At 62.4% G+C, this 113,605-nt stretch carries 102 protein-coding genes (2 of these 102 only partly in view); 49 read left to right on the top strand and 53 right to left on the bottom strand.

Going from position 1 to position 113,605, the window contains the following annotated elements:
* A protein-coding gene (locus AC3WR3_RS02200; protein ID WP_429107875.1) for a LysR family transcriptional regulator crosses the window boundary here: on the top strand, positions 1 to 332 show its 3' end. 559 nt of this gene lie to the left of the window's left edge; only the last 332 of its 891 coding nucleotides appear in the window; its start codon lies off the left edge, out of view; it ends in the stop codon at positions 330 to 332.
* Positions 333 to 403: 71 nt separating this feature from the next.
* On the opposite strand, the gene araA is transcribed toward AC3WR3_RS02200, so the two are convergent.
* From araA to AC3WR3_RS02215, 3 genes are read right to left on the bottom strand one after another with little or no spacing between them, the layout of a single operon-like run.
* On the bottom strand, positions 404 to 1,903 hold the full coding sequence (gene araA, locus AC3WR3_RS02205; protein ID WP_492291041.1) for an L-arabinose isomerase: 1,500 nt from the start codon (positions 1,901 to 1,903) through the stop codon (positions 404 to 406).
* Positions 1,904 to 1,918: 15 nt separating this feature from the next.
* A complete protein-coding gene (locus AC3WR3_RS02210; RefSeq protein ID WP_492291042.1) occupies positions 1,919 to 2,617 on the bottom strand; it encodes an L-ribulose-5-phosphate 4-epimerase in 699 nt (232 codons plus the stop codon).
* Entirely contained in the window at positions 2,614 to 4,305 is a 1,692-nt protein-coding gene (locus tag AC3WR3_RS02215; protein WP_492291043.1) for a ribulokinase, read from the bottom strand. The genes AC3WR3_RS02210 and AC3WR3_RS02215 overlap by 4 nt, the downstream gene beginning before the upstream one ends.
* Positions 4,306 to 4,665: 360 nt before the next feature.
* Here AC3WR3_RS02215 and AC3WR3_RS02220 point away from each other — a divergent pair, with 360 nt between their 5' ends.
* The 4 genes from AC3WR3_RS02220 (at position 4,666) to araC (ending at position 9,308) form a co-directional block, all read left to right on the top strand.
* Positions 4,666 to 5,649, top strand: coding sequence for an arabinose ABC transporter substrate-binding protein (locus AC3WR3_RS02220; RefSeq protein WP_492291044.1), 984 nt, complete (start codon positions 4,666 to 4,668; stop codon positions 5,647 to 5,649).
* Between the two features lie 66 nt (positions 5,650 to 5,715).
* Positions 5,716 to 7,212, top strand: a complete 1,497-nt coding sequence (gene araG, locus AC3WR3_RS02225; protein WP_342059406.1) for an L-arabinose ABC transporter ATP-binding protein AraG — start codon at positions 5,716 to 5,718, stop codon at positions 7,210 to 7,212.
* Positions 7,213 to 7,262: 50 nt separating this feature from the next.
* Entirely contained in the window at positions 7,263 to 8,264 is a 1,002-nt protein-coding gene (gene araH, locus AC3WR3_RS02230; RefSeq protein ID WP_342059405.1) for an L-arabinose ABC transporter permease AraH, read from the top strand.
* Between the two features lie 132 nt (positions 8,265 to 8,396).
* Entirely contained in the window at positions 8,397 to 9,308 is a 912-nt protein-coding gene (gene araC, locus AC3WR3_RS02235) for an arabinose operon transcriptional regulator AraC (RefSeq protein ID WP_446699538.1), read from the top strand.
* 60 nt (positions 9,309 to 9,368) lie between these two features.
* Here the strand turns inward: araC and AC3WR3_RS02240 are convergent, their stop codons facing one another.
* Together AC3WR3_RS02240 and kdgK are read right to left on the bottom strand one after the other, a co-directional pair.
* A complete protein-coding gene (locus AC3WR3_RS02240; RefSeq protein WP_139435369.1) occupies positions 9,369 to 9,989 on the bottom strand; it encodes a bifunctional 4-hydroxy-2-oxoglutarate aldolase/2-dehydro-3-deoxy-phosphogluconate aldolase in 621 nt (206 codons plus the stop codon).
* Positions 9,973 to 10,935, bottom strand: coding sequence for a 2-dehydro-3-deoxygluconokinase (kdgK, locus tag AC3WR3_RS02245; RefSeq protein WP_342059404.1), 963 nt, complete (start codon positions 10,933 to 10,935; stop codon positions 9,973 to 9,975). The genes AC3WR3_RS02240 and kdgK overlap by 17 nt, the downstream gene beginning before the upstream one ends.
* Positions 10,936 to 11,247: 312 nt before the next feature.
* On the opposite strand from kdgK, the gene kdgR reads away from it, so the two are divergent.
* Positions 11,248 to 12,042 carry a DNA-binding transcriptional regulator KdgR gene (kdgR, locus tag AC3WR3_RS02250; protein WP_492291045.1) on the top strand — a complete coding sequence of 265 codons (795 nt, stop codon included), beginning with the start codon at positions 11,248 to 11,250 and terminating at the stop codon, positions 12,040 to 12,042.
* Between the two features lie 126 nt (positions 12,043 to 12,168).
* Here the strand turns inward: kdgR and AC3WR3_RS02255 are convergent, their stop codons facing one another.
* From AC3WR3_RS02255 to kduI, 3 genes are all read right to left on the bottom strand, one after another.
* A complete protein-coding gene (locus AC3WR3_RS02255) occupies positions 12,169 to 12,693 on the bottom strand; it encodes a YgjV family protein (RefSeq protein WP_139435375.1) in 525 nt (174 codons plus the stop codon).
* Positions 12,694 to 12,760: 67 nt separating this feature from the next.
* On the bottom strand, positions 12,761 to 13,522 hold the full coding sequence (kduD, locus tag AC3WR3_RS02260; RefSeq protein ID WP_492291046.1) for a 2-dehydro-3-deoxy-D-gluconate 5-dehydrogenase KduD: 762 nt from the start codon (positions 13,520 to 13,522) through the stop codon (positions 12,761 to 12,763).
* An 82-nt stretch (positions 13,523 to 13,604) separates the two neighbouring features.
* Positions 13,605 to 14,441: a 5-dehydro-4-deoxy-D-glucuronate isomerase gene (gene kduI, locus AC3WR3_RS02265; RefSeq protein ID WP_408837866.1), complete on the bottom strand. Its 837-nt coding sequence runs from the start codon at positions 14,439 to 14,441 to the stop codon at positions 13,605 to 13,607.
* Positions 14,442 to 14,720: 279 nt separating this feature from the next.
* On the opposite strand from kduI, the gene AC3WR3_RS02270 reads away from it, so the two are divergent.
* Positions 14,721 to 15,053: a SemiSWEET family sugar transporter gene (locus tag AC3WR3_RS02270; protein ID WP_139435381.1), complete on the top strand. Its 333-nt coding sequence runs from the start codon at positions 14,721 to 14,723 to the stop codon at positions 15,051 to 15,053.
* Positions 15,054 to 15,213: 160 nt separating this feature from the next.
* Here AC3WR3_RS02270 and AC3WR3_RS02275 read toward each other — a convergent pair whose 3' ends face one another.
* The 7 genes from AC3WR3_RS02275 to AC3WR3_RS02305 all read right to left on the bottom strand — a co-directional run bounded on the left by AC3WR3_RS02275 (position 15,214) and on the right by AC3WR3_RS02305 (position 23,518).
* Positions 15,214 to 16,047 (bottom strand): sugar phosphate isomerase/epimerase family protein, encoded by an 834-nt coding sequence (locus tag AC3WR3_RS02275; protein ID WP_492291047.1) that lies wholly within the window; start codon positions 16,045 to 16,047, stop codon positions 15,214 to 15,216.
* 171 nt (positions 16,048 to 16,218) lie between these two features.
* Entirely contained in the window at positions 16,219 to 17,862 is a 1,644-nt protein-coding gene (locus tag AC3WR3_RS02280) for an alpha-glucoside-specific PTS transporter subunit IIBC (protein ID WP_492291048.1), read from the bottom strand.
* 35 nt (positions 17,863 to 17,897) lie between these two features.
* Positions 17,898 to 18,971 carry a beta-galactosidase BglB gene (gene bglB / locus AC3WR3_RS02285; RefSeq protein ID WP_492291049.1) on the bottom strand — a complete coding sequence of 358 codons (1,074 nt, stop codon included), beginning with the start codon at positions 18,969 to 18,971 and terminating at the stop codon, positions 17,898 to 17,900.
* Positions 18,968 to 21,430, bottom strand: a complete 2,463-nt coding sequence (locus AC3WR3_RS02290) for a hypothetical protein (protein WP_492291050.1) — start codon at positions 21,428 to 21,430, stop codon at positions 18,968 to 18,970. Before AC3WR3_RS02290 ends, bglB begins: the two co-directional genes overlap by 4 nt.
* A 545-nt stretch (positions 21,431 to 21,975) precedes the next feature.
* The gene (locus AC3WR3_RS02295) at positions 21,976 to 22,683 is read right to left on the bottom strand and encodes an oligogalacturonate-specific porin KdgM family protein (RefSeq protein WP_106887010.1); all 708 of its coding nucleotides are present in this window, start codon (positions 22,681 to 22,683) and stop codon (positions 21,976 to 21,978) included.
* Between the two features lie 443 nt (positions 22,684 to 23,126).
* Positions 23,127 to 23,252, bottom strand: coding sequence for a type B 50S ribosomal protein L36 (ykgO, locus tag AC3WR3_RS02300; protein WP_025326720.1), 126 nt, complete (start codon positions 23,250 to 23,252; stop codon positions 23,127 to 23,129).
* Complete coding sequence (locus AC3WR3_RS02305; protein ID WP_492291051.1) at positions 23,249 to 23,518, bottom strand: type B 50S ribosomal protein L31; 270 nt, start codon at positions 23,516 to 23,518, stop codon at positions 23,249 to 23,251. The genes ykgO and AC3WR3_RS02305 overlap by 4 nt, the downstream gene beginning before the upstream one ends.
* A gap of 254 nt (positions 23,519 to 23,772) precedes the next feature.
* On the opposite strand from AC3WR3_RS02305, the gene AC3WR3_RS02310 reads away from it, so the two are divergent.
* The gene (locus AC3WR3_RS02310; RefSeq protein ID WP_171273977.1) at positions 23,773 to 24,027 is read left to right on the top strand and encodes a DinI family protein; all 255 of its coding nucleotides are present in this window, start codon (positions 23,773 to 23,775) and stop codon (positions 24,025 to 24,027) included.
* A gap of 129 nt (positions 24,028 to 24,156) precedes the next feature.
* On the opposite strand, the gene AC3WR3_RS02315 is transcribed toward AC3WR3_RS02310, so the two are convergent.
* The 5 genes from AC3WR3_RS02315 to dcuC all read right to left on the bottom strand — a co-directional run bounded on the left by AC3WR3_RS02315 (position 24,157) and on the right by dcuC (position 30,679).
* A complete protein-coding gene (locus tag AC3WR3_RS02315; protein ID WP_492291052.1) occupies positions 24,157 to 24,921 on the bottom strand; it encodes a DUF2927 domain-containing protein in 765 nt (254 codons plus the stop codon).
* 81 nt (positions 24,922 to 25,002) lie between these two features.
* Positions 25,003 to 25,506 (bottom strand): M48 family metallopeptidase, encoded by a 504-nt coding sequence (locus tag AC3WR3_RS02320; RefSeq protein WP_492291053.1) that lies wholly within the window; start codon positions 25,504 to 25,506, stop codon positions 25,003 to 25,005.
* A 131-nt stretch (positions 25,507 to 25,637) separates the two neighbouring features.
* Entirely contained in the window at positions 25,638 to 27,281 is a 1,644-nt protein-coding gene (locus AC3WR3_RS02325) for a hypothetical protein (protein ID WP_162519158.1), read from the bottom strand.
* 282 nt (positions 27,282 to 27,563) lie between these two features.
* On the bottom strand, positions 27,564 to 29,225 hold the full coding sequence (locus tag AC3WR3_RS02330; RefSeq protein ID WP_492291054.1) for a bifunctional metallophosphatase/5'-nucleotidase: 1,662 nt from the start codon (positions 29,223 to 29,225) through the stop codon (positions 27,564 to 27,566).
* Positions 29,226 to 29,326: 101 nt separating this feature from the next.
* Positions 29,327 to 30,679 (bottom strand): anaerobic C4-dicarboxylate transporter DcuC, encoded by a 1,353-nt coding sequence (gene dcuC / locus AC3WR3_RS02335; RefSeq protein WP_202045304.1) that lies wholly within the window; start codon positions 30,677 to 30,679, stop codon positions 29,327 to 29,329.
* Between the two features lie 319 nt (positions 30,680 to 30,998).
* On the opposite strand from dcuC, the gene AC3WR3_RS02340 reads away from it, so the two are divergent.
* Positions 30,999 to 31,604, top strand: coding sequence for a DUF922 domain-containing protein (locus AC3WR3_RS02340; protein ID WP_492291055.1), 606 nt, complete (start codon positions 30,999 to 31,001; stop codon positions 31,602 to 31,604).
* Between the two features lie 72 nt (positions 31,605 to 31,676).
* Here AC3WR3_RS02340 and mnmC read toward each other — a convergent pair whose 3' ends face one another.
* On the bottom strand, positions 31,677 to 33,701 hold the full coding sequence (gene mnmC, locus AC3WR3_RS02345; RefSeq protein WP_492291056.1) for a bifunctional tRNA (5-methylaminomethyl-2-thiouridine)(34)-methyltransferase MnmC2/FAD-dependent 5-carboxymethylaminomethyl-2-thiouridine(34) oxidoreductase MnmC1: 2,025 nt from the start codon (positions 33,699 to 33,701) through the stop codon (positions 31,677 to 31,679).
* 90 nt (positions 33,702 to 33,791) lie between these two features.
* Here mnmC and fabB point away from each other — a divergent pair, with 90 nt between their 5' ends.
* Positions 33,792 to 35,003 (top strand): beta-ketoacyl-ACP synthase I, encoded by a 1,212-nt coding sequence (fabB, locus tag AC3WR3_RS02350; protein WP_202045310.1) that lies wholly within the window; start codon positions 33,792 to 33,794, stop codon positions 35,001 to 35,003.
* A gap of 64 nt (positions 35,004 to 35,067) precedes the next feature.
* Here fabB and AC3WR3_RS02355 read toward each other — a convergent pair whose 3' ends face one another.
* The 3 genes from AC3WR3_RS02355 to AC3WR3_RS02365 all read right to left on the bottom strand — a co-directional run bounded on the left by AC3WR3_RS02355 (position 35,068) and on the right by AC3WR3_RS02365 (position 37,365).
* The gene (locus AC3WR3_RS02355; protein ID WP_492291057.1) at positions 35,068 to 35,574 is read right to left on the bottom strand and encodes a GNAT family N-acetyltransferase; all 507 of its coding nucleotides are present in this window, start codon (positions 35,572 to 35,574) and stop codon (positions 35,068 to 35,070) included.
* A 94-nt stretch (positions 35,575 to 35,668) separates the two neighbouring features.
* Positions 35,669 to 35,983, bottom strand: coding sequence for a DUF4377 domain-containing protein (locus tag AC3WR3_RS02360; protein ID WP_492291058.1), 315 nt, complete (start codon positions 35,981 to 35,983; stop codon positions 35,669 to 35,671).
* A gap of 95 nt (positions 35,984 to 36,078) precedes the next feature.
* Positions 36,079 to 37,365, bottom strand: a complete 1,287-nt coding sequence (locus tag AC3WR3_RS02365; RefSeq protein ID WP_041205909.1) for a citrate synthase — start codon at positions 37,363 to 37,365, stop codon at positions 36,079 to 36,081.
* A gap of 423 nt (positions 37,366 to 37,788) precedes the next feature.
* On the opposite strand from AC3WR3_RS02365, the gene sdhC reads away from it, so the two are divergent.
* The 10 genes from sdhC (at position 37,789) to AC3WR3_RS02415 (ending at position 48,896) form a co-directional block, all read left to right on the top strand.
* Positions 37,789 to 38,178, top strand: coding sequence for a succinate dehydrogenase cytochrome b556 subunit (sdhC, locus tag AC3WR3_RS02370; protein ID WP_025326734.1), 390 nt, complete (start codon positions 37,789 to 37,791; stop codon positions 38,176 to 38,178).
* Positions 38,172 to 38,516 (top strand): succinate dehydrogenase, hydrophobic membrane anchor protein, encoded by a 345-nt coding sequence (gene sdhD, locus AC3WR3_RS02375; protein WP_005326929.1) that lies wholly within the window; start codon positions 38,172 to 38,174, stop codon positions 38,514 to 38,516. The genes sdhC and sdhD overlap by 7 nt, the downstream gene beginning before the upstream one ends.
* Position 38,517: 1 nt before the next feature.
* The gene (sdhA, locus tag AC3WR3_RS02380) at positions 38,518 to 40,284 is read left to right on the top strand and encodes a succinate dehydrogenase flavoprotein subunit (RefSeq protein ID WP_025326735.1); all 1,767 of its coding nucleotides are present in this window, start codon (positions 38,518 to 38,520) and stop codon (positions 40,282 to 40,284) included.
* A 17-nt stretch (positions 40,285 to 40,301) separates the two neighbouring features.
* The gene (locus tag AC3WR3_RS02385) at positions 40,302 to 41,018 is read left to right on the top strand and encodes a succinate dehydrogenase iron-sulfur subunit (protein ID WP_139435404.1); all 717 of its coding nucleotides are present in this window, start codon (positions 40,302 to 40,304) and stop codon (positions 41,016 to 41,018) included.
* Between the two features lie 115 nt (positions 41,019 to 41,133).
* The gene (sucA, locus tag AC3WR3_RS02390) at positions 41,134 to 43,944 is read left to right on the top strand and encodes a 2-oxoglutarate dehydrogenase E1 component (RefSeq protein WP_247626337.1); all 2,811 of its coding nucleotides are present in this window, start codon (positions 41,134 to 41,136) and stop codon (positions 43,942 to 43,944) included.
* 92 nt (positions 43,945 to 44,036) lie between these two features.
* Complete coding sequence (gene odhB, locus AC3WR3_RS02395; protein ID WP_139435408.1) at positions 44,037 to 45,224, top strand: 2-oxoglutarate dehydrogenase complex dihydrolipoyllysine-residue succinyltransferase; 1,188 nt, start codon at positions 44,037 to 44,039, stop codon at positions 45,222 to 45,224.
* A 106-nt stretch (positions 45,225 to 45,330) separates the two neighbouring features.
* Positions 45,331 to 46,497, top strand: a complete 1,167-nt coding sequence (sucC, locus tag AC3WR3_RS02400) for an ADP-forming succinate--CoA ligase subunit beta (RefSeq protein WP_106886993.1) — start codon at positions 45,331 to 45,333, stop codon at positions 46,495 to 46,497.
* Positions 46,497 to 47,369: a succinate--CoA ligase subunit alpha gene (gene sucD / locus AC3WR3_RS02405; protein ID WP_042649072.1), complete on the top strand. Its 873-nt coding sequence runs from the start codon at positions 46,497 to 46,499 to the stop codon at positions 47,367 to 47,369. Before sucC ends, sucD begins: the two co-directional genes overlap by 1 nt.
* A gap of 139 nt (positions 47,370 to 47,508) precedes the next feature.
* Positions 47,509 to 48,252: a hypothetical protein gene (locus tag AC3WR3_RS02410; protein ID WP_492291059.1), complete on the top strand. Its 744-nt coding sequence runs from the start codon at positions 47,509 to 47,511 to the stop codon at positions 48,250 to 48,252.
* A gap of 188 nt (positions 48,253 to 48,440) precedes the next feature.
* The gene (locus AC3WR3_RS02415; protein ID WP_202045317.1) at positions 48,441 to 48,896 is read left to right on the top strand and encodes a YcgN family cysteine cluster protein; all 456 of its coding nucleotides are present in this window, start codon (positions 48,441 to 48,443) and stop codon (positions 48,894 to 48,896) included.
* Positions 48,897 to 49,012: 116 nt separating this feature from the next.
* Here the strand turns inward: AC3WR3_RS02415 and AC3WR3_RS02420 are convergent, their stop codons facing one another.
* The 5 genes from AC3WR3_RS02420 to phnR form a co-directional block, all read right to left on the bottom strand.
* On the bottom strand, positions 49,013 to 50,419 hold the full coding sequence (locus AC3WR3_RS02420) for an FAD-dependent oxidoreductase (protein ID WP_492291060.1): 1,407 nt from the start codon (positions 50,417 to 50,419) through the stop codon (positions 49,013 to 49,015).
* A gap of 18 nt (positions 50,420 to 50,437) precedes the next feature.
* Positions 50,438 to 52,174 (bottom strand): putative 2-aminoethylphosphonate ABC transporter permease subunit, encoded by a 1,737-nt coding sequence (locus tag AC3WR3_RS02425; protein ID WP_492291061.1) that lies wholly within the window; start codon positions 52,172 to 52,174, stop codon positions 50,438 to 50,440.
* Entirely contained in the window at positions 52,171 to 53,265 is a 1,095-nt protein-coding gene (locus AC3WR3_RS02430; protein ID WP_492291062.1) for a putative 2-aminoethylphosphonate ABC transporter ATP-binding protein, read from the bottom strand. The genes AC3WR3_RS02425 and AC3WR3_RS02430 overlap by 4 nt, the downstream gene beginning before the upstream one ends.
* Positions 53,266 to 53,535: 270 nt before the next feature.
* Positions 53,536 to 54,555: a putative 2-aminoethylphosphonate ABC transporter substrate-binding protein gene (locus tag AC3WR3_RS02435; protein WP_342058539.1), complete on the bottom strand. Its 1,020-nt coding sequence runs from the start codon at positions 54,553 to 54,555 to the stop codon at positions 53,536 to 53,538.
* A gap of 134 nt (positions 54,556 to 54,689) precedes the next feature.
* Positions 54,690 to 55,397 (bottom strand): phosphonate utilization transcriptional regulator PhnR, encoded by a 708-nt coding sequence (gene phnR, locus AC3WR3_RS02440; RefSeq protein WP_492291063.1) that lies wholly within the window; start codon positions 55,395 to 55,397, stop codon positions 54,690 to 54,692.
* A 253-nt stretch (positions 55,398 to 55,650) separates the two neighbouring features.
* On the opposite strand from phnR, the gene phnW reads away from it, so the two are divergent.
* The 3 genes from phnW to phnX are packed head-to-tail and all read left to right on the top strand — an operon-like array spanning position 55,651 to position 59,061.
* On the top strand, positions 55,651 to 56,793 hold the full coding sequence (phnW, locus tag AC3WR3_RS02445) for a 2-aminoethylphosphonate--pyruvate transaminase (protein WP_492291064.1): 1,143 nt from the start codon (positions 55,651 to 55,653) through the stop codon (positions 56,791 to 56,793).
* Complete coding sequence (locus AC3WR3_RS02450; RefSeq protein WP_492291065.1) at positions 56,790 to 58,229, top strand: aspartate aminotransferase family protein; 1,440 nt, start codon at positions 56,790 to 56,792, stop codon at positions 58,227 to 58,229. The genes phnW and AC3WR3_RS02450 overlap by 4 nt, the downstream gene beginning before the upstream one ends.
* Positions 58,222 to 59,061, top strand: a complete 840-nt coding sequence (gene phnX, locus AC3WR3_RS02455) for a phosphonoacetaldehyde hydrolase (protein ID WP_492291066.1) — start codon at positions 58,222 to 58,224, stop codon at positions 59,059 to 59,061. Before AC3WR3_RS02450 ends, phnX begins: the two co-directional genes overlap by 8 nt.
* Before the next feature lie 96 nt (positions 59,062 to 59,157).
* Here phnX and pflB read toward each other — a convergent pair whose 3' ends face one another.
* From pflB to ycaO, 3 genes are all read right to left on the bottom strand, one after another.
* The gene (pflB, locus tag AC3WR3_RS02460; RefSeq protein WP_139435434.1) at positions 59,158 to 61,440 is read right to left on the bottom strand and encodes a formate C-acetyltransferase; all 2,283 of its coding nucleotides are present in this window, start codon (positions 61,438 to 61,440) and stop codon (positions 59,158 to 59,160) included.
* A 41-nt stretch (positions 61,441 to 61,481) separates the two neighbouring features.
* Entirely contained in the window at positions 61,482 to 62,330 is an 849-nt protein-coding gene (focA, locus tag AC3WR3_RS02465; RefSeq protein WP_139435436.1) for a formate transporter FocA, read from the bottom strand.
* Between the two features lie 381 nt (positions 62,331 to 62,711).
* Positions 62,712 to 64,472: a 30S ribosomal protein S12 methylthiotransferase accessory factor YcaO gene (ycaO, locus tag AC3WR3_RS02470; protein ID WP_139435438.1), complete on the bottom strand. Its 1,761-nt coding sequence runs from the start codon at positions 64,470 to 64,472 to the stop codon at positions 62,712 to 62,714.
* Positions 64,473 to 64,782: 310 nt separating this feature from the next.
* On the opposite strand from ycaO, the gene AC3WR3_RS02475 reads away from it, so the two are divergent.
* Positions 64,783 to 65,481, top strand: coding sequence for a B3/B4 domain-containing protein (locus AC3WR3_RS02475; RefSeq protein ID WP_404838327.1), 699 nt, complete (start codon positions 64,783 to 64,785; stop codon positions 65,479 to 65,481).
* An 81-nt stretch (positions 65,482 to 65,562) separates the two neighbouring features.
* Here AC3WR3_RS02475 and sugE read toward each other — a convergent pair whose 3' ends face one another.
* Positions 65,563 to 65,877, bottom strand: a complete 315-nt coding sequence (sugE, locus tag AC3WR3_RS02480) for a quaternary ammonium compound efflux SMR transporter SugE (protein WP_139435442.1) — start codon at positions 65,875 to 65,877, stop codon at positions 65,563 to 65,565.
* 328 nt (positions 65,878 to 66,205) lie between these two features.
* Here sugE and asd point away from each other — a divergent pair, with 328 nt between their 5' ends.
* Positions 66,206 to 67,318, top strand: coding sequence for an aspartate-semialdehyde dehydrogenase (gene asd / locus AC3WR3_RS02485; RefSeq protein WP_139435444.1), 1,113 nt, complete (start codon positions 66,206 to 66,208; stop codon positions 67,316 to 67,318).
* Positions 67,319 to 67,444: 126 nt separating this feature from the next.
* Here the strand turns inward: asd and cspD are convergent, their stop codons facing one another.
* Positions 67,445 to 67,663: a cold shock-like protein CspD gene (gene cspD / locus AC3WR3_RS02490; protein ID WP_005300025.1), complete on the bottom strand. Its 219-nt coding sequence runs from the start codon at positions 67,661 to 67,663 to the stop codon at positions 67,445 to 67,447.
* A gap of 228 nt (positions 67,664 to 67,891) precedes the next feature.
* Here cspD and clpS point away from each other — a divergent pair, with 228 nt between their 5' ends.
* Positions 67,892 to 68,209, top strand: a complete 318-nt coding sequence (gene clpS / locus AC3WR3_RS02495; protein WP_005325410.1) for an ATP-dependent Clp protease adapter ClpS — start codon at positions 67,892 to 67,894, stop codon at positions 68,207 to 68,209.
* A gap of 60 nt (positions 68,210 to 68,269) precedes the next feature.
* Positions 68,270 to 70,522, top strand: a complete 2,253-nt coding sequence (gene clpA, locus AC3WR3_RS02500) for an ATP-dependent Clp protease ATP-binding subunit ClpA (protein WP_106886978.1) — start codon at positions 68,270 to 68,272, stop codon at positions 70,520 to 70,522.
* Between the two features lie 69 nt (positions 70,523 to 70,591).
* On the opposite strand, the gene infA is transcribed toward clpA, so the two are convergent.
* The 3 genes from infA to aat form a co-directional block, all read right to left on the bottom strand.
* On the bottom strand, positions 70,592 to 70,810 hold the full coding sequence (gene infA / locus AC3WR3_RS02505; protein ID WP_005300033.1) for a translation initiation factor IF-1: 219 nt from the start codon (positions 70,808 to 70,810) through the stop codon (positions 70,592 to 70,594).
* A gap of 68 nt (positions 70,811 to 70,878) precedes the next feature.
* Positions 70,879 to 71,595 (bottom strand): arginyltransferase, encoded by a 717-nt coding sequence (locus AC3WR3_RS02510; RefSeq protein ID WP_139435447.1) that lies wholly within the window; start codon positions 71,593 to 71,595, stop codon positions 70,879 to 70,881.
* Entirely contained in the window at positions 71,592 to 72,299 is a 708-nt protein-coding gene (aat, locus tag AC3WR3_RS02515; RefSeq protein WP_492291067.1) for a leucyl/phenylalanyl-tRNA--protein transferase, read from the bottom strand. The genes AC3WR3_RS02510 and aat overlap by 4 nt, the downstream gene beginning before the upstream one ends.
* Before the next feature lie 17 nt (positions 72,300 to 72,316).
* Here aat and AC3WR3_RS02520 point away from each other — a divergent pair, with 17 nt between their 5' ends.
* Entirely contained in the window at positions 72,317 to 72,787 is a 471-nt protein-coding gene (locus tag AC3WR3_RS02520) for an outer membrane lipoprotein (RefSeq protein ID WP_139435451.1), read from the top strand.
* Positions 72,788 to 72,889: 102 nt separating this feature from the next.
* Here AC3WR3_RS02520 and AC3WR3_RS02525 read toward each other — a convergent pair whose 3' ends face one another.
* The 3 genes from AC3WR3_RS02525 to ald all read right to left on the bottom strand — a co-directional run bounded on the left by AC3WR3_RS02525 (position 72,890) and on the right by ald (position 76,437).
* Positions 72,890 to 74,131, bottom strand: coding sequence for a diguanylate cyclase (locus AC3WR3_RS02525; protein WP_319913750.1), 1,242 nt, complete (start codon positions 74,129 to 74,131; stop codon positions 72,890 to 72,892).
* A gap of 56 nt (positions 74,132 to 74,187) precedes the next feature.
* Complete coding sequence (gene trxB, locus AC3WR3_RS02530) at positions 74,188 to 75,138, bottom strand: thioredoxin-disulfide reductase (protein WP_202045348.1); 951 nt, start codon at positions 75,136 to 75,138, stop codon at positions 74,188 to 74,190.
* A 183-nt stretch (positions 75,139 to 75,321) separates the two neighbouring features.
* A complete protein-coding gene (gene ald, locus AC3WR3_RS02535; protein WP_492291068.1) occupies positions 75,322 to 76,437 on the bottom strand; it encodes an alanine dehydrogenase in 1,116 nt (371 codons plus the stop codon).
* Between the two features lie 150 nt (positions 76,438 to 76,587).
* Between ald and lrp the strand changes: the two genes are divergently transcribed.
* From lrp to purF, 7 genes are all read left to right on the top strand, one after another.
* On the top strand, positions 76,588 to 77,079 hold the full coding sequence (gene lrp / locus AC3WR3_RS02540) for a leucine-responsive transcriptional regulator Lrp (RefSeq protein ID WP_005300047.1): 492 nt from the start codon (positions 76,588 to 76,590) through the stop codon (positions 77,077 to 77,079).
* A gap of 192 nt (positions 77,080 to 77,271) precedes the next feature.
* Positions 77,272 to 79,776, top strand: coding sequence for a DNA translocase FtsK (locus AC3WR3_RS02545; protein WP_429159303.1), 2,505 nt, complete (start codon positions 77,272 to 77,274; stop codon positions 79,774 to 79,776).
* A 69-nt stretch (positions 79,777 to 79,845) separates the two neighbouring features.
* On the top strand, positions 79,846 to 80,454 hold the full coding sequence (gene lolA / locus AC3WR3_RS02550; protein WP_319916925.1) for an outer membrane lipoprotein periplasmic chaperone LolA: 609 nt from the start codon (positions 79,846 to 79,848) through the stop codon (positions 80,452 to 80,454).
* A 152-nt stretch (positions 80,455 to 80,606) separates the two neighbouring features.
* Positions 80,607 to 81,944, top strand: a complete 1,338-nt coding sequence (locus AC3WR3_RS02555; RefSeq protein ID WP_404838330.1) for a replication-associated recombination protein A — start codon at positions 80,607 to 80,609, stop codon at positions 81,942 to 81,944.
* Positions 81,945 to 82,231: 287 nt separating this feature from the next.
* A complete protein-coding gene (gene serS / locus AC3WR3_RS02560; protein WP_247626320.1) occupies positions 82,232 to 83,527 on the top strand; it encodes a serine--tRNA ligase in 1,296 nt (431 codons plus the stop codon).
* 186 nt (positions 83,528 to 83,713) lie between these two features.
* Positions 83,714 to 84,205, top strand: coding sequence for a CvpA family protein (locus AC3WR3_RS02565; RefSeq protein WP_005325372.1), 492 nt, complete (start codon positions 83,714 to 83,716; stop codon positions 84,203 to 84,205).
* An 18-nt stretch (positions 84,206 to 84,223) separates the two neighbouring features.
* Positions 84,224 to 85,744, top strand: a complete 1,521-nt coding sequence (purF, locus tag AC3WR3_RS02570) for an amidophosphoribosyltransferase (RefSeq protein WP_492291069.1) — start codon at positions 84,224 to 84,226, stop codon at positions 85,742 to 85,744.
* A gap of 106 nt (positions 85,745 to 85,850) precedes the next feature.
* Here purF and AC3WR3_RS02575 read toward each other — a convergent pair whose 3' ends face one another.
* Both AC3WR3_RS02575 and ascF read right to left on the bottom strand, forming a co-directional pair.
* Complete coding sequence (locus AC3WR3_RS02575; RefSeq protein WP_492291070.1) at positions 85,851 to 87,281, bottom strand: 6-phospho-beta-glucosidase; 1,431 nt, start codon at positions 87,279 to 87,281, stop codon at positions 85,851 to 85,853.
* A 31-nt stretch (positions 87,282 to 87,312) separates the two neighbouring features.
* On the bottom strand, positions 87,313 to 88,767 hold the full coding sequence (gene ascF, locus AC3WR3_RS02580) for a PTS cellobiose/arbutin/salicin transporter subunit IIBC (protein WP_492291071.1): 1,455 nt from the start codon (positions 88,765 to 88,767) through the stop codon (positions 87,313 to 87,315).
* Positions 88,768 to 89,017: 250 nt separating this feature from the next.
* Between ascF and AC3WR3_RS02585 the strand changes: the two genes are divergently transcribed.
* The gene (locus AC3WR3_RS02585) at positions 89,018 to 90,031 is read left to right on the top strand and encodes a LacI family DNA-binding transcriptional regulator (RefSeq protein ID WP_492291072.1); all 1,014 of its coding nucleotides are present in this window, start codon (positions 89,018 to 89,020) and stop codon (positions 90,029 to 90,031) included.
* 128 nt (positions 90,032 to 90,159) lie between these two features.
* Positions 90,160 to 90,918: a tRNA isopentenyl-2-thiomethyl-A-37 hydroxylase MiaE gene (miaE, locus tag AC3WR3_RS02590; protein ID WP_307764546.1), complete on the top strand. Its 759-nt coding sequence runs from the start codon at positions 90,160 to 90,162 to the stop codon at positions 90,916 to 90,918.
* 144 nt (positions 90,919 to 91,062) lie between these two features.
* On the opposite strand, the gene AC3WR3_RS02595 is transcribed toward miaE, so the two are convergent.
* From AC3WR3_RS02595 to pspF, 6 genes are all read right to left on the bottom strand, one after another.
* Entirely contained in the window at positions 91,063 to 91,848 is a 786-nt protein-coding gene (locus AC3WR3_RS02595; RefSeq protein WP_307764545.1) for a peptide ABC transporter ATP-binding protein, read from the bottom strand.
* A gap of 136 nt (positions 91,849 to 91,984) precedes the next feature.
* Complete coding sequence (locus tag AC3WR3_RS02600; RefSeq protein WP_005325353.1) at positions 91,985 to 92,983, bottom strand: peptide ABC transporter ATP-binding protein; 999 nt, start codon at positions 92,981 to 92,983, stop codon at positions 91,985 to 91,987.
* An 82-nt stretch (positions 92,984 to 93,065) separates the two neighbouring features.
* On the bottom strand, positions 93,066 to 93,959 hold the full coding sequence (locus AC3WR3_RS02605; RefSeq protein ID WP_139435476.1) for an ABC transporter permease subunit: 894 nt from the start codon (positions 93,957 to 93,959) through the stop codon (positions 93,066 to 93,068).
* A 221-nt stretch (positions 93,960 to 94,180) separates the two neighbouring features.
* A complete protein-coding gene (locus AC3WR3_RS02610) occupies positions 94,181 to 95,140 on the bottom strand; it encodes an ABC transporter permease (protein ID WP_139435478.1) in 960 nt (319 codons plus the stop codon).
* A gap of 76 nt (positions 95,141 to 95,216) precedes the next feature.
* On the bottom strand, positions 95,217 to 96,812 hold the full coding sequence (sapA, locus tag AC3WR3_RS02615; protein ID WP_492291163.1) for an ABC transporter substrate-binding protein SapA: 1,596 nt from the start codon (positions 96,810 to 96,812) through the stop codon (positions 95,217 to 95,219).
* 259 nt (positions 96,813 to 97,071) lie between these two features.
* Positions 97,072 to 98,115 carry a phage shock protein operon transcriptional activator gene (gene pspF, locus AC3WR3_RS02620; protein WP_139435480.1) on the bottom strand — a complete coding sequence of 348 codons (1,044 nt, stop codon included), beginning with the start codon at positions 98,113 to 98,115 and terminating at the stop codon, positions 97,072 to 97,074.
* 195 nt (positions 98,116 to 98,310) lie between these two features.
* Here pspF and pspA point away from each other — a divergent pair, with 195 nt between their 5' ends.
* From pspA to hutW, 12 genes are all read left to right on the top strand, one after another.
* On the top strand, positions 98,311 to 98,988 hold the full coding sequence (gene pspA / locus AC3WR3_RS02625) for a phage shock protein PspA (protein ID WP_106886961.1): 678 nt from the start codon (positions 98,311 to 98,313) through the stop codon (positions 98,986 to 98,988).
* A 3-nt stretch (positions 98,989 to 98,991) separates the two neighbouring features.
* Complete coding sequence (gene pspB, locus AC3WR3_RS02630) at positions 98,992 to 99,228, top strand: envelope stress response membrane protein PspB (RefSeq protein WP_042650412.1); 237 nt, start codon at positions 98,992 to 98,994, stop codon at positions 99,226 to 99,228.
* A gap of 94 nt (positions 99,229 to 99,322) precedes the next feature.
* Positions 99,323 to 99,724: an envelope stress response membrane protein PspC gene (gene pspC, locus AC3WR3_RS02635; protein ID WP_202045366.1), complete on the top strand. Its 402-nt coding sequence runs from the start codon at positions 99,323 to 99,325 to the stop codon at positions 99,722 to 99,724.
* A gap of 75 nt (positions 99,725 to 99,799) precedes the next feature.
* On the top strand, positions 99,800 to 101,206 hold the full coding sequence (locus AC3WR3_RS02640) for a YcjX family GTP-binding protein (RefSeq protein WP_247626313.1): 1,407 nt from the start codon (positions 99,800 to 99,802) through the stop codon (positions 101,204 to 101,206).
* Positions 101,207 to 101,236: 30 nt separating this feature from the next.
* A complete protein-coding gene (locus AC3WR3_RS02645; protein WP_492291073.1) occupies positions 101,237 to 102,268 on the top strand; it encodes a YcjF family protein in 1,032 nt (343 codons plus the stop codon).
* A gap of 220 nt (positions 102,269 to 102,488) precedes the next feature.
* Positions 102,489 to 103,283, top strand: coding sequence for a phenylalanine 4-monooxygenase (gene phhA / locus AC3WR3_RS02650; protein ID WP_492291074.1), 795 nt, complete (start codon positions 102,489 to 102,491; stop codon positions 103,281 to 103,283).
* Positions 103,284 to 103,323: 40 nt separating this feature from the next.
* Entirely contained in the window at positions 103,324 to 103,662 is a 339-nt protein-coding gene (locus AC3WR3_RS02655) for a 4a-hydroxytetrahydrobiopterin dehydratase (RefSeq protein ID WP_492291075.1), read from the top strand.
* 140 nt (positions 103,663 to 103,802) lie between these two features.
* The gene (tyrR, locus tag AC3WR3_RS02660) at positions 103,803 to 105,350 is read left to right on the top strand and encodes a transcriptional regulator TyrR (protein ID WP_139437865.1); all 1,548 of its coding nucleotides are present in this window, start codon (positions 103,803 to 103,805) and stop codon (positions 105,348 to 105,350) included.
* A gap of 195 nt (positions 105,351 to 105,545) precedes the next feature.
* A complete protein-coding gene (yfiR, locus tag AC3WR3_RS02665) occupies positions 105,546 to 106,094 on the top strand; it encodes a regulatory sequestration protein YfiR (RefSeq protein ID WP_162852237.1) in 549 nt (182 codons plus the stop codon).
* Positions 106,091 to 107,338, top strand: coding sequence for a diguanylate cyclase DgcN/YfiN (dgcN, locus tag AC3WR3_RS02670; protein WP_492291076.1), 1,248 nt, complete (start codon positions 106,091 to 106,093; stop codon positions 107,336 to 107,338). The genes yfiR and dgcN overlap by 4 nt, the downstream gene beginning before the upstream one ends.
* Before the next feature lie 34 nt (positions 107,339 to 107,372).
* Positions 107,373 to 107,861, top strand: coding sequence for an outer membrane lipoprotein YfiB (yfiB, locus tag AC3WR3_RS02675; protein ID WP_139437861.1), 489 nt, complete (start codon positions 107,373 to 107,375; stop codon positions 107,859 to 107,861).
* Positions 107,862 to 108,111: 250 nt separating this feature from the next.
* Positions 108,112 to 109,485, top strand: coding sequence for a heme anaerobic degradation radical SAM methyltransferase ChuW/HutW (gene hutW / locus AC3WR3_RS02680; protein WP_492291077.1), 1,374 nt, complete (start codon positions 108,112 to 108,114; stop codon positions 109,483 to 109,485).
* 54 nt (positions 109,486 to 109,539) lie between these two features.
* Here the strand turns inward: hutW and xseA are convergent, their stop codons facing one another.
* From xseA to AC3WR3_RS02705, 5 genes are all read right to left on the bottom strand, one after another.
* The gene (gene xseA, locus AC3WR3_RS02685) at positions 109,540 to 110,904 is read right to left on the bottom strand and encodes an exodeoxyribonuclease VII large subunit (RefSeq protein WP_492291078.1); all 1,365 of its coding nucleotides are present in this window, start codon (positions 110,902 to 110,904) and stop codon (positions 109,540 to 109,542) included.
* Between the two features lie 163 nt (positions 110,905 to 111,067).
* A complete protein-coding gene (locus AC3WR3_RS02690; protein ID WP_492291079.1) occupies positions 111,068 to 111,982 on the bottom strand; it encodes a DMT family transporter in 915 nt (304 codons plus the stop codon).
* Between the two features lie 214 nt (positions 111,983 to 112,196).
* Positions 112,197 to 112,619, bottom strand: coding sequence for an ExbD/TolR family protein (locus AC3WR3_RS02695; RefSeq protein ID WP_492291080.1), 423 nt, complete (start codon positions 112,617 to 112,619; stop codon positions 112,197 to 112,199).
* Positions 112,619 to 113,374, bottom strand: a complete 756-nt coding sequence (locus tag AC3WR3_RS02700; RefSeq protein ID WP_492291081.1) for a MotA/TolQ/ExbB proton channel family protein — start codon at positions 113,372 to 113,374, stop codon at positions 112,619 to 112,621. Before AC3WR3_RS02700 ends, AC3WR3_RS02695 begins: the two co-directional genes overlap by 1 nt.
* 3 nt (positions 113,375 to 113,377) lie before the next feature.
* Positions 113,378 to 113,605 carry the end of an energy transducer TonB gene (locus AC3WR3_RS02705; RefSeq protein WP_492291082.1) on the bottom strand. The gene runs 534 nt beyond the window's last position, so 228 of the gene's 762 nt are visible here — the last part of the coding sequence; its start codon lies off the right edge, out of view; its stop codon occupies positions 113,378 to 113,380.

The following is a 113,605-nucleotide window of genomic DNA, read 5'->3' on the forward strand; positions in this document are numbered from 1 at the left end:
TGCCCCTGCTGCCCCTCATCCATGCCAGCGCCGATCGGCGGGACTGGCGCAACTGGTTTGCCGCCTTCCTCGACATCCCCTGGCAGCCCCAGGGGGGGCAGCTGTTCGATACCCTGGACTTGGCGATGAATGCCGCCCTGCAGGGGTTCGGCCTCTCCCTCGGGGATCCCACCATAGTGGCCGAGGAGCTGGAGAGCGGCGCCCTGGTCGCCCCCTTTGCCCCCGTGCTGGAGACGGATCACGAATACGCCCTGCTCGCCCGCCCCGACAGCCGGCGCCACGGGGTGCAGCGGGTCTGTCACTGGCTGCTGGAGGGGGAGGCGCACCCTTGAGGGGGCATTAAAAGAAACAGCCCCGCACGCGGGGCTGTTGTCATGATGGTGGCTGCTGGCCCAGGAAGGGATCAGTGGCAGATCTTGTAGTAGACCTCGTTCCAGCGCAGTTGCTCCTTGAGTTCGGGGATGCGGGTGTGCTCGTCGATCACCACGAACTCTATACCCAGGATGTCGGCGAAGGTGCGCAGCTGCTCTATGTCCACCGATTGGGTGAACACCGAGTGGTGGGCGGCCCCGGCCAGGATCCAGGCTTCGGCGCTGGTCTGCAGGTCCGGCAGGGGTTTCCACAGGGCGCTGGCCACCGGCAGTTTCGGCATGGCCTCTGGCAGGTCCACCACCTCCAGCTGATTGACCACCAGCCGGAAGCGATTGCCGAGATCGATGAGGCTGGCGTTGACCGCCTTGCCGGCGGGGGCCGCAAACAGCAGGCGGGCCGGATCGGCCTTCTTTCCTATGCCCAGGTGCTGGGCGTCCAGCACGGGTTTGCCTGCGGCGATGGAGGGGCAGACCTCCAGCATATGGGCTCCCAGCACCAGGTTGTTGCCCGCTTCCAGGTGGTAGGTGTAGTCCTCCATGAAGGAGGTGCCCCCCGCAAGGCCTGCGCCCATCACTTTCAGGGTGCGCAGCAGGGCCGCTGTCTTCCAGTCCCCTTCCGCCCCAAAACCGAAGCCTTGCTGCATCAGACGCTGGCACGCCAGCCCCGGCAACTGGTGCAGGCCATGGAGATCCTCGAAGGTGGTGGTGAAGGCGCCAAAACTGCCGTCGGTGAGGAACTTCTTCATCCCCAGCTCCTGGCGCGCCGCCTCATACAGGGAGGCGCGAAGGGGCCCGCCCGCCTGCACCGCCTCGGTCAGGGTGTAGGTCGCCTCATATTCGGCCAGCAGCGCCTCGATGTCGCTTGCGGGCACGGCGTCGATCACCTTCACCAGATCGCCGACCGGGTGGTAGTTCACCTGATAGCCGAACTGGATCTGGGCCTCAATCTTGTCGCCCTCGGTGACCGCCACGTTGCGCATGTTGTCGCCAAAACGGGCGATCTTCAGGTGGCGGCTGTCGTGGATGGCGGCGGCGACCCGCATCCAGTTGCCAATCTTCTGTCTGGCCTCTTCATCCTGCCAGTGGCCGACCACCACGGTGCGGGGCAGCCGCAGGCGGGCCCCCATGAAGCCGAACTCGCGCCCACCGTGGGCGGTCTGGTTCAGGTTCATGAAGTCCATGTCGATCTCGCTCCAGGGGAGATCCCGGTTGAACTGGGTGTGGAACTGCAGCAGGGGTTTTTGCAACTGGCTGAGGGCCGGGATCCACATCTTGGCGGGGGAGAAGGTGTGCATCCACACCATGAGCCCGGCGCAGCGCTGGTCGTGGTTGGCATCCCGGGCCACCGCGCTTATCTCGTCGAGGGTGGTGCCGGTGGGCTTGAGCACTATCCTGAGGGGCAGGCTCGCCCCCTCGTTGAGCTGGCTGGTGATGGTGTGGGCGTGATCGGCCACCTGCTTCAATGTGGTGGCGCCATACAGGTGCTGGCTGCCGACCAGGAACCACACTTCCAGCTGTTTCATCAATTCCATGAACTTGTCCTCTCTTTAAGCTTTTGTCTGGCCGTAATAGGCGTGTTTGCCGTGCTTGCGCTGGTAGTGCTTCTCCAGCAGGTAATCGGGCAGGGGGCGGGCCCCCGGGTTTATCTGGCCGGTGAGCCAGGCCATGCGCGCCACCTCCTCCAGCACCACGGCGTTGTGCACCGCATCCTCGGCGCTCTTGCCCCAGCTGAAGGGGCCGTGGTTGGCCACCAGCACCCCCGGCATGGTGAGGATGGGGGTCTGCCTGAGGGTCTCGACGATGAGGTGGCCGGTCAGCCCCTCGTAGTCCTCCTCGACCTCGCCCGGGGTGAGCAGGCGCGAGCAGGGGATCTCGCCGTGGAAGTAGTCGGCCTGGGTGGTGCCGAAGATCGGGATGGCGCGGCCCGCCTGGGCCCAGGCGGTGGCATGGGTGGAGTGGGTGTGCACCACGCCGCCAAGCTCGGGGTAGGCGCGATAGAGCACCAGGTGGGTGGCGGTGTCGGAGGAGGGGCGCAAGGCGCCTTCCACCTGCTTGCCCGCCAGATCCAGCACCACCATGTCCTCGAGCAGCATCCGCTCGTAACTGACGCCGCTTGGCTTTATCACCACCAGATTGCGCTCTCTGTCGATGCCGCTCACGTTGCCCCAGGTGAAGGTCACCAGCTCGTGGCGCGGCAGATCCAGGTTGGCGACGAGCACCTGCTCCTTGAGCACCTTGAGGTTCATGCCGGTACCCCCCGGTTGTAGAGCGGTTCGGCGGCGGCGCCCCAGGCGAGGTAGCGCTGGTAGAGGCGCTCATATTCGGCGACCCGCTCGGGGTCAGGCTGGTGGGTGCGCTCCACGGCGCTCGCCATGTGGTGCTGGGCCTTGGCCACATCGGGATGGATCCCGGCCGCCACGGCGGCAAAGATGGCCGCCCCCAGGGCGCAGCACTGATCCGAGGCCACCACCTGGATGGGGCGATTCATCACGTCGCTGCAGGTCTGCATCACGGTCGTTGATTTGCGGGCTATGCCGCCCAGGGCGATCACCTGCTCCACCGGCACCTGCTGACTGGTCATGCACTCCATGATGCTGCGGGCCCCGAAGGCGGTGGAGGCCACCAGGGCACCGAACAGATCGGGGGCATCGGTGCCGAGGTTGATGCCGGTGAGGGTGCCCTGCAGGCGCTGGTTGGCGTAGGGGGTGCGGCGGCCGTTGAACCAGTCGAGCACCACCGGCAGGTGGGCGAGGTCCCGCTGCTGCTCCCAGGCGGCGGCGAGGCTTGGCAGCAGCTCCCGCTTGTGGGCCTCGATGGCGGTGCGCAGCTCCGGATACTGGGCGGCGAGGCTCTCCAGCGGCCAGCCGAGCTGGCGCTGATACCAGGCGTAGATGTCGCCGAACGCCGATTGCCCCGCCTCCAGCCCCACCATGCCCGGCACCACGCTGCCGTCCACCTGGCCGCAGATCCCGGCAATGGCCCTATCGCCTATGGTGGCCTCATCGGCGATCAGGATGTCGCAGGTGGAGGTGCCTATCACCTTGACCAGGGCATTGTTGCCGGCCCCGGCCCCCACCGCCCCCATGTGGCAGTCGAAGGCGCCGCCCGCGATCACCACCTCGCAGGAGAGATGCAGCCGCTCCGCCCACTCCGGGGTCAGGGTGCCGACTGGCAGATCGGCGGTCCAGCTGTCGGTAAAGAGGGGGAAGTCGAGATCCTCCGTCAACAGCGGATCCAGGGCATTGAGGAAGTCGGCGGGGGGCAGGCCGCCCCAGCTCGGGTGCCAGAGGGACTTGTGGCCGGCGGCGCAGCGCCCGCGCCGGATGTCGGCCGGGGCCTGGGTGCCGCTCAGGATGGCGGGTACCCAGTCGCACAGCTCGACCCAGTTGCAGGCGGCGGCGCGCACCGCGGCATCGGCGCGGGAGACGTGCAGTATCTTGGCCCAGAACCACTCGGAGGAGTAGATGCCGCCGATGTAGCGGCTGTAGTCGGGGAACTGGCCGCCGTGGCACAGGGCGGTGATGGCCTCCGCCTCCTCGATGGCGGTGTGATCCTTCCACAGCACGAACATGGCGTTGGGGTTGTCGGCAAACTCCGGACGCAGGGCCAGCACGCGCCCCTCCCTGTCGATGGGGGCAGGGGTGGAGCCTGTGCTGTCCACTCCGATGCCGCGCACGGCGGTGCGCTGGGCCGGGGTGAGCTGGCTCACCACCGCCACCACCGCCTGCTCCATGGACTCCAGATAGTCGAGGGGGTGGTGGCGGAACTGGTTGTTGACCGGCTGGCAGTAGTGGCCTGCCTGCCAGCGGGGGTAATAGACGACCTGGGTCGCCAGCTCGGCGCCGTCCTGGCAGCGCACGGCGAGTGCCCTGACCGAGTCGCTGCCGAAATCGAGTCCGATGACGATGTGCTCGGACCTGGGGTGCTCAGACATAAGTGCTCCTGACCATCAATGAGGGGTGACTGGGGAGGAACCATAGGAGATGGGCAGGAGGGGCGGTTAGCCATTGGCTGCTGGAAATATGGATTTTAACGCTGTCAGTGCGAGAGGGTGACGGCTCTCGAAAATTCAATATGTAACGATTTTGCTAAATATATAGACAAAATGGCTGCAATCTCATGGCGTGATCCTGCTCTCCATTTTTCCATGTGAAAACGATTACAACTTGGTTCGCTCATCTAGCAACAACAATAACGTCCTGTTTAAGCATGATTTAGATGGCTGTGACTTGACTGACTCAAGGAGCAGCACTGCGTGGATACATGGATTGATAGAACCGTTGGAGACATTCGCATGAACAAAATCGTTAAAGGCATGATCGCGATGGGGTTTGCCATGGGTATGGCAAATTCTGCTTTCTCGGCCGAGGCGCTGAAGCTGGGCTACCTGGTCAAACAGCCGGAGGAGCCCTGGTTCCAGACCGAGTGGAACTTCGCCGACAAGGCGGGCAAGGATCTCGGTTTCGAGGTGATCAAGATAGCCGTGCCCGATGGGGAGAAGACCCTCAATGCCATCGACAGCCTGGCGGCCAACGGCGCCAAGGGCTTCGTCATCTGTACCCCTGATCCCAAGCTCGGGGCCGCCATCATGGCCAAGGCCAACAGCATGGATCTCAAGGTCATCACGGTGGACGACCAGTTCGTCAACGCCAAGGGTCAGCCCATGGAGCAGGTGCCCCTGGTGATGATGGCCGCCACCAAGATTGGTGAACGCCAGGGTCAGGAGCTCTACAAGGAGATGCAAAAACGCCAGTGGGATGTGAAGGCCACCGGGGTGCTAGCCATCACCGCCGACGAGCTGGACACCGCCCGTCGCCGGGTCGACGGCTCCCTGAGCGCACTCAAGGCCGCCGGTTTCCCCGAAGGCCAGATCTACCGCTCTCCCACCAAGGCCAACGACATTCCGGGTGCCCTGGATGCCGCCAACTCCATGCTGGTGCAGCACCCCGAGGTGAAGAACTGGCTCATCGTCGGCATGAATGACAACACTGTGCTCGGCGGTGTGCGCGCCACCGAAGGGCAGGGCTTCAAGGCCGACAACGTCATCGGCATCGGCATCAATGGTGTGGATGCGGTGAACGAGCTCTCCAAGTCCAGCGCCACCGGCTTCCTCGGCTCCTTGCTGCCAAGCCCGGACGTGCACGGCTACAAGAGCATCCAGATGCTCCATGACTGGGTAGTCAACGGCGCCGAGCCGGCCAAGTTCACCGAGGTGACCGACGTGGTGCTCATCACCCGCGACAACTTCAAGGTCGAGCTGCAGAAGAAAGGTCTGTGATCGCCAATCCCTGATACCCATGCCGGCATGGCGCCCTGCGCCGTGCCGGCTGGCTGGAGTCATCTCATGAATCAAGTTCCTTATCTGGAGTTTTGCGGCATCAGCAAGGAGTTCCCCGGCGTCAAGGCGCTGCAGAACGTCTCCTTCTGCTGCCAGCAGGGCTCGGTGCACGCCCTGATGGGGGAGAACGGCGCGGGCAAGTCCACCCTGCTCAAGATCCTGAGCGGCTTTCAGGCCCCCACCACAGGGGTGGTGAAGCTGGCGGGCCAGGAGAAGGTGTTTCAAGACACGGTCGACGCCCTGGAGAGCGGGATCGCCATCATCTATCAGGAGCTGCACCTGGTGCCCGAGATGAGCGTGGCGGAGAACATCTACCTCGGGCAGCTGCCCACCCGGCGCGGCGTCATCGATAGGGAGAAACTCTATCAGGATGCGGCCAGACAGCTGGCGCGCCTCGGCATGGATGTGTCGCCGGAGACGCCGCTCAAGTACCTGTCCCTCGGGCAATGGCAGATGGTGGAGATCGCCAAGGCCCTGACCCGGGACGCCAGCGTCATCGCCTTCGACGAGCCGACCAGCAGCCTGTCGTCGCGCGAAATTGAGCAGCTGTTTCGGGTCATCCGCCAGTTGCGGGACGAGGGCAAGGTCATTCTCTATGTCTCCCACCGCATGGACGAGATCTTCGCCCTGTGCGACGCCATCACGGTATTCAAGGATGGCCAGTTCGTGCGCACCTTCGCCTCCATGGCCGAGGTGGACCGGGATCTGCTGGTCAAGACCATGGTGGGACGGGAGCTGACCGACATCTACGGCTACAGCCCCAGAGCGCTCGGGGAGGTGGGCCTCAAGGTGGAGAGCCTGATGGGGCCTGGCCTCAGGGGGCCCATTTCGTTCGAGGTCAGACGGGGGGAGATCCTCGGCATCTTCGGGCTGGTGGGGGCCGGTCGCAGCGAACTGATGAAGCTCATCTTCGGCGCCGAGACGCCCCGAGGCGGCGAGATAGCGGTGTTCGGCAAGCCGGTGGTCATTCGCAATCCCATCGACGCCATTCGCGGCGGCATCATGCTCTGCACCGAAGACCGCAAGGCCCTCGGCATCATTCCCATCCACTCGGTGCAGGAGAACATCAACATCAGCGCCCGCCGCCACCAGGCGTGGGGGGGCTTCTGGATCAACCAGCAGTGGGAGGACGAGAACGCGAGGCTGCGGATCCGCGACATGCGGGTCAAGACCCCGTCCCCCCATCAGGCCATCATGAACCTCTCCGGCGGCAACCAGCAGAAGGCCATTCTGGGGCGCTGGCTCTCCGAGGACATGAAGGTGATCTTGCTCGACGAGCCGACCCGCGGCATCGACGTCGGGGCAAAGAACGAGATTTACAACGTGATTTACGATCTGGCCAAGGTGGGCATCGCCGTGGTGGTGGTCTCGAGCGAGCTGCCGGAGGTGCTGGGCATCGCGGATCGGATCATGGTCATGCGGGAGGGGGTGATAGCAGGGGAGCTATCCCACCATGAGGCCGACGAGGTCAAGGCGCTCAATCTGGCCATGCCGGCCCGTTAATCCCCCGTGACTGCAACGCGATAGCACCCGGAAACTTCAGGAGAAATACCATGACAACAACTACCTCAGCCGGTCAGGCCGCGACCGTCTCGGCGGCCAGCGGCTCCCGCCTGCAACTGGCCCGCGTCTGGGATCAATACGGCATGCTGGTGATCTTCGCCATCCTGTTCCTGCTGGCCTGCGTGCTGGTGCCCAACTTTGCCAGCCTGATCAATATGCGCGGGCTCGGGCTCGCCGTCTCCATGTCGGGCATGGTGGCCTGCGGCATGCTGTTCTGCCTCGCCTCCGGCGAATTCGACATGTCGGTGGGCTCGGTGGTGGCCTGCTCCGGCGTCGCCTGCGCGGTCGGCATCAATGCCACCGAGAGCATCACGGTGGGCATCCTGGCCGGCATGTCGGTGGGGGTGCTGTTTGGCCTCATCAACGGCATAGTCGTGGCCAAATTCAAGATCAACGCCCTCATCACCACCCTGGCCACCATGCAGATGGCGCGCGGGGTGGGCTACATCATCTCCGACGGCAAGGCGGTCGGCATAGTGGAAGAGGGCTTCTTCGAGCTCGGCAACTCCGCCCTGCTCGGCATCCCGACCCCGGTCTGGCTGACCGCCGTCTGCTTCGTGCTGTTCGGCCTGCTGCTCAACAAGACCACCTTCGGCCGCAACACCCTGGCCATGGGGGGCAACGAGGAGGCGGCGCGTCTGGCCGGGGTCAACGTGGTGCGCACCAAGATCATCATCTTCACCATGACCGGGCTGATTGCCTCCATCGCCGGCATCATACTCGCCTCGCGCATGACCTCGGGCCAGCCGATGACCTCCATCGGCTTCGAGCTGGTGGTGATCTCCGCCTGCGTGCTGGGAGGGGTCTCCATGAAGGGGGGGATCGGCAAGATCTCCTACATCATCGCCGGGGTGCTGATCCTGGGGCTGATGGAGAACGCCATGAACCTGCTCAACATCTCCCCGTTTGCCCAGTACGTGGTGCGCGGCCTCATCCTGCTCGCCGCCGTGCTGTTCGACCGCTACAAGCAGGTACGCAAGGCGCGCGTCTGAGCGGTTGTCCCCTCCGGCACCAGGTCGGCCCATGCTGGCCTGGTGCCTCCTTCAGGCAAGCTGTGAGCCAGTTCAATAAATTCACATCAGGCCGCTTGCGAAAATAGGTTGTTCCAACGCCGGATCTCTACAATGGCCCAAGCCGATTTTTTTACCCAAGCGCTGTTTTCCGCCATGTCCTCGATGCAAAAAGAGAAGCCGAAACAACTCAACCCCCTGTTGCCGGGCTACGCCTTCGACGTCTTCCTGGTCTCGGGCATGACTCCCATCGAGCAGGGGAGCGCCCTCGACTTCATCATCGACAGGCCCCAGGGTATGAAGGGCTTCATTGTCAATCTGACCATCAGGGGCAAGGGGCAGATCTTTCAGGGGGATCAGGCCTTCACCGTGGAGCCAGGGGACCTGCTGCTGTTTCCGCCCGCAGCCGTGCACTATTACGGCCGGGCGCCAGATGCCCGGGAGTGGTATCACCGCTGGGTCTATTTCCGGCCGCGGGCCTACTGGGCCGACTGGCTCAAATGGCCCCAGGTGACGGAGCGGGTGGGGCGATTGCAACTGGCTGACGCCGGCTTGCTCACCGAATTCGATGCCCTCTTCCTCGACATCGAAGAGACCCACCAGCAACTGAGGCCCATGTCGGAACAGCTCGCCATGAACCTCTTGGAGCGGCTGCTTATTCGCTGCTATGAAGCCTCCTCCCTCAGTGCCTATCCCACCCTAGATCACAGGGTTCACCAGGCGTGCCAGATCCTGAGCGAATCTCTCTGCGCCGAGATCTCGGTGGAGGCGCTGGCGGAGCAGGTGTTTTTGTCCCCTTCACGGCTGGCCCACCTGTTTCGCGAGCAGGTGGGGGTGAGCATAGTGCGCTGGCGCGAGGATCAGCGGATCATGCGGGCCAAGCTGCTGCTGCAGACCACCCCCATGTCGGTGGCCACTATCGGCCAGCAGGTGGGCTATGACGATCAGCTGTACTTCTCGCGGGTATTCAGGAAACGGGTCGGGGTCAGCCCCACCGAATACCGCAAGTGCGCCACCCCGTTGTGAGAAGAACCCAGAGATGACAAAGCCCTCATGATGAGGGCTTGTTTATTTGGGGGCCTGGGCTCAGAGCGCCGCCATGGCCTCACGGACCAGGGCGCCTATCTTGTCCCACTCCTGTTTCTCGATGAGATCCGCCGGGACCATCCAGGTACCGCCGCAGGCAAACACAGATCCTTGCGCCAGATAATCCTTCACGTTGGCGGGGCTGACGCCCCCGGTCGGCATGAAGCGAACCGGGTAGACGGCGCTCATGGCCTTGAGCATGGGGAGACCGCCTGAGGGCTCAGCCGGGAAGAACTTGAGGGCACGAAGGCCCAGCTCCATCGCCTGCTCGACCAGGCTGGGGTTGTTGACCCCCGGGATCATCAGCACGCCGCGCGCCTGGCAATACTGGACGATGCGCGGGTTGAGGCCGGGGCTGACGATGAAGTCCACCCCGGCGTCTATGGCCTGATCCACCTGGGCCGTGGTGAGGACGGTGCCGGCCCCGATGATCATCTCGGGGAAAGCGGCACGCAGCTGGCGGATGGCCTCGGCCGCCGCCGGGGTGCGGAAGGTGATCTCGGCGCTCGGCATGCCGTTGTCCATCAGGGCTTGGCCCAGGGCCACGGCGTCGTCGGCGTTCTGGATGGCGATGACGGGGATGATCTTCAGGGTTGAGAGTGTTTCAAGCAAGGTTGACATGGGTTGCCTCAGCAGTGGGAAGGGGGGTTGTTGGCATCGCCGAGCCGGGAATGATGGCCCCGCGATGCTGGATGACGGTGCCGGCCAGCAGGTGGGCATGGTGGGCCGCCTCGCTGGCCGCGCGCCCGGCGAGCCGCGTGGCGAGGTAGCCGGCGCTGAAGGAGTCGCCCGCTGCCGTGGTGTCGATCACTCGTTCCCTGGCCAGTGACATGGCAGGCACTTCGTCCTGCCGCTCGCCTTGCACTATGAGGCAGGGTTCGGCGCCACGCTTGATGACGATCTCGCCGACCCCGAGCCCCCTGGTGCGTGCCAGGGTCTGGGCCTCCTGGCTGTCGCCCCACAGGGAAAACTCGTCGTCCAGGGTCAGGAAGGCGATGTCGGTCAGCGCCAGCATGGCGCGGTAGGCCTGTTGCGCCGCCTCCTTGCTTTCCCACAGCCGGGGGCGGTAGTTGTTGTCAAAGGCGATCTTCACACCGGCTGCCCGGCACAAGGCCAGATGCTGCAGCAGGCTGGCCCGATCGGCGGGGGGGAGGATGGCGAGGCTGATGCCGCTCAAATAGAGCCAGTCAACGTGCTGCAACTGCTGGCAGATAGACCCGGCGTGTTCGCCCTGCAGCCAGTAGCGGGCGGCGGCATCATTGCGCCAGTAATGGAAGGTGCGCTCGCCCCGGGCATCGGTCTCGATGAGATAGAGACCGGGCAGTTTGTGCTCCAGCCTCTGTACCAGCTCAGTGTGCACCCCTTCCTGCTGCCACTGGGTCAGCATGGCGTCGCTCATGGTGTCGGTGCCAAGGGCTGTGACATAGAAGACGGCCAGCTCGGGGTTGGTACGGGCCAGGTAGACGGCGGTGTTGAGGGTGTCCCCTCCAAAATGACGCACTATGCCCGCCTTGCTCTCGGATAGTTCGATCATGCACTCGCCAATGACGGCAATCTTGGTCGGCATATGCCCTCCCGTGTTGATGACGCCGTCATTATATTTAATGTGTCATCTGCATTAAATAAAATAAAACATCATTTCATAAAAATATCGTGTGGCCCCTCTATGGGGCTGAGGGTGCGATCCTGACGTCGGGGGGAGGGTATGGCATGGCAGCCGTGCCGCCGGTTGCAAGGGTTGTGGCGTCGGTCAGCCGGGTCTGTGACCTCACCGGCAATGACGCAGGATCTGGGCATTGCCCTTTGAAACACACCCATGGCTATGATTGGGCTTGCGTTTCAAATACACTGAAACGATGGAGCTTATAAGGAGAACCCTATGTCAGTGGTAGATACCTCGCCAGATTCCGTTTCATCCGTCCTGAAGGTCTTTGGCATCCTGCAGGCGCTGGGGGAGCAGAAAGAGATTGGCGTCACCGAGTTGTCCCAGCGGATCATGATGTCGAAGAGTACCGTCTATCGCTTCTTGCAGACCATGAAGACCCTGGGTTATGTCAATCAGGAGGGGGAGTCCGACAAGTACACCCTGAGCCTGAAGCTGTTCGAACTCGGCGGCAAGGCCCTGGAGCACCAGGAGCTGATCCCCATCGCGGATACCCAGATGCATCGTCTGGGCAAGCTGACCAAGGAGACCCTGCACCTGGGGGCTCTCGACGAGGACAGCATCGTCTATCTGCACAAGGTAGACTCCGAGTACAACCTGCGGATGTACTCCCGCATCGGTCGCCGTCGCCCGCTCTACAGCACCGCCCTTGGCAAGGTGATGATGGCCTGGTTGCCCGAGGACGAGGTGCGCGGCATGCTGGCCAATGTGAGCTTTGAGCGCTTTACCGAGCACACCCTGACCGACATCGACGCCTTGCTGGCCCAATTGGTCCTGGTGCGCGAGCAGGGTTACGCGGAAGACAACGAAGAGATGGAGCCGGGCCTGCGCTGCTTCGCCGTGCCCATTTACAGCCGCATGGGGCGCATCATTGCCGGGCTCTCCCTGTCGCTGCCCCTGGTGCGTTTCAGTGAAGAGAACAAGGAGGAGCTGGTGGGCTTGCTGCACGAGGCTGCCGCCCGCATCTCGGACGAACTCGGTTTTCACGATTATCCATTCCGGACCAGGTAACAGGGGATGAGCCGCGGCGGCCTGCCGCGAGCTTGCTCGAACCAAGCCGGGGGCGGGACTGTCTGACCGCAGTTCCGCCCCCGGCTTTTTTGTCCCTTGTCGTGCTCGCCCTGGCACCACCAGGGCTTATCCCTGAGGCGTGCTCACGCATCTCCCCTGTCGCCGCGCCCTGTAGAGGCCGAGGATGAGGTGGCCGTTGACGATGAAAAAGCTGCCCTCCAGCAAGATGCCTCCCCATGATCCCGCCCAGATGTTGTGGACAAGCCAGCAGACTGTGCTGCTCAGCATGCACAGCCGAAGCGCCATGCCTTCTAGCCGAAACAGGGCGTAGGTGCTCAAGGTGGTGCCGAGCAGCGTCAACAGCTGGATGGGGTGTGCGATCCTGGGCATCACCAATAGCCAGGTCAGTCCCAGAAAAAACAGCATCACACCCAGGCCGCGATAATAGCCGGAGACCCAGGTCCGTACCGCACAGAGCAGGCAGTTGATGGCGGCGGCCGTGGCGCCGAGCAACATGAAATGGGCTGTGAGGAGTGCGCCGTTGAGGGTCAGGTGCAGCCGCAGTTTACTGTCCTGAGATTGCCGGAAGGCGGTGATGCCTATGGCACAGGCGAGCAGGCCAAGCAGTTGGGCCAGGGGGTCGAGCGACATTGAATGGATTCCGAGACGAGATGAACGAAAAAAGGCGCCTGATGGCGCCTTTCGTATGGGCTAAGGGTTAGCGGGCCAGCCAGCCACCGTCGACGGCAATGGTGTAGCCATTGATGTAGTCGGAGGCGGGGGAGGCCAGGAAGACCACGGGGCCCATCATGTCATCCGGCACCCCCCAGCGTCCGGCCGGGATCCGCTCCAGGATGGCGGCGTTGCGATCCTCATCGGCGCGCAGGGCCGTGGTGTTGTTGGTGGCCATGTAGCCGGGGGCGATGGCGTTGACGTTGATGCCCTGGCTGGCCCACTCGTTGGCCAGCAGGCGGGTGATCCCCATGACGCCGCTCTTGGAGGCGGTGTAGGAGGGGACACGAATGCCGCCCTGATAGGAGAGCATGGAGGCGATGTTGACTATCTTGCCGCCCCGGCCCTGGGCCATGAACTGCCTGGCCACCGCCTGGGACATGAAGAAGACGCTCTTGATGTTGATGTTCATCACGTCGTCCCAGTCCTTCTCGCTGAAGTTGATGGCGTCGTCGCGACGGATGATGCCGGCGTTGTTGACCAGGATGTCGACGCGGCCGAACCGGGAGACCGCCTGATCCACCAGGGCGGGCAGGGTCTCCACCTTGCTGACATCGGCCTTGAGGCTCAGGAACTGGCGCCCGAGCGCCTCCACCTTGGCGATGGTGTCCGTGGGCTCGACGATGTTGATGCCGACGATGTCACAGCCAGCTTCGGCCAGACCGAGCGCCATGCCCTGGCCGAGGCCGGTGTCACAACCGGTCACGATGGCAACCTTACCCTTCAAATCGAATGCATTGAGAATCATCTTGTTTCCTCTGCTGCCACCGGACGTGGCAGGCATGATGGGGGAAAACGGGCAGTGCACACTGCCCGGCAAAGAACGGGGGTCAGCGCAGATCCCTGACGGCCACATGATCCATGTCGCCGAACACCTGGTTTTCGCCGACCATGCCCCAGATAAAGGTGTAGGCCTGGGTGCCGACGCCGGAGTGGATGGACCAGCTTGGGGAGATCACCGCCTGCTCGTTGTGGACCAGCAGATGACGGGTCTCGTCCGGCTTGCCCATCATGTGGAACACGGCGGCATCCTCTTGCATGTTGAAGTAGAAGTAGACCTCCATGCGGCGCTCGTGGGTGTGGCAGGGCATGGTATTCCACAGGCTGCCCTCTTCCAGCTGGGTCATGCCCATCACCAGCTGGCAGGTCGGCAGCACATCCGGCACCAGGTACTTGTAGATGGTGCGGCGGTTGCTGGTGGCCGCGTCTCCCAGGGTGGCCGGTGAGGCTTCTGCCCGGGTGACCTTGCGGGTCGGGAAGCTCACATGGGCTGGGGCGCTGTTGTAGTAAAACTTGGCAGGCTGCGCGGCGTCGACGCTGGCGAAGCTCAGCTCGCGGGCTCCCTGGCCCACATAGAGCGCCTCGGCCTTGCCTACTTCATAGGCAGTGCCATCCACCACCACCACGCCCGGGCCACCGATATTGATAAGCCCCAGCTCGCGGCGCTCGAGGAAATAGCTGACGCCGAAGGTCTTGCCCAGCTCGTCCGAGAAGGCGAGGGGGCCCTGAATTGGCATGATGCCGCCGAACACGATGCGGTCGATGTGGCTGTAGGTCATGGTCAGCCGATCGGCGCTGAAGATCTCTTCCACCAGAAACTCACGGCGCAGGCCCTGAGTGTCCAGCTGCCTGGCATGATCGCTGTGAATGCTTTGACGAATTTGCATGGTTAACCTCGATGAGCGCCGCAGGTTGGCAGTCGCGTTGTCTGTAGTGTCAATAATGATAACAAGTGAAAAATAAAAGTCAAAACACTGTTTTGTATTTTTATTTGTTGAGATTAAACTTCCTGCCCGGTGTGGCTCATGGCCGTGCCGGGCCCGTGAAACCGGGCCACAAATCCCTTTGCCGCACCAGAAGACGCGCGCGGCCAAGAGTGGCTGCCACCCTCCGGGTGGCGGCGACAGGACATTCGTTGCCAATCTCATTCAATAACAGGTCTATCAATGAACAAGTGTGCTTCATCCAATCGAATCATCATGCTGGCCGGGGTGGCTGCCCTGAGCACGGTTCTGTTTGCCTTCGATACCGCCTCCCTCGGGCTCTGTGCGGCCTTCCTGACCACGGGATCCTTTTCCCTGCAGGTGTTCGACATCCTCAAGACGCGGGAAACCAAGGCGATCTCCACCAAGATGTACCTGGTCTTCATCAGCGGTCTGCTTCTCTGGCTGACCTATGGCCTGAAGTCCGGCGATACCCCCCTCATCATGGCCAATGGCATTACACTGCTGCTGGCCAGCGCCGTCATGGTGCTGAAGTGGAGCAATGAGCGGGCCTGATCCCGGGGTGCCAGGGAGGCCATCCACCCATGGGGATGGCCATCTGGCGCCAAGCTGTGCCCTCCTTGTCAGCACTCAGCACCCTCCCTTTGGTTGATGAACCAGGCGGCGCCCCGGGCGCCGTTTGTCGTCTTGGGCCCATCCCCTCCACCCATCTGATTTACCGACTCAGGCGGCGCAGGTAGGCCACGCTCTCCCGCAAGGGGTCGCCCGACAGCTCCTCGACGATGATGGGAACATGGGTCAGCTGGCGCTGCGCCAGCATGAGCAGCACCTCGGCATAGTCGATCAGCCCCTGCTCCAGCCCCACCGATACCTTGTCCGCTCCCGCCAGGATGAAGTTCTTGAAATGAAACAAGCGGATGCGCTCGCCATGCTGGTCGAGAAAATCCGCCAGGATCTCGCGCCAGTCGGCGACATTGTCGGCATCCAGCAGATTGGCCAGATCCAGGGTCACCAGGAAGTGCTCCCCCAGGCGGGCATTCAGCCGCGTCAGGCTACGGGCATCGTGAATGATGTGATCGCACACCGCTTCCACCAGAAAGTCGCAACCGGCCTGCGCCAGATCGGGTCTTAACTGGGCCAGGGTCTGCTCCACCCTGTGAAAGGCGGCGGCGCCCTGGTTGTCCGGGTGCCGGGTCCAGTCATCGTCGTTCAGGGAGCCGGTCTCGCTGCCCACAGCGCCGATCTGGCAGCGCCGGGCGAGCTCGATGTTGAGGCGCACCCGCGCCAGATCCCGTGCCAGGACGTCGGCGTCGGAGTGGGCGGGGTTGAAGTAGCTCGCCAGCAGGAAGAGGGGGAGGCCGGCCTCTTGCAACTGCTGGATGTGGGTGGCCAGGGCGTGGATATCACGGGCCTGATAGGCCTCGGGCCAGCTCTTGTGCACGGCGAGCTGCAGCCCGTCGAGGCCGAGCTCATGTGCCTGGGCAATCAGCGCCGCCGGCGACTGATCCGCGAGATCATGGGCGCGGGCCCCAATCTTCAATCTGTTCATGACATGCTCCAGTGGGTCATGGCTGTCTCTGACAGCGGTTTGGCGGCCAGCATCAGAAACGGCTTGCGAGCCCAGGGGGCCCGCAAGTTCAAGAGGCAAGTCGCGGCGCTCGAATGGGCCCCGGTGAGGGGCCCGATGCGTGCGCTTGCCATCGGCACAATCAAAGTCTCATCAGGCGGCAGGTGCCGGGGCGACGGCATCGGGGGCGGGTTGCGGGCCCTTGTTGTACTCCTGCTCGAAGTACTCGCGCACCATGGGGGCCGACAGACCGACCACCACCTGCAGGTTCTTGCCCGAACGCATGACCCCCAGGGCACCGGCCTGTTTGAGGGCCTTGTCATCCTGTACCTGGGTCTGATCCTTCACCACCAGGCGCAGTCGGGTCTGGCAGTTGCCTATGGTCTCGACGTTGTCACAACCACCGACACAACGCAGTATGGCGGCGGCTCTGAGGCGATCCGGCTCCTGACCGGCCACGGCCTTGCCGGACTGCTTGTCGCGGTAGTCCTGCTTGGAGTAGAGACGCACGTCGTCTTCCTCCTCTTCATCGCCACGACCCGGGGTGAGGAAGTTGAACTTCAGGATCATGTAGCGGAACACGAAGAAGTTGATGGCGGCGAAGCCGAGGCCCAAGGCGAGGTGGATCCAGATGAGGTGAGCATGGTTCTTGGCGTAGAAGACCCAGTTGAACAGGATGATGTCGTTCAGACCGCCCCCCATGAAACCGACCACGCCGGACAGATAGAGCGCCACGCACAGGGTCGCGCCTATGATGGCATTGACCAGATACAGCACAGGGGCCACGAACAGGTAGGTGAATTCGATGGGTTCGGTGATGCCGACCGCCATGGCGGTGATGATGGCCGGGATCACCAGAGCGGCTATCTTGCGCTTCATCTTCTGCTTGGCGGTGGCATAGATGGCGAGGCCGGCCCCCAGGGAGCAGAACACGCTGATGTTGCCGTACAGGGAGTAGCCGGCGGCCGGGAACTGATCAACCAGGGGCACGGTGGACGCCGCATAGGTGGAGACGTTCTCGATCCAGTGGGTGTAGAGGCCGCCGTCGACCACGGCCGGGCCGAAGAAGAAGGGGAAGTAGACGAAGCGGTGCAGACCGGTGGGCACCAGGATCCGCTCCACGAAGGCGAGCAGCCACATGCCGAAGGCATCGGCTTCCACATAGAAGCCCTGCATGGCGTTGATCCCCACCTGAACCTTGGGCCAGAACTCGCAGGTCAACCAGGCCATGGGCAACATGACGAAGAAGGAGATGATGAACACCAGGCTCATGCCCTGGAAGATGGTGAGGTAATCCGGCAGCTTCTTCTCGAAGAAGCGGTTGTGGATCCAGGTCACCACGCCGCCGATGATGAGGGAGAAGACGATGCTGGTATCCAGCGTCTTGATGCCCCCCACCAGCGCCAGGCCGCTGGAACCGCCCACTTCCTGATTGAAGTTGACCCCGAACTCAGGCCCCCAGAAGGTGAGCATGCTGTTGGTGAAGTAGTTGTAGGCCATGTAGGCAAAGAAGGCGACCAGCGCCGCCCGGGCCTGACCCGTCCTGGCGAGACCCACCGGCAACGCCATGCAGAACAGCAGGGGGAAGTTGCGGAAGATGGTCCAGCCCCCCGACTTGATGATGGTCATCACCTTGAAGAAGTTGGAGTCTGGGTGCGCCAGGTCCCCCATGATATCGGGCATGGTGAGAAGCCCGGTGATGGCGAGCAGCAGACCGGTAAAGGGTAGAAAGGCAATGGGGACAGCCATGGCACCGCCAAAGGTCTGGAAGGCCCCCATAAAGTTCCGTTTGGACATTAAGTTTTCTCCGAATGGTTACAGCGATAAAGTGTTCAGGCCAGCCACTGGCCCTGCTCCAGCTCGAGCAGCAGCAACATCGTCAGCGCCTGGGCATAGGGCACGGGCGCCATGGCAATGTCGCAGTAGTACTGATGGTCATGACCGACCATGGTGCCTTTGGAGGCCTCGAGGACGATGCCGTCCCCGTCGATGCGCTGCCAGACGGCCCGGGCCGCCCGCAGGGCAGGTTCAATCGTGGCCTCATCCAGCAGGCCCAGACGGACACAGCGCAACATGCCATAGGCGATCCCCGCCGTGGCCGAGGACTCCTGGGGGGAGAAGGGATCATCCAGCACCGTGTGCCACATGCCGTTGTCGGCCTGCAGCTCGCACAGGGAGCGCACCTGGCGCGCCACCACCTGGGTGAAGTAGCGCCGCACCCCGGCGTCCAGGTGATCCCCCATCAGATCGATGAATTCGGGGATGGCTACCGTGATCCAGGCGTTGCCCCTGGCCCAGAAGGCCTCGGCATAATGGTGCCGGTCGAGGAAGGTCCAGCCGTGGTACCAGAGGCCGCTCTTGGGCTCGCTCAGGTAGCGGGTGTGCAGCAGGAACTGGTAGACGGCCTCGTCGATCAGATCCTGGCGCGCCAGCACGATCCCGGCGGTGCCGAGGAAGAGGCAGGTCATGAAGAGGGTGTCGTCCCAGAGCTGGCCGGTGTTGGGCTGCTCCTTCACCACGTGCTGGAAGCCGCCCTCCTCGGTCCTGGGCAGGTTGGCCATCAGATCGTCGGCCCAGGCGTTGACCGTCTCGCGCAGATCGGCGCGGCCGCTGTGGCCTGCCAGCAGCGCCAGGGTGATCATGGGAGCCGTGGTGTTGATCTGCATGGCGGGCAGCCCTCTGGCTATCTGTCCTTCATACCAGGCCAGCAACGAGGCTTGCAGTTCGGCATCCTCCTGGTGCCGGGCATAGCGCCAGAACCCGTAGAGCCCGACCCCGACCTCCCACTCCCACAGTTCGAACTGGATGGCCAGGCCCTGGCTGGCGGTCAGCTCGCCCATGCCTTTGAGTTGGCAGAAGCCGCGGACCACCCGCTCCAGGGTGGGGATGAGTGCTTGCTGTTTCATTGTGCCTCTCCACGATAGGTGATGACGGGATCGCATCCCGCCTCGGCGGGGAAGGAGTGGGAGACCCCCTCGATCAGGCAGTTGCCTTGCCAGTCCAGGCGCATGAGCTCAGACTCCGGAGTACAGGCGATGGCTGTCTCGCCCTCGAGGCGGACTTCGAGCTTGGCCATGCGTTGGCAGAAGGCCGCGAAGGCGGCGTCGTCGCCATGGCCGACCTCGATATACCAGGCCACCCGGTGCGCCTTGGCGCGATATTCGTTGCCGGCGGTCATCCCGGTCGTTACCGCGCACAGGGGGGCCGAGCAGCCGATGGCGGCAAAGGCATTCCCGGCCCGGATCAGGCAGCCGTGGGCCGTGGCGATCACCCGATCGAAGGCCTCTGCCGGCAGATAAAGGTGGGTCCAGGGGAAGGGGTCATCCTCGGCCAGCCGATAGAGCTGCAGGGTGCGGTTCTCCACCTGCATCACCCGCGGCAGCACGCCGTTGCCGGACCAGTAGGAGGGGCGCTGCTCGCCGCCGGGCTCGGCTTCGCCGGGGTGGTTGACCCAGAACTTGGCGTCATGACCTGAGGCGAACTGCACATCCACCAGATGCTGCTGATGGCCGCGCTGACCGCTGTGATGGTCGACGCAGCTGGAGAGGCTGACCCCCGGCTCCTTCCAGACGACTATCTTGCCGCCTCCCGCCTGATAGCAGGCCGCCAGCGTGCCCTGTTGCAGTGTCGCGTAGCGGTCGGCCTCGAGGGGAGGCTGATAGTCGCTGGCACAGAACAGCGGCAGGGAGGCGCACTTGCGGTTATACCAGCCGCCGCCCCAGGCGACGTTGCCGTAGGCCGACAGCTCGGTGAGCACGCCGGCCAGCAGCTCTTTCTCGTAGACCCGCCCCATGGTGCCGGCGGCGATCCCGGCCTGATAATGCAGGGAACTGAGCAGCATCAGCCGATCGATGAGCGCCTTGGCGCGCTCGCGCACCCAGGCATCTCCCGCCAGCTGATAGAGCGCGAACAGGCCGATGTAGTCGACCGGGTAGTAGGGTGCCGAGTTCCACTCGACGAAGCCGTGGCGATCGATGGCATCGAACCACTGCGCCAGACGCTCTGCCGCGATGGCGCGTTGCTGCTGGCCGCTGCGTCCCGAGGCCAGGAAGCGCTCGTGGGGGAACAGCTGGCCAGCCAGGTATTGGGCGGTGTGGAAGCAGAGGGTATGGTTCTCGCTCCAGAACCACATCACGTCGTTGCCCGGCTCATCCAGCCAGTAACGGTAACCGAGGATGGCGCTGCGTACCCGGCGCCACATGGCGGGGGGGAAGTGCTCGCCCTGATGGTGTTGCCAGATCCAGAGCAGCGGGACCAGGGAAAAATCGGAGCAATCCTCGCGGGCGCTGATCCGCGCCAGGGTGTCGAGCAGCAGTTGATCGGCCTCGGCCGTTAACTCGCCGCAGTGCAGCATGGCCAGCAGGCGGGCGGTGCGATCCATGCCATGACGGGCGGTGTGGCGCAGCGCCTGCTGCTTGCGATCGCTCAGGCTGGTTGATTGCTCGGCCTGGCCGAGGGGTTGCATGATGTTGACACCAATGCTGCGGCTGATGGTGACGCCGGCGCAGTGGATGTTCAGCACAATCTGGTAGTGCGCCGGACCGATATCGGCAGGGAGCGCCAGGGTCAGCAGCTGGCTGCCCGGCGTGAGGGTGCCGAAATCCAACTGACGCGCCTTGAAGTTGTCATTGCCCATGCCGTGGATCTCGCCTTGCAGGCGCACGGGGTGAGTCGGTGCGGCCACGCCGAGCCGGATGCGGGCCTGGTTGTGCCAGGCGCTGAGTTCGGGGCGCATGGCGCCAGCAAACTGGCACAGCTCATCGAGCACGTCGGCATCGACATGGGGCAGCGAGACCCCAAGAGGCGCGTGACCACGGTAGATGAGCCGCAGCGCAAACAGAGTATCCCGCTCGAACAGCTCTTCCAGATGAATCAGCAGGGTGCTCTTGCCCGCCTGCAAGGGCAGCATCAGCTCGCAGCTCTGCAGCTTGTTGCGGGTGAAGGGGGTGAACCGGGCGATGGCCACCCCGTCGCACCACAGGCGAGCTCCCCCACAAGTCGACAGCTGGAAGGGATAGTTGCCCGCCTCGTCGGCATGCAACTCTACCTCCAGCCAGCGCTGCACATGGAATGGCACACGCTGGAAGGAGGAAAAAGAGACGGTATCGCTCTCGCCGGTGAAACTCACCTGTGTGCGCGGCAGGGCGTCATCCGGTTCGACGGTGCGCTCGGCCATCTGCTGGCGGAAAATACGTCGGCAGAAGGCATCTTCTTGCGGCCCGGCACCATTCTGGAAGCGGTAATCCATGGTCATGTCCATGGCTTCACCGGCAAAAAACTCTGCGAATCGCTCCTCGCGGGGCGCGGAGACGCAAAAACGGGTGAGTGCCGCATTTGGCTCAAGCACCCAATTTCCAAGCTTCATACTGCTCTCCTTGAAGCTATTGAGACCCATAGGGATTATTAATATTGAGTAATCAGACGAACCCCTTTTTATGTTATTAAAGGGGTTTGCCTCTTCAATTAATATAAAAACAGATGGCAGCGTGTTTTAACGGCGATTGAGAAAAGTCATTGGGCCGTTGGACATCTGATTTCATCTCTCATTCAATGCAATGATGCAAACTGTGACCTGAGCGACAATATGTCGACAGTCAACCGGTTAGTGTTTCCTGAACTGGAGCATAACCATAATGTTTGCTCATTCAGTGATAGCGAAATGTCAATTTCAGATAAGTCTGTATTGCGTGACACAAGGCCCATATTCAGCGATGAATGATCACTCGAAATGAATGACAGGGGTCATTGGATTCCCTTTTTACTTCATCTCTCACGGCTCTTTATTTATCGTGTCATAGGACCTGGTTGGCATTGACTTTCAAGGGTGCTGTCGTTATTCACTGACTCCAATGGCTCTCGATATCGTAGAGGTGAGCCTGGGGCCTCTGCCCTGGGATAGCCTATTCAGGTCTAGAAGATGTACTCAATCCCGACGCGCCAGCGCCACTGCCAGTCATTGGGGTAGGGGTTGTCATCGGCCGGATCGTTGTATGATACGTAGCCGATCTCGGTGAAGGGTCGCCAGTTCTTGTTGATGGGGACGCGAATGGTGACGTTGTTAAGATATGAATACTCTTCGCCGTTGAAGTCAGGATAATCGAGCTTCTTATATTCGAAGTCATAGGCAACAGACCAATTCTCTGCGTTATAACCAAGGTAATAGTTCAACTGGAAATAATGGCCGTTTTCCTTGTTGAGCGAATCATCGTAGTTACGCTGACCCACCCGGAAACGTGCGGCAGTATAAAAATTGGGATTGAACCAGTAAGTCGGTTTGAAATGAACACGCAGATCTTGCACGTCATTGGTGATCTCGGTATTAAAGCCGGCTTCCCACCACCATTTGTCATTGGGCTTGGCAAGATAGCTCAGGTCATATTCAGTGCCCGTGGTGTGAAGTTCATCGAAAGCACCTTCACCCTCACCTCCGTTGGTAAATTTGGATTCGACACCAAACCCCCAACCATTATCGAAGCGGTGGGAAACCACCAGACGATCGCTTTGTTGATCCTGTTTTTCCAGGAACTCGTGTCGATAATTGAGGCTCCATGCATTTGCATTCATGCTGGTGAGCGCCGAGCAGACGGCGATGGCTGCACACGTGAATTTCAGCGTCATAACGTTCGATCAATCCTATGAAAAAAAGCTACTGACAGTGGTCCCATTGCCAGATAGCGCATGTGGCTTTCAATCTGGATTGGACTCGTTGGTGTCGAATTTGGTGGCGGAGCACGGCCGCGTGGAGGTCAGCACGCGCATCTGTGAGGACGTGCTGGCCAGGTTTTATCTCATCGGGCACTTTGCATTTTCAAAACGACGGTTCAAATATAGTTCATTTTGTGTTTCATTTACAACGGTGGCGCCATGATGAGATCCGAAAATGGGATCTATATCTATATAAAATGAAACGGCGTTTCTTTTGTGGGGGCTGGAGGGGGTTGACTGGAGCTTGCTGGGGAGCGTTCAGGGCTCGAAGACGAGCAGGCGGTGTTTGCGATGAGCCAGAAGCGATCTGGCCCTCGGAAAGAGGGCCAGCGAGGATGGACATTGTGTCTGGGGGTTTAGCCCTGGCGAGCCTTGAATCTGGGATTGCTCTTGCAGATCACGAACAGCTTGCCGCGCCGACGCACGACCTGGCAGTCCGGGTGACGTGACTTGGCTGATTTCAGGGAGGCGAGTACCTTCATGACTTCTCTTTTCCTTTGTTGAAGAATTGGCCGAATCGCTGACTGAAGCGGGCGACTTGTCCTTCCTTGCCGACTTGCTTCTGCTTGCCGGTATAGAAGGGGTGGGAGGCACTGGAGACGTCCAGCGTCACATAGGGATAGGTGTTGCCATCTTCCCACTGCCTGGTGCGATCGGTCTGCAAGGTGGATCCGATCAGGAAGCAGGTGTTGCTGGCCAGATCGTGAAACAGGACCTTGCGGTATTGAGGGTGAATGTCGGGGCGCATGATTGTCTCATTTTGTTATGTTATAACATGAAATAATGATGCGAAAGATGAGAACCAATATCAACTATTTTTTCTCCCGAGGTGGTCAGGCAGGATGGAACGCGCTCAGAAAAGGGAAGCGGGAGGAATGCGATGAGGTCATGACAGGGGAGAGCGATGGATTGTTGAGCGATGGAAGGGGAACGAGAAGTTGAGTCTTTACTTTTGTTTTTTACTGTATAAAAATACAGTTAAATATCATGGAGACGTATCCTATGCGCCTGGAAATCATCATCGACAGAAAACATCAGATCCCCACTGCGACCATGGAGGCGCTGCGCCAGGAGTTGCTCAAGCAACTGGGCGAGCGATTCCCTGATCTGCATGTGCGGGTCGCCCCGGGCAGCGCCATGGCCTTGACGGTCAGTCGAGCCAGCAAGGAGGACAGGGAACTGGCCGAAGCCATGGTGCAGGAAGTGTGGGAGAACGCCGAGAGCTGGATGCCGGAGGCAGAGGGCGCCGAGGCCTGATCAGGGGCAGGTTGTCGATTTTCCTGCCCTGACCGGGCTGGGGTTCACCCCGATTTGAACGAAACGCAGCTCAAGGCTGCGTTTCGTGTTTGTGGGCAGGCGACCGGGCACTTAGCCAGACCAGAAGATTCAGAGCCCGGCCCAGCGTTTGAGGCTGCCGCCCTGTACCCGCTGGTTGGCCTCTGCAATGTCGCCATTGGCGCGAAGCGCCTTGAGGGCAATGGGCAGGGCCGTGCGCACCTCGTCGGCCGTCATCCCTGCCTGGAGGGCGGGATGATAGGCGAGCTTGAGCAGCACATAGTCGAGACCTGTGGGGAAGCTGTCGATGCTGTTGTCATTGAAGATGGAGGGAAACACCTTGTTCGAGTCGTTGGGCAGTCCCATCACTTGGGTGAGCTCCTCCACAACGCAATCCAGGAAGCGGCCCTTGGCCCGGCTGTAGTCCACCGGGATGATGATGGTGGCACGGGTGATCTCGTAACGGGCATTGGTGACGAAATTGGCCAGGCAGATCCCCTCCTTGAGGGCAATGCCGACAGAGTCATCCTGGCGCATGGTGCGGCGGGCCCAGCTGGCCATCTGCTGGTGCCTGGTCATGATGAGGGTGAGATTGGGGTTGTCGCGGACGAGCAGTATGGGGTGGCCGGTGATCCTGGCCAGATGCTGGCTCTGCACCTTGACCACCTCGGCCTGCAGCGGCTTGTCGCCAAACTCGTTGATGAGCTTGAGGCGGATGGGGCCCTGCCAGCGGGAGAAGCGTACCTGGGTCTCATGGCCATATTCCCGCTGCATGGCGACTTCCATGAAGCTCTGGATCAGATAGTCGTTGCTCTGCCAGCGCTCGGTGGCCAGCAGGGAGCAGGGCAGCAGCGCGGCGAGCCACAGGGCCAGCATCCGGCCTCGCGCGGCATGCCGAGGGCTGCGCCCTGAACGAGTGTGCCCTGGGATCATCTTGCCTCCTTGCAACCGATGGCCTCAGCCCGAGGTGCGTTCGATGTCACGCCAGGTGAGCCAGAGCCTGAGATCGAACTCCAGTTGATGATAGTCCGGTTCCATGTGCTGACAGAGCTGATAGAAGGCCTTGTTGTGATCCTTCTCCCGCAGGTGGGCCAGCTCGTGGACCACTATCATCTTCAGGAAGGCGGGATGGGCCTCCTTGAACAGGGCGGCGATGCGGATCTCGTTCTTGGCCTTGAGCTTGTTGCCCTGTACCCGGCTGACATAGGTGTGCAGGCCGAGGGCATCCTTGATCACATTGATCTTGCCGTCGAAGATCACCTTGGTGAGCGGCGCCGAGCTTTTCAGGTAGCGGTTTTTCAGCTCCATGGTGTAGGCCAGCAGCGCCTTGTCACTCTGGATGAGGTGGGTCTCGGGGTAGCGTTTGGCCAGCATCTCGCCGAGTTTTCCCGCCGCGATCAACTGCTGTACCTGGTTCTTGAGGGGATCAGGATAGCCCCCCAGATAGGTCAGTTCCGCCATGATATCTCCCCCTTCACACTAAAAAAGAGCGCCATTGTAATCATGATGGGCCCCCTTGAACACAGGTCTGCACGCCAATGAAAGGGGCCGTCGCTGTTGCCAGCGACGGCCCCGAGTTTCGTCAATCTGTCTCAACGCCGGCGATAGAGACCCGGATCCACCTCTTGGTAGCGGTCCGTCAGATATTGATAGAAGGCGAGGCTGGAGGGAGAACTCGGCGTTTTCAGCTGCTCTGCCACCCGCTCCGGCTTGGCGATGATGAACTTGGGATCCTGCCGCCGGATGTCGGCCAGCACCCGTTCGCGCACGTCATAGGGCGGATTGACGTTGGCGAAGAACAGATAGGCGGAGGCGGGCTGGCGATCTGTCCACAGATAGTATTGCGGCTGTATGCCGTCGACCCAGATCTTGTCGGTCGGCCCTGTCTCGGCCTTGATCCTGTCGACCCGCACCTGGGCCGGCGGATTGAACGGCTTGCCCTTGAGGTTGCCCTCCCAGGCGTTGTTGACCAGCAGCGCCAGCATGGCGAGTGACGCCAGCCAGGGGGTGGCGCTGCGCACATCCCAGGCGCGCCACAGCGGCACCAGGATGAGCACCGGCAGGGCCCACAGCAGGCTGTTGCCAAGCACTTCGCGCACCCGCGGTAGCGACCACTCCTTGGTGCTCCAGCCGTAACCGAGCTGCTGGGCCAGCAGCCAGCTCGCGGTCAGTACCACTAGCGAGATGCAGAGCAGGCCCAGGGCATCGGACTGCTGCTCGCTGCGATCCAGCAGGCAGGCCAGAGGCAGCAGGCCAAGTTGCAGGTAGAGCACGTCGTAGTGATCGAACACATGGCCTGAGACGGAGTTGGCGATCAGGGTGAAGAGCACGCCGAACAGGGTGGCGCAGAGGGCGGGCAGATACCACTCCTGGCGGCGTCCCAGCATCAGCACCATGAAGGCGGGCAGCAGCATGACGAGGCCGGTGCGCAGCAAGCCGACGGCACCCACTTCCGGCGAGAAGCCGTTGCCATAGCTCCCCTCGAAGAAGATGCCGAAGGCGTAGTATTTGAATTCGTCCAGCAACCCGTGGTGCTGGAAGTAGGCAAACAGCGGGCCGCCGACCAGGGCCAGCCCCAGCAGGCTGGAGCAGAGCAGGCCGAAGGCGCAGCGCCACTGCTCACGCAGACACCAGTGGCAGAACAGCACCAGATACCAGGCTCCCCAGAAGGCGCCGTTGTTGGTGCGCATCCAGGCCACGATGGCGAAGGTGAGGGCCGCCACCAGGGCCGGGCCCCAGCGAAACTGCTTGTCCAGCAGCAGGGTGATGAAGGCCCACTGGGCGATGAGGGCCAGATGGAAGGTCCAGTCCTCGGTCATGTTGCCGTAGTAGTAGCGGGTGCTGTAGAGCGCAAGGATCGCCAGCATGCTGCCGAGACGGGCCCGCAGGGAGAGCCCCAGCTGGGAGAACGCCTGCCAGCTGGCGAGCAGACCGAGCCAGCAGAGCACCCACTCCAGCAGCCAGATCCCGAAGAAGCCGCCCAGGGAGTAGCCGAGGGCATCGAGGGCGAAGATCATGGGGCCCTTGATGTCGATCATGTCCCGATAGAGTACGCCCCCCTCGCTCCACATCTTGCCCATCACAGCAAACAGGGAGGCATCAAAGCCGGGCGCCATGCCGTGGAACAGCGGGTTGCGCAAGCAAAACAGCAACGCCATCAGGGCGGTGAGCAGGACAACCAGCGGCTTGAGCCCGGGGTTGTAGCGCTGAGGGGTAAAACGGATGGCGTGATTCATGGATGACCTGTTCCTGCGGGAAAGACGTAAAAGCGGGCCTATCTTGCCGAGGCCGGCAGTCCGATGCAATGGGCTGGGGTGATGTGTTTGAAATAATGTATAAAAGTAGCGTTTTCAGTGCCCGCAGTGGGCTAAATGATTAGCGGGACCCGCTGTTGACTGGTGTTGCCGAGGCCGGCAGTCCGCTGCAATGGGGCTGGGGACTGTGCTTGAAAAATGTAACAAGCGCCGCTCTCACGAAGAAAAGCGGCGCCTTGACAGGGGAGGGCCCGGCGAGGGGCCTCAGGCCATGGGACTGGCGCCCTGGTATTCCACCAGTGCCGGCAGGGGGGCCAGCTCGGGCAGATGGCGGGCCCAGCGGATAAAGGCATCGGCCAGGGTGATGCCGAGCTCCTGATTGTGCTGGGTCAGGGTGCGGGCCAGGGCCGTGTAGCCCTCCTTGCCGGAGGCGGTGTAGGCGCTGGAGACCCCCCGATAGATGGCATCCATCTCGACGCTCTGCCACTGACCCGGACTCGCCTCCCATTCGAGGCGGGTGATCCTGCTCCCCTTGGGCCTGTCTGCCTGATAACTGAAGCGCATCCCGGCGGTGTAAGGGAAGCTGCCGCTGCCATTGCCGACCACACCGTTGTTGGTGGCGTTGTCGATGGCCCCCTCCAGCGCTTCTGCCAGCTCATGACCGTGCACCCGGTAGAGGGTGAGCGGGATGGCAAAGGGCAGCAGGCGCCCGGCGATGTCCGCCTCGCTCAAGGGGCCGGGTTCGAGGGAGCAGCGCACCCCCCCTGCGTTGTGCAGGGCGAAGTCCACCTGACCCACCTGCTCGCGGGCACCGGCCAGCATGGCGCTCGCCACCAGGGGGGCGACCTGACTGCCGGCGGGCAGGGCGGCATCGGGCAGGCGCTGATGGTGCAGTGGCCCGGCGAGGTGGGTCACGATGCGCCGGGTCATGGTCTCGAGCTCGGGCCGGTAGCGCCTGGCCAGATGCTGCTCGATCTCGGGGGCTGGCTCGCAGAAATGGAGACCTGCCGGCGGGGGCGAGGCAAAGGGCCATGGCTGCCAGGGCAGCCACTCCAGCTGGCCGCGGCTTTGGCAAACGCGCCCGCGCGCATCAAATTCCAGCTCGCACACCCCGAGGCACAGCGCGCTGTGGGCCGCATGCAGTATGGCGACCCCCTCGATCATCAAGGGGTAGCTCCCCTCGCTCATCAGTCCGAGCGGGGCCAGATCCCCCAGCTGGCTGTGGGTGTGGCCGCCGACAATCAGGCTGAGTTCGGGGAAGCGGGCCGCCAGCTTCTTGTCCTGCTCCAGCCCAAGGTGGCTGAGCAATATGATGTGCTCTATTCCTTCGGCCTTGATCTCGCCGAGGGCGGCGCTGAGGGTCTCTTCGATGCCGTGGAAGCGGGTATGGGGATCCGGGCTCGCGATGGCGGCCATCTGCGGCAAGGTGATGCCGAGCAGGGCGAAGGGGACGCCGTCGATGACGCGCCTGTGCCAGGGGCGGCTGGCATCAAACAGCTGCGGCAAGCCGTGCAGCCGCAGCGGGGCATCGGCCGGCTCCTGTCTGCTGTCGAGGTTGGCGGCCAGCACCGGATAGTCGAGCTGGCGCAGAAACTCCACCAGCGGGCCGTTGCCGAGATCGAACTCATGGTTGCCGATCACCATGGCATCCGGTCGCAGCAGGCCGAGCAGGTCGGCGTTGGCCCGCCCCTTGAAGCGGTTGAAATAGAGCGACCCCTGGAAGGTGTCACCCCCGTGCAGCAGCAGGCAGGTCTGGCCCGCGGCGGCGGCCTGCTGGCGCAGGGCGGTCAGCCGGGTCAGGATGCGGCCGTAGCCGCCACATTGGGTGCGCCACTCGGACTCACCCTCTGGGGAGAAGCGCATGGGCGCGCCATCGAAATGGGAGTGGCAGTCACTGAAGTGGGCAAGTTGAACCGTAATACTCAAGGCTCGGTCCTCCTTAGGGAAAAAGAGCACCGAGTCTACTGCAAGGGGTGGGGGGGATGCCAGCCCGGCAGACGCCGGGCTGGAAAAGTGTCAGACGGTACTCAGGCAGGCACCAGGATCTGGGTGGCGAGGATCACCACCAAGAGGCCGACGGCGACCGGCATGGAGGTGCGTTTGACCACCTCGAACGGGGATAGATTGCCCATGCCCGCACAGGCGACCACCACCCCGGAGACCGGCGAGATGGTGCGACCCAGGTTGGAAGCCTGCAGCATGGGGATGACCAGGTAGGCGGGATTGACGCCCAGACTGGTGGCCAGGTGCGGGATCAGCTCCACGAAGGCGTAGAAGGGGGCGTTGCCGGAACCCGTGGTGAAGGCGGCCAGGGTGGTGATGACCACCAGCACCAGCATGATGATGACGCCGCCGGTGCCAAAGCTCTGGGCCAGATCCAGGAGGTTTGCGATGAAGCCGAGCCCCATCAGCCCCTGGGCAAACACACCGGCTCCCACCAGCAGCATGACCACGCCGGCGAAGGCGTCGGCCATGCTGCGCCAGCACACCTGCAGACCGTCCAGCAGCTCGCGGCCGTTGCGCTTGCGCACCAGCTCCAGCAGGGCGGCCAGCACCAGGCAGATGACGATGATGGTGACGATGTCGAGCTTGGGGCCCAGCTTGCCGTCAAACAGCAGCACGCCGATGATGGGAGTGAACGGCAGTATGGCGTAGAAGCCGGGGGCGTCTGTGATGAGATCGCTCGGGGCAACCGCCTCGTTGTGCTCGCCGGACTTTCTGTCCAGATAGCGCTGCCAGAAGAAGTGGGTCACCGCCATGGCGGCTATGGCCGTCAGGGAGATGGGCAGGGTCAGCTTGAAGGCAAACTCGATGAGCTCCATGTTGGCGGCCTGGGCGGCCATCACCACGTCCCCGGAGGTGGGGGCCAGTATGATGGCGGCCGGAGAGGCGCACACCGCGGCCGCGGCGCCACGGGAGATCCCCATGTTGACCATCAGCGGGAACAGGGTCGCCATCAGCAGCACGCCGAGGCCGGTGGCGGAGCTCACCGCCAGCGACATGGCACAGGCCACCAGGTAGGCGGCTACCAGCAATATGTAGGGGGACTTGATGATGCCAAGGGGCTTGCTGGCCAGCTTCACCAAGATGGTGTTGGCGCCGATGTGGCTCATGTAGCCGGCAAAGCCGCACAGCACCATGATCAGCATGCCGAGGCCGCCCCCCCTGTCTACCAGCAGGAAGCGCACGTACTCGAACACGTCTGTGGCCACGTGGCCGGTGGAGGTGACGCTGGCTGGCAGCACCGCCTTGCCCATCAGGGCGGTGATCGCCAGCAGCAAGAGGCCGCCGCTGAGCAGCACCCCGGTCGCCGAATAGCCCTTGAAGATGTAGCGACCCACGGCCAGGGTGACCAGGGTGCCAATAAGGAGTTCCATCATAAATAGGTTCCTGAGTATGGAGTGACGTCGGGCATCTAACGGGCTGAGCAGAGGGTTGGACTGGCTAGCTCGACATGTGCCAACAAAAACGCCGGGATTATTACCCCATAAGGAGTAATTCGCCATGGGGATGGTGGCTGGCTGTGATCTCCCTTGCAAATCCCCATTCTGAACGGGTGGAAGCTGCCCCTTTGCCTCCCCCGGCTCCGAGAGCAGGTGACAGCGCCCCTGATCGCGGTTAATCTCCCACACTGACTATTAATTCATTGATTATTAATTGAAATTACGCCGGACTCACAAGGAGCAAGGCAGCACGACGATGGGACTCTTCAGCAAGACAGGGGCGGTGGCGGCCCTCATATATGCCGCCTCAATCGGAGCAGCACCCTCCCATTATGCAGGTATTCGGGTGGCGCCCGATATCAAGGTCGATTTCCAGTTCTATCGGGTATCAGGAGCCGATGTGGCCGCCGTGATGCGCCAGATCACCGCCTTGTCGCCTACTCAGGCGGACGGCCATATCGGCAGGGCCAGCTATCAGCTCTCCTGGCAGTTGCAGACCAGGGCGACCCCGGCGCGCTGCGAGCTGGATCAGGCCCAGGTGACGGCCCGCATCCAGGTCAGGGTGCCGAACTGGATGGACAAGGGCAGGGCGTCCGCGGCGGAGCGGCAGAAGTGGGACAAGCTGGTGGCGGCCATGTTCGACTACGAGAGCCGTCACAAGGACATCTTGCTCGAAAGCGTCAGCCAGCTCGGCATCCGGTTCGCCCAGTTGCCCGTCGCCCGGGATTGCGCCGCCTTGCAGTACCAGGGTTGGCAACAGGGGCAGGCGGTGCTGGAGGCGACTCGGGATCGATTCGCCACCCTGGCGCAGCAGACCGATCGGGGGCGCAAGCTCGGGGTCAGCTGGCCAGAGGGCAGCTGACCGTCATCGCCAATAAAAAACGGGCTTCCCTTGGGGAAGCCCGTTTTGTTTGAGGTCCAGCCTGGGTGGGGATCAGGACGCCGGATCGCGCAGGGGCTTGCCCTTGAGCAGCCTGCGTACCCAGTAGCGGGCCGGATGCAGCGCCTCCAGCAGATCGGCGGCCAGCGGCAACGGATCCCCGCAGATCTCGCTCGCGACCAGCTCACCGCAGAGCGGCGCCGAGCACAGGCCCCGGGAGCCGAGGGCGCCCAGCGCATAGAGACCGGCGTGCAGGGGCAGCGCGCGCTGCTGATCAGCGGGGGCCTTAGGGTCTTGATCCGCCAGGCTTGCCAATCTGGCGATTGGCCCTGCCACCGGCAGGTGATCCCGGCTGGCGCAGCGAACGCCCACCCGCGCCTCGTTGCCGCTCATGTCCACCTCGGCAGGCCAGTTTTGATCCGGCAGGCAGGCTTGCAGCCGCGCCCGGTTCTGAGCCTGCTCCTCGGCACTGAATGCGAGGGTACTCTGATTGCGGCCATAGCTGGCCCCGATGCAGTGCGCTCCGTCGTGGGCCGGGGTGAGGTAGCCGTCGTAGCAGAGCACAGTCCTGAGCTGGCTTAACCGTGCCGTGGTCGGCACATGGCTCACCTGACCGCGCACCGGGTAGAGCGGCAGCTCCGCGAAGGGGAGCAGGGCGGGCAGCCGGTGACCGGCGGCCACCACCAGGTTGGGGGCCTGCCACTGGCGGCCATCCAGGCTCTCCACCTGCCAGCGCTCTGCCAGCTCGCTGATGGTGCTCACCGGTGTGTGGTACTCAAGGCGCAACAGACCGCTGGCTTGCGCTTCTTTCAGGGCGGCGCGGGTGAGATCCGCCGGGCAGAGCCAGCCCCCCAGGGGGTAGCTGACGCCACCGTGGCCGCAGGGCAGGCCGACCACCTGCTCAACTTCCGAGGCAGAGAGTGGGTGCATCAGCTCGGGGGGGAAGGGACCCTGACCCATCTTGGCGAGCTTGGCGGCGGACTTGTCGTCGTAGCCGAGCTGGGTGACGCCGCACAGGGAGAAGGCCACGGGATGGCGCGCGGCCAGGGCCAGCAGCCGCTGGCGGGCATAGCCGAAGGCGAGGGAATAGAAGCGCGACAGGGCGTCGTGCTCCCCGTTGAGCAGCGGATAGAGCGCCCCTTGCCGGTTGCCGGAGGCACCGGTGGCGGGTTCGCCCTCTTCGCACAGCAGGGTCACCTTGCGACCCCGCTCCACCAGGGAGAGCGCCGTCATGGCCGAGGCGATGCCGCCGCCGATGATCAGCACCTCGCCGTCCCGGCCGGCGGGGCGGGCATACCAGGGGGAGATGCTCTGTTCGGGCACTTTGCCCTCCCGCCTCCCAGCCAGCATCTCCCGCTTGCTGCCGTGTCCCTTCACCTTCTTCATGGCAAAGCCGGCGTCAATCAGACCGCGGCGCACGAAACCGGCGCAGGTAAAGGTCGAGAGGGTCGCGCTGGGGCGGGCGAGGCGAGCGAGGCCATCGAACAGCGCTTGTGTCCACATCTCGGGATTCTTGGCAGGCGAGAAGCCATCCAGATACCAGGCATCCACCAGACCCTGGGGGCCGTGAGGCACCTGGGGCAGCATCTCCTTGATGTCGCCAAGCCAGAGATCGAGGTGGATGCGGCCGCCGGCAAAAATGAGGCGGTGGCAGCCGGAGACCGGCAGCGGCCACTGGTCGATGAGAGGCTGGCTAAGGTGCGCGAGCTCGGGCCAGGCCGCCAGGGCCTTGCAGAGATCGGCCTGGGCCAGGGGGTATTTCTCGAAGCTGATGAAGTGCAGGTGCGAGCCGTTGCCGGATTGGGGGGCCTGTTCCAGGAAGGCGGCCATTGTCGCCAGAAAGTTAAGACCTGTGCCGAAACCTGTTTCGCCAATCACGAAACTGTCACTATCGTGGTGCGAAAATCGTGCCGGTAGGTGATTTTGCAATAAAAAGACGTAGCGGGTTTCACTTAGACCGTTATCATTGGAAAAGTACACATCCCCGAACTCACTGGAGACTGGAGTTCCCGCTTCATTCCAGTCCAATCGGGCATGATGTAAGGATGTTTGACTCACGTTTTCCTCTGCTCGCGTCATAAATTCGCGGGCATTCTACGTGAAAGCAGACCAGTTTGGCAGCCGAAAGCGGGTAGACTCGGTGCCAGTTTTTCCAGACGAGATGAATTAATGAGAAGAGCAGTGATCACCGGTATCGGCGTCATCTCCAGTATCGGCAACAACAAGGAAGAGGTGCTGGCCTCCCTGAAAGCAGGCAAATCCGGCATCACCTATTCCGAGCAGTTTGAACAGTACAACCTGCGCAGCCGTGTCTGGGGTAACATCAAACTCGATCCGTCTGAACTGATCGACCGTAAAGTCATGCGTTTCATGGGTGACGCCGCGGCCTATGCCTATCTGTCCATGGAGCAGGCCATCGCCGACGCGGGTCTGCCAGAGGATCAGGTCTCCAACGAGCGTACCGGCATAGTGGTCGGCTCCGGCGGCGCCTCCGGCAAGAACACCTCCGAGTCTGCGGACATCGCCCGTGAGAAAGGGGTCAAGCGTGTGGGTCCCTACATGGTGCCGCGCACCATGTCCTCCACCACCTCTGCCTGCCTGGCCACCCCGTTCAAGATCAAGGGTGTCAACTACACCATCAGCTCCGCCTGTGCCACCTCTGCCCACTGCATCGGTCACGCACTGGAGCTGATCCAGCTTGGCAAGCAGGACATCGTCTTCGCCGGCGGCGGCGAGGAGCTGGACTGGTCTTCCACCATCCAGTTCGATGCCATGGGTGCCCTCTCCACCAAGTACAATGACACCCCGGAAAAGGCGTCCCGTACCTATGATGCGGACCGCGACGGTTTCGTCATCTCCGGTGGCGGCGGCATTCTGGTGGTCGAGGAGCTGGAACATGCCCTGGCCCGCGGTGCCCACATCTACGCCGAAATCACCGGTTACGGTGCCACCTCCGACGGCTACGACATGGTCGCTCCGAGCGGTGAAGGCGCGGTGCGTTGCATGAAGATGGCGATGCAGGGTGTCGGCTCTGTGGATTACATCAACACCCACGGCACTTCCACCCCGGTCGGTGATACCAAGGAGCTGGAAGCCATCCAGACCCTGTTTGGCAGCAATGCGCCCAAGCTCTCCGCCACCAAGGCCATGACCGGTCATGCCCTGGGCGCCGCCGGCGTGCACGAGGCCGTCTACTCCCTGCTGATGATGGAACACGGCTTCATCGCCCCCAGCATCAACATCGAGAACCTGGACGAGAAGGCCGTGGGTCTGCCCATAGTGCGCGAGTACGAAGCCGCCGATCTCAATACCGTCATGTCCAACAGCTTCGGCTTTGGCGGTACCAACGCTTCTCTGGTGTTCAGCAAGTTCAAGGCTTGATGTTCACCGGATTGACATAGAAAAAGGCGCCGAAAGGCGCCTTTTTTATGGGTCAGATTATCGCTCAAGTCGTCGTATCTGCCGGCTCGGCCAGCGGCAGTTGCATATAGACGGCGCCCTCGCCGTACTCCTCCAGCGACTTGGGGGTCCTGGCTGGCACGAAGCCCTGCTTGCGCCAGAAGGCGGGGGCATCCTGCACCGCCACCAGACCTGCATGGCGATACCCTTCGCGGCTCGCGAAATCGAGCGCAGTGGCCAGCAGTCGCTGCCCGACGCCCAGACCGCGGGCCTGGTCCGAGACCGCGAGATCGTGCAGATAGAACTCTTCATGACCGGCCAGCGCCGTCATCGGCACCGAGAGGGGCGGGGGCTGGTGGGCACGCCAGGGATGGCAGAGCAGATAACCGAGCACCCGGCCCTGACACTCGGCGACCCAGCAGCAGGCGGGGGCGAGCTCTGCCTTGTTGCTCATCACCTCGAGGGGCTCGGGCTCCAGCTGGTGGTAGCACTCGCTCTGAATGGCCATGATGGCGGGCCAGTCTAGGGTCCGTATGGTTCTGATCTTGATCATCGTACTGGAGGGCGAGTGCCTCTGGTCAACCTTTGAAAGAAGGGGGTCAGCATAACCCAGGGGGCGTGCAAATTGAACCGCAGCCCCTCATGGCTCAGCGAACGGCCTCTTTGCTCACCATCTTGATCAGCTGATAGCGCACCGAGGAGGCGTCTGCTGGCACGTCGGTGAGCTGTTCGGTACGCACTTCCAGTTGATAGCGGAAACCAGGCTCGAAGGTGAAGCCCTCGATCTGCTGGTAGAAGAGGGTCCAGCTCTCGCCCGGCTGGCTGCGCACCTGCATGCACTTCATGGGGGCGACACCGACGCAGTCGGCCAGCTTGTCCTGGACATAGAGGGTCTGGGTGGTCGGGGTGCTCTGGCAGGCGCTGAGCAACAGGGCGGAGCAGAGGAGCAGGGGCGCTTTCATGATGGGTGTCCTTGGCGTAAAAGGGCGCGATTAAACCCTCAAATGAAAAGGCGGTCAATGACCGCCTTTGTAACAAACCATGACAACTCGCCGGATCAGCGTTGATCGAGGGGAGTGAAATCCCGTTGGGCAAGGCCGGTATAGAGCTGACGCGGACGGCCGATCTTCTGGTCCGGATCCGAGTGCATTTCGTTCCAGTGGGCGATCCAGCCGATGGTGCGGGAGATGGCGAAGATCACGGTGAACATGGACATGGGGATGCCGATGGCCTTCATGATGATGCCGGAGTAGAAGTCCACGTTCGGGTAGAGCTTCTTCTCGATGAAGTAGGGGTCGGAGAGTGCGATGCGCTCCAGCTCCATGGCCACATCCAGCAGCGGATCCTTGATCTGCAGCTCGGTCAGTACCTCGTGACAGGTTTCGCGCATCACGGTGGCACGGGGGTCGTGGTTCTTGTAGACCCGGTGGCCGAAGCCCATCAGACGGAAGGGGTCGTTCTTGTCCTTGGCCTTGGCAATGTACTCGGGGATGCGATCCACGGAGCCAATCTCTTCGAGCATCTTGAGGCAGGCTTCGTTGGCACCGCCGTGGGCCGGACCCCACAGGGAGGCGATCCCCGCGGCGATACAGGCAAACGGGTTGGCGCCGGAGGAGCCGGCCAGACGCACGGTGGAGGTGGAGGCGTTCTGCTCGTGGTCCGCATGCAGGGTGAAGATGCGATCCATGGCGCGCTCGACGATGGGGTTGACCTTGTACTCTTCGGTCGGCACGCCAAACATCATGTGCAGGAAGTTGCCGGCATAAGAGAGGGCGTTGCGCGGCTGCATGAAGGGCTGGCCGATGGAGTACTTGTAGCACATGGCGGCCAGGGTCGGCATCTTGGAGAGCAGACGGAAGGCGCAGATCTCGCGATGCTCTTCGTTGTTGATGTCGAGGGCATCGTGATAGAAGGCGGACAGGGCGCTGACCACACCGCACATGATCGCCATGGGGTGGGAGTCACGGCGGAAGCCGCGGAAGAAGAAGGCGATCTGCTCGTGCACCATGGTGTGGCGGGTGACCAGGCGTTCAAATTCCGCGTATTGCGTCTTGGTGGGCGCCTCGCCGTACAGCAGTATGTAGCAGACTTCCAGGTAACTGGCCTGGGTGGCCAACTGGGCGATGGGATAACCACGGTGCAGCAAGACACCCTGATCTCCGTCGATATAGGTAATGGATGATTTGCAAGCACCGGTGGCCATAAAGCCGGGGTCGAAGGTGAAGTACCCTTGCGCGCCCAGTTTTCTGACATCGATTACATCGGGTCCAACAGTACCGGACAGGATCGGTAGTTCTACCGGCTCTTTTCCGGGCAGATGTAGGGTGGCTATCTTATCAGCCATAGCACGTCTCCTTTGCTCTTTTATAATTTGGTTCCAGTCCTACTTTATTACGACTTTCATGACGCTGGCAAAGGTTCTTACCCGTACCACGGCGGCTGGAGCGCCTTATTTGAACCAGAGAACCACTCTCTTGTCAATTTTCCTGAATGATCATTAATGACTTGTTAAAGCGGTTGTGAGATCTGGTTTACGGTTTTGGGTTTTCTATGTAGCTAATTGATTGTCATTGGTTAAGGCCGCCGATATACTGCGCCTCGTGGGTGATGGCCGTCGGTGTTTGAAACGCTTTCGCAAAGCCAGATGTGATATCTAAAATGTTGTTTTTGGCTTTTCCGAGTTGTTTTGGTAACAAAAACCTAACAAATGCCACTCCTCGCCCTCAAAGCGTGTGAAAACAATAACTAACGTGCTCAATGGAGCTGAGTGGGCAAAGCCGTGAAAAATAAACAGAGACCTGTAAACCTCGACCTGCAAACGATCAGCTTTCCTGTCACCGCCATCGCTTCCATCTTGCACCGTGTCTCAGGGGTCATCACCTTTGTGGCGCTGGCCATCTTGCTGTGGATGCTTGGAACTTCACTCTCCTCTCCCGAAGGATTTGAAACCGTCGTTGCCATCATGGACAACTTCCTGGTCAAGTTCGTGTTGTGGGGGATCCTGACTGCGCTGGCATACCACATAGTGGGCGGCCTGCGTCATCTGGTCATGGACATGGGGCATTGGGAAGAGCTGGATTCCGCGAATCAGAGTGCCCGGGTGGGCTTCGTGATTACCGGGATTCTGGCGGTATTGGCGGGGGTACTGGTATGGTAACCAATTCTGCAACTTTCGGGCGCAGCGGTGTTCATGATTACATCCTGATCCGCGCCACCGCCCTCATCATGACGGCTTACGTCCTCTATCTGGTGGGCTTTGTCGCCTTCAACGACATCACCTACGAGGTGTGGACCGGCTTCTTCGCCACAACCTTCACCAAGGTCTTCACCCTGCTGACGCTGCTGTGCGTCCTGATCCACGCCTGGATCGGTCTGTGGCAGGTGCTGACCGACTATATCAAGCCGGTCGGGCTGCGCGGTGCGCTGCAGTTTGCGCTGGTGGTGGTGCTGTTCGTCTATCTGATGACGGGTTTCGTCGTGCTGTGGGGTGTGTAAGGTGACTATTCCAACTCGTGAATTTGATGCGGTCGTGATCGGTGCCGGTGGTGCCGGCATGCGCGCCGCGCTGCAGATTGCCCAGTCCGGCAAGAGCTGCGCACTGCTTTCCAAGGTTTTCCCGACTCGTTCCCACACGGTTTCCGCCCAGGGCGGGATCACGGTCGCCCTGGGCAATGCCCATGACGACAACTGGCAGTGGCACATGTATGACACCGTCAAGGGCTCCGATTACATCGGTGACCAGGAAGCGATTGAATACATGTGCAAGACCGGCCCCGAGGCCATCTATGAGCTGGAGAACATGGGCCTGCCCTTCTCCCGCTTCGACAACGGCTCTGTCTATCAGCGGCCCTTCGGCGGCCAGTCCAAGAATTTTGGCGGCGAGCAGGCGGCCCGTACCGCGGCGGCTGCCGACCGGACCGGTCACGCCCTGCTGCATACCCTGTATCAGCAGAACGTCAAGAACAAGACTACCGTCTTCTCCGAGTGGTATGCCCTGGATCTGGTGAAGAACCAGGACGGCCACATCGTCGGCTGCACCGCCATCGACATGGAGAGCGGCGAGGTCGTCTACTTCAAGGCCAAGGCCACGGTGCTTGCCACTGGCGGCGCCGGTCGCATCTACCAGTCCACCACCAACGCCCACATCAACACCGGTGACGGCGTCGGCATGGCGCTGCGCGCCGGGGTCGGCGTGCAGGACATGGAGTTCTGGCAGTTCCACCCCACCGGCATCGCCGGGGCAGGGGTGCTGGTGACCGAGGGTTGCCGTGGTGAAGGCGGCTATCTGCTCAACAAAGATGGCGAGCGCTTCATGGAGCGTTATGCACCCAACGCCAAGGATCTCGCCGGTCGCGACGTGGTGGCCCGCTCCATCATGATCGAGATCCGCGAAGGCCGTGGCTGCGACGGTCCCTGGGGCCCGCACATCAAGCTCAAGCTGGATCACCTCGGCAAAGAGGTGCTGGAATCCCGTCTGCCGGGCATCTGCGAGCTCTCTCGCACCTTCGCCCACGTGGATCCCGTCAAGGAACCCATTCCCATCATCCCGACCTGCCACTACATGATGGGCGGCGTGCCGACCAGCGTGAACGGCCAGTGTCTGACCCAGGATAAAGACGGCAACGACGTCCCCGTGGTCGGCCTGTTCGCGGTGGGGGAAATCGCCTGCGTCTCCGTGCACGGTGCCAACCGTCTGGGTGGCAACTCCCTGCTGGATCTGGTGGTGTTCGGTCGTGCCGCCGGCATGCACCTGGTGGAGACCCTGGGGGAGATGGATCATGGCCGCGAGGCCTCCGAGTCCGACATCGCCGCGGCGCTGGCCCGCTTCAATCGCTGGGAGAACAACCGCGATGGCGAGGATCCCGCCGAGATCCGCCGTGACCTGCAGCGCTGCATGCAGAACAACTTCTCCGTGTTCCGCGAAGGGGACGCCATGGCAGAAGGGCTGGCCGAGCTGAAACTCATCCGCGAGCGCCTCAAGAATGCCCGTCTGGACGACACCTCCAAGGAGTTCAACACCCAGCGCATCGAGTGCCTGGAGCTGGACAACCTGATGGAGACGGCGTTCGCCACCGCGGTTGCCGCCAACTTCCGTACCGAGAGCCGGGGCGCCCATAGCCGCTTCGACTTCCCGGAGCGTGACGACGAGAGCTGGCTGTGCCACAGCCTCTATCATCCGGACACCGAGTCCATGACCCGTCGTGCTGTCAACATGTCTCCGAAAACCCGTGAGGCATTCCCACCCAAGGTGCGGACTTACTGATTGCGGAGGCAACCACAATGAACGTCACATTCTCTGTTTACAGATACAACCCGGATGTTGATAACGTCCCACATATGAAGGAATATCGTCTTGATATTCCTGAAGGTTCCGACATGATGGTGCTCGACGCACTGATCCAGCTCAAGGAGCTGGATCCCACGCTCTCCTTCCGCCGCTCCTGCCGCGAAGGGGTCTGTGGATCGGACGGTCTCAACATGAATGGCAAGAACGGTCTTGCCTGCATCACCCCGCTCTCCGATCTCTTGAAGAAGGGCAACAAGGTCGTCATCCGGCCCCTGCCTGGTCTGCCAGTGATCCGCGATCTGGTGATCGACATGACCCAGTTCTACACCCAGTGGGAGAAGGTCAAGCCCTTCCTCATCAACGATGAAAAACTGCCGCCCGTGCGTGAGCACCTGCAATCCCCCGAAGAGCGCGCCAAGCTGGATGGCCTGTACGAGTGTATTCTCTGTGCCTGCTGCTCCACCTCTTGCCCCTCCTTCTGGTGGAACCCGGACAAGTTCATCGGCCCGGCCGGGCTGCTCGCCGCCTACCGCTGGCTGGCGGACAGCCGCGACACCGCGGCTGCCGAACGACTGGGCAACCTGGATGACGCCTTCAGCGTATTCCGCTGCCACGGCATCATGAACTGCGTGAACGTCTGTCCCAAGGGCTTGAACCCGACCAAGGCCATCGGTCAGATCAAGTCGATGTTGCTCAACCGGGCTGTTTGATACCAGGGCCTGTGGCGCCTTGCGCCGGGCCCGACCTCTGGATAGCCATCCCGTCCCGGGATGGCTATGACCCTACAAGCTGCGCTGCAGTGAACAAGATGTACAAGGGATAGAAATGCATAACGGCGTGATGAAGGCCTGGTTGGAGTCATCTCACCTGGCTGGTGCGAATGCAAGCTACATTGAGGATTTGTACGAATCCTTCCTGGAAAACCCCGACTCCGTGGCCGAAGAGTGGCGCAGCCTGTTTAGCGAGCTGCCCCAGGTCAATGGCCATGCAGTCGAACAACCCCACTCCCAGGTTCGCGACTATTTCCGCCGCCTGGCCAAGGATCCCTCCCGTTACAGCGCCCCGGTCTCCGATCCCCAGGTGGATGCCAAGCAGGTGCGCGTACTGCAGCTGATCAACGCCTTCCGTTTCCGTGGTCACCAGAATGCCAATCTGGATCCGCTGGGCCTGTGGCAGCGTGAAACCGTTGCCGAACTCGACCCGGCCTTTCACAACCTGCAGGGCGCAGACATGGAGGCCACCTTCAACGTGGGCTCCTACGCCATCGGTCGCGAGACCATGGTGCTCTCCGATCTCTACGCCTCGCTGAAGAAGACCTACTGCAGCAGCATAGGTGCAGACTACATGCACATCACCTCCACCGAGGAGAAGCGCTGGCTGCAAGACCGTCTTGAATCCATCGAAGCCAAGGGTAACTACAGCACCGAGGAGAAGACCCGCTTCCTCGAGAGCCTGACTGCCGCCGAAGGGCTGGAAAAATACCTGGGGGCCAAGTTCCCGGGGGCCAAGCGTTTCTCCCTGGAAGGGGGCGATGCCATGGTGCCCATGCTCAAAGAGCTTATCCGCCGCGCCGGTGAGCAGGGCTGCAAGGAGGCTGTCATCGGCATGGCCCACCGCGGTCGCCTGAACGTGCTGATCAACGTGCTGGGCAAGCGCGCCCAGGACCTGTTCGACGAATTCGCCGGCAAGCACGGGGAATCCTGGGGCACAGGGGATGTGAAGTACCACATGGGCTTCTCCTCCGACTTCGCCACCCCGGGCGGCAACGTCCACCTGGCGCTCGCCTTCAACCCGTCCCACCTCGAAATCGTCAACCCCGTGGTCATCGGCTCCGTGCGTGCCCGTATGGACCGCCGCGGTGACAAGGATGGCTCCAGCGTCCTGCCCATCACCATCCACGGTGACTCCGCCATCGCGGGGCAGGGGGTGGTGGCCGAGACCTTCAACATGTCCCTGACCCGTGCCTACGGCGTCGGCGGCACTGTGCGCATCGTCATCAACAACCAGGTTGGTTTCACCACCTCCTATCAACGTGACCTGCGCTCCACCGAATACTGTACCGACATCGCCAAGGCGGTGCAGGCACCTGTGCTGCACGTCAACGGGGATGACCCGGAAGCCGTGGTGCTGGTGACCCAGATTGCGCTGGATTATCGCAACACCTTCAAGCGCGACGTGGTGATCGAGCTGGTCTGCTACCGTCGTCACGGTCACAACGAGGCGGACGAGCCGAGCGCGACCCAGCCCCTGATGTACCAGAAGATCAAGCAGCACCCGACGCCGCGCAAGATCTACGCCGATCAGCTGATTGGCGAAGGCACCATCACTCCTGAGCTGGCCACTACCCTGGTCAACGACTACCGCGATACCCTGGATCGGGGCGAGCGGGTGAGCAAGGAGTGGCGTCCCATGGAGCTGCACTCCGTGGACTGGACTCCTTATCTCGGTCACGACTGGGCCATGAGCTACGACAGCACAGTGCCCATGGATCACCTCAAGTCCCTCGGCGAGCGCATCAGCCAGTACCCGGCCACCCATGTGCTGCAACGCCAGGTCGAGAAGATCTACGAAGACCGCCGCCTGATGGCCGCCGGCGAGAAGCTGGTGGACTGGGGCTTTGCCGAGACCCTGGCCTACGCCACCCTGGTGGACAAGGGCGCGCGCATCCGCTTCACCGGGGAAGACTCCGGCCGTGGCACCTTCTTCCACCGCCACGCCGTGCTGCACAACCAGACCGATGCGAGCACCTACACCCCGCTGTGCAACCTGCACGACGAGCAAGGTCCGTTCGAGATCTACGACTCGGTGCTGACCGAAAACGCGGTACTGGCGTTCGAATATGGCTACGCCAGCGCCGAGCCAGCCGGTCTGACCATCTGGGAAGCCCAGTTCGGCGACTTCGCCAACTGTGCCCAGGTGGTGGTGGATCAGTTCCTCTCCTCCGGCGAGCAGAAGTGGGGCCGGATGTGCGGTCTGACCATGCTGCTGCCCCACGGCTATGAGGGGCAGGGCCCTGAGCACTCCTCCGCCCGTCTGGAGCGCTATCTGCAGATGTGTGCCCAGCACAACATGCAGGTGTGCGTGCCCTCCACCCCGGCCCAGGTGTTCCACATGCTGCGCCGTCAGGTGGTGCGCCCGATGCGCCGTCCGCTCATCGTGATGACGCCCAAGTCCTTGCTGCGCCACCCGCTGGCGGTGAGCAAGCTCGACGAGCTGGCGGAAGGCACCTTCCAGAACGCCATCGGCGAAATCGATGCGCTGGATCCGAAAGCGGTCAAGCGGGTGGTTTTCTGCTCCGGCAAGGTCTACTACGACCTGCTCGATGCCCGTCGCAAGGCCGAGCAGCAGGATGTAGCCCTGGTGCGGATCGAGCAGCTCTACCCCTTCCCGGAAGAGGAAGTGCGCGCCATCCTGGCCGATTATGCCCACGTCACCGATTTCGTCTGGTGTCAGGAAGAGCCGCAGAACCAGGGCGCCTGGTACAGCACCCGTCATCACTATGACAGCGTGCTGCCAAGCCATGCCCGTCTGCGTTACGCCGGTCGCCCGGCCTCGGCCTCACCGGCCGTCGGTTACATGTCTGTCCACGCCAAGCAGCAGAAAGCCCTGGTGGAAGACGCGCTGACCCTGGAATAAACGAGTTGCGAAGGGGAGGGGGCTCTGTGCAGCCGACCCTCTCCGTCTCTGGAACAAGCCTGCTGGCCAAGAAGTAACAAGGAACTGATTACATGACTATCGAGATCAAGGTACCGGACCTGCCGGAATCAGTGGCGGACGCCACCATCGCCACCTGGCACAAGAAACCGGGCGACCTGGTTGCCCGTGACGAAGTACTGGTTGACATCGAAACCGATAAAGTCGTGCTGGAAGTCCCCGCGCCGGAAGCCGGCGTACTGGGTGACATCCTGCAACTGGAAGGCGCGACCGTGCTCTCCCGCCAGCTGATCGCCATCCTCAAGGCGGCCCCGGTGGCCGGTGAAGAGACCAAGGAGAAGCCGGTGGAAGCGGCGGCCGATGACGCCGCCGACGGCCTGAGCCCTTCCGTGCGCCGCCTGGTGGCCGAGCATGACATCGACGTGGCCAAGCTGACCGGCACCGGCAAGGGCGGTCGCGTCACCAAGGAAGACGTGGATGCCTTCATCAAGAACCTGGGCAAGCCGGCAGCCCCCGCCGCCGTGGCCGCCGCACCGGTTGCGCCCATAGCCCCCCTGGCCGGTCGCACCGAGAAGCGGGTGCCCATGACCCGTCTGCGCAAGCGCATCGCCGAGCGTCTGCTGGAGGCCAAGAACACCACCGCCATGCTGACCACCTTCAACGAGATCAACATGGCGCCCATCATGAAGCTGCGCAAGCAGTACGGCGAGATCTTCGAGAAGAAGCACGGCATCAAGCTCGGCTTCATGTCCTTCTACGTGAAGGCGGTGGTTGAATCCTTGAAGCGCTACCCGGAAGTGAACGCGGCGCTGGACGGCGATGACGTGGTATACCACAACTACTTCGACGTCAGCATCGCCGTCTCCACCCCCCGTGGTCTGGTGACACCTGTGCTGCGCGACTGCGACAACATGAGCCTGGCCGACATCGAGAAGGCCATCAAGGATCTGGCGGGCAAGGGCCGTGACGGCAAGCTGACCGTGGACGAACTGACCGGCGGCAACTTCACCATCACCAACGGCGGCGTGTTCGGCTCCCTGATGTCCACCCCCATCATCAACCCGCCCCAGAGCGCCATTCTGGGCATGCACAAGATCCAGGACCGCCCCATGGCCGTCGACGGCAAGGTCGAGATCCTGCCGATGATGTACCTGGCGCTCTCCTACGATCACCGCATCATCGACGGCCGCGAGTCCGTGGGCTTCCTGGTCTCCATCAAGGAGCTGCTGGAAGACCCGACCCGTCTGCTGCTGGATGTCTGAGCAAGAGTGACTGAAAGATAACGAGGGGCCGCCCAGGCCCCCATTCACAGGGGATTGAGAAACACGAGCCCCGGACGGAAATACCTACAACACGGATAGAGCATCTATGAATCTGCATGAATATCAGGCAAAACAGCTGTTTGCCGAGTATGGCCTGCCGGTCTCCGAGGGTTATGCCTGCGCTACCCCGCAGGAAGCGGCCGAAGCGGCCGACAAGATTGGCGGCAATACCTGGGTCGTCAAGTGCCAGGTCCACGCCGGTGGCCGTGGCAAGGCGGGCGGCGTCAAGCTGGCCAAGAGCAAGGACGAGATCCGCGCCTTCGCCCAGAACTGGCTCGGCAAGAACCTGGTCACCTATCAGACTGACGCCAACGGTCAGCCGGTCACCAAGATCCTGGTAGAGTCCTGCACCGACATCGCCAAGGAGCTCTATCTGGGTGCCGTGGTCGACCGTGGCAGCCGCCGCGTGGTCTTCATGGCCTCCACCGAAGGTGGCGTGGACATCGAGAAGATCGCCCACGAAACCCCGGAACTCATTCACAAGGCGGCCATCGATCCCCTGGTAGGCCCGCAGGCTTATCAGGCCCGCGAGCTGGCCTTCAAGCTGGGTCTGGTCGGCGATCAGATCAAGCAGTTCACCAAGATCTTCATGGGTCTGGGCCAGATGTTCCTGGACTGCGACTTCGCCCTCTTGGAGATCAACCCCCTGGTCATCACCGACAAGGGCAACCTGCATTGCCTGGACGGCAAGATCAACATCGACGCCAACGCCCTGTATCGCCAGCCCAAGCTGCGCCAGATGCACGATCCCTCCCAGGATGACCCCCGCGAAGCGCACGCCGCCCAGTGGGAGCTGAACTATGTGGCGCTGGATGGCAACATCGGCTGCATGGTTAACGGCGCGGGCCTGGCCATGGGCACCATGGACATCGTCAACCTGCACGGCGGCTCACCGGCCAACTTCCTGGACGTCGGCGGCGGCGCCACCAAGGAGCGCGTGACCGAGGCGTTCAAGATCATCCTGTCCGACAGCAAGGTACAAGCCGTGCTGGTCAACATCTTCGGCGGCATAGTGCGCTGCGACATGATCGCGGAAGGCATTATCGGTGCGGTCAAGGAAGTGGGGGTCAAGGTGCCCGTGGTAGTGCGTCTGGAAGGCAACAATGCCGAACTGGGTGCCCGTAAACTGGCCGACAGCGGCCTCAATATCATCGCCGCAACGAGTCTGACTGACGCAGCTCAGCAAGTGGTTAAAGCAGCGGAGGCCAAATAATGAGCGTTCTGATCAACAAAGACACCAAGGTGATCTGCCAGGGCTTCACCGGCGGTCAGGGTACCTTCCACTCCGAACAGGCGATTGCCTACGGTACCCAGATGGTCGGCGGCGTCTCCCCGGGCAAGGGTGGCACCACTCACCTGGGCCTGCCGGTGTTCAACACCGTCCGTGACGCCGTGGAAGCCACCGGCGCCACCGCCTCCGTCATCTATGTGCCGGCCCCGTTCTGCAAGGACGCCATCCTGGAAGCCATCGACGCCGGTATCAAGCTCATCGTCACCATCACCGAAGGCATCCCGACCTTGGACATGCTGCAGGTCAAGGTGAAGCTGCAGGAAACCGGCGTGCGCATGATTGGGCCGAACTGCCCGGGCGTCATCACTCCGGGTGAGTGCAAGATCGGCATCATGCCGGGTCACATCCACAAGCCGGGCAAGGTGGGCATCGTCTCCCGCTCCGGCACCCTGACCTACGAAGCGGTCAAGCAGACCACGGACGAGGGCTTCGGCCAGTCCACCTGCGTCGGCATCGGTGGCGACCCCATCCCGGGCTCCAACTTCATCGACATTCTGGAGATGTTCCAGAACGATCCCAAGACCGAAGCCATCGTGATGATCGGCGAGATCGGCGGCAGTGCCGAGGAAGAGGCTGCGGCTTACATCAAAGCCCACGTCACCAAGCCGGTGGTCTCCTACATCGCGGGCGTGACCGCTCCGGCTGGCAAGCGCATGGGTCATGCGGGCGCCATCATCGCCGGTGGTAAAGGCACGGCGGCCGAGAAATTTGCCGCCCTGGAAGATGCCGGCGTGAAAACCGTGCGCTCCCTGGCCGATATCGGCAAGGCCCTGCGTGAAGTGACCGGCTGGTAAGTCCTTTAGCCTGTTATCTCTGATAAAAATGCCGCCCGAGGGCGGCATTTTTTATGTTGTTTTTCATTTAATTTAACACCAGTCTATATTTATTACACTTTGTAAGTTGATGCTGAGTTTATGAAGCACAACATACGATATGAGTAATATTTATGTTGGAATGGGGTGGATGATGGAGATAATAATTTGGATTTTTATATTTTTCTTTGTAATTGGCTTTTTTTCGTCAGAAAAAATGAAGAATGGAAATGATAAAGCAAAACCATTTAAATTAAATCGTGATACACAACAAAAAACTGATAATAATGCTTCTCAATTTTTCAGTGTGGATTCAATTCTAGGAACGACAGTAGACGGGGTAAAAACATTTAATTCCGCAATTGGAGAATTAAATGACTATGTTCGCCTTAACAGTGAAGTGCAAAAAGCAGTGTCGTCGCTTGAACAAGCGTGTTCTTTCGAAAAAATGGCCATTACCACATGTTTGGAAATGGCCAAAAATGAATTGTCAATTGAAGACCGATTTGCTAATGACGAACAGGGTAGAAAGCGGTTTGATGCGAATGTAGCCAGAATGAAAGAGGCGGTTAGTTCTTCTAAACAGTCCTACGAATCTCATTTATGCATAGATCTGATCTATACAAGCGAACCTCATTCAGAACAAAAAATTGAGGATGCCATACAACATAAATATAAAAGTATGGTGGAGTGTTACACAGAATTTCTGAATAAAACCACACAGGGGTTAAAGGAAAATCCTCGCCTGCGAGTTTTATTTGAGATACAGATGAAAAAGTATGAACCCGATCTTTTGATGCGTATTCATTGTTTTGAAGCTGGTGGCGAGTGGCGCTACATCAGAAGTTTTAGAGTGTACAAATAAGCTGTATTTTGGATTAATGTTCTAATTAGGTAGTAGTTCGCTATTTGAAACATGGAGATGGGAAAAGAGAGAAATACCTCACAGACTCATGGACCATCCCTGTAATGTTGATCTTCACCAGCCTTGAAAAATCGGGCCATAGGGCGTATAACCACGCGCTTGTCAGTGTATTGAGCGAGCCTACCTTTATGCAGCAGAGTGAACCCGTGCAGAGCGCCCCCTTTTGGCAGGTGAAGAGCCTGCAACAGATGACCATGACGGAGTGGGAGTCCCTGTGCGATGGCTGCGGCAAGTGCTGCCTGAACAAGCTGATCGACGAGGACACCGAGGAGCTGGTGTTCACCAATGTGGCCTGCAATCTGCTCAATACCAAGACCTGCCAGTGCTCCGACTACGGCAACCGCTTCAAGAAAGAGCCGGACTGCCTGCAGATCACCTACGACAAGATTGCCGAGTTCGACTGGCTGCCGTCGAGCTGTGCCTACCGCCTGCTGGCGGAGGGGCAGAGCCTGCCAGAGTGGCATCCCCTTATCACCGGCAGCCGCAGCGCCATGCACCAGGCCGGTCAGTCGGTGCGCGGCAAGGTGGTGCACGAGGCCCATGCCGGCGACTGGATAGATCACATCATCACCTGGGCCAGCTAACGACAGACCCTTTTCGGGCCAGCCGCCGAACCGTATCAACTGCGAAGGGGCAGGGGAGTCATACTCTCCTGCCCCTTCGGCTTTCTGCCGCTTTCCACAGTGCTCTGCGAAGGCGCTTATTTGTCAGCCTTGCCCGCCGCATCGGCAAGTTTGGCCAGCTGTCTGTCATACCAGGCCACCGGGCGGCCTTCATCTTCCGCCTTCTCCTTGCGCCGGATGGCATTGCGCACCGCCATGGCCCCCAGCCAGCGCAACGGCTCGGGCGGGAAATAGCCGCGCGGGCCGCTCACCAGGGCGCATTCGCGCCACGACTTGTCCGCTTCCCGCACCTCGTCTCTCACCAACGCCGCCAGGATCTGGCCGCCCATCCAGCTCTGGGCCACCCCGTTGCCGGAATAGCCGAGGCCATAGACAACGTTGGGCTGCGCTCGCCAGTGGCCGAAGAAGGGGAGGCCATCCACCGAGCGATCGGAGGCGCCGCACCAGCTGGCGGCGATGGGTACCTCTTTGAGCGCCGGAAAGAAGCGACGCAGGGTGCGGGTGAGGGGGGCGAGATAGCGGCTGGGGGCATCGAACTCGGCGAGATGGCGGTTGGCGAAGGCAAAGGTGTTGCCCCCCTTGCCCAGCATCAGCCGCCCTTGCGGGGTGGATCTGTAGTAGTGCACGAAGGTGCGGCCATCCACCACGCTGCGGCCATGGGCGAGCTGCTGGGCGGCCAGCGCCTGGGGTGCCGGCTCTGTGATCACCATATCGGAGGAGACCAACACTATGCTGCGGCGAAACTCGCGAAAGTGTTGCACCATGGCGCTGTTGAGGGCCAGCACCACCTTGCGGGCGTGGACGATGGCCAGTGGCGTCTGCACCCGTGCAGGTTGGCCCCCTTCGAGGCGTTGCATGGGGGAAGCTTCGTAGACCTCGACCCCCAGTTCCCGCGCCACCCGCAGCAGGCCGCGCACCAACAGCGCCGGTTGTACAGAGCCCGCGTGGGGGCTGTAGAGCCCCTCCAGATGAACGTGGGAGCCGCTCTGGCTGGCCAGTTCACCCTCCGCAATCGCCTGCCACTGGTTAAGATTGGCTCGCTTTAGCGCCCGCAATACCGGATCCATCAGGCCGCGCTGGGCCTCGCTGGTGGCGGTGTAGCAGGTGCCCTCGACCCTCAGCTCCGCCTCTATGTTGTGCTTTTCGCAGAAGCGGGCGATCTCGTGCACCGCCTGCTCGGAGCCTTGTACCAGCCAGGCGGCCTGCTCCTCGCCAAAGAGGCGCTTTAACGTCAGGTATTTGGCCGACCAGGTGAGCAGGCAACCGCCGTTGCGGCCGGAGGCGCCGCTGCCGCAGCGATCTTTCTCCAGCACCAGGATGCGTAAGGCAGGCTCGGCCTGTTTAAGGGCGATGGCGCTCCAGAGCCCGGTAAAGCCGCCGCCGACGATGCAGACATCCACCTCGTGCTGGCCTTGAAGAGGCGTTGGGGGAGCGGGCTGTTCGGCGGCGAGCGCTTCGGCCAGCCAGAAGGGGAGAGTGGACATGATGACTCCTCGACAAGGTTATGAGTGGCGCCAGCGCTGGGTGCGGGCCAGCAGGGCTCGGCTCAGGAAAAGCTGGGCCAGCTTGACGGTGGCGGCGGCCAGCAGGATCAGGGTGGCCATGGCGGCGGCCGTGGCGGTATCGCCGGAATCTTCCATGTTCAGCACGGCGATGGAGGCGAGCACGCTGTCGCTGGAATAGAGGAAGATCACCGCCGAGGTGGTGGTCATGGCGTTGACGAACAGATAGATGAAGATCTCCAGCAGTGCCGGCAGGGAGGCGGGCAGGGTGACGCGCCAGAATGCCTTCCAGAGCGGAATGCGCAGCGAGATGGCCACCAGCTCCAGCTCCCTGGGCAACTGCTTGAGGCTGGTCACCGCCGTCATATGGCCCACGGTGTAGTAGTGGATGACGCAGGAGAGCACCATCAGCGGCAGGGTGCCATGGAGGCTGCCAAACAGCGGATTGCCGTTGAAAAAGAAGATATAGCCGAGCCCCAGCACCATGCCGGGCACCGCCAGTGACAGCATGGCGAGCAGGTGCAGGAGCTGGCGAAGCCATGGGAAGTGGCGCCCCTTCTCCTGCGCCCAGGCCAGCACCATGATAAGCACAGTGCCTGTGATGGCGGTATAGAGGCCCAGCTGCAGGGTGTTGGTAAAGGGCTGCCAGCCATAGACGCTGTTGCTGTCAAAGGCGTAGTGATCCAGCGTCAGCCCAAGGTTATAGGGCCAGAACTGCACCAGGGAGCCGTAGACCGCCATGCCGACCAGTGCCAGAAACAGCAGGGCCCAGAGGGTGCACCAGCCGAGCGCCAGCAGATCCCGCAGCCGATGGGGTTTGGGCTGATAGGGCACCGCCTTGGTGCTGCTCTGCTCCTGCATCTTGCTGCGCACCCTGTGCTCCAGGGCAAAGCTCAAGAGCGCCGGCAGCAGCAGGGTGACGCTGGCGACCGCCCCCAATGCGAAGTTCTGCATCCCGATCACCTGGCGGTAGATATCGGTGGCCAGCACGCTGTACTGGCCGCCAATCACCTTGGCCACCCCGAAGTCGCAGATGGTGAGGGTGAACACGGCGATGGCGGCGCTGAGCAGGCCATAGCGGGCGGTGGGCAGGGTGACGGTGACAAAGGTGCGCCAGCCGCTGCTGCCGAGCACTCGGGAGGCTTCATAGAGGCGGGCATCGCTCTGGCCCAGCGCCGTGATGAGGATCATCAGGGCGTGGGGAAAACACCAGAAGCCAAGGCCGATGACGATGCCGATGGGGCCGTAGATGCTCTCGCCGCCGAGCAGTCCCTTGGCAACTCCCTGATTGCCAAACCAGTAGACCAGGCTGATGGCGGGCAGCAGGGAGGGCATCAAGAGCGGGATCAGGCCGATGAGGCGAAACAGCCCCTTGCCCGGCATGCAGGTGCGGGTGAGGGCATAGGCGTAGCCGAAGGCGATGGTCACCACCAGGGTGGTGATCAGCACCCCGAGCCAGAGGGTGTTGCCGAGGGTGCGACCCAGATGGGGGGAGCCGAAGTAGGCGCTGAAGTTGGCAAGGCTCACCCAGAGGCCGTTCTCATCCTGCAGGCTCTTTTGCAGCATGGTGAGCAGGGGCAGCAGCAGGCCGCCAGTGAGCAGGGCGATACCCAGCACAAGCAGCAGGAGTTGCAGCAGTTGATCCCGATTCCAGCCGGTGCAAGAGCGCCGCCAGAGGGGGGCGCGCTGCGGTTGCGACGGAGACAAGGGGGATGAAGTCGTGAGGGGGGAGTTCATGCGCCATCTCCTTCAAAGATCTGCATCGCCCCGGCGGGCCAGTGCAGGGAGCAGCGCATGCCGCTGCGCCAGCCCCCCTGTTCGTGGCGGGGCAGCTCGTGGGTCGGGCGCTCCACCAGAACTTGCTGGGGGCCCAGATAGGTGTCTGCGGTGCAGATGAGGCGCTGGGCGGCGCCGAGAAACTCCACCTGATCGATGGTTGCTTCGACGCCATGTTGACCAAGATAAGGCTCATGGGAGGCGCCCAGGGTGATGGCCTCGGGGCGGATGGCCACCTGCAGCTTGCTGCCGGCCGAGGCCCGGTTGGCGAGGGTCAAAGGCTGTTCGTTGAGGCGCACCTGATTGGGGCCGAGCACCAGGGTCTCGAGGAAGTTCATGGTGCCGACGAAGCTTGCCACGAAACGGCTCGCAGGCTGGTGGTAGATCTCCTGCGGGGTGCCCACCTGCACTATGTTGCCGCTCTCCATCACCACGATGCGGTCGGCCATGGTCAGGGCCTCTTCCTGATCGTGGGTCACCATGATGGTGGTGATGCCAAGGCGCTGCTGCAGGGCGCGGATCTCGCTGCGAAGGTGGGTGCGCACCATGGCATCCAGGGCGCTGAGGGGTTCGTCCAGCAGCAGCAGGCCGGGGGAGAGGGCGAGCGCCCGGGCCAGCGCCACCCGCTGCTGCTGGCCGCCGGAGATCTGGCTCGGGTATTTGTGGGACTGGGCATTGAGATCCACCAGCCCCAGCCAGTGATCGACCCGCTCCTTGATGAGATCCCGCGCCAACCCCTGATTCTCAAGGCCGAAGACGATGTTCTGGGCCACCGTCAGGTTGGGGAAGAGGGCGTAGGACTGAAATACGATGCCAAAATCCCGCTGCTGGGGGGGCAGGCGGGAGATATTGCGCCCCCCCTGCCAGATCTCGCCGCTGTCTGGCAGATCCAGCCCGGCGATGGCTCTGAGCAAGGTGGTCTTGCCGCAGCCTGAGGGGCCGAGAAAGCAGATGAACTCCCCCGGCTCAATGGTCAGAGAGATCCCCTTGAGGGCCTGAAAAGCACCGAACTGCTTGTTGAGATGTTGAATGTCCAGGTAGGGCTGGGTCATGGTGCGACTCGCTACTGATTTGGTATATACCAGTTTGGCGGTGAAGTGTGACGGTCAGGTGATCGGGGGATGACAGCTCGATGACAGTCCGATGACGATGGGTCGCCGGCAGGTGGCTGTGCCGCGTACAGACGGGCGGGGAGCCGCCCATCGAGGGCGACACAAACATGGGATCTAAACCAAAAAGCGAAGGCCAACAAGCGTTGGCCTTCGGCAAGGGGTTTATTGGCGGCGGTTCGTCGGGCGTGCACAAACCGCTGCCATTCACGCTTACTGTTTGGCTTCGGTCTTGCCGTCGAAGCTGGCGCTCCACTGGGTCAGGATGGCGTTGCGCTCGCGGGCAGCCCAGCCAAAGTCGTTGTCGATCATCTGACCCTTGATATCCGCCGGATAGCCCGCTCTTGGTTGGGCGACCCCAGGGATGGCGACCACAGCGAACGACTTGTTGTAGAGGGCGTTGGCCTGCTCGGTGGCGGCAAAGTCGAGCAGCTGTTTGGCGGCCTCCAGCTTGGGGGTGCCCTTGATGATGGCGGCGGCCTCCATGTCCCAGCCCGAGCCTTCGCTCGGGAACACCACCTCTATGGGGGCCCCCTTGGCCTTGAGGCTGGTGGCCGGGAAGTCGAAGGAGATGCCGATCACCGTCTCGCCGCTGGCGGCCAGCTTGCAGGGGGCCGAGCCCGAGTGGGTGTAGCGGTCGATGTTCTGGTGCAGGCCGTTCATGAATTGCCAGCCCTGCTGCTCGCCCATGGTCTGCAGCCAGCCGGCGACGCTGAGGTAACCGGTGCCGGAGGAGCTGGGGTTTGGCATGATCACCTTGCCCTTGTAGACGGGCTTGGTGAGATCCGCCCAGCTGGTGGGGGCCGGTATCCCTTGTTTCTCGGCCTCTACCTTGTTGAAGCAGATGGCGCTGAAGAAGGCGTCCAGACCGATCCAGTGCGGTTCGGCCTTGCCGTCACGAAAACGGCTGTCGAGTTTCTCCAGCCCCTTGGGGGCGTAACCGGTCAGCATCTGCTGCTGATCGAGCTGCATCAGGCTGGTAGCGGCCAGTCCCCACACCACATCCGCCTTGGGCTGGGCTTTTTCAGCCAGCAAGCGGGCGGTGACCACCCCGGTGGAGTCACGCACCCACTTGATGTTGATATCCGGGTGCTGGCGCTCGAACGCGGTTTTCAGCTCGCCGAGCTGCTCCGGCTCGAAGGCGGTGTAGACGGTGAGATCGGTCGCGGCCAGTGCCGGGGCTGTCATGGCGGCCAGCACGGCGGCGGCCAGCAAAGGGGTTCCCTGTTTCATCCTCTTCTCCATATGAATTGGCTTGGTATAAACCAGATTGGTCGAGAGAGAGGCTAGGGGATCTTTATGACGTTCAGGTGACGGTCCCGTGACGTTTTGCCGCACGGGATTGTCCGCTCTTGACTTGTCTGTTCCTAATCCTGGGTATCTACCTCGATCTCCAGGCTGTCGTGGCGCCAGTATTCCAGATCGAAGTCGAGCACCCGGCCGTGCTGATCGAAGTTGAGCCGCTCGAGGCGCAGGGCGGGCAGACCGGCGGTGGCCCCCAGCGCCTTGGCCACCTCGTCCGGCAGGGCGGTGGGGAAGAAGCGCACCTGCATGCGGGCGTAGTGGAGCTCGTAATGGGCCTGATAGATCTCGGTCAGGCTGCCGGCAAGATCCAGCTCCAGCAGGCCGGGCACCCGCTCTGGCAGGCAGTGATTCTCGCAATAGCAGATGGCGCGCCCGTTGGCATAGCGCAGCCGTTTGAGCAGAAACAGGCTGTCGAACGGCTTGAGCTGCAGCCGCGCCATCAACGCGGGGGGCACCGCCTGGCGGCTTTTTTCCAAGAGCTCGGTGCGCGGCTCGCCCCCTTGTTCCCGCACTATCTGGTGAAAGTTGGAGGTGCGCCTGGGGTTCAGGCTAAAGCGCGGCGGGGTGACGAACCAGCCACGGCGATCCTCCCGATAGATGAGGCCGCTCGCCTCCAGCTGCACCAGTGCCTCGCGGATGGTGACCCGGGTGGTGCCGTAGAGCTCCCCCAGCAGCCGCTCGGAGGGGAGCTTGTCGTTGGAGGCCAGGCCCCCCGCCAGGATCTGGTTGGCGAGGGCATCCTTGATCTGCAGGTATTGGGGTTTGCTCATGAAAATCCCTGGTTGTGCAATGAGTTGGGCAATGGGTTGGGCACAGGTTGGGTCATCGGTCCGCTCGCTAAGTGGCGACATCAAAACATGTTGGTAGAGACCAGTGTTGCCCCTGTTGTTCAGGCTTCCTAGATTATCGCGATCCCGGCGCTGAAAATGAATTTTTTGTTGCACGTGGCCCCACCCCTTTGACCTTGGCGGGGCAGTTACCCACAATGCGCTCATTCTGGTATATACCAAAAGGAGCGAAATCATGACCCATATTCCTGCGGCCCCTGCCGCCGTCGATTACCTGCTGCTGACCCCTGGCCCCCTCTCGACCACAGCTACCGTGCGTGCCGCCATGCTGCAAGACAGCTGCACCTGGGATGCGGACTACAACCTGGGCGTGGTGGAGCCCATCCGCCGCGAGCTGGTGCGCCTCGCCACCGGCCCTGAATATGAAAGCGACTACAGCGCCGTGCTGCTGCAGGGGAGCGGCAGCTATGTGGTGGAGAGCGTGCTGGGCTCCGCCATCGGTAGCGATGAGTGTCTGCTGATCATCAACAACGGCGCCTACGGGGCCCGCATGGGGGAGATGGCCCGCTGCCTCGGCCTGCGCCACCATGAGCTGGACTGCGGCGAGACCACCCGCCCCGAGCCTGCCGCCATCGACGCCATGCTGGCGCGCCACCCCGAAATCACCCATCTGGCCATGGTGCACTGTGAGACCACCACCGGCATGCTCAACCCGCTCGACGAGGTGGCTGGGCTCTGCCAGCGCCGCGGCATTCGCCTGATCGTCGATGCCATGAGCAGCTTTGGCGGCATCCCCATCGACATGGGGCGCCTTGGCATCGAGTTTCTCATCAGCTCCGCCAACAAGTGCATTCAGGGGGTGCCGGGTTTTGGCTTCGTCATCGCCCGTCGCGCCGCGCTGACGGCCTGCGCCGGTCGTGCCCGCTCGGTCTCCCTCGACCTGCACGCCCAGTGGCAGACCATGGAGCAGCAGGGGGGCAAGTGGCGTTTCACCTCGCCCACCCATACCGTGATCGCCTTTGCCCAGGCCCTGCGTGAGCTGGATGAAGAGGGGGGCATCGCCGCCCGCCATCAGCGCTACAGCGAGAACCAGCGCACCCTGGTGGCGGGGATGGCCAAGCTCGGCTTTGCGCCGCTGCTGCCAGAAAAATGGCAATCCCCCATCATCACCGCCTTCTACTCCCCGGCCCACCCGGACTACCGCTTCGTCGACTTCTATCAGCGGCTCAAGGTACAGGGCTTTGTCATCTATCCGGGCAAGGTCTCCCAGGCCGACTGCTTCCGCATCGGCAATATCGGTGACGTGACCCCAGAGCGGGTGCGCTGCTTGCTCGCCGCCATGGCCAGCGCCTGCTACTGGCAAGGGGACGCGCGATGACCAGCATGCTGGCTCAGGGTTGCGATCTGCGTGGCCGCGATTTACATGACCATAAGCTGCACGGCAGCGGCCGCGCCGACAGCGAAGGGGATATCAACCTTGGCGAGAGTCGGGCGCGCTGGTGGGCAGGCCAAAGCGAAGATGTACAGGCCGGATTGACGGAGGATAGCCGCTACTTTCTCCATCAGGCCCTCTCCACCCCCTGTCTGGATCTGCTTGAGGGGGCGCAGGGGAGCTGGCTGACCAGCGTATCGGGCGCGCGTTACCTCGATTTTCACGGCAACAGCGTCCATCAGCTGGGCCACGGTCACCCTAAAGTGGTTGCCGCGGTGCAGCAGCAACTCGCCGATCTGCCGTTCGCACCCCGCCGCTACACCCATCAGGTCGCCATCGACTGCGCCCGCACCCTGGCCGAACTGGCCCCCGGCGATCTCAACCGGGTGCTGTTCGCCCCCGGCGGCAGCGAGGTGGTGGGGATTGCCTTGAAACTTGCCCGCTTCATCACCGGCAACAGCAAGGTGGTGTCCCTGTGGGATGCCTTTCACGGCGCCTCCCTCGATGCCATCTCGGTCGGCGGCGAGGCCTGCTTTCGCGCCGGCATGGGCCCGCTGATGGCCGGTGTGGAGCGCATTCCACCCCCCACCCGTTATCGCGGCGTCTGGTATCGCGGGGAGGGGGATGACCTGCACTACGCCGATTATCTGGAGTACGTCATCGAGAAGGAGGGAGGAGTAGGCGCCTTTATCGCCGAGCCCATCCGCAACACCGATGTGCAGGTGCCCTCAAGGGCCTACTGGCAGCGAGTGCGGGAGATCTGCGATCGCCACAAGGTGCTGCTGATCGTCGACGAGATCCCCAATGCCCTGGGCCGCACCGGCCACTGGTTCAGCTTCGAAGAGTTCGGCATCGAGCCCGACATCATCTGTCTCGGCAAGGGGTTGGGGGGCGGTGTGGTGCCCTTTGCGGCGCTCATCACTCGCGATCGTTTCAATCAGGCGGCGGCCATCTCGCTGGGCCACTACACCCACGAGAAGAGCCCCATCGGCTGCGCTGCGGCGCTCGCCACTATAGCTACCATCCGTGAAGAGGGGCTGCTGGCCAAGGCGCAGGAGGATGGCCGTTTTATGGCGGCCGAGCTCGCGGCGCTTGCCGAGCGCTACCCGCTGATCGGGCAGGTGCGCGGTATCGGTCTTTTGTGGGCGCTCGATCTGGTGGTCGATCACCAGAGTCGCACCCGCAATAGCCAGGCCGCCGAGCGGCTGCTCTACCGCTGTCTGGAACTGGGGCTCAGCTTCAAGGTCTCCCAGGGCAACGTCATCCAGCTCTCGCCGCCGCTCAATATCGCCCGCGCCGATCTGGTGCGCGCCATCACCATTCTCGATCGCGCCCTCGGCGAGATCGCACTCTCACCGGAACAGGAAGATCACCATGACTGACTTGCAGATTGCTGTAGACCCGACCACCGACGTAGAGGCGCTGATCCTCGACTGGGCCGGTACCGTCGTCGATTTCGGCTCCTTCGCCCCCACCTCCATCTTCGTAGAGGCCTTCGCCCGCGCCTATGACTTTGCTGTGACCCTGGATGAGGCGCGCCAGCCCATGGGCCTTGGCAAGTGGGATCATATCGCGGCGCTGGGCCGTCTGCCCTCGGTGGATGAGCGCTGGCAGGCACGCTTCGGCCACCCCATGAGCCACGCCGAGGTGGACCACCTCTATCACACCTTTATGCCGCTGCAGATTGCCGCAGTGACCCGCTTCGCCGCCCCCATCCCAGGTGTGCTGCCGGTGCTGGATGGGCTGCGAGCACAAGGGATGCAGATAGGTTCCTGCTCCGGCTATCCCCGCCCCGTGATGGAGGCGCTGGTACCTGCGGCGGCCGATCACGGCTATCGCCCGGATCACTGGGTCGCCACCGATGACCTCAAGGCAGGCGGTCGCCCCGGCCCCTGGATGGCGCTGGCCAACGTGATTGAGCTGGGCGTGAGCGCCGTGCATCGCTGCATCAAGGTGGATGACGCCGTGCCCGGCATCAGCGAAGGGCTGAACGCCGGCATGTGGACGGTGGGATTGTCGGTTTCCGGCAACGAGTTTGGCGCCACCTGGGAGGAGTTTGCCGCCATGAGCGAAACCGAGATCGCCGCCCGACGTGTACCGGCCGAGGCCAAGCTGCGGGGGGCGGGGGCCCACTATGTCATCGACACCCTGGCTGACATCGCCCCTGTGATTGCCGATATCAACCGCCGTCTGGCGGCTGGTGAGCGACCCTGATCAGGAGAGGGGGGGAGGCGCTATCCGCCTTTGCCCTGAAGCGCAGACATAAAAAAACCGGCGCCTGGGCGCCGGTTTTTGTTCACCGAGACTCTATTACAGAGAGGCGGTGAAGGTACGGGTGATGACGTCTTGCTGTTGTTCCTTGGTCAAGGAGTTGAAGCGAACGGCATAACCGGATACGCGGATGGTCAACTGCGGATATTTCTCCGGGTTTTCCATGGCGTCCAGCAGCATTTCACGGTTCATCACGTTGACGTTCAGGTGCTGACCGCCTTCCAGGTTGGACTCGTGGTGGAAGTAACCATCCATCAGGCCAGCCAGGTTGGCTTTCTGGGCTTCCATGTCTTTGCCCAGGGCGTTCGGTACGATGGAGAAGGTATAGGAGATACCATCTTTGGCGTAGGCGAACGGCAGCTTGGCAACGGAAGTCAGGGAAGCGACGGCACCCTTCTGGTCACGACCGTGCATCGGGTTGGCACCCGGGCCGAACGGCGCACCGGCGCGACGGCCATCCGGGGTGTTACCTGTCTTCTTGCCGTACACCACGTTGGAGGTGATGGTCAGCACGGACTGGGTAGCCACGGCACCGCGGTAGGTGTTGAGCTTCTGAATTTTCTTCATGAAGCGCTCGACCAGGTCGCAGGCGATGTCATCGACGCGGGCGTCGTTGTTACCGAACTGCGGGTACTCGCCTTCGATCTCGAAGTCGATGGAGACACCATCTTCGTCACGAACCGGCTTGACCTTGGCGTACTTGATGGCAGACAGGGAGTCGGCCGCCACGGACAGACCGGCGATGCCGCACGCCATGGTGCGATAGACGTCACGGTCATGCAGCGCCATCAGGGAGGCTTCGTAGCTGTACTTGTCGTGCATGTAGTGGATGATGTTCAGGGCGGCGACGTACTGCTTGGCCAGCCAGTCCATGAAGTGATCCAGCCTGTCCATCACGTCATTGTAGTCGAGGTATTCGGACTTGACCATTTCGGTTTTCGGGCCGACCTGGATCTTGAGCTTCTCGTCCATACCGCCGTTGATTGCATACAGCATGGTCTTGGCCAGGTTGGCACGAGCGCCGAAGAACTGCATCTGTTTGCCGATGATCATCGGGGACACGCAGCAAGCGATGGCGTAGTCATCGTTGTTGAAGTCCGGACGCATCAGGTCGTCGTTCTCGTACTGAACGGAAGAGGTCTCGATGGATACCTTGGCGCAGTACTTCTTGAAACCGACCGGCAGCTTCTCGGACCACAGGATGGTCAGGTTCGGCTCAGGGGACGGGCCCATGGTGTACAGGGTGTTCAGCATACGGAAGCTGTTCTTGGTGACCAGGGTACGGCCATCAACGCCCATACCGGCCAGGGTCTCGGTGGCCCACATCGGGTCGCCGGAGAACAGTGAATCGTATTCCGGGGTACGCAGGAAGCGAACCATGCGCAGCTTCATGACCATGTGGTCCATCAGCTCCTGGGCTTCTTGCTCGGTCAGCAGGCCTTTCTTCAGGTCACGCTCGATGTAGACGTCCAGGAAGCTGGAGGTACGACCGAAGGACATGGCGGCACCGTTCTGGGACTTGACTGCCGCCAGGTAGGCGAAGTAGGTCCACTGCACGGCTTCTTTGGCGGTCTTGGCCGGTACTGAGATGTCGCAGCCATATTTGGCGGCCATCACCTTCATCTGGGCCAGGGCACGGTGCTGCTCGGAGATCTCTTCGCGCAGACGGATGGTGGCTTCCAGGTTGACACCGTTTTCCAGATCGGCCTGCAGGGACTTGAACTGGGCCAGCTTGTCGGCCATCAGGAAGTCGATACCGTACAGGGCAACACGACGGTAGTCACCGATGATGCGACCACGGCCGTAGGCATCCGGCAGACCTGTGATGACGCCGGACTTGCGGCAGTTCAGGATGTCCTTGGTGTAGACGTCGAACACGCCCTGGTTGTGGGTCTTGCGGTACTCGGTGAAGATCTTCTCGACCATGGGGTCGAGCTGACGGCCGTAGACTTCGCAAGAGGTCTTGACCATCTTGATACCGCCGTTGGCGATGATGGCGCGCTTGAGCGGCTTGTCGGTCTGCAGACCGACGATTTGCTCCAGGCTCTGGTCGATATAGCCGGCATCGTGAGCGGTAATGGTGGAGGGCAGGTCGGTATCAAAATCGACCGGCGCGTGAGTGCGGTTCTCGATCTTGATCCCTTCCATGACCTTGTCCCACAGCTTGGTGGTGGCTTCGGTCGCGCCAGCCAGGAAGGACTCGTCACCTTCATACGGGGTGTAGTTCTTCTGGATGAAGTCACGGGTGTTGACAGAGGTCTGCCATTCACCGGCCGCGAAGCCTTCCCATGCTTTTTGGAACTGTTCGTTAAGTTCTGCCATTTTCATTACCTCTCAAGGTATTTATGTGTCTGCCGCCATCCTTAATGATGGCGACGGAAGATAAACCAGTAAGTCAGACCAACCATGACGCCGCCACCAATGATATTACCAAGGGTGACCGGAATGAGGTTGTTTAGGACGAAGTTGGATACGGTCAGATCGGCGAACGATGCCGGGTCCTGGCCGATGGCCTGCCAGAATTCCGGGCCTGCTACCGCATGGATGGCGATGCCGACCGGGATCATAAACATGTTTGCGATGCTGTGCTCAAAGCCGGAGGCCACGAACATGGCGACGGGGAGCAGCATCACCATCACCTTGTCGGTGGCGCTGCGGGCGCCGAAGGCCATCCACACGGCGAGACACACCATGAGGTTGCAGAGGATGCCGAGCGCCAGGGCCTCGAAGAAGGTGTGATGGATCTTGTGCTGGGCCACTTTCATGGCATTCAGTCCCCACTGACCATCCGCCGCCGTGTATTCGGCCGACATGATGATGAGGGCGACTATGATGAGCCCGCCGATGAGGTTGCCGAAGTAGACCAGACCCCAGTTCTTGAACAGCTGAGCCCAGCTGATGCGGTTGGCGGCCTTGGCCACCAGGGTCAGGGTGGTGGAGGTGAACAGCTCGGCACCGAGCAGCACGCACAGAATGAGACCGAGGGAGAAACAGAGACCGCCGACCAGCTTGGACATGCCCCAGGCCATGCCGCTCGATCCCGTGGTGACCGTGATGTAGAAGACGAATGCGATGGCGATGAAAGCACCTGCCGTGATGGCCAGAGGAATGACCTTGTGGGCGGGCTTGGTTGCCTTGGCATAGGTAATGTCTTCTGCCAGCGCGGCTATGGCTTCGGGCTTCAGACAATCAAAGGGAGATTCTGCTTTCAATTCTCAGTACCTGCATATTTTGCCTGTGGAAATCATAACAAAGGGGCTGATCCCCAAAATTGACTCCGATCAAGAATTACAGATTGTGAATGTAATTTTACTACAGGTTTTTTATTCATCCGGAAGCTTGACTTTACACCAGGTTTCAGGTGAAACAGAAATGGGTCTGTTTTTAATGTCATGATTTTTAATGATTTATATCTTTCTCATCAAAAAAAGCACCGGCAATGCACCTTTACGGCTCCCCAACATGATGAACCTCAATTTGACAACCCCCTAAGAGGTATTTTTTGTTATTTATTTCATCTTTGAGTAAGGGCCCGCCAAAGCGTAGACCATAAAACAGAAGGGGCCATCAGGCCCCTTGGTTACACTAGCATATCAGTTCCACGTATGGATTCGTTTGGCTTTTTGCAGTTTCTCGTAGGCCGCGAGCAATTTCTGATGCAGCGGGAACTGGGAGAGGGACAGATCGGCCGCCTCCAGCCCGTGGAAACGCGCCTCGCCGCTGGCGTGGGCCCAGGCCTGCGCCAGGGTCTCTTCCCCGAACATGCGGGTGAACACCGGGCGGTACTGCTCGGGGTCGCGATCCTCGTCCAGGAACAGCTCGACGCAGGCGCGCAGGGCGCGGTAGTAGCGGGCGCGATCCGCCGGGAACACCGACTGGTTGAACTCCATGGTCCAGTCGATGAGATCCAGTGCGCTCTCCAGCTCGCCTGCGGCCAGCGCCAGCATGGCTTTGAGCTCACCGACCCGCAGGGTGTGCAGGGCTGTGCCCTTGGCGGCGGCGATGCCGAGCAGCTCGCGCACCCGGGTGCGCTCGTCGTGACCCTCTTCATCCAGCTGATCAAAGAGCGCCATGTACTGCTCCGCGTCCCACTCCAGGGACGGCAGCGCCAGTATGGTCTCCCGCAGGTGGGCGCCCATGGTGTTGTTGGCCAGCAGCAGATCTTCCACCGGATAGATGTCGGACATGCCCGGCACCAGGATGCGGCAGGCGTAGACGCCCAGGTGCTCGTAGTCGGCGATGTAGACCGGCTGCTCCAGCTCGTGGAAGATGCCGATCAGGTGGTCGAACTCCTGCTGGGAGGTGCCGCGGAAGTCCCAGTCGGCAAACTCGAAGTCGGACTCCTGCTTGAACAGATCCCAGCTGATGAGGCCGGAGGAGTCGATGAAGTGGGTCTCCAGATTGTGGTGATCCGCCACCTGCTCGTTGTCGAATGACGGCGGCACGAACACGTCCAGATCCTTCAGGCCACGGCCCTGCAGCAGCTCGGTGACGGTGCGCTCGAAGGCGACCTCGAAGCGCGGGTGGGCGCCGAAGGAGGCAAAGCAGGTGCCGTTGCTTGGGTTGAGCAGCACCACGCAGATGACCGGATAACGTCCGCCGAGGGATGCATCGAAGCTGTAGATGGGGAAGCCTTCGGCCTCCAGCGCATCGATGGAGGCCTTGATGCCGGGATAGCGGGCGATCACCTCGCTCGGGATCTCGGGCAGGCTGATGGCCTCGGCGATGATCTTGTTCTTCACGTGGCGCTCGAACACCTCGGACAAGCCCTGGGTGCGGGCCTCGGTCTTGGTGTTGCCGGCGCTCATGCCGTTGGAGACATAGAGGTTGCCGATGATGTTCATCGGGATATAGACGGTCTGGTGATCGGACTGACGCTCGAACGGCAGGGCGACGATGCCGCGCTCCTCGTTGCCGGATTGCAGATCCACCAGCATGTCGGCCGTCACTTCGCCATCCGGGTTGTAGAACTTGCGGGTGAAGCTGTCGAGCAGGCCGGCAGGCAGTTGGTCACCCTGGATGGGGAACCACTTCTCGTTCGGGTAGTGGACGAAGTCACCATTTGCCACCTGCTCGCCCAGATAGAAGTCGGCGAAGAAGTAGTTGGTGGAGAGACGCTCGAAATACTCCCCCAGGGCGGAAGCCAGGGCCGCCTTCTTGCTGGCTCCCTTGCCGTTGGTGAAGCAGAGGGCGCACTCTTTGTCCCGGATGTGCACGGACCAGACATTGGGCACGGGGTTGAGCCAGGAGGCCTCTTCGATATCAAACCCCAGGGCCTGCAACTTGGTCTGGAACCGCTCGATGGAGTCTTCCAGCGCCGCGTCCTTGCCGGGAATAAAAGTGTGGTCGGTCATCACAATATCCTGATTTTTAATGGCTCATGTTCGGTCGCAGATAATAGCATGAGTGGCGGGAAAAGCGGCCAGGACAATCCCATTCCAGGTGCGGGTCAGGGGGCTGTCGGCGGCCTGGATAGTCTGGGTTATTAGCTCTCCTGAACAACATTAAGAAAAAGTAGATTTTTTTATGTCATGCCGTCGCCCATCATGGGGCCGACTTGTTTCTTGGTGGTGACAAGCATCATGGGCGTGCCCTCCGGGGATGGGTCATCTGGCCTCGTCTGCCGTTATCGCCTTCACCACGGATCATTTATTGGGAGTTGCTATGCCATTCATGACACCACAGATTGATGCCAGGGTGACCAGGCTGGCCCCGGGATTCCGGGCCCTGAGCATCCAGGTAGACGGGGCCACCATGGTCGATCGCAACGTCGGCGCACAAGCGCTGGCGCGGGCCTGCCAATCCGTCGCGGCGGGCGGTGCACCCTGGGCACAGGAGCATCTGTCCGCCTGGGGGGAGGTGTTCAAGCGCTTCGGTGCCAAGCCCCAGCGGACCCCCTGCTCGGCACAGGCGCTGCTCAAGCGGGTGCAACGCGAGGGCAGCCTGCCCTGCATCGATCCCGTCGTCGATCTCTACAACGCCATCAGCATCGAATACGCCATCCCCGTCGGTGGGGAGGATCTCACCGCTTATGAAGGATCGCCCCGGCTGATCATTGCCGATGGCACCGAGCTGTTTGACACCATGAAGGAGGGGGCCCCTGCCCACGAGACCCCCGAACCTGGCGAGGTGGTCTGGTGCGATGACAGAGGCGTGACCTGTCGCCGCTGGAATTGGCGTCAGGGGACCAGAACCCGGCTCAGCGCCGAGTCCGGGCAGATGTGGTTCATCCTGGAAAGCTTGCCTGAAATGCCGCTGGCGGCGCTGCAGGAGGCCGGTGATCGGCTGATCGAGGGGTTAAGGCAGATGATGCCGGGCGCCCGGATAGAGAGCGTGCTGATAGGAAACCCCGGCGGGGTATGAGGAGAACATAATGGCCACCCAGGGTGGCCATTTTTTATACGCGCTACCGGGGCGTTGTGGGGCTGTACGCCCATCTTGCTATCAGCCGATCAACTTGAGCCCCAGGATACCGCCGATGATCAGCAGCAGGCAAAGCACACGGGCCAGGGTGGCCGGCTCGTTGAACAGCCAGATCCCCATCAACACTGTGCCGACCGCGCCTATGCCGGTCCAGACCGCGTAGGCGGTGCCAAGGGGCAGCTGCTTGACCGCCATGGCGAGCAACAGCACGCTCACCCCCATGGCGATCAGGGTCAGCAGGGTGGGGAGGGGACGGCTGAAACCGTCGGTGTACTTGAGGCCGATGGCCCAGGCGACCTCGAACAGGCCGGCCAGTAGCAGGAGTAACCAGGGCATATGAGTATTCCAGGCGGGGCAGGGTCGTCCCTGCGAGTCAAGAAGGCCTTGGGGTCGTCCCCAGGGGCAGTGGTTGCCAGTCGGACATCATGATGCCTGACCGATGGGGAGTCCGCCAAGCGCGGTAGCCCGGAACCCATGGTTATTGCGGCAAACGACACAGAATATTGCGCAATTCGACTTGCGCCCGTCGCCACAATCCGTAATGTGGACAGACGCATTAATTACACATCATGCTTGTGGCCAATTTGTTAACGGACCCCCGTCCGGCAAGGGATCACGGCATATGAGACTTCATTTTTACAGCAGCTATCCAGGGTAGGACATTATGAAAAAAGTTGGTTTGGTCGGTTGGCGTGGCATGGTGGGTTCGGTACTGATGAGCCGGATGCAGGAAGAGAAGGATTTTGCCCGCATTCAACCCACCTTCTTCACCACCTCCCAGGCCGGTGAGGCCGCCCCCAATTTCGGCGTCGATGCCGGCACCCTGCAGGACGCCTTCGATATCGAGGCGCTGGCCGCGCAGGAGATCATCATCACGGCTCAGGGTGGCGACTACACCAAGGATGTCTATCCCCGTCTGCTGGCCGCTGGCTGGCAGGGTTACTGGATTGATGCCGCCTCCTCCCTGCGCATGGAGAAGGACGCCGTCATCATCCTGGATCCGGTCAACGGCGACGTGATCGACGAGGCGCTGGACAAGGGGATCAAGACCTTCGTCGGCGGCAACTGCACCGTCAGCCTGATGCTGCTGGCCCTTGGCGGTCTGTTCAAGGCCGATCTGGTGGAGTGGGTGAGCGTGGCGACCTATCAGGCTGCATCGGGCGGTGGCGCGCGCCACATGCGCGAGCTGGTCACCCAGATGGGGCTGCTGCGCGACGAAGTGGCGGTGGAGCTGGCGGATCCCGCCTCCGCCATCCTCGACATCGAGCGCAAGATCACCGAGAAGACCCGCTCCGGCACCCTGCCGGTGGACAACTTCGGCGTGCCGCTGGCCGGTGGCCTGATCCCCTGGATTGACACCAAGCTCGACAACGGCCAGAGCCGCGAAGAGTGGAAGGGCCAGGCCGAGACCAACAAGATACTGGGGATCGAAGATGCCGCCATTCCGGTGGATGGTCTCTGCGTGCGCATCGGCGCCCTGCGCTGCCACAGCCAGGCCTTCACCATCAAGTTGAAGAAGGATGTGCCGCTCCCCGAGATCGAGGCCCTGCTGGCCGCCCACAACGACTGGGTCAAGGTGATCCCCAACGATCGCGACATCACCGCCCGCGAGCTGACCCCGGCCGCCGTCACCGGCACCCTCAGCATCCCGGTAGGCCGTCTGCGCAAGCTCAACATGGGCCCGGAATACCTGGCGGCCTTCACCGTGGGTGACCAGCTGCTGTGGGGCGCCGCCGAGCCGCTGCGCCGCATGCTCAACATCCTGCTGGCGCGCTGACAGGGATAGCTCGCTTGAGCACACAATAAGGAAGGCCAGGCCTTTCTTATTGTGCCGACACACCGAGCGACATAAAAAAACGGCATCCTTGCGGGATGCCGTTTTTCAATTTATCCAGTTTGACTCTTACATGTTCTGTGCTTCGTTTGGCACGATGACAGAGGCGTGATTTCCTTTCGGCCCCTGCTGCAGTTCAAAGTTGACTGCCTGACCCGCTTTGAGGGTCTTGTAACCTTCCATTTGAATCGTGGAGTAGTGAGCGAAGATGTCTTCACCACCGCCTTCCGGACAGATAAACCCAAATCCTTTTGCGTTGTTGAACCACTTGACTGTTCCGGTTGCCATACATCTACATCCTTTTATTGATTACCCTGAAGTCGTTGAGTAACCTGCGCCAGCCTTATATAACTAGAGCATCACCCCGTAGCAGACGGGCGCCGATTAGCAAGTAACCAATCTAGTCCAACTTTTAAGCGAGTCAAGAAGTTGTTAACAACCGATGTGATCTGGTTAACAAGTCTATTGACAATCTTGAGCGAGACGGTAGTAATCTAGAGGTACCAAAGCGCAACTATGAGCAAGCAGAAAGAACTCTTTGCTAATGAAGAGATTGCAGAAGCAGAGAAAACGAAGCTGCAACCGCCACCCATGTACAAGGTCGTCTTGAACAACGATGACTACACACCGATGGAGTTCGTGGTGGAGGTGCTGCAAAGGTTCTTTGGTATGGATCTGGAGAAGGCCACTCAGGTCATGCTGAGCGTGCATTATAGTGGTAAGGGAGTCTGCGGCACTTTTACCGCCGAGATTGCCGAGACCAAAGTGGTCCAGGTCAACACCTATTCACGTAACAACGAACATCCACTGCTATGTACCATGGAAAAGGCTTGAATCTGATGACTTGATGGCGATAACGACACCGCATTGTTGCTGTACTGAGGGGAGGTGCCTATGTTGAACAAAGATCTAGAAAAGACGCTGAACGAGGCTTTCAAACTGGCCCGTGACGAGCGCCACGAATTCATGACCGTCGAGCACCTGTTGTTAGCCCTGCTGGATAACAGCTCAGCCCATGAGGCGCTGAGTTCGTGTGGTGCGGATGTGGAGCAGATGCGCAAGGAAATTCGCGCATTCATCAATCAAACGACCCCGCTCATCCCCCGCGATGACGAAGACAGAGAAACCCAACCGACCCTTGGCTTCCAACGCGTGCTGCAACGTGCCGTGTTCCATGTCCAGTCGTCGGGCAATACCGAGGTGAGCGGTGCCAATGTGCTGGTCGCCATCTTCAGCGAGCAGGAGTCCCAGGCCGCCTATTTCCTGAAAAAAGCCGAAATCAGCCGGCTGGACGTGGTGAACTTCCTCTCCCACGGGGTGCGCAAAGACAGCAAGCCCGAGAGTGGCGGCAACAATGCCGAGTCCGATGATGAGGTCTCCTCCGCCCAGATAGAGAGCTTTGCCACCAACCTCAACCAGCTGGTGCTGGAGGGGCGCATCGACCCGCTGATCGGTCGCGATCAGGAGCTGAGTCGCACCATCCAGGTGCTCTGCCGTCGCCGCAAGAACAATCCCTTGCTGGTGGGGGAGGCCGGGGTGGGCAAGACTGCCATCGCCGAGGGGCTCGCCTATCGTATCGTCAAGGGTGACGTGCCCGAGGTGATAGCAAACAGCACCATCTATTCTCTGGACATGGGTTCCCTGCTGGCAGGCACCAAGTACCGCGGCGACTTCGAGAAGCGCCTCAAGGTACTGCTCAAGCAGATCGAGCGCCAGGAAGGGGCCATCCTCTTCATCGACGAGATCCATACCATCATTGGGGCGGGCGCAGCCTCCGGCGGTCAGCTGGATGCGGCCAACCTCATCAAGCCGCTGCTCTCCAATGGTCTGCTGCGCTGCGTGGGATCGACCACCTATCAGGAATATTCCCAGATCTTCGAGAAAGATCGGGCACTGGCGCGCCGCTTCCAGAAGATCGACATCGTCGAGCCGAGCATAGATGACACCACTCGCATCCTGATGGGGCTCAAGAGCCGTTATGAGGCGCACCATGGCGTGCGTTACACCGTCAAGGCCATCCGCGCCGCGGTCGAGCTCTCCGCCAAGTACATCAATGATCGACACCTGCCGGACAAGGCCATCGACGTGATTGACGAGGCGGGGGCGGGGCAGCGTCTGTTGCCGGTCAGCAAGCGTAAAAAAGTGATCAATGTGCCGGAGATCGAGGCCATAGTCGCGAAGATTGCCCGCATCCCGGAGAAATCAGTCTCCTCTTCCGACAAAGAAGTGCTGAAGAACCTGGAGCGCAATCTCAAGATGGTGGTGTTCGGCCAGGACAAGGCCATCACCGTATTGACCGATGCCATCCGGCTGTCACGTTCCGGGCTTGGCAACGAGCGTCGCCCTGTGGGCTGCTTCCTGTTTGCCGGCCCGACCGGGGTGGGCAAGACCGAAGTCACCCAGCAACTCGGCAAGGCGCTGGGGGTCGAGGTACTGCGCTTTGACATGTCCGAATACATGGAGCGCCATACCGTCTCCCGCCTGATCGGGGCACCTCCCGGCTATGTGGGCTTCGAGCAGGGCGGCTTGCTGACCGACTCGGTGCTCAAGCATCCCCATTCGGTGGTGCTGCTGGACGAGATCGAGAAGGCACACCCGGATGTGTTCAACCTGCTGCTGCAAGTGATGGACAACGGCACCCTGACGGACAACAACGGACGCAAGGCCGATTTTCGCAACGTGATCCTGGTGATGACCACCAATGCGGGCGTGCAGGAGACCCAGCGCAAGTCCATTGGCTTCCAGCAGCAGGACATGAGTCACGACGCCATGGCGGTGATCAACAAGACCTTCAGTCCAGAGTTCCGCAACCGGCTCGATCACACCATCTGGTTCAACCATCTGGACATGACGGTGATCCATCAGGTCGTCGACAAATTCATCGTCGAGCTGCAGGTACAGCTGGATGCCAAAGGGGTGTCACTGGAGGTATCTGAAGAGGCGCGCCACTGGTTGGCCGAGAAGGGTTATGATCGGGCAATGGGTGCAAGACCCATGGGACGGGTCATTCAGGAACACCTCAAGAAGCCGTTGGCCAATGAGATCCTGTTCGGCTCACTGGTCGATGGCGGAGTGGTGAGAGTGGAGCTGGTGAATAACAGCCTCAGCTTTGACTTCCAGGTCAATGTTGAAGCTGTCTCTCACTAAATGTGATTGAGGCCAGAAACGACAAAAAACCCCAACCGCGAGGCTGGGGTTTTTTGCTGAATTCCTGGCTTAGCGAGAGCGGAAAACAATACGTCCCTTGGAGAGATCGTACGGAGTCAGAGCCACCGTTACTTTGTCCCCAGTCAGGATACGGATGTAGTTTTTGCGCATCTTGCCGGAAATATGAGCGATAACCACGTGACCATTTTCCAGTTCCACACGGAACATGGTATTGGGCAAGGTTTCGAGAATGGTACCCTGCATCTCAATACTGTCTTCTTTAGCCATTGAATCCTCTTGATAAGCCACAACAAAAAACCGCTGGATCATGCCGGATTTAAGGCTATGTGTAAAGTTTACTCGGGCTTGGTGTCGATATTTTTCCATTCTCCCTGCACCAGCAGCTCGTGGGGCAGGTACTGGCGCTTGTAATTCATCTTGCGACAGGCCTCCACCAGATAGCCCAGATACAGCCAGCTGCGACCGGTGCGCCTGGCCAGTTCCAACTGGCTCAGAATGGCAAAGGTGCCCAGAGAGCGGTCGGCATAATCGGGATCGAAGAAGGTATACATAGCGCTCATGGAGTGGGGGAGCAGGTCCGTGGTGGCCACCCCGATGAGGCGTCCCTCCTTGCGTATCTCCATGTAGAGCGGTGGCATCCAGTCGCAGTGCAGGAATCCCTTGTACTGGGTCCGGCTCGGCGGGTACATGCTGCCATCGTGGTGGCGCTCGCGGATGTAGCGCTCATAGAGCTGGTAATACTCGGGTTTGTCGTCGTAACTCAGTACCAGCTCGAGATCCCGGTTCAGCTGACGAACGCGTTTCTGGCTACGGTTCGGCACGAAACGCTCGCTGTGGATGCGCAGTGACTGGCAGGCGCTGCAGGCCGGGCAATGGGGGCGATAGATGTCGTTGCCACTGCGCCTGAATCCCGCCGTCAGCAGTCGTTCGTAACCGGCCGCATTGAGCAGCTCATGATCCATCAGTACCAGCAACTGCTCCTGCTCATGGCCAAGGTAGCTGCACGGGTGTCTGGGGGTCAGGCCTACCTTGAGGATCACTTCTTCTGTCATAGACTGATTCTCCTCTGCTGCCAGCAACCGTCCTGCAGTGGTTGCCTGATCAGGCTCGCCAATGTGGTCAGAAACCGGCTTCTTGGCCACTCCTGGACCCCCAAGGTGGCCAGGAAGTCGTTCTGCATCTGGCAGTCGATGAGGGCCCCCCCATGGCGTGAAAAGTGACGACAGAGCGCCACCATGGCCAGTTTGGCGCCGTTATCGATGCGGCTGAACATGGATTCCCCGCAGAAGAGGCGGCCAAGGGAGAGGCCATAGAGCCCCGCCTGCAACTTACCATCCTGCCAGATCTCGACGGAGTGGGCATGGCCTAGGCGGTGCAACTGCCGATAGGCGTCGATCATGGGGGCGCTTATCCAGGTGCCGCTGGCGCTGCGACGGGGGGCGGCGCAGGCCGCTATCACCTCATCGAAGGCATTATCGATGGTCATGTCGAAGGGGGTGCGGCGCAGACACTTCTGCAGGCTGCGCCCTATGTGCAGCTCATCGGGCACTATCACCCCCCTGGGATCCGGCGACCACCATAGCAGCGGCTGGTGTGGCTCATTCCACGGAAAGATCCCGCTGTGATAAGCTGCCAGTAATCGAGCAGGGGAGAGATCTCCCCCGATCGCCAGCAGGCCGTTGGGCTCTTCCAGCGCATGGCTGGGGGAGGGAAACCAGCACAGCTCATCATCCAGTTCGGTGAGATAGCGAGACATAAGACAGAGGTTCACAGATGAAGGCCATTATCCTGATAGTATCCAGCTTGCTCGGCTTTGTCACGGCGCCCGCCTGGGCTGCACCCTATGAGCGCAACACGGCGCGCCCCGTGGATCAGGTGGTGTTTGGCCAGGTGGATACGGTGCGCAACATCACCCAGCGCCAGGTGGTGGAGTCCGAGCATACCGGCTGGAAAACCCTGGGTGGCGCCGTGCTGGGGGGGCTGCTTGGTAACCAGTTTGGCGGCGGTCATGGGCGGGAGATCGCCACCGCCGTGGGGGCATTGGCGGGAGCTGCCGCGGTGCAGCACTATCAGTCCGGCGGCAGCGTGGTGGAGAACAAGCTGGTGGAACTCTTGATCCGCAATGAGCAGGACGGGCTCATCAACGTGATCCAGGATTACGATCCGGCCATGGTGTTTGCGAGCGGAGACAAGGTGCGCATCCTCTATTTCAGCGATGGGGTGCGGGTCGACAAGACCTATTGAGGAAACCCGTGGGCGGCAGGGATGGCGTGAGGAGGGAGAATAACCCGGCGGCCGCAAGGGGCGCCGGGCGGTACTACACGGAGCGTCTCACTCGAGACGTGCTCAGGCGTCCTGGGAGACTATCTTGTCACGACCGGTGTTCTTTGCCTGATACAGCTGGCGATCTGCCTCGCAGAGCGCCTCGTCCATGGAGAGCCGCCCGACATTGATGACACCAAAGCTGGCGCGCACAAACAGCGGCACTTCCCGTGACAGCGGCTGCTGACGCAGCTGTTGCCGCAACCCTTCCAGTCGCTTGAGCAGCACGGGCACCGGGCAGTGGGGCACCATCAGGGCAAACTCCTCGCCACCGAATCTGGCTATCATGGCATCCGGGAAGAACTGGGTGAGCAGCCGGGTCAGGTGGCAGAGCAGCTCATCGCCGATGGCATGGCCCCAGTGATCGTTGACCTGCTTGAAATGATCCACATCGAGCACGCACAGGGCGAGCTGCGCCTGCTGACGCTGATGCTCCTCGAACCACTTCTGCCCCTCGTTGAACCAGTAGCGCCGGTTGTAGAGCCCGGTCAGGTAGTCGCGATTGGCCGACTCCTGGATGCTGTTGAACTGCTCAAGGGCCTCCAGATTGTGGCTGACCCGGCACTGCAGCTCCTCGGGCTCGAACGGCTGGTTGAGAAAATCGTTCGCCCCCTGCTTGAGGTAGCGGGCAGAGAGGCCGTGCTTGTCCGACACCGAGATGCCGATGATGGCGAGCTGCTGCTTGCTGTAGCGCTCCCGCAGCATCCGCACCAGGCTGATGCCGTCTATCTCCGGCATGTAGTAATCCACCAGCATCAGGCGAATGGCGGGGTACTGCTCCAGCAGGGCCAGGGCATCCCGGGCGCAGGTTGCCTCGTGCACCAGCAGCAGCTGCTTGCGCAGCTGGGCGGCGGTGCGATGACGGGAGGTGCGGGAGTCATCCACCACCAGCACCTCGATGGCCTGGTTGAGGTAGAGGCGGTGCACCAGGCTGACGGCGTATTGCAGGGAGTGGCGTGAATCCTTCATCACGTAATCCAGCACTCCGGCCTCCAGCCAGGCTTCCCGTTTCTCCTCGCTGATGTCGGCGGTGAGGATCACCACGGGCAGACCCCGCGCCAGCAGCACGTTGACGGCTTCTCCGCTCGGGGCATCCGGCAGGGTGAGATCCACCAGGGCGACCACGTACTCTTCGCCCTGGCAGTCACGGGCCCCCTCCAGGGTATCGAACGCATCTATCTCCAGCCCGGTTTGCTGCGCAATGGCCTGGGTCAACATGCGGCGCACCGTCAGGCTGTCTTCCACAATCAAAATTTTCCGTTTCATCCGGCTCCTTAAAAGAAAAGGGCATGCCACTTGGCATGCCCTTTATATCCTTGTGCTTATTGTGCGTCCAGATATCGCTCGGCATCCAGGGCCGCCATACAGCCGGTACCGGCTGAGGTGATCGCCTGACGGTAAACGTGGTCGGCCACGTCGCCGGCGGCAAACACGCCCGGGATGCTGGTCTGGGTCGCGAACCCTTCCAGGCCGCCCCGCACCTTGAGGTAGCCGTTTTCCATCGCCAGCTGGCCTTCGAAGATCTGGGTGTTGGGCTGGTGGCCGATGGCGATGAAGACCCCCATCAGCGGCAGCTCGGAGGTAGAGTCGTCGCGGGTGCTGCGCAGGCGCACGCCGGTCACGCCCATGTTGTCACCCAGCACCTCGTCCAGGGTCTGGTGAGTGTGCAGCACTATGTTGCCGCTCTCGACCTTGTCATTGAGGCGCTTGATCAGGATCTTCTCGGCGCGGAACTCGTCGCGGCGGTGGATGAGGTGCACCTTCTTGGCGATGTTGGCCAGATAGAGCGCCTCTTCCACGGCGGTGTTGCCGCCGCCGACCACGGCCACTTCCTGGTTGCGATAGAAGAAGCCGTCACAGGTGGCACAGGCGGAGACGCCACGACCCTTGAAGGACTCCTCGGAAGGCAGCCCCAGGTACTTGGCGGAGGCGCCGGTGGCGATGATCAGCGCGTCGCAGCTGTATTCACCGTTGTCACCCTTGAGACGGAAGGGGCGCTGGGTCAGCTCCACTTCATTGATGTGATCAAACAGGATGCGGGTATCGAATTTTTCCGCATGTTCTTTCATGCGCTCCATCAGGGCCGGGCCGGTCAGCCCTTCCGCGTCCCCTGGCCAGTTTTCCACCTCTGTGGTGGTGGTCAGCTGACCACCTTGCTGCATGCCGGTGACGAGCAGGGGATTGAGGTTGGCGCGGGCGGCGTAGACGGCGGCGGTGTAACCCGCCGGGCCTGATCCCAGGATCAGCAGTTTGCTATGAGTGACTTGGCTCATGATGTGTTTTCCGAGACGTGATGAGTTTGCGCGATTGTAGGTAATTCGTGATCCGGGGTCAAAGGCCAGGGCGTCGATTGTGGCAATCGCCAAAGAGGGGGGAGGGTGGCCGGATTGCGCCATAAAAAAACCGCCCATCGCGGGCGGATTTTCACTCATCGACGCTCCCTTGCGGGGGCGGGATCAGTTCAGCAGGGTCAGGGGATCCGTGTAGGCCAGGTTGTGCGCCACGGCGACCTCCTTGCAGGTGATCTTGCCCACCATCACGTTCAGGCCGTGCAACAGGTGGGGATCGCTGAGCAGTGCACCGCGATAGCCCTGTTCCGCCAGCTTGATGATGAAGGGCAGGGTGGCGTTGTTGAGGGCTACGGTGGAGGTGCGGGCCACGGCGCCTGGCATGTTGGCCACGCAGTAGTGCACCACCTCGTCGACGATGAAGGTGGGATCCTCGTGGGTGGTGGCGTGAGAGGTCTCGACGCAGCCGCCCTGATCGATGGCCACGTCCACAATGGCGGAGCCCGGCTTCATGCGTGCAATGTGGTCACGGCTGACAAGTTTTGGCGCAGTGGCGCCCGGTACCAGCACGCCGCCGATGACCAGATCCGCCGCCAGCAGGTGGCGCTCCAGGGTCTCGCGATTGGAGTAGACCACCTTGGCCGCCCCCTGGAACTCGCTGTCAAGACGGCGCAGGGTGTCGATGTTGTTGTCGAGTATGGTCACGTCCGCACGCAGGCCGATGGCCATGCGGGCTGCGTTGGAACCCACCACGCCGCCACCGATGATCACCACCTTGGCTGGCTCCACACCGGGCACGCCGCCGAGCAGCACGCCGCTGCCGCCGCGGGACTTCTCCAGCGCCTGGGCGCCGGCCTGAATAGACATGCGTCCGGCCACTTCCGACATGGGAGCCAGCAGGGGCAGGCCGCCACGGCCGTCGGTGACGGTCTCGTAGGCGATGCAGACGGCGCCGCTGTCGACCAGCTCCCGGGTCTGGGCCAGGTCTGGCGCCAGGTGCAGGTAGGTAAAGAGGGTCTGGCCGGGACGCAGCATGGCGCGTTCCACCGCCTGGGGTTCCTTGACCTTGACGATCATCTCGGCCTTGGCGAAAACGTCTGCCGCGGAGGCCAGAATTTCGGCTCCGGCAGCCAGATAATCTGCGTCACTGAAGCCAATGCCATTTCCTGCGCCGCTTTGGACGAAAACGGTATGGTTTCGTGCTGTCAGTTCACGTACACTGGCCGGAACCATGCCTACGCGATATTCATGGTTTTTTATTTCCTTAGGTACACCGATAATCATGCTATCCCTCGTCTATCGATTGGTGGTTTATGTTGCCCAGATGTTAAGCAACATTTGCGCCTAGTATATTCAGGTATTGACAGGATTTGTGACCATTATTATAAAATGACTGGTGATTCTTACCAAAAAATAGCCAAAGGATGGAATTAAATGATGGAAGCTAAGAGTCGGCTAAAGGATTTGGACAGGATTGACCGCAACATTCTGAATGAACTGCAAAAGGATGGCAGGATTTCGAACGTTGAGTTGTCCAAACGAGTTGGCCTGAGTCCCACACCGTGTCTGGAACGGGTTCGTCGCCTCGAGCGTCAAGGTTATATCGAAGGATATGCCGCTATTCTGAACCCTCATTATCTGGATGCGTCTCTGCTGGTGTTCGTGGAAATTACCCTCAATCGTGGCGCCCCCGACGTATTCGAACAGTTCAACAAGGCTGTTCAGGTGCTCGAAGAGATCCAGGAGTGCCATCTGGTGTCCGGTGATTTCGACTATCTGCTCAAGACCCGCGTCAGCGACATGTCGGCCTATCGCCGTCTGCTGGGGGAAACCCTGCTGCGTCTGCCCGGCGTCAATGACACCCGTACCTATGTGGTGATGGAAGAGGTCAAGCAGAGCAGCCGTCTGGTGATCAGCACCCGATAAGCGGGATTGTGCTGTGACTTGCAAGCACCACGACGAGTCACGATAGTCAGAAACGAGCGGCCGGTCCGCTCGTTTCTTCTTATTACTGTATTCATGGCCCCGCCCTCAGGCACTGGCTGACAATCGGTGGGCTTTTCAGGGATACTAGGCCCCCTATCCCCGCATTACATGTTTTCAGAAAGGAGCCGGAGTTTGGCCGATAAAAAGCTGTTTACTCCTTTGTCAGGTACGCAACGGATCTTCGAGGCCGTCTTGATCGCCATCACCCTGATGGCTGCCTATCTCTTGCTTGCCCTGTTGACCTACCATCCCGCCGATCCCGGTTGGTCCCAGACCTCCTGGCAGGGAGAGGTGAAGAACCTGGCGGGCAGCGCCGGTGCCTGGCTCGCCGACATCACCATGTTCACCTTCGGGGCTTTCTCCTATCTGGTGCCTCCCCTGGTGGTGCTGCTCGGCTGGAGCCTGTTCTGGCGCCCGAGCCGGCTGCTGGAGGTGGACTATCTCACCCTGTCGGTGCGCATCATCGGCTTCGTCCTGACGGTGCTCGGCATGTCCGCCATCGCCAGCATGAACTTCAATGACTTGCAGAATTTCTCCGCAGGTGGCCTGGTGGGAGACGTGATCGCCTCCGCCGTGGTGCCTCTGTTTGGCGGGGTCGGGGCCAACCTGATGCTGCTCTGCTTCGTGGCCACCGGCATCACCCTGTTCACCGGCTGGTCCTGGCTCACCATAGTCGAGCGGATCGGTGCCACCTGCACCGGCAGCGTCAGCGCCATCTACCATTTCCCGACGACCCTGGGCCGCTGGCTCACCGGCGGCTGGCGCCAGCCCCGTTTTGAGGGGCCGGATCCCCTGCTGGAAGGGGGCGTGGGCGCTCTGGATCTCGACGAAGAAGAGGACGAGCCCCATAGCAGCTGGACGCGCAACCCCAAGGCCAAGGGGAGCCAGAAGTCAAAATCTGACGAATGGCTGCCGGAGCTCGATGACGACACCTTCCAGTTCGATCCGCAATTCGATGATGAAGAGGACGAGCCGGCGCCCGTGGCCAGACCCAAGCGCGCCGCCGTTGCCACTGCCCGACGTCAGCCGGCCCTGGCCGATGACGGGGATGACGAGCTCGATCTGCCCTGGGCGGAAGGGGAGGAGGCTGACGCGCCAGTTGTGGCCGCACCGGTCAAGCCCAAGCGTCGCCCCCAGCCCGCCATGGCGCCGCTGCCGAGCATAGAGCTGCTCGACCGCCCGCCCGCCAAGACCCAGATGATGAGCAAGGACGAGCTGGACCGCATGGGCCGGCTGGTGGAGGCGAAACTCGCCGACTACAACGTCCAGGCCAAGGTGGTCGGCGTCTATCCGGGCCCGGTCATCACCCGCTTCGAGCTGGATCTGGCGCCGGGCATGAAGGCGAGCAAGATCACCAACCTGTCGCGGGATCTCGCCCGTTCGCTGTCCGCCAGCAGCGTGCGGGTGGTGGAGGTTATCCCGGGCAAGACCTTCGTCGGCATCGAGCTGCCCAACCGGGTGCGCCAGACCGTCTACCTGCGTGAGACCCTGGACTGCGAGGCCTTCTCTGGCAGCCACAATCCGCTGACCATGGGGCTGGGGCAGGACATCGCGGGAGAACCCGTGGTGGTGAACCTCGCCAAGATGCCCCACCTGCTGGTGGCCGGTACCACTGGCTCGGGCAAGTCGGTGGGGGTCAACACCATGATCATCTCCATGCTCTACAAGTCGACGCCGGACGATCTGCGCTTCATCATGATCGACCCCAAGATGCTGGAGCTCTCGGTCTACGAAGGGATCCCCCATCTGCTGACCGAGGTGGTCACCGACATGAAGGACGCGGCCAACGCCCTGCGCTGGTGCGTCGGCGAGATGGAACGCCGCTACAAGCTGATGTCCGCGGTCGGGGTGCGCAACCTCAAGGGGTACAACGACAAGGTGCTGGCCGCGGCCGCCGAGGGCGAGCCCCTGCGGGATCCCCTGTGGCGTCCGGGTGACTCCATGGATCAGATGCCGCCGGAGCTGGAGAAGCTGCCCCACATAGTGGTGGTGGTGGACGAGTTCGCCGACATGATGATGATCGTCGGCAAGAAGGTGGAAGAGCTCATCGCCCGTATCGCCCAGAAGGCGCGGGCGGCCGGTATTCACCTGATCCTCGCGACCCAGCGCCCCTCGGTGGATGTGATCACCGGCCTCATCAAGGCCAACATCCCGACCCGGATCTCCTTCCAGGTGTCGAGCAAGATAGATTCCCGCACCATCCTGGATCAGGGCGGCGCCGAATCCCTGCTCGGCATGGGGGACATGCTCTACATGCCCGCCGGCACCTCCAACCCGACCCGGGTCCACGGCGCCTTCGTCGATGACCACGAGGTGCACAAGGTGGTGGCGGACTGGAAACTGCGCGGCGAGCCGAACTACATCGACGAGATCCTCTCCGGTGAGTCGGACGGCGAAGGCGGTGGTGGCGAGTACGGCGGCGGGGGTGACGAGGAGCTGGATCCCCTGTTCGACGAGGCGGTCGCCTTCGTGGTGGAATCCCGCCGTGGCTCGACCTCCAGCGTGCAGCGCAAGTTCAAGATCGGTTACAACCGGGCGGCCCGTCTCATCGAGCAGATGGAAAACCAGGGCATCGTCAGCTCTCCGGGGGGCAACGGCCAGCGCGACGTGCTGGCACCGCCCCCGGTGCGTGATTAAGCCTTCATATCATCCTGGCCATGTCTGCGGACATGGCCTTTTATCTGACCCTCTTCAACGGGAATCGCGATGAAAAAAGCATTATTGATGGGTTCTGTACTGTTGCTCGCCAGCAGCCAGGTGTGGGCCGATGCGGCCAGCGATCTCAAGCAGAAGCTGACGGGTGTCAGCCTGTTCTCGGCCAAGTTTGCCCAGACCGTCTATGACAGCAAGGGCAAGGAGCTGCAGAAGGCGAGCGGCTCCCTGCTGGTGCAGCGCCCGAACCGCTTCAACTGGCACACCACGACCCCGGACGAGAGCCTGATCGTGGCGGACGGCAAGGATGTGTGGGTCTATGATCCCTTCGTCGAGCAGGTCACCGCCCTCAAGATGAAGGATGCGGTGCTCAACACCCCCTTCGTGCTGATCGCCGGCAACGATGTCGGGCTCTGGAAGAACTACGACGTGACCCAGGAAGGGGATGTCTACACAGTCACCAGCCGCAACAAGGACGAGCTGATCGCCTCCTTCCGCATCACCTTCGACCGCCAGAACAACATCAGCCGGTTCGACGTGAAAGAGGCGCAGGGGCAGTGGAGCGAATTCGTCTTGAGCAGCTTCAACCGCAAGCCGGTGCTCAAGGGCAACGAGTTCGTGTTCAAGATACCCAAGGGGGTCGCACTGGACGATCAGCGCTGATGAGCAGGCGGTCGCTGGATTTATCGTCAGCCCGTCTGTCAACGGCGGCGGGCGTGACGCTGGGGGTCAATAGAGATGAGTAACCTCTTATTGGATGTCGCGTCGGACCGTTTTTCCATGGCGGTATGCGTGAAACTGAACGGTCAATACAGATGAGCAACTTGTCGCTGGATTTCTCGTCGGACTTTCGTCCGCTGGCGGCCAGGATGCGGCCGCAAACCCTGGATCAGTACATAGGCCAGCAGCACATCCTGGGGGCGGACAAGCCCCTGCGCAAGGCGATCCTGGCGGGGCACTGCCACTCCATGATCCTGTGGGGACCGCCCGGCACCGGCAAGACCACCCTCGCCGAGCTGATGGCCCACTACTGCCAGGCCGAGGTGGAGCGGCTCTCCGCGGTCACCTCCGGCATCAAGGAGATCCGCGCCGCCATCGACAAGGCGAAGGAGAACAGCTGGCGCGGGGTGCGCACCATCCTCTTCGTGGACGAGGTGCACCGCTTCAACAAGAGCCAGCAGGATGTGTTCCTGCCCCACATCGAAGACGGCACCATCACCTTCATCGGCGCCACCACCGAAAACCCCTCGTTCGAACTCAACAACGCACTGCTCTCCCGGGCCCGGGTCTACCTGCTCAAGCGGCTGGAGGAGGAGGACATCCTCGCCATGCTCGATCAGGCGATGACAGACCCCCGTGGCCTCAACGACCCGAGCCTCACCTTTGCCCCCGGGGTGAAGGCGGCGCTGGCCAAAGCCGTGGATGGGGACGGGCGCAAGTCCCTCAACTACCTGGAGCTCTTGGCCGACATGGCCGAGGCCAATGGGGCAGGGGAGAGGGTGATCGACAGCGCCCTGCTCGCCGCCGTGGTGGGGGAGCACGTGGCGCGCTTCGACAAGGGGGGGGATCACTTCTACGACCTCATCTCGGCGGTGCACAAGTCCATTCGCGGCTCGGCGCCGGATGCGGCCCTCTACTGGTATGCCCGCATGGTGAGCGCCGGTTGCGATCCCCTCTACATCGCCCGCCGCTTGCTGGCCATTGCCTCGGAAGACGTGGGCAACGCCGATCCCCGCGCCATGCAGGTGGCGCTCTCGGCCTGGGACTGCTTCCACCGCATCGGCCCGGCGGAAGGGGAGCGGGCCATCGCCCAGGCCATCGTCTACCTCGCCTGCGCCCCCAAGAGCAATGCGGTCTACACCGCCTGGAAGGCGGCGCTCAATGACGCCAAAAACCTGCCGGACTTCGAGGTGCCGCCGCACCTGCGCAACGCCCCCACCAGGCTGATGAGCGAGCTCGGCTATGGCGCCGAGTACCGCTACGCCCACGACGAACCCGGGGCCTATGCCGCCGGCGAGGAGTACTTCCCCCCCGAGCTGGCGGGCAAGCACTACTACCAGCCCACCGATCGGGGCCTCGAGAAGCAGATCGCCCAGAAGCTCGACTATCTGCGCGAGCTGGACCGGCAGAGCCCGCGCCAGAGAGACAAGTAAGGGCAGGTTGCCGGGCGGCATGGGGATCCCTCGGATCGGCGAAGATAAGCCTGCCGATGCCGTCAAACTTGGCAAAAACGACAGCAATACGCCCTGTTCGGGCGGGGGGGCGGTCTGCTACACTGCCCCTCTGACCCCGCTTGTCTTGGCCTTGCACCATCTTCTTGATTTCGAAGGCCCGATTCCGAAGACATAGGGGTGCGCCAACCGATGTTAACTTCCGGATCTGTTTTCTCGCCAGGGCGGATGACCCAGGCCCAGATCCCATTAAAAAAAGTAGGTAAACCATGCTGGATCCCAAATATCTGCGCAGCGATATCGAAGAGGCCGCCGCTCGTCTGGCTGCACGTGGCTACGCGCTGGACGTAGCGGCTGTCAATGCTCTGGAAGAGAAACGCAAGGATCTGCAGTCCCGTACCCAGGAGCTGCAGGCCGAGCGCAACGCCCGCTCCAAGTCCATCGGTGAGGCTGCCCGTCGCGGCGAAGATGTGGCTCCGCTCAAGGCCGAAGTGACCAAGATCAACGACGAGCTGGAGACCAGCAAGGTCGCGCTCGAGGCTCTGCTGGCCGACATCAAGGCCATCTCGGACGCCATCCCCAACCTGCCGAGCGACACCACCCCGGTGGGCCGCGACGAGAACGACAACGTGGAAGTGCGCCGCTGGGGCACCCCGCGCGAGTTCAGCTTCCCGGTACGGGATCACATCGACATAGGTGAAGCGGTCAAGGGTGTGGACTTCAAGAATGGCGTCAAGCTCTCCGGTGCCCGCTTCGTGGTGATGAAGGGTCAGATTGCCCGCCTGCACCGCGCCCTGGCGCAGTTCATGCTGGACCTGCACACCCTGCAGCACGGCTACACCGAATGCTACGTACCCTACCTGGTGAACCCGGACAGCCTGTACGGCACCGGCCAGCTGCCGAAGTTCTCCCAGGACCTGTTCAACACAGGTATCGAGGGGGAAGGGGAAGACGAGGGCAAGGTGCGCAAGTTCTCCCTCATTCCGACCTCCGAAGTGCCGCTCACCAACATGGCCCGCGACGAGATCTTCGACGAGCAGGAACTGCCCATCAAGATGACGGCCCACAGCCCCTGCTTCCGCTCCGAAGCCGGCTCTTATGGCCGTGACACCCGGGGCCTCATCCGCATGCACCAGTTCGACAAGGTCGAGATGGTCCAGCTGGTGCACCCGGAGAAGTCCTGGGACGCGCTGGAAGAGATGGTGGGTCACGCCGAGAAGGTGCTGCAACTGCTGGAGCTGCCCTATCGCGTGATGGCGCTCTGCACCGGTGACATGGGCTTCTGCGCCGCCAAGACCTACGATCTGGAAGTCTGGCTGCCGGCCCAGAACACCTACCGCGAGATCTCCTCCGTCTCCAACTGCACCGACTTCCAGGCGCGCCGCATGCAGGCCCGCGTGCGTGTCGACGGCAAGCCGCAGCTGCTGCACACCCTGAACGGCTCCGGCCTCGCGGTGGGCCGCACCCTGGTGGCGGTGATCGAGAACTACCAGCAGGAAGACGGCCGCATCGCCATCCCGGCGGCGCTGCAGTCCTACATGGGCGGCCTGACCCACATCGGCTAAGCCCCCCTTGCTGACCACAACGCCATGGCCATGCCATGGCGTTGTGCATTTGGGCGCCAGCCGCCCCCGGCAGGGGCGAGGAGCGGTCTCCTTCGGCGCTCCATTGAACCTTTAACACATTTTTATCAAGCATTGCGCAATCGTTTTTGTTAGACTGCGCCGCAATTTCGCAGGACATCTTTTTCTATGGTCTGGATTGATTACGCCATCATCGGCATCGTCGGTTTCTCTGCCCTCATCAGCCTGGTGCGCGGCTTCCTGAAGGAAGCCATGTCCCTCGTCACCTGGTTCGTCGCCTTTTTCATTGCCAGCCATTTCTATCCGGATCTCGCCGTCTACTTCACCTCCTTCTCCGACGCCATGGTGCGCAACGGCCTGGCCATCGCCGCCCTCTTCGTGGCGACCCTGATCCTGGGGAGCGTGGTCAACTACGTGGTGGGTTTGCTGGTGGAAAAGACGGGACTCTCCGGCACGGATCGGGTGCTGGGGGTCTGTTTTGGCGCCATTCGCGGGGTACTGATCGTCAGTGCCCTGCTGTTTTTTATGGATACCTTCACCAGCCTCTCCCAGAGCGACTGGTGGGTGGCGTCCAAGCTGGTTCCCGAGTTCAAGCCGGTGATCCAGTGGTTTTTCGGGTTCATGCTGAACTCGTCCAGTTTTCTTCAACAGGTACAGTGACTTCGAGGTAGCAAAGACATGTGCGGTATTGTCGGTATAGTTGGCACCACCCCCGTCAATCAGGCCCTCTACGACGCCTTGACGGTGTTGCAGCACAGGGGACAGGATGCCGCCGGGATCGTGACCATTGACAGTGGAAACTTCCGGCAACGCAAGGCCAACGGCCTGGTGAAGGATGTGTTTGAAGTGCGCCACATGCAGCGACTGAAGGGGCATATCGGCATAGGACATGTCAGATATCCCACCGCAGGCAGCTCCAGTGCCGCTGAAGCCCAACCTTTTTACGTGAACTCTCCCTACGGCATGGTGCTGGCCCATAACGGCAACCTCACCAACGCCAAGGATCTCAAGGAGCAGCAGTTCAAGGTGGCCCGCCGCCACATCAACACCACCTCGGATTCCGAAGTGCTGCTGAACGTGCTGGCCCACGAGCTGGATCTGTGCGACAAGATGGCGCTGCGGCCGGAGGACATCTTCTCTGCGGTGCGTAAGGTGCACCAGCAGATCCGCGGCGCCTATGCCGTGGTCTCCCTGGTGATCGGTCACGGCCTCATCGGCTTTCGCGATCCCAACGGCATTCGTCCGCTGATCCTGGGCCGCCGCGCCGACGATCAGGGCCAGGTGGAGTACATGCTCGCCTCCGAGAGCGTGGCGCTGGACGCCATCGGTTTCGAGACGGTGCGTGACGTCGCCCCGGGCGAGGCCATCTACATCACAGAGCAGGGCCAGCTCTTCTCCGAGCAGTGTGCGGAGAACCCCCAGATGAGCTCCTGCATCTTCGAGTACGTCTACTTCGCCCGTCCCGACTCCTGCATCGACAAGGTCTCCGTCTACGCCGCCCGTCTCAACATGGGTCGCAAGCTGGGCAAGAAGATTGCACGGGAGTGGGAAGATCTCGACGTGGACGTGGTCATCCCCATCCCCGAGACCTCCTGCGATGTGGCGCTGGAAATCGCCCATACCCTGGGCCTGCCTTACCGCCAGGGCTTCGTGAAGAACCGCTACATAGGCCGTACCTTCATCATGCCGGGCCAAACCCAGCGCAAGAAGTCGGTGCGTCGCAAGCTCAACGCCATCAGCTCCGAATTCAAGGGCAAGAAGGTGTTGCTGGTGGATGACTCCATCGTCCGTGGCACCACCTCGGAGCAGATCATCCAGATGGCCCGTGAAGCGGGGGCGGCCAAGGTCTATTTCGCCTCGGCGGCACCGGAGATCCGCTTCCCCAACGTCTACGGCATCGACATGCCCACCGCCAACGAGCTGATTGCCCATGGCCGCGAAGTGGAAGAGGTGTGCAAGCTGATCGGCGCCGATGGCCTGATCTTCCAGGATCTGGAAGATCTGGAAGAGGCGGTACGGGAGATCAACCCCGAGCTGCGCCACTTCGAGACCTCGGTGTTCAATGGCCACTACGTGACCTCGGACGTGGATCAGGGCTATCTGGACCACCTGAACGCCCTGCGCAGCGATGACAACAAGGCGGTGCGCGAGTGGCAGGAAGGGACCAGCAACCTGGAGATCTTCAACGAAGGCAGTTAAACGTTTTCCGATTGCCGTCGACATGAAACAGAGATGGGGGCCCAGGCCCCCATCTCTGTTTTTGTCTCTGTCGCAAGCCGCCCCTTCCTCAGCGGGGCGGCCCTCGTCACGCCAGATCTTCCCCGTTGCTGGCAATAACCTGTCGGTACCACCAGAACGACTTCTTGCGCCTGCGCGCCAGGGTGCCCCGGCCGGCATCGTCCCTGTCCACGTGGACGAAGCCGTAGCGCTTGCTCATCTCGCCGGTGGAGGCGGAGACCAGATCGATGCAGCCCCAGCTGGTGTAGCCCAAGAGCGGCACCCCGTCGGCGATGGCATCCCCCATGGCGCTGATGTGCGCGCGCAGGTAGTCGATGCGATAGTCGTCCTCTATCTCGCCATCGGCGTTGATCTCGTCGATGGCCCCCAGGCCGTTCTCCACCAGGAACAGCGGCTTCTGGTAGCGGTCGTACAGGCTGTTCATGGTGATGCGAAGGCCGAGCGGGTCTATGCCCCAACCCCACTGGCTCACCTCGATGTGCGGGTTGCGCAGGGACTTGACCACGTTGGCGGCGCTGGTGTTGCCCGCGTTCATGTCGGCGGAGGCGCAGCGGGAGGCGTAGTAGCTGAAGGAGACGAAGTCGACGCTGTGTTTGAGGATCTCATCATCCTCCGGCGCCTTGACGAGCTGGATCCCCTTCTCGCGAAACAGGCTGGCGGCATAAGCCGGGTAGGCGCCTCTCGCCTGCACATCGATGAACAGCAGGTTCTCCCGCTCCTTTTGCAGCGCGGCCCAGACATCTTCCGGCTTGCAGGAGTAGGGATAGAAGCTGCCCCCCGCCAGCATGCAGCCCACCTGGTTGGCCGGGTTCACCTCGTGGGCGATCCGGGTCGCCAGGGCGCTCGCCACCAGCTCGTGGTGGGCGGCCTGGTATTTGACCTGCTCCCTCTCTTCCCCTTCCTCGAACACCAGCCCGGCGCCGGAGAAGGGGCTGTGCAGCAGTATGTTGATCTCGTTGAAGGTGAGCCAGTACTTCACCAGACCGTCGAATTGCTCGAAGCAGGTGCGCGCATAGCGGGTGAAGAAGGTCACCATCTGGCGGTTGCGCCAGGAGCCGTACTCCACCACCAGGTGCATGGGCACGTCGAAGTGGCACAGGGTCACCAGGGGCTCGATGCCATGTTTCTTGCACTCCTCGAACAGCGCCCGGTAGAAGGCGATGCCCTCGGGATTGGGTTCGGCCTCGTCCCCCCTGGGATAGAGCCGGCTCCAGGCGATGGAGGTGCGAAACACCGTGAAGCCCATCTCGGCCATCAGGGCGATGTCTTCCTTGTAGCGGTGATAGAAATCGATGGCCTCGTGGCTTGGGTAGAACTCGTCATCTCGCAGGGTGAAGCGCTGCTCCTGGCCGAGTTTGACCGCCATGCGGTTGGTGCCATGGGGGATCATGTCGACCGTGGTCAGCCCCTTGCCCCCCTCGCGATGGCCGCCTTCCGCCTGGTTGGCGGCCAGGGCGCCGCCCCACAGGAAGCCTTGGGGAAATCTGGTTATCGACATCGGTTACCTCTTGTTATGTCTGATAGGGGAGTCACACACCGGCGGTAGCCTGTGCCTGGCTGGCCGCGACGGGCTGGGGAGCGGCGCTCTCGCCGGGTACCTCCACCGGTATGTCTTCAAAGCCCATCAGCAGGGTCAGCACGAAGGAGAGCACCACCGAGAGCGCCATCACGGCGAACACCCAGGCGATGCTCATGGGGTTGGCCGGATCGAAGAACTGCACGCTGGTGAAGAGCCCGGGGGCCGCCATGGAGTGGCTGGCGAGCCCGGCCATGCCCGCCACGGCGCCGCAGATGAAACCGCTGATGAGGCTGGCGATGAGGGGGCGCTTCAATCGCAGGGCGACGCCGTAGAGGGCGGGTTCCGAGATCCCCGCCATGATGGCGGAGGCGGCCGCCGCGAGCGCGGTCTGGCGCAGCTCGGGGTTTTTGGTGCGCCAGGCGACGGCCAGGGAGGAGCCGCCGAGGGAGAGGTTGGCGCCTATCTCTGAGGGCATCACCATGCCTTCCTTGCCGGTCTCGGCGATGGTCTGGATGATGGTCGGGGTGAAGACGCGGTGCATGCCGGTCATCACCAGCAGGGGCCAGAGCGCGCCCATGATGGCCACCGACAGCCAGCCGAGGTAGTCGTGAACCGTGTAGACCAGGCCCGAGATGGCGGTGCCAATCCAGATGCCGACGGGGCCGATGAGCAGGATGGCGAGCGGCGCCGCGATCAGCACTATCAGCATGGGCTTCAAGAAGTTCTTGGTCACCGCCGGGGTGATGCGATCGACCCAGCGCTCTATGTAGGAGAGGCACCAGGTCATCACCAGGGCCGGGATCACTGTGTAGGTGTATTTCACCGCCGTGACCGGGATCAGGGCGAAGGTCACCTGCTCCCCCTGGGCGGCCCTGGCCATCAGCTCGATGAAGCTGGGGTGCACCAGCACCCCGGCGATGGCGATGGCGAGCGACATATTGGTCTTGAACTTGACGGCGGCGGAGGCGGCCACCATCAGGGGCAGGAAGAAGAAGGCGCCGTCACCTGCCACAGTGAGTATGGTGAGGGTCGAGGAGCCTTTCTCCAGCGCCCCTGTCATCTCCAGCACCATGGCCAGCAGCTTGAGCATGGAGCCGCCGATGATGGCCGGAATGAGCGGCGACATGGTGCCGATCAGGGCGTCCAGAATGGCGGCGCCCATGCGGCGCAGGCTGAAACCAGGCTTGGCCGCCGGCAGGTCTCCCTGTGCGCCTTCCGGCATTTGGGCAAGCACCTCGCGATAGGCGTGGGAGACCAGGTTGCCGATGATCACCTGGCACTGGTTATCACTGCTGACCACCCCAAGTACCCCGGCAGTGGCCTTGAGCGTTGGACTGTCCACCAGGGTGGGGTCTTGCAGCACGAAGCGCAGGCGCGTCATGCAGTGGGTCACGGCGACGATGTTGCCGGTTCCGCCGAGGGCCGTGATGACCTTGCCGGCCAGGGCCGCGTAGTTCTTTGACATCTAGTCGTATCCTTTTTACCAAATGAGGCCTGTCGAACCCCGTCATTGACGACGGGAAGAACGGGCATGAAACTGAATTGTGGAACCGGTTCCACACAGCATGCGCAGTTTCATGCTCACAGACAAGACGGTCGCACCGCCATTGTGCAGAACCGTGAATGGGATCACTGAAAGGGGGGAGTTGCGCCCATTCTCGTTAGCACAAGCGGGTCCCGTGCAGTACACTGCGGCCCGTCGAGAAGAGGGGAAGATGATGACGACTATGCTGGAGGTGGCGAAGCGGGCAGGGGTGTCGAAGGCGACTGTCTCCCGGGTGCTGTCGGGCAATGGCTATACCAGTCAGGAGACCCGGGATCGGGTGTTCCAGGCCATAGAGGAGAGCGGCTATCGCCCCAACCTGCTGGCGAGGCAGCTGGCCACCAAAAACACCCAGACTCTGGGGCTGGTGGTGACCAATACCCTCTATCACGGCGTCTATTTCAGCGAGCTGCTCTCCCACGCGGCGCGGTTGACCGAAGATAGGGGCCGGCAGCTGATCCTGGCCGACGGCAAGCACAGCGCCGAGGAGGAGCGACAGGCCATCCAGTACCTGCTCGACTCCCGCTGTGACGGCGTCATCATCTACCCGCGTTTTCTCGGCGTCGAGGAGATGGACGAGATCATCGAGCAGCACTCCCAGCCCATCATGGTGCTCAACCGCAAGTTACGTCGCCACCCGGCGCACTGCGTCTACTCCGATCAGCAGGCGGCCGCCGCGGCCGTGGTGGATAAATTGGTGGAGATGGGGCACAGGGACATCGCCTTCATCACAGGCTCGGCGGATTCCCCCACCGGTATAGAGCGCCTCGCCGGTTACAAGCAGGCTTTAGTCCGGCACGAGATCCCGCTGCGCGACGAATTGATCGCCCCCGGCAAGTGGACCCCCGCCTGCGGCGCGGCCGGGGTCTCGATCCTGCTGGCGCGCGGGGTGAGCTTCAGTGCCCTGATCGCCAGCAACGATGACATGGCGATCGGCGCCATCAAGCAGTTGCACGAGAGCGGCCTGTCGGTGCCGGAGCAGGTCTCTGTGGTGGGCTTCGACGACATCGCCCTGGCTCCCTACGTCATTCCTTCGCTGGCCAGCGTCAAAATGCCGGTGACCGAGATGATCCAGGAGACCATCAGCCGGCTGATCACCATGGTGGAGGAGGGTGAGCCCGAGGCGCTGCCCTCTTTCAGTGGCAAGCTGGTCCGGCGCGATTCCCTCAAGCGCCTGCTGGAGTGAGGCCGCCTCTGCGCTGGGCAGGCGGGGCGGGATCCGTTAGCATGGGCCCCCTTCGCGGGCTTCGCCCGCCGTATCAAGCCGCATCAATATATGCCAATCAAGACTAACCAGAGAGTACAAGAGTTCAGATGGATGACCTGCTAGCCCCCGTTCGTCAGTTCCTGCATTGCGAGACCCCGGATGAGTGGGTGGAGATGGCGCGGGATCCCGCCCAGTTGCCGACCCTGCTCATCGATCACGCCAACTGCGAGAACAAGGCCGCCCTGACGGCCCACAGCCTGGTGCGCCGCTACTGCCTGCCCAAGGAGAAGCGCCACCTGCTGCCCAAGCTTGAGTTTTACCGTGAGCTGGATGCCATCCCCGAGAAGGCCGAGATCCTCGGCAAACGCACCATGGGGGAATCAGACAGAAGCGTGTTCGCCGAGCTCGAACGCAATCCCCTGCTGTTTCCCATGGTGCGGCTCATCCAGGAGGAGCTGCACCACTTCGAGCAGGTGCTGGAGATGATGCAGGCCCGCGGCATCCCCTACGGGCCCGTCACTGCCTCCCGCTATGCCCGCAGCCTGCTGGCCCACGTGCGCACCTACGAGCCGGCGGCCGTGGTGGACAAGATGATCATCGGCGCCTACATAGAGGCGCGCTCCTGCGAGCGCTTTGCGAAGATTGCCCCCCATCTGGACGAGGAGCTGGGCCGCTTCTATGTCTCTCTGCTGCGATCGGAGGCGCGCCACTACCAGGACTATCTGGCACTGGCCGAGCAATATGCCGGGGAGGATATCAGCGAGCGGGTCGCCTATTTTGGCCGGATTGAAGCCGAGCTTATCTGCTCGCCGGACCCGCAGTTCAGGTTCCATAGCGGCCTGCCTGTCAGATCTGACAGTTGTTGAGCCCAGAGGGGCTGCCTACTATCTCGGTGTTCCTACTACGAGCGACGCAATCACTTTTTTGAGCGCAATCCCCCGGCGACTGATGTGACATCAGGCCGGGTTTTTTTATGCCCGGCCCATGGGCCGGAGGGGAACGGCTGGGGATCAGCGGCGGTATTCGTTGTTGTAGTTCTGGATCAGGCGGCGGGTCACGTCGTGCTGGGGATCGGCGAAGACCCGCAAGGTCTTGCCGCGCTCCACCACCCGGCCCTCGTGCATCACCAGCACCTCGTCGCTGATGTGGCTGACGATGCCCAGATCGTTGGCCACCAGCACATAGCTCAGCCCCATGGTCTCCTGCATCTCCAGCAGCAGGTTGATGATCTGGGAGCGCACCGAGATATCCAGGGTCGACAAGGCTTCATCGGCCACCACTATCTTGGGGTTGAGGATCAGCGCCCGCGCCAGCCCCACCCGCTGCTGCTGACCGGCGGAGAGCATCTGTGGGTAGAAGAGGGCGTGATCCGCCAGCATGCCCACCATGCGCAGGGTCTGGATCACCTTCTCCCGGCGCTCCTCCTCGGTCATCTCGGTGTTGAGCCGCAGCGGCGTCTCCAGGATCTGGCCGACCCGGATCTTGCGGTTGAGCGAGGTATTGGGGTCCTGGAAGATCATCCGCAGCAGCTTGCAGCGGGTCTGATAGTCACCGTGGACCAGGGGCTGCCCCTCGATGGCGATCTCGCCGCCGCTCGGCTCTATCATGCCGGCCAGGATCCGCGCCAGGGTGCTCTTGCCTGAGCCCGCCTCGCCGACGATGGCCAGGGTCTGGCCCACTCCGAGATCAAACGACAGGGGCTTGATGGCCTCCACCGCCTGGCGCCGGAACAGGCCGGTGCGGTTCTGATAGGTCTTGCACAGGCCCCTGACCTGCAACAGGGCGGGTTCGATCACAGGCTGGGCTCCTTTATGGCGGTATTCACGGTCAGGCTCATTTCTTCGATTTTTCCATGTTCAGCGGGAAGTGGCAGCTGGGAAATGGATGTCCCTTGGCCTTGCTGATTGGACATGGAGTGGTGATGACTCGGGCTCATTTCTTCGGCTCTTCCATGTTCAAGGGGAAGTGGCAGCTAAATTGATGTCCCTTGACCTTGCTCATCAGCGGGGTCTGCACGCACTGCTTCTGGGCGTAGGGGCAGCGGGGGCCGAGGCGGCAGCCGATGGGCAGGTGCTGCAGGGGAGGGATCACCCCTGGCAGGGTCTCGAGCCGGGACTTGTGGCGCACCAGCTTGTCAAAGTCGGGAATGGACTTGAGCAGGGCGTCCGTATAGGGGTGACGGGGGGATTCGAGGATCTGATCCCGGGTGCCCACTTCCACCATCTGGCCGCAGTACATGATGTTGATGGTGTCGGTCAGGTTCGCGATGGCGGCGATGTCGTTGCTGATGATGAGGATGGTGGTGTTGCCCAGCTTGTTCATCTTGTCCAGCAGCCGCAGGATCTGGGAGTGGGTAGTGGACTCCATGGCGCTGGTGGGCTCGTCCGCCACCAGCAACCGCGGCTGGTTGGCGATGGCCATGGCGATCATCACCTTCTGGCACATGCCATCCGACAGCTCGTGGGGATAGGCCCGCATCACCTTGCGGTGATCCTTGACCCCGACCCGGTGCAAGAGGGCGATGGCCCGCTTCTTGCGCCACTGGAAGCGCTGCCAGAACTTGCCGGCGAAGGCGCTGGTGGGGATGGCCTCCTCGAGCTGGGTGCCTATCTCCTCGGAGGGGTCGAGACAGCTGATGGGATCCTGGAAGATCATGGCGATCTCCCGGCCCATGATGCGGCGTCGCTCCTTGGGAGCCATGGTCAGCAAGTCCATGTCGTTGAAGCGCATCCGGTCGGCGCGCACCGTCCAGTTGTCCTTCTGGATACCGACGATGACCTTGGCCACCAGGCTCTTGCCCGAGCCCGATTCTCCTACCAGGCCACGGATCTCCCCCTCGTTCAGGGTCAGGCTGACCCTGTCCACCGCCTTGACCTTGCCCTGGGGGGTGTCGATCTCTATGGTCAGGTTGCGTATGTCGAGCAGAGGCATCAGTGGCGCTCCTCATGAGGATATGGCTGGGCGTGCTGCATCTGGGCCATGCCGTCCTTGATGGTATAGAGCCGCAGTATCATCAATCGTTCCCCTCTTTAAGCGCTTCGCGAATGCCTTCACCCACCAGGTTGGTCACCAGCACGCTGAACAGAATGGCCATGCCCGGCAGGGTCACCGTCCAGGGGGCCAGATAGATGAGATCGCTCGAATCCGCCAGCATGGCGCCCCACTCCGGCTGGGGTGACTGGGCCCCGAGGCCGAGGAAGCCCACCGCCGAGATATCCAGGATGGCGGCAGAGAGGGTGCGGGTGGTCTGGGTCACCAGGGTTTCCACTATGTTCGGCAGTATGGCCAGACGCATGATCCGCAAGGGGGGCGAGCCGTCGAGGCGGCTCGCGATGATGTACTCCTTCTGCATCTCGGCGTGGACGGCGTTGTAGGTCGCCCGGATGAAAGGCGGTATCAACGCCAGTGTGATGGCGATCAGGGTGTTGAACAGCCCAGGCCCCAGGATGGCGACCACTATGATGGCCAGCAGCAGGGAGGGGATGGAGAGCAGGGTATCGAGCAGGTGATGGAGCACGCTCGACTTCACCCCCTTGCTCATGCCGCCGAGGATGCCGATGGCGGAGCCGACGAGGAGCGCAATCACCACCACCAGCAAGGCGTTGCCGAAGGTGAGGCGGGCCCCCACCACGAGGCGGGAGAGGATGTCGCGGCCCAGATCGTCGGTGCCGAGGAAGTAGTCGATGTTCCCCGTGCTGGCCCAGGAGGGGGCCAGCAGCAGGCGGCCGCTGTGCTGATCATCGATGCCGTAGGGCACCACCAGGGGGCCCACCAGGGTGATGAGCAGCAGCAGGCCGAAGCACCAGAGCCCCCCCATGGCCAGCGGATTGCGGCGATAGGAGGCCCAGGTCTGCTCCAGGGGGGAGAGGATCCTGAGCTCCGGATAGATGTTCGATTTATCGTGCATGATGCAGGCTCCAGCCCTGGCCATGAGCGGGGTCAGTCTTGTGTTGCATAGGGTGTCTTGCGCCTTGGCGTGCAAGGGGGGCGCATATGCGGCAGTGTCTTGTCAAAGAGCCCCAATCAGTCTTGTCTTGCATGGCGTTCTTTGCGCCGTGCCGGATACAGCATGAAGGGGGTGAGCAGCGCGAGGCCGACATGCTGGCGTCTGCGCCGCTGTGGGCATACTCAGTCTTGTTTTGCATAGAGTTCTTTGCGCCGTGCCGGATACATGATGGTGGTCAGCAACTCGGTGCTGACGCTGATGAAGATGACGAAGCTGGCCACCACCAGGAAGGCGCCGCGGATGGCGGCATAGTCCTGCAGCGCTATGCTGCTCACCAGCCAGCGGCCGATCCCGGGCCAGTCGAACACCACCTCGGTGATCATGGCGGAGGTGAGCACGCTGCCGAGTTGCAGGCCGAGCAGGGGCAGCACGGGGGGCAGGGCGTTCTTGAGGCCGTGGCGCCAGACGATCTGGCGGCGGGAGAGGCCACGGCTGGCGGCGGCCTTGATGTAGTTCTGCTTCATCACGTCGATGAGGGAGCTGCGCACGTGGCGGATCACCTCGGTGGTGGGCACCACGGCCAGCACCAGGGAGGGCAGCACCAGGTGGCGCAGGGCGTCACGCAGTGCCGCCTCGCGCCAGGGCTCCTGGCTCATCAGCACGTCGACGATGGCGATCCCCGTGATGGAGGGGACGTCGTAGAGCAGGCTGATCTGGCCGGAGGAGGGGAGCCAGCCGAGATCCAGGGAGAAGAACATCACCATCAGCAGCGCCAGCCAGAAGACGGGCACGGCGTAGCCGATGAGGCCGGCGGCCATGATGGAGAGATCCAGGCTGCGCCCCTGATAGAGGGCCGCCAGGGTCCCGAGCGGGATCCCCACCAGCAGCGAGATGGCAAAGGCCGCGAGACAGAGGGTCAGGGTCGCCGGGAAGTAGTGACGGATCTCGTCCAGCACCGGCAGGCCGGAGACGCTGGAGAGGCCGAAATCGCCGATGGCGATGCGCTGCAGGAAGTCCGGGTAGCCGTGCCAGAAGTCCAGCACCTGGCCGATGAGGCGAAACTCCAGCAGGTAGGCCCCCATGGTCAGCACCAGCAGGGTGATCACCAGCAGGGTGATGCGGCGCAGAATATAAAAAAACATGCTTATGCCTCCGCGCCGGGCTGCGTCGATGGGAAGGGAGGCCAGATGCCACCTGTGGAATGGATGTCAGCCATGTTCACTCCCGATGGGCCTGGTTGAAGGTGGTGCCGCCAAAGGGCATGAGGGTCAGTCCCTGAATGTCGCTGCGGCTCACCTGGGTGCGCAGGGCATGGGCCAGCGGGATGAGCGGCAACTGTTCGCTCAGCAGGGACTGGGCATAGTAATAGTTGCGCAGACGGAACGCGAGTTGCGGTGTGGTCACCGCATCGTCCAGCAGCTGATCGAAGGCGGGGCTGCACCAGCGGCTGTAGTTGTTGCCCCGCTCGACGGCGGCGCAGCTCAGCAGCTGGCGGAAGAAGTTGTCCGGGTCCGCGTTGTCGGCGATCCACCCCGACAGCAGGCTGTCATATTGCCCCTTGGCGAGCCGGGTCTCGATGACCGGCCAGGCCTGCTGCACTATCTTGAGCTTCACCCCTATCTTGGCGAGATCGCTGCGCATCAGCTGGGCCGTCTTGAGGCCGTCCGGGTTGTAGGGGCGGGCACCGGGCTGCACCAGCACCTGCATCTCGAACCCGTTCGGGTAGCCGGCATCCCTGAGCAATTGACGGGCGAGCTTCAGATCGGGCTTGCGCTGGGTCAGGGAGGGGTTGTAGCCCCAGGAGAGCGGCGGCAGCAGGCTGGCGGCGGGCTGACCGGTCTCGAAATAGACCGCCTGCAGCAGGTTCTGCACGTTGATGGCACTGGCCAGCGCCTGGCGCACCTGCACCTTGTTGAAGGGGGCCTTGCGGGTATTGAGGGCGAGGAAGGCGACGTTCATCCCCGACTGCACCGACAGAGTGAGGTGGGAGTCCTTGCCTATCACCGACAGCTGGCTGGCGGAGGGGGTGCTCATCACGTCGCACTCGCCGGTCAGCAGCTTGGCGAGCCGCTTGGACGACTTGGGGGTGATGTCGTAGATGAGCTGCTCAATCTTCGCCTCGCCGCCCCAGTAGCCGGGGTGGCGCAGGTAGCGCACGAACTCGTTGTGACGGTACTCCTTGAAGCTGAAGGGCCCTGTGCCTATGGGCCGGCTGTCCAGCAGCTCCGGGGTGCCTGCGTTGTCCATCTGCTCGCCATATTCGGCCGAGAGCACGATGGCGTAGTCGCTGGCCAGGGTCGCGAGGAAGGAGGCATCCGGCCGGTTCAGCTCGAACACCACCTCATGGGGGCCCTTCTTGTAGACCCGCTTGATGAGGCTGCCGAGCCCCAGGCTGTGGAAATAGGGGTACTCGCCACCCGAGATGCGGTGGAAGGGGTGCTGCTCGTCCAGCAGGCGATGATAGGTGAAGAGCACGTCGTCGGCGTTGAAGTGGCGCGTCGGGTTGAACCAGGGGGTGCGATGGAAGGTCACGCCCTTGCGCAGCGTCAATGTATAGGAGAGGCCATCCTCGCTGCTGCGCCAGTGGGTGGCGAGGCCCCCCTCGATGCTGAGGGTATTGGCATTGACCTCGAGCAGGCGATCGTAGAGCGGGCGGGCGCTGGCATCCAGGGTCGCCTCTGAATTGGCAAGCTGCGGGTTGAAGGACCTGGGCGCCCCGTCGGCACAATAGATGAGTCCGGTCCTGGAGGCATCGTCTTGTTTCTGACAGCCGGTGACCAGTACCAGGAGACCGAGCAGCAGTGGTGTGAGCATTCTCATGTTGGAACCATGTTTTCAGACAGAGTTGCCCGCCAGAGGGCGGGCGCGTTGCGGGATCCTGCCGGGCAGGGCATCCCATCGGGGGGCGCGAACCTCCCCCTCGTCAATTCCCTCGAGCAGCGGGTATTTACCTGGCATGTCTCGACGGAGGTGATGGCAGAGGGTCAGTCGTTGTCCGCATTGCCATTGTTGTCATCCCCCTCGAGCAGCTGGTATTTGCACAGCATGCTCCGGAACGGGTGGTGGCAAAGGGTCAGTCGTTGTCCGCATTGCCATTGTTGTCATCCCCCTCGAGCAGCTGGTATTTGCGCAGCATGCCCCTGAACTGGTGATAGCTCAGGGTCAGCAATTGGGCGGCTTTGCGCTGATTATACTGGGATTGCTGCATCGCTTGCTTGAGTAAATTAATCTCGTATTCCGCCACCGCCCCCTTGAGATCCAGCGGCAGGCTCATGGCCTGGGGGCCGCTTGCCGAGGCCGCCTCGGTGGCCACCGGGGACGGGCTGCCGGTACGGGGGCGCCAGGGGGAGTCGAAGGGGTTGATCACCAGCTCAGAGAGCGGCAACTGCGGATTGCCCTGACGGTAGAGGCTGCGCTCCACCACGTTCTTGAGCTCCCGCACGTTGCCGGGCCAGGGGTAGTCTTGCAGCAACTGGGTCGCCTTGCGGGAGAAGCCGGCAAACAGCGGATACCCCAGCTCCCGGGTCATGCCGTGGGCGAAGTGCTCCGCCAGCATCAGTATGTCCTCCCGTCGCTCCCGCAGCGGAGGCAGGGTGATGACGTCGAAGGCCAGCCGGTCCAGCAGATCGTGACGAAACTGTCCCCGGGCCGCCAGCTGCGGCAGATCCTCGTTGGTGGCGCACACCAGGCGCACATCCACCTTGAGCGCCTTGGCGCCGCCCACCCGCTCGAATTCACCGTACTCGATGACCCGCAGCAGCTTCTCCTGCACCCGGGCGCTGGTGGTGGCCAGCTCGTCGAGGAACAGGGTGCCGCCATCGGCCCGCTCGAAGCGACCCTGATGACGCTTGGCGGCGCCGGTGAAGGAGCCCGCCTCGTGGCCGAACAGCTCGGTTTCCAGCAGGCTCTCGCTCAAGGTAGCGCAGTTGATGGTGACAAAGCTTTGATCCCAGCGATCCGAGAGATAATGTAGGCGGTGGGCGATGAGCTCCTTGCCGGTCCCCCGCTCGCCGATGATCAGCACAGGTTTGCGCAGGGGGGCGAGTCGCGAGGCCTGCTCGATGATTTCTAGAAACGCGTTGGACTCACCCAACAGACTTTCCGTGGCCGTGGTCATCCTGATCCCTGTTCGTTGAAAAATCTGGTTAATCTTACCAAAAGTTGGTTATTTTAATCATCTCTTGTTCCGGGCGTCTTGAAACTCATGGAGAGTACCCATATAAATCAACAAGTTAATTATTGTTCCAGATTGGCACACAAGTTGCCATTGTCAATGGAGAAACAACCCAATGCCCATCACAGGAGTAGAACCATGAGTATTTTTTCCCGCCTGGCCGACATCATCAATTCCAATCTGACGTCCCTGCTCGACAAGGCCGAGGATCCCCAGAAGATGGTGCGCCTGATCATCCAGGAGATGGAAGATGAACTGGTGAAGGAGCGCTCCAACCTGGCCCGCTTCCTTGCCAACCAGAAAGAGATCGGCCGTCAGGTCAGCCGCCATCAGGAGCGGGTGAACGAATGGCAGGCCAAGGCCGAGCTGGCCCTGACCAAGGGGCGTGAGGATCTGGCCCGGGCCGCCCTCATCGAGAAGAACAAGCAGAGCGAGCTGGCCGAGGCGCTCTATCGCGAGCAGCAGGCGGTGGACAGCGGCATCGACAAGCTGGGCGACGAGATCCGCCAGCTGGAAGCCAAGCTCGAAGACGCCCGTGCCCGCCAGAAGGCGATGGCCATTCGCAGCGAAGCGGCCAGCAGCCGCCTGAACGTGCAAAGCCAGGTGGCCCGTGGCGACAGCCAGGCCGTGGTCAGCAAGTTCGAGCGCATGGAGCGCCGCATCGACGAGATGGAAGCCCGTGCCGATCTGGGACAGTCCGACAAGGCCCTCGCCCAGCAGTTTGCCGAGCTGGAAGCGGACGATCAGATCAGCCGCGAGCTCGAGGCCATGCGCCAGAAGCTCGGCCAGAGCGACACTGCCTCGAAAGGAGAGTGATGAATGGAAGACATTCTTGGGATATTGGCGACGCCACTCATCGTCTTCATGGTCATAGTGGCCCCCATCTGGCTGGTGCTGCACTATCGCGCCAAGGGCCGGATTGGTGCGGGGCTTGCCGACAATGAGCGGGAGCAGTTGCAAGGCCTGCTGGTCCGGGCCGAGAAGATGCAGGAGAGAGTCGGGGCCCTGGAGTCCATTCTGGATGCCGAGGTTCCGGGCTGGAGGAACAGGGTATGAATGCCATCCATTGCTGCCATCACATGCAGCCTGCGTCGGTCGGTACACCGGGTTTCATTCCGGATGCCGAGGCCCCGGGCTGGAGGAACAAGGTATGAGCGCCTCGAATAACTCTCGCAATCTCTACCGGGATCCCCAGAAGGGCAAGATAGCCGGCGTCTGCGCCGGCCTTGCCGACTACTTCGGGGTGGAGACCTGGATAGTGCGGCTGCTGGCCATCAGCGGCCTCATCTTCGCCGGTTTCATCACCTTCACCGCCTACATAGCCGCCTGGTTTCTGCTCGACAAGAAACCTGTCACCCTGTTTGGGGAGCAGGAGGCGGACTTTGCCGAGGTTCGGATGAAGGCGCGCAGCTGGCAGGCCGGCGTCACTCCCCATCAGGCGCTCGGTCGCATTGCCCAGGAGCTCGACGCGCTCGAGCCAAGGGTGCAGCGCCTCGAGAAGCTGGTGACCTCCAAGGAGTTCACCCTGCAGCGCGAGTTCAGCAAGCTGTAAGTACCGCAAGGGCGCGAGGCTGTGGCCCGGCCCTTATCACCATGGTTCGGCTGTGACAGGAGAAAAAGACCCGCCTTGATACGCAACAAACTCGAACAGTCATGGTCTGTGCTGCAGCACAAGGCCTTTGAGGTGGTGAACCGGGCTCGGGATCGCCACATCCGGCTGGCGGTCACCGGCCTGTCGCGCAGCGGCAAGACCGCTTTCATCACGGCGCTGGTGAACCAGCTGGAGCACGCCGCCATCGACGGCCGTCTGCCCCTGTGGGATGCCCATCGTCAGGGGCGGATCCTCGGCGCCCGCCGGGTTCCCCAGCAAAACGCCCACATCCCCACCTTCCCCTACGAGCGGGGCCTCGATGCCCTGTTTGGTGACCCCCCTGCCTGGCCAGAGCCGACACGTGGGGTGGCCGAGGTGCGCCTGGAAATCCGTTACCGCACCCGCCACCCCTTGCGCCGGCACCTGGGGGAGATCTCCACCCTCTATGTGGATCTGGTGGACTACCCCGGCGAGTGGCTGCTGGACTTGCCGCTGCTGGATCTGAGCTACGAGCAGTGGAGCGAGCAGGTGGCAACCCAGTTGCGTCGCCCCGAGCTGCAGGCCCTGGCCGCCGACTGGCTGACCCCCGGCTGGCAGGCCGAGCAAGCCTTCGAGGAGCGGCCGGCCTGCGAGCTGGCGGCCCGTTACACCGACTATCTGCACGCCTGCAAGCAGGAGCTCGGGCTGCACCTCATCCAGCCGGGCCGTTTCGTGCTGCCGGGGGAGTATGCCGGGGCGCCGCTGCTGCAATTCGTGCCCTGGGTGTGGGACAAGCCAGCCCGGGAGCCTGCCGATGGCACCCTCTACGCCACCTTCAAGCAGCGCTTCGAGCAGTACAAGCAGCACCTGGTGCAGGGCTTCTACCAGCAGCACTTCGCAGGCTTCGATCGCCAGATAGTGCTGGTGGACTGCCTGGCGCCCCTCAACGCCGGGGCCGCCAGCTTTGGCGACATGCAGCAGGCCATCGCCCGCATCATGGAGAGCTTCGCCTATGGCAAGAGCAACTGGTGGCGCCGGCTGTTCTCCCCGCGCATCGACAAGCTGCTGTTCGTGGCGAGCAAGGCCGATCACGTCACCCCGGAGCAGCACGGGCCCCTGGTCTCCCTGCTCCAGCATCTGGTGAGCAGCGGCCGGGGTCAGGCCCGCTTCGAGGGGATAGAGACCGAATGCCTGGCGCTGGCCGCCATCAAGGCCACCGAGGTGGGCAAGGGGGTCGCCAATGGTCGCGAGTTTCCGGCCATCCGCGGCACCAGCCTGGCCGGGGAGCCGCTCTTGCTCTTCCCGGGGGAGGTGCCACCCCATATTCCACCCGCTCAGTGGTGGCACACCCAGGGCTTCGATTTTCAGGCATTTCGCCCCATGCCCATGAGCGCCCATCAGGCGCTGCCCCATATCCGGCTGGACGCGGCACTGGAGTTCCTGCTCGGGGATCACCTCGAATAACCGGCGCCGCACCAAGGAGCAGACAACAAGATGAACGATCAGACAACACAGAAGGTGCCGCTGCAAGGCAAGGTGATCCTGGAGCCGACCCTGTCGGTGGCGAGCGAGACGCCGCCCCCGGCCCCGGCCCAGCGGCTGGAAGAGGAGAGCTTCGAGCCTCTGGAGGCGCTGGACGAGTTCACCGAGGTCGAACCCGCGCTCACTGTCAGGCCTCGCCGTCGTCATCGCCTGCTGGGCTGGGGACTGGGGGCGGTCGGCTTGCTCTCCCTGGGCCAGTTTGGCGCCTTCCTCTATGACCAGTTTCTCACCACTCCGCTCTGGGGCGGCGCCTGGCTGCTGGCGTCGGGTCTGGTGGCGGTCGGCACGGCCGGCGTGGTCGGGCGCGAGTGGCTGCGGCTGCGCACTCTCAAGCGGCGCCAGGATGTGCGCTCAAGGGCCGAAGATCTGCTCGCCCATCAGGGGGTGGGGCAGGGGCAGGCATTTTGCGAGGCCCTGGCCGAGAAGAGCGGCGACAAGGGGCGGGAGGGGTATAGCACCTGGCTGGCCCAGCTCGACGAGAGCCACAGCGATCGGGAGGTGCTGACCCTCTACAGCCAGCTGGTGCTGGGGGAGCGGGATAAACTCGCCCAGGCCAGGGTCGCCAAGTGGTCGGGGGAGGCCGCCGTGCTGGTGGCCCTGAGCCCGCTCGCCACCGTCGACATGATGCTGATGCTGTGGCGTAACCTGCGGATGATCGAGGACATCGCCGATGTCTACGCCATCGAGCTCGGCTACTGGAGCCGCATTCGCCTCATCCGCCAGGTGTTTCGCAACATGCTCTATGCCGGTGCCACCGAGCTGGTGACCGAGGTGGGGATGGACTTGCTGGGAGCCGAGCTCACCGCCAAGCTCTCCGCTCGCGCCGCGCAAGGGGTGGGGGCCGGCCTGCTCACCGCCCGCCTGGGCCTGCGCACCATAGAGGCGTGCCGCCCGCTGCCCTGGTGTGCGGACGAGAAACCCAGGCTCGGGGAGCTGCGCAAGCGGCTTGTCGGCCAGCTGGCGGGCTATCTTCGCAAGTCATAGTGCCATTCAAGGGCGGGGATCACCCTGCCTGATCTCTCCCGGTGCGGGCCATTTGCACCCCCACAGCGCCCCGGGAAAGTAGATCTGGATGTCACAAATTATTTACATCTGTGGCAGGCAGCCGACCTCGGGGTCGGCTGCTTTTTTGCTGGGCAAGCCGTTACAGTGATCCTGAAGAGCAACGACAAGGGGCCCCTAGGGGCAGGAGATGGCAGGGATCATGGCAAGCCGCTACACAGCACACCAACCGGACGCACAGGGCGTCATCCACTACTCGGAGGAAGAGCAGGGGACCTGGCAGATCCTGATCGCGCGCCAGCTCGCGGCGCTCGAGGGCAAGGCCTGCGACGCATACAGGGCGGGGCTGGAGAGGCTGGCACTGCCCAAGGGTCGCATCCCGCAACTGGGGGAGATCAACGCCGCCCTGACCCCCACCACCGGCTGGTCGGTGGCCGCCGTGCCCGCCCTCATCTCCTTTGATCGCTTCTTTGCCCTGCTCGCTGATCGCCAGTTTCCGGTGGCCACCTTCATCCGCCGTCGGGACGAGCTCGACTACCTGCAGGAGCCCGACATCTTCCACGAGATCTTCGGCCACTGTGCCATGCTGACCAACCCCGCCTTTGCCCATTTCACCCACCTCTATGGCCAGCTCGGGCTGAACGCCAGCAAGGAGGATCGGGTCTATCTGGCGCGGCTCTACTGGTTCACCGTGGAGTTTGGTCTCCTGCAGGAGGGGGAGGGGCTGCGCATCTACGGTGGCGGCATCCTCTCCTCCATCGGCGAGACCGCCTATGCCCTTTCCGGGCAGCCGGTGCTGCAACCCTTCGATCTGCTGGAGGTGCTGCGCACCCCTTATCGCATCGACATCATGCAGCCCGTCTATTTCGTGCTGCCAAGCCTGGATTGCCTCTACCGTCTGGGGCCGCAGGAGATCATGGCGGCGGTGGCCGAAGCCCGTCGCCTCGGCCTGCGTCCGCCCCGCTTTGCCCCGGCCCCTGGCCGGCAGGCGAGCTGAACCCGTTTTCAACCCATTGTATCGATGAAAGGAGTCCCGAATGTCTGAACTGGCAAACCAGCGGTGCGAAGCGTGCCGCGCCGATGCCCCCAGGGTGACCGAGCAGGAGCTGAGCGAGCTGATGCACGCCATTCCCAACTGGCAGCCACTGGTGGTGAACGGCGAGCTGCAACTGAGGCGTGAATTTGCCTTTCGCAACTTCAAGGAGGCGCTGGCCTTCACCAACCGGCTGGGGGAGCTGGCGGAGGCCGAGTTTCACCACCCGGCGATCCTGACCGAGTGGGGCAAGGTGACAGTGAGCTGGTGGACCCACAAGATAGGAGGGTTACATCGCAACGACTTCATCATGGCGGCACGTACCGACGAGCTGCTGAAGTAACTGCGGCTTGACGCGAAGAAACAGGGCCTGCCCGGTGAAAACGGGGCAGGCCCGCATTTTTATGGGGGAGCGCTCGCACTGGCGGGATCGAGTCTGTATCATCCGGCTATTCAGAATGTTAGCTAGGAAGTGTGTGCCGAATGCGTCTTGAAGTCAGCTGTGAAGACCGTCTGGGCCTGACCCGGGAACTGCTCGACCGACTGGTGGAGCACAACATCGATCTGCGCGGCATCGAAATCGATACCTCAGGCATCATCTATCTCAATTTCCCCGAGCTGGAGTTTCGCGATTTCCAGCACCTGATGCCGGAGATCCGCCGCATTCCCGGCGTCTATGACGTCAAGACCATCCCCTACATGCCCTCCGAGCGAGAGCATCACGAGATAGAGGCCCTGCTCAAGGCGCTGCCGGATCTGGTCTTCTCCCTCGACAGCAAGGGACGGGTGACCCAGGCCAACCAGGCCGCCCTCACCACGCTGGCGCTGCCGCCGGAAGAGGTGCGCGGGGTGGCGCTCGGCTCCCTGGTCAAGGGCTTCTCCTTCGCCCGCTGGCTGGAGGCGAGCGAGATCAAGCCCCAGACCTGCAAACTCAGCCTCGGCGGCGAGGAGTACCTCGGGGATCTGATGCCGCTGTTCGTGGCAGAAGAGAAGGGCAAGCAGGCCCTGGCCGGCGCTGTGGTGGTGCTCAAGTCCGCCCGTCGGGTCGGCATGCACTTCAGCGCGCTCCACGCGGTGGAGGTGGGGGGCTTCGAGCACCTGCAGGCCGAGAGCCAGAAGATGAAGGAGGTGCTGGCCCAGGCCGCGAAACTCGCGATGCAGGATGCCCCCTTGCTCATCGTGGGGGAGACAGGCACCGGCAAGGAGCTGCTGGCCCGCGCCTGTCACGGCGCCAGCCTGAGATCCAGCCACCCCTTCATGGCGCTGAACTGCGCCGCCATGCCGGACAACGTGGCCGAGAGCGAGCTGTTTGGCTATGCCCCCGGCGCCTTTGGCAACAACACCGAGGGCAAGCGCGGGGTGCTGGAGCTGGCGAGCGGCGGCACCCTGATGCTGGACGAGATAGGGGACATGTCCCCCCATCTGCAGACCAAGTTCCTGCGGGTGCTGCAGGACGGGGTCTTCCGCCGGGTCGGGGACGAGCAGGAGGTGAGGGTCAACGTGCGCTTCATCTGCACCACCCAGAAGCAGTTGCTGGATCTGGTGCACGAAGGCAAGTTCCGGGAAGATCTCTACTACCGCCTCAATGTGCTGAGTCTGGCGCTGCCCCCCCTGCGCGAGCGCAAGGCGGACATCATGGCCCTGGCCCAGCAGTTCGTCTCCCGCTTCGCGAGCGAGTTGCAGCGCCCGCGCCCGCGCTTTACCCGCAACATGGCCGAGTACCTGACCGCCTACCGCTGGCCCGGCAATGTGCGCCAGCTGCGCAACTGCCTCTACCGGGCCATGACCCTGCTGGAAGGGGACGAACTCGGCCCCGAGCACGTTGACTTGCCGGTGGCGGCGGATGCCATGCCCCTCATCGACGAGTGGTTCGAAGGGGGGCTCGACGAGGCGGTGAAACGTTTCGAGAGCCGGCTGTTGGAGCGGCTCTACCCGGCCTTCCCCTCTACTCGCCAACTGGCCAAGCGGCTCGGGGTCTCCCATACCGCCATCGCCAACAAGCTGCGTGAATATGGGATTGGCAAGAAGTAACCTTGCAGGCGTGCCCCCGGGGCCGCCGTCCTGGTCTGTGGGGCTGCCCTCGCTGCGTCGGCCGGTGACGCAGCCAAGGCCAGGACGGATAGGCAGCCGCTGGGCGGCTGATAAGCTCGGTGCGACTCCTCTCTGGCACTCCCTTCATGGGCGTCGGACCTCCCGGGTATCGACGTGGGCATAAGCGCGGGCATCATGCAGTTATTCTCCTCCTTTCGGATCCTGGCGTGGCTGACGCCTTTGTGCTGCCTCTGGGTGCTGGCCTGCGAGGCGGCGCCGGCGACCTCGGCGGAAGTGCGCAGCGAGCTGGTGCGCCAGACAGTGCTCGATATCCTGAGCTACACCCGCTGGCCCAGCGAGCCTGCCAGATTGCGGCTCTGCGTGGCCGCGCCCACGGAATATGCGGCGTCGCTGCTCACCATCAGCCAGCAGGCCAATGGCCGCCCGGTCGATGTGCATCGCTACGAGGTCGACGACGAGGCGCTGATCCAGCGCTGCGATGTCATCTATCTGGGGGTGCTGGCCCCCGAGCAGCGGCTCTCCCTGTTCGAGCGTCTGCGGGGATACGCCATCCTCAGCATCAGCGAGCAGAGCAGCGAGTGCATCGCCGATGCGGTGTTCTGCCTGCAGGCCCGCAAGGAGAGGGTTCGTTTTCGGGTCAACCTGGATGCGCTGGCCCGCAGCGGCGTGCGGGTGCACCCGGCCGTGCTGAAGCTCGCAAGAGCGGATGAGGAGGCACGATGAGCGCCAGGATCCACGCCGTCGCCCCGCGGCTCACCCTGCGCCAGAGCCTGGGACGCACCCACATGATGATCTCCCTGACCGCCGTCTGCATGGCGGGCCTCTTCCTGACCATCACGGCGCTGCTGGCGCTGCGCCTCTATGCGGATCACAACCTCAAGCTGGTGGCGCGGGCCATCAGCTACACCGCGGAAGCGGCCGTGGTGTTCGATGACAAGGATGCGGCCAAGGATGCCCTCGAGGCCATCACCTCCCGGGAGGACGTGGCCAGCGCCAGCATTCTGCTGCCCGGCGGTCAGGTGCTGGCGAGCTGGCGCAGGGACATCACGACCCCCTGGACCAGTCTGGAGCAACATCTGGCCCGCCAGATCCTGCCGGGACCTGTGGAGCTGCCCATGGTGAGGGAAAACAAGGAGATAGGCCGGGTTCATCTGGTCGGCCATGGGCAATACCTGCTGCGCTTCCTGTTGCAGACCCTGATGGCGACCCTGGTGTGCCTGCTGCTCAGTATCCTGGGGGCGCTCTATGTGGCGCGCCGGATGCAGCGTTCCATCACGGCCCCCCTCAAGGCACTGACCGAGGTCGCCTACAACGTCAGCCGCCAGCGCGCCCTCAAGCAGCGGGTGCCGGCGGCCAATATCGCCGAGCTGCACGAGCTCGGGGTGGACTTCAATTCACTGCTCGACGAGCTGGAGGCCTGGCAGGCTCACCAGAAGCGGGAGAACGCCACCCTGCTGCACCAGGCAACCCATGATCCCCTCACCGGATTGCCCAACCGGGCGCTGTTCGAGGCGCGGCTGGGGCAGGCCATCCAGGCCGGGCGCACCCGGCAGGAGCGGTTCGCCCTGCTCTATCTGGACTGTGATCGCTTCAAGCAGATCAATGACAACCTGGGCCATGCCATAGGTGACGAGGTGCTCATCGCGCTGGCGCGGCGGGTGCAACATCAGCTCAGGCCCATGGACCTGGTGTGCCGCCTCGGGGGGGACGAGTTTGTGGTCCTGCTCTCCCCGGTGCATCAGGGGAGCGAGGTGCAGGAGGTCGTGATGCGGATCCAGCAGGCGATGAGCACCCCGGTGGTCTTGAGCGATGGTCGCCATCTGGGGGTCGGCATCAGCGTCGGCTCCGCCCTCTACCCCGAGCAGGGGGAGACGGCGGATGCCCTGGTGCAGGCCGCCGACGGCGCCATGTATGAATCCAAACGACAACGCAGGGAGGGAGCCGGAGACCATAAGACAACCACTTGAAATTGATATGAAAAATAATGAAAGGACAAGAATGATGACGTTTTTCAACCTGATGAGAGCAGGCCTGTTCGCACTCTTGCTCGGTGGGCTGGCGGCTTGCCAGAGCGCCCCCCAGGGTCTCACCGAGGCGCAGATCGCCGCACTCAAGGAGCAGGGTTTCCACCTGACCGACGAGGGCTGGACCCTGGATATCTCCAACAAGGTGCTCTTTGCCAACAACGTGGGGGCCCTCAATCCCGGCACCCGCCAGGTGGTGGAAGCCTTGGGCAGGGCCCTGATTGAGGTGGGTCTGAACCGGGCTCGGGTGGACGGCCACACTGACTCCAACGGCGAGGCGGCCTACAACCAGCAGCTCTCGTTGAAACGGGCCCAGTCCGTGGCCGAGGTGCTGGCGTCTGTGGGCATGCCCGCAGCCAACCTGGACATCCGTGGACGCGGGGAAGAGGCGCCCATCGCCGATAACGGCACCGCCGCCGGGCGGGCAGAGAACCGCCGGGTCGCCATCATCATAGACAACGGCTGATTTGCCCAGCCAGCGTCAGCGCCCTGATCCCTCCTCTGGCCTGACCGCGTGTGTGCCACCACTCTCCCGCCGGAGAGTGGCTCTCTTCCTGCCACTCCTACTGCATGATCCCGCTTTGCATGCTCTCTCGCGACCAAGCAGAGGGATAAGATGACACCCTCTCAATGTCCCTGACTTGATCCAGCACAACACAGAGCCCAACTGATATTCGTTATCATTTGCATTATTTCCAGACGGTAACCTGCCAGTGATGACGCCACAATTCACCCCGACCATGACGGGGCTCGCCACCCCGGATCCCCTGAAATTCGCCTTTGGCGCCAAGACCTCGGCCCATGCCAGCCGGGGCGGCGCAGCCCCCCTGACGCTGGACGCCGCCGGCTGGCAAGCCTGGTGGCAGCGGCCGAGCGAGGCCCAGGAGCGGGCGCTCTATATCCATGTTCCCTTCTGCCGCAAGCGCTGCAGCTTCTGCAACTTCTTCGAAAACGGCGCCAACCCGGCGCGCATGAGCCACTATATGGCGGCCTTGTGCGACGACCTGCAACGGGCCGCCGAGTCTCCCTTTGGCCAGAGTCGCCCCTTCTCGGCCGTCTACGTGGGGGGCGGCACCCCGACCGACATGGCGGCAGCGGATCTGGGGCGGCTGGCCAGGGCCATTCGCGCCTTCCCCCTCACCCCGGATGCGGAGCTGACCCTGGAGGGGCGGCTCAACGGCTTCGATGACGAGAAGTGGCAGACGGCCCTGGCGGGGGGCTTCAACCGCTTCTCGTTCGGGGTGCAGAGCTTCAACACAGCTGTGCGCCAGCAGGCGGCCCGTTTCGACGACAGAGAGACACTGCTCGCCCGGCTGGGGGAGCTGACCCGGGATGACGAGGCGGTAATTGTTGCCGATCTTATCTTCGGCCTGCCGGGGCAGGATGAGGCCCTGTGGCGCCAGGACATCGCTGACGTGATGGCCAGCGGCGTGCACGGGGTGGATCTCTACCAGCTCATCCCCATGCAGGGCACCAATCTGGAGCGGGCGCAGGAGAAGGGCCGGCTCGGCTGGTCCGCCGATGGCCAGCAGCGGGCGGCCATGTATGCCTATGGTGCCCACACCCTGGAGCTGGGGGGCTGGCAGCGGCTCTCCTGCAGTCACTGGCGACAAGGCGAGGCCGAGCAGAGCCGCTACAACCAGATGGCCAAACGCGGCGCCGAGATCCTCCCCTTCGGTGCGGGGGCGGGGGGCAACATCCATGGCCACGGCCTCATGTATGGCCGGGATCTGGCAGCCTGGCACGAGGCGCTGGCGGCCGGTCAGCGTGCCCCCGGCATGGTGATGAGGCCCAACCCCAGCGCGTCCATCGACGGCCTGCTGCGCGGTGGTCTCGATACCGGCTGGCTTGCCCTCGGGCGCTTGCCGCCTCCCTTGCGGGCCCATCTGCTGCCGCTCTTTGAACGCTGGCAGCAGCACGGCCTGGCCGAGCTGACCGGGGAGACACTGGCGCTGACCCTGGCGGGGCGCTTCTGGAACGTCAATCTGCAGGCAGGTCTGTTCGAATATCTGCAGTCAAATCCCCTGGGAGGGGAGGCGGCAACCCCCGCCGCTCATCCGGGCGGGGCCCGGCATCATTCGCGGGGGTAGCTGGCAGGGAGCAAGACGAGAAAGGAAAGGGGGCCGCTTGACGGCCCCTTTTCGTTATTGGTTGTTCACGTCCTCCACCCGCACCCGCAGCGCTCCCTCTGCGAGCGTGGTGACCAGTTGCTGGCCCGGGCTCACCTGAGCGGCGCGGCTGATGACCTCGCCACTGGGGGTGCGGGTGATGGAGTAACCCCGCCCCAGGGTGGCCAGCGGGCTTATCCCGTCGAGGCGCGCACTCAGCATGGCGAGGCGGTGGGCGGCGAGATCCTGGCGCTTGTTCATCAGGGTATGGAGCCGCTCTTGTGCCAGCTGGTGGCGACGCTTGCCGGCGGCCAGCAGCGTTGAAGGGCTCCTCGCCTGCAGCCGCAGTTCGAGGTTCGCGAGGCGCCGCTCCCCCTGATGCAGGCGCAGATTGAGCAGTTGCTGCAGGCGGCGGTCGAGCTCGTCCAGGCGCTGGGACTGCTGCTCCAGCCGGCGCTTGGGATCCTGATGGTCGAGCCGTTTTTGCAGCAGCACGAAGCCGTGGCGGGCGGCGGTCTGGCGCCGGGAGATGGCCTGCACCAGGCGCTGCTTGAGGTGCACCAGACGCTGGGCGCGGGCGCTCCGGTCCGGTGCCACCAGCTCGGCGGCGGCGGAGGGGGTGGGGGCGCGCAGATCGGCGGCGAAGTCGCTGATGGTGACGTCCACCTCGTGGCCCACGGCGCTCACCACCGGAATGGCGGAGTGGGCAATGGCGCGGGCCACCGCCTCCTCGTTGAAGCACCAGAGATCTTCGAGCGACCCGCCGCCGCGCCCGACGATGAGCACATCCACCTCGGCGCGGCGGTTGGCCAGGGCGATGGCAGAGACGATCTGGCCGATGGCGGCGCTGCCCTGCACCTGGGTCGGGTAGATGAAGACCGGGAGATCCGGGGCGCGGCGCCCCAGCACCGTCAGCATGTCGTGCAGGGCGGCGCCGGTGGCGGAGGTGACCAGCCCCACGGCGCGCGGCTCGCGGGGGAGCGGACGCTTGCGCCCCTCGTCGAACAGCCCCTCGGCGCCGAGGCGGCGCTTGAGCTCCTCGAAGCGCAGGGCCAGCATGCCGTCCCCGGCGGGTTGCATGGATTCGATGATGAGCTGGTAGTCGCCGCGGGGCTCATAGAGGGAGACCCGCGCCTGCACCAGCACCTGCATGCCATCTTGCGGTCGGAACGGCACCCGGCGGTTGTTGCCCTTGAACATGGCGCAGCGCACCTGGGCCGACATGTCCTTCAAGGAGAAGTACCAGTGGCCGGAGCTTGGCATCGCCAGGTTGGAGAGCTCGCCGGTCAGCCACACCAGCCCCAGATCCTGCTCCAGTATCATGCGCACGGCGCTGTTGAGGCGGGTGACGGTGAAGATCTGCTGTTGCCTGCTCTGGCTGGATTCGTCGAGGTGGTTCAAGGCTGGCCCTGCTGCTGTGTCCGCCGGGGCGGGGAGAAAACGATGGGGCACATCTTACCCCAGTTCGGCCCATCCGCCGAGTCTGTGTCTGTGGCAGCGGCTGCTGCTGGCGCCAGTTTGCCTGTGCCATCTGCCGAGCCATGGGAGATCTGCCTGCCGGCGTTCAGCTCTGTGGCTGCGCCTTGGCCGGTTTGGCGGCCCTGCTCGGGCTCACCACCAGCCAGACCGCGAGACAGACGATGGCGCCGCCCGCCACGAAGCCGCCGGTGAGGGTCTCGCCGAGCACCAGATAGCCCCACAGTATGCCAAAGGGCGGGATCAGGAAGGTGACAGTGAGGGATCGCAGGGGCCCGATATCGGCGATCAGCCTGAAGTAGATGAGATAGGCGAGGGCGGTGCAGAGGAAGCCGACCGCCAGTACGCTGGCCCAGACCCCAGGCTGGGCCCAGTCGACGGTGGGGCCGGTCGCCAGGGTGTAGCCGAAGAAGGGGAGCAGGAAGAGGCAGGCACCGAGCTGGCTGCCAAAGGCCACCAGCTTGGCATCCAGGCCCCCCCGCTCGCTGATCCAGCGCCGGGTGAGGAAGCCGGCGCAGCCATAGCAGGCGGTGGCGATGAGGCAGGCCAGCACCCCGATGGCCAGCTGACCGCTCAGGTCGACCTCCCCCGTGGTGGTGATGAGGGCTATGCCCATCAGCCCCAGCATGACCCCGGCCCACTTGCGCAAGGTCAGCGTCTCGTGGAAGAAGGAGAAGCCGATAAGAGCCCCCATCAGGGGCGTGGTGGCGTTGAGGATGGCGGAATAACCGGCGGGCAGCCAGAGCGCGGCGATGGCGTACATCAGGAAGGGCACGCCCGAGTTGATGATGCCGAGCACCATGGCGGACTTGAGCTTGCCCTGATACTGCATGGGGGTGCGCAGCAACAACAGCATGGCGGCGAGCCCGACCAGGGCGAAGAAGACCCGCAGGAAGGTGGTGTTGACCGAGCCGAAGGCGGGCGCGGCGATGCGCATGAACAGAAAGCTGGCGCCCCAGATGGCCGCCAGCACCAGCAGCCGCACGTAATCCGATGTTCTCATCTTCTCTCCTTGAAATGAGGGGCTTGCGCCCGGGACCCTGAATGCAGAGTCCGCATCATGCGGGGGGTGCCCCTCTCTTGGCAACCGGGGAATGGGGGCAATGAACCAGGCATCATCCGATGCCCGGTGGCACCAGCCGTCCAGTCCCCATCTTGGGGATCCGTCTGCGTGGCTGGCTCATCGAGATCATCTGGCGCTGGCCCCCTGGCCAGCCTCACTCGTTTTCCGGCAGACTCACGAAGGCAATCTTGTGCAGCCCGTGCCGGGAGGCCTCGGCCATGACCCTGGCGATGAGGCCGTACTCGACCCCCTTGTCGATGCGCAGCTGTATTTCGGGGATCTCGGGCTTGGTTTCGCCAGCCTCGCTCATCCGAGTGAGCAGGGTCTGCTCATCGACGGCCTGGTCGTTCCAGTAGATCTTGCCGGCGCCGTCGATGGAGAGCACCACATCTTTTTGCCTGGGTTGATGGACCTGGCTGCTGGCCTCGGGCAGCTCGAGCTTGACCGCGTTGGTGAGCAGGGGGGCCGTGATCATGAAGACGATGAGCAGCACCAGCATGACATCTATCATGGGGATCATGTTGATCTCGGAGAGGGGCTGATCGTCCGAGTCACCGGGGAGTTTGCCAAAGGCCATTACATCTTCCCCTGTCTGGTGTTGTCGACGGCGGCCAGCGGCGTCACCCTGGCGCTGGTCTGTTCGACGCCGGTCACCAGCAGGGCGAAGAGGTCATAGGCAAACTCGTCGAGGGCGGCCAGCTTGAGGCGATTGCGCCGCACGAAGAGGTTGTAGACGAGCACTGCCGGCAGAGCGACGGCGAGGCCGACGCCGGTCATGATGAGGGCCTCCCCGACCGGGCCTGCCACCTTGTCCAGGCTGCTCTGGCCCGCCGCTCCTATGGCCAGCAAGGCGTGATAGATGCCCCAGACGGTGCCAAAGAGCCCGATGAAGGGGGCCGCCGAGCCGACGGAGGCGAGGAAAGTCAGCCCCTGCTCGAGGCGAAGACGCTCGGCGCTGATGGCCTGGCGCAGGGCGCGCAGCAAGAATTCGTCGGGAGAGCTCAGAGTGAGGGAGGCGGCCCGTCCCTGGGATCGCTCAATCTGGGCAACCGCCGTCAGCGCCGCCCTCGTTATCCTGCCGCAGGCTTCCCGTGGGGGCGTCTGGGCGAGCTGGTGCGCCATCCCCTGCACGCTCTCATGCTGCCAGAACTCACCCAGGAAGCGGGCGTTTTGGCGCTGCTCGCTATGGTCAAGCCAGAGCTTGAGCAGCCCGTAGTAACAGGTGCCGAGCGACATCAGGACCAGCAAGATCAGCGGGACCAGGCCCACCCCAGTGTTTTGGCTGAGCAGATGAGCTATGCCCATGCCGCTTGTTTCGATTTCCGGATTCATGGCTTATGCCCCTAACTTGAAAATAATGGTGACCCCGGCCCAGGCTGCGACGGCGTTGTCATTCTGCCTGGCCGGAATGAAACGCCAGCGGCTGACCGTCTTGCGGGCAACCATGTCCAGGCGCCGATGACCGCTGCTACGCTCGACCTCCACCGACTCCGCCGTGCCCTCTTTGCTGACACGGATCTTCAATACCACCCGTCCCTCTTCTCCCCGTCTGCGTGACTCCGG

This window comes from Aeromonas sp. EU05-FHT14A05 (genome assembly GCF_058791175.1).

Excerpts from the sequence above, each read along its gene's own strand:
- AC3WR3_RS02610 (WP_139435478.1), bottom strand. The coding sequence starts at position 95,140 with ATGTTTTTTTATATTCTGCGCCGCATCACCCTGCTGGTGATCACCCTG.
- serS (WP_247626320.1), top strand. The coding sequence starts at position 82,232 with ATGCTGGATCCCAAATATCTGCGCAGCGATATCGAAGAGGCCGCCGCT.
- AC3WR3_RS02215 (WP_492291043.1), bottom strand. The coding sequence starts at position 4,305 with ATGTCTGAGCACCCCAGGTCCGAGCACATCGTCATCGGACTCGATTTC.
- AC3WR3_RS02565 (WP_005325372.1), top strand. The coding sequence starts at position 83,714 with ATGGTCTGGATTGATTACGCCATCATCGGCATCGTCGGTTTCTCTGCC.
- clpA (WP_106886978.1), top strand. The coding sequence starts at position 68,270 with ATGTTGAACAAAGATCTAGAAAAGACGCTGAACGAGGCTTTCAAACTG.
- sucA (WP_247626337.1), top strand. The coding sequence starts at position 41,134 with ATGCATAACGGCGTGATGAAGGCCTGGTTGGAGTCATCTCACCTGGCT.
- AC3WR3_RS02655 (WP_492291075.1), top strand. The coding sequence starts at position 103,324 with ATGTCTGAACTGGCAAACCAGCGGTGCGAAGCGTGCCGCGCCGATGCC.
- ykgO (WP_025326720.1), bottom strand. The coding sequence starts at position 23,252 with ATGAAGGTACTCGCCTCCCTGAAATCAGCCAAGTCACGTCACCCGGAC.
- AC3WR3_RS02365 (WP_041205909.1), bottom strand. The coding sequence starts at position 37,365 with ATGGCTGATAAGATAGCCACCCTACATCTGCCCGGAAAAGAGCCGGTA.
- pspF (WP_139435480.1), bottom strand. The coding sequence starts at position 98,115 with ATGACCACGGCCACGGAAAGTCTGTTGGGTGAGTCCAACGCGTTTCTA.
- yfiR (WP_162852237.1), top strand. The coding sequence starts at position 105,546 with ATGCAGTTATTCTCCTCCTTTCGGATCCTGGCGTGGCTGACGCCTTTG.
- AC3WR3_RS02290 (WP_492291050.1), bottom strand. The coding sequence starts at position 21,430 with ATGAAGCTTGGAAATTGGGTGCTTGAGCCAAATGCGGCACTCACCCGT.
- AC3WR3_RS02520 (WP_139435451.1), top strand. The coding sequence starts at position 72,317 with ATGAAGGCCATTATCCTGATAGTATCCAGCTTGCTCGGCTTTGTCACG.
- AC3WR3_RS02270 (WP_139435381.1), top strand. The coding sequence starts at position 14,721 with ATGAACAAGTGTGCTTCATCCAATCGAATCATCATGCTGGCCGGGGTG.
- AC3WR3_RS02525 (WP_319913750.1), bottom strand. The coding sequence starts at position 74,131 with ATGAAACGGAAAATTTTGATTGTGGAAGACAGCCTGACGGTGCGCCGC.
- phnR (WP_492291063.1), bottom strand. The coding sequence starts at position 55,397 with ATGAGCAAACCCCAATACCTGCAGATCAAGGATGCCCTCGCCAACCAG.
- pspA (WP_106886961.1), top strand. The coding sequence starts at position 98,311 with ATGAGTATTTTTTCCCGCCTGGCCGACATCATCAATTCCAATCTGACG.
- AC3WR3_RS02420 (WP_492291060.1), bottom strand. The coding sequence starts at position 50,419 with ATGTCCACTCTCCCCTTCTGGCTGGCCGAAGCGCTCGCCGCCGAACAG.
- ycaO (WP_139435438.1), bottom strand. The coding sequence starts at position 64,472 with ATGACCGACCACACTTTTATTCCCGGCAAGGACGCGGCGCTGGAAGAC.
- AC3WR3_RS02305 (WP_492291051.1), bottom strand. The coding sequence starts at position 23,518 with ATGCGCCCCGACATTCACCCTCAATACCGCAAGGTCCTGTTTCACGAT.
- bglB (WP_492291049.1), bottom strand. The coding sequence starts at position 18,971 with ATGAAACAGCAAGCACTCATCCCCACCCTGGAGCGGGTGGTCCGCGGC.
- AC3WR3_RS02240 (WP_139435369.1), bottom strand. The coding sequence starts at position 9,989 with ATGTCAACCTTGCTTGAAACACTCTCAACCCTGAAGATCATCCCCGTC.
- hutW (WP_492291077.1), top strand. The coding sequence starts at position 108,112 with ATGACGCCACAATTCACCCCGACCATGACGGGGCTCGCCACCCCGGAT.
- phnW (WP_492291064.1), top strand. The coding sequence starts at position 55,651 with ATGACCCATATTCCTGCGGCCCCTGCCGCCGTCGATTACCTGCTGCTG.
- asd (WP_139435444.1), top strand. The coding sequence starts at position 66,206 with ATGAAAAAAGTTGGTTTGGTCGGTTGGCGTGGCATGGTGGGTTCGGTA.
- araC (WP_446699538.1), top strand. The coding sequence starts at position 8,397 with ATGGCCCAAGCCGATTTTTTTACCCAAGCGCTGTTTTCCGCCATGTCC.
- dcuC (WP_202045304.1), bottom strand. The coding sequence starts at position 30,679 with ATGATGGAACTCCTTATTGGCACCCTGGTCACCCTGGCCGTGGGTCGC.
- pspC (WP_202045366.1), top strand. The coding sequence starts at position 99,323 with ATGAGCGCCTCGAATAACTCTCGCAATCTCTACCGGGATCCCCAGAAG.
- AC3WR3_RS02600 (WP_005325353.1), bottom strand. The coding sequence starts at position 92,983 with ATGCCTCTGCTCGACATACGCAACCTGACCATAGAGATCGACACCCCC.
- kduD (WP_492291046.1), bottom strand. The coding sequence starts at position 13,522 with ATGATTCTCAATGCATTCGATTTGAAGGGTAAGGTTGCCATCGTGACC.
- AC3WR3_RS02210 (WP_492291042.1), bottom strand. The coding sequence starts at position 2,617 with ATGAACCTCAAGGTGCTCAAGGAGCAGGTGCTCGTCGCCAACCTGGAT.
- dgcN (WP_492291076.1), top strand. The coding sequence starts at position 106,091 with ATGAGCGCCAGGATCCACGCCGTCGCCCCGCGGCTCACCCTGCGCCAG.
- ascF (WP_492291071.1), bottom strand. The coding sequence starts at position 88,767 with ATGTCAAAGAACTACGCGGCCCTGGCCGGCAAGGTCATCACGGCCCTC.
- AC3WR3_RS02430 (WP_492291062.1), bottom strand. The coding sequence starts at position 53,265 with ATGACCCAGCCCTACCTGGACATTCAACATCTCAACAAGCAGTTCGGT.
- clpS (WP_005325410.1), top strand. The coding sequence starts at position 67,892 with ATGAGCAAGCAGAAAGAACTCTTTGCTAATGAAGAGATTGCAGAAGCA.
- AC3WR3_RS02695 (WP_492291080.1), bottom strand. The coding sequence starts at position 112,619 with ATGGCCTTTGGCAAACTCCCCGGTGACTCGGACGATCAGCCCCTCTCC.
- phhA (WP_492291074.1), top strand. The coding sequence starts at position 102,489 with ATGGCAAGCCGCTACACAGCACACCAACCGGACGCACAGGGCGTCATC.
- AC3WR3_RS02510 (WP_139435447.1), bottom strand. The coding sequence starts at position 71,595 with ATGACAGAAGAAGTGATCCTCAAGGTAGGCCTGACCCCCAGACACCCG.
- mnmC (WP_492291056.1), bottom strand. The coding sequence starts at position 33,701 with ATGACGCGAGCAGAGGAAAACGTGAGTCAAACATCCTTACATCATGCC.
- AC3WR3_RS02295 (WP_106887010.1), bottom strand. The coding sequence starts at position 22,683 with ATGACGCTGAAATTCACGTGTGCAGCCATCGCCGTCTGCTCGGCGCTC.
- sugE (WP_139435442.1), bottom strand. The coding sequence starts at position 65,877 with ATGCCCTGGTTACTCCTGCTACTGGCCGGCCTGTTCGAGGTCGCCTGG.
- infA (WP_005300033.1), bottom strand. The coding sequence starts at position 70,810 with ATGGCTAAAGAAGACAGTATTGAGATGCAGGGTACCATTCTCGAAACC.
- AC3WR3_RS02645 (WP_492291073.1), top strand. The coding sequence starts at position 101,237 with ATGAACGATCAGACAACACAGAAGGTGCCGCTGCAAGGCAAGGTGATC.
- trxB (WP_202045348.1), bottom strand. The coding sequence starts at position 75,138 with ATGAGCCAAGTCACTCATAGCAAACTGCTGATCCTGGGATCAGGCCCG.
- pflB (WP_139435434.1), bottom strand. The coding sequence starts at position 61,440 with ATGGCAGAACTTAACGAACAGTTCCAAAAAGCATGGGAAGGCTTCGCG.
- AC3WR3_RS02385 (WP_139435404.1), top strand. The coding sequence starts at position 40,302 with ATGAACGTCACATTCTCTGTTTACAGATACAACCCGGATGTTGATAAC.
- sapA (WP_492291163.1), bottom strand. The coding sequence starts at position 96,812 with ATGCTCACACCACTGCTGCTCGGTCTCCTGGTACTGGTCACCGGCTGT.
- AC3WR3_RS02315 (WP_492291052.1), bottom strand. The coding sequence starts at position 24,921 with ATGCTGGCCCTGTGGCTCGCCGCGCTGCTGCCCTGCTCCCTGCTGGCC.
- cspD (WP_005300025.1), bottom strand. The coding sequence starts at position 67,663 with ATGGCAACCGGAACAGTCAAGTGGTTCAACAACGCAAAAGGATTTGGG.
- AC3WR3_RS02425 (WP_492291061.1), bottom strand. The coding sequence starts at position 52,174 with ATGAACTCCCCCCTCACGACTTCATCCCCCTTGTCTCCGTCGCAACCG.
- fabB (WP_202045310.1), top strand. The coding sequence starts at position 33,792 with ATGAGAAGAGCAGTGATCACCGGTATCGGCGTCATCTCCAGTATCGGC.
- araG (WP_342059406.1), top strand. The coding sequence starts at position 5,716 with ATGAATCAAGTTCCTTATCTGGAGTTTTGCGGCATCAGCAAGGAGTTC.
- AC3WR3_RS02435 (WP_342058539.1), bottom strand. The coding sequence starts at position 54,555 with ATGAAACAGGGAACCCCTTTGCTGGCCGCCGCCGTGCTGGCCGCCATG.
- AC3WR3_RS02340 (WP_492291055.1), top strand. The coding sequence starts at position 30,999 with ATGGGACTCTTCAGCAAGACAGGGGCGGTGGCGGCCCTCATATATGCC.
- yfiB (WP_139437861.1), top strand. The coding sequence starts at position 107,373 with ATGACGTTTTTCAACCTGATGAGAGCAGGCCTGTTCGCACTCTTGCTC.
- sucD (WP_042649072.1), top strand. The coding sequence starts at position 46,497 with ATGAGCGTTCTGATCAACAAAGACACCAAGGTGATCTGCCAGGGCTTC.
- AC3WR3_RS02275 (WP_492291047.1), bottom strand. The coding sequence starts at position 16,047 with ATGAACAGATTGAAGATTGGGGCCCGCGCCCATGATCTCGCGGATCAG.
- pspB (WP_042650412.1), top strand. The coding sequence starts at position 98,992 with ATGGAAGACATTCTTGGGATATTGGCGACGCCACTCATCGTCTTCATG.
- AC3WR3_RS02360 (WP_492291058.1), bottom strand. The coding sequence starts at position 35,983 with ATGAAAGCGCCCCTGCTCCTCTGCTCCGCCCTGTTGCTCAGCGCCTGC.
- araA (WP_492291041.1), bottom strand. The coding sequence starts at position 1,903 with ATGGAATTGATGAAACAGCTGGAAGTGTGGTTCCTGGTCGGCAGCCAG.
- AC3WR3_RS02585 (WP_492291072.1), top strand. The coding sequence starts at position 89,018 with ATGATGACGACTATGCTGGAGGTGGCGAAGCGGGCAGGGGTGTCGAAG.
- AC3WR3_RS02220 (WP_492291044.1), top strand. The coding sequence starts at position 4,666 with ATGAACAAAATCGTTAAAGGCATGATCGCGATGGGGTTTGCCATGGGT.
- lolA (WP_319916925.1), top strand. The coding sequence starts at position 79,846 with ATGAAAAAAGCATTATTGATGGGTTCTGTACTGTTGCTCGCCAGCAGC.
- AC3WR3_RS02475 (WP_404838327.1), top strand. The coding sequence starts at position 64,783 with ATGCCATTCATGACACCACAGATTGATGCCAGGGTGACCAGGCTGGCC.
- araH (WP_342059405.1), top strand. The coding sequence starts at position 7,263 with ATGACAACAACTACCTCAGCCGGTCAGGCCGCGACCGTCTCGGCGGCC.
- AC3WR3_RS02410 (WP_492291059.1), top strand. The coding sequence starts at position 47,509 with ATGAGTAATATTTATGTTGGAATGGGGTGGATGATGGAGATAATAATT.
- purF (WP_492291069.1), top strand. The coding sequence starts at position 84,224 with ATGTGCGGTATTGTCGGTATAGTTGGCACCACCCCCGTCAATCAGGCC.
- AC3WR3_RS02700 (WP_492291081.1), bottom strand. The coding sequence starts at position 113,374 with ATGAATCCGGAAATCGAAACAAGCGGCATGGGCATAGCTCATCTGCTC.
- AC3WR3_RS02320 (WP_492291053.1), bottom strand. The coding sequence starts at position 25,506 with ATGGCGGAACTGACCTATCTGGGGGGCTATCCTGATCCCCTCAAGAAC.
- phnX (WP_492291066.1), top strand. The coding sequence starts at position 58,222 with ATGACTGACTTGCAGATTGCTGTAGACCCGACCACCGACGTAGAGGCG.
- sucC (WP_106886993.1), top strand. The coding sequence starts at position 45,331 with ATGAATCTGCATGAATATCAGGCAAAACAGCTGTTTGCCGAGTATGGC.
- kdgK (WP_342059404.1), bottom strand. The coding sequence starts at position 10,935 with ATGCCGACCAAGATTGCCGTCATTGGCGAGTGCATGATCGAACTATCC.
- sdhD (WP_005326929.1), top strand. The coding sequence starts at position 38,172 with ATGGTAACCAATTCTGCAACTTTCGGGCGCAGCGGTGTTCATGATTAC.
- AC3WR3_RS02355 (WP_492291057.1), bottom strand. The coding sequence starts at position 35,574 with ATGATCAAGATCAGAACCATACGGACCCTAGACTGGCCCGCCATCATG.
- AC3WR3_RS02415 (WP_202045317.1), top strand. The coding sequence starts at position 48,441 with ATGCAGCAGAGTGAACCCGTGCAGAGCGCCCCCTTTTGGCAGGTGAAG.
- AC3WR3_RS02555 (WP_404838330.1), top strand. The coding sequence starts at position 80,607 with ATGAGCAACTTGTCGCTGGATTTCTCGTCGGACTTTCGTCCGCTGGCG.
- AC3WR3_RS02310 (WP_171273977.1), top strand. The coding sequence starts at position 23,773 with ATGCGCCTGGAAATCATCATCGACAGAAAACATCAGATCCCCACTGCG.
- kdgR (WP_492291045.1), top strand. The coding sequence starts at position 11,248 with ATGTCAGTGGTAGATACCTCGCCAGATTCCGTTTCATCCGTCCTGAAG.
- odhB (WP_139435408.1), top strand. The coding sequence starts at position 44,037 with ATGACTATCGAGATCAAGGTACCGGACCTGCCGGAATCAGTGGCGGAC.
- lrp (WP_005300047.1), top strand. The coding sequence starts at position 76,588 with ATGATGGAAGCTAAGAGTCGGCTAAAGGATTTGGACAGGATTGACCGC.
- AC3WR3_RS02255 (WP_139435375.1), bottom strand. The coding sequence starts at position 12,693 with ATGTCGCTCGACCCCCTGGCCCAACTGCTTGGCCTGCTCGCCTGTGCC.
- ald (WP_492291068.1), bottom strand. The coding sequence starts at position 76,437 with ATGATTATCGGTGTACCTAAGGAAATAAAAAACCATGAATATCGCGTA.
- AC3WR3_RS02690 (WP_492291079.1), bottom strand. The coding sequence starts at position 111,982 with ATGAGAACATCGGATTACGTGCGGCTGCTGGTGCTGGCGGCCATCTGG.
- kduI (WP_408837866.1), bottom strand. The coding sequence starts at position 14,441 with ATGCAAATTCGTCAAAGCATTCACAGCGATCATGCCAGGCAGCTGGAC.
- AC3WR3_RS02605 (WP_139435476.1), bottom strand. The coding sequence starts at position 93,959 with ATGCACGATAAATCGAACATCTATCCGGAGCTCAGGATCCTCTCCCCC.
- AC3WR3_RS02280 (WP_492291048.1), bottom strand. The coding sequence starts at position 17,862 with ATGTCCAAACGGAACTTTATGGGGGCCTTCCAGACCTTTGGCGGTGCC.
- miaE (WP_307764546.1), top strand. The coding sequence starts at position 90,160 with ATGGATGACCTGCTAGCCCCCGTTCGTCAGTTCCTGCATTGCGAGACC.
- AC3WR3_RS02450 (WP_492291065.1), top strand. The coding sequence starts at position 56,790 with ATGACCAGCATGCTGGCTCAGGGTTGCGATCTGCGTGGCCGCGATTTA.
- AC3WR3_RS02325 (WP_162519158.1), bottom strand. The coding sequence starts at position 27,281 with ATGAATCACGCCATCCGTTTTACCCCTCAGCGCTACAACCCCGGGCTC.
- aat (WP_492291067.1), bottom strand. The coding sequence starts at position 72,299 with ATGTCTCGCTATCTCACCGAACTGGATGATGAGCTGTGCTGGTTTCCC.
- AC3WR3_RS02575 (WP_492291070.1), bottom strand. The coding sequence starts at position 87,281 with ATGTCGATAACCAGATTTCCCCAAGGCTTCCTGTGGGGCGGCGCCCTG.
- tyrR (WP_139437865.1), top strand. The coding sequence starts at position 103,803 with ATGCGTCTTGAAGTCAGCTGTGAAGACCGTCTGGGCCTGACCCGGGAA.